This window comes from Hymenobacter lucidus (genome assembly GCF_020447265.1).
Taxonomy (GTDB): Bacteria; Bacteroidota; Bacteroidia; order Cytophagales; family Hymenobacteraceae; genus Hymenobacter; species Hymenobacter lucidus.
Map to the genome: position 1 here is coordinate 115,343 of NZ_JAJADR010000002.1, position 115,343 is coordinate 230,685.

Below are 115,343 nucleotides of genomic sequence, written 5' to 3' on the forward strand. Positions count from 1 at the left end.
GCGCATAAACTGGCCGAGGGCGCCGTGGAGGTGTTTTTCGCCCAGGTAGCTGCGCAGCGCATACAGCGCCACCGAGCCTTTGGCGTAGTGAATATGGGGCTGGTCTTCGTTGTAGAGCAAGGGCAGCTCGCGCACCTTCTCGCTGGCCCGGCCGCGCAGGTAATAGTCGAGGGCGTAGCGACGCATGGTAAGCACCTTAGCTGCCCCGTACTGGCGTTCCAGCATCACGGTCGAGAGGTATTCGGACACCGATTCGGACATAAATGTGGCGCCCTGCACAGCCGCGCCCACTACTTGGTGCGCCCACCACTGGTGCGCCATTTCGTGGGCTACTACGCGGTAAGTGCGGTCTACGTCGTGGTCGTCGGGGCTGGTTTGGGCAATGAAGCCGAGGCCTTCGGAGTAGGGCATGGTGCCGGGAAAGGCCTGGGCAAACTTCTGGTAGCGCGGAAACTCGATGATACGAGCCTGCTGCTGAGAGTAGGCACCAAACTGCTGGCCGTAGTAAGCCAGGGAGGCGCGCATGGAGCGCATCATGCGGTCCAGGTTGTAGGGGTGGCCGGGGTGGTAATAGATTTCCAGGTCGACGCCGTTCTGCCGCTCACGCCGCACTTTATAGCGGGCCGAGGTGATGGAGTAGAAGTTGAGCACCGGCGCGGCCAGGCGGTAGTGAAAGTAGCGGCGGCCGTGTTGCTGCCATTCCTTAACCAAGGAGCCGGGGGCCACAGCAATCTGGTCGGGACTGGTGCTGAGCGTGGCTTCGAAGCGCAGCCGGTCGGCGTCGGTCGAAATATAGGTATTGGCGTAGGCGGCCGAGTCGGTTTGCGGGGCCATGCGGGGCCGCTCGGGCAGGCCAAACTTGGCGCGGTCGGGGGCGCTTTCCAGCTCCAGGTTGCGGGTGTAGCCGATGGTGGGCGCCAGCTCGAAGTTGTTGAGGAAAGTGCCGTTGCCATTAATCAGAGGCCGGGAAACTTTGTTTTCGAAGCCCCGGGCCCGGTAGCTGGCCGAGTAGCCGAGCACCAGCGAGTCGCCGGGGGCCAGGGCGGGCTGCAACACGAAGCTGCGGAAGCCCAGGCGCTGGTCGTTGAGCACGGGCCGGCCGCCGGGAATGCGGAACTGAAAATCTTCCAGGTAGCTGCCGTAGGACACACGCAGAGTATCGAGCGGAAGGCCGGTTTTATTAGTCAGCGTGAGCTGGCCCTTCACCTGCACGGCCCGGGCCTCGGGCGTGAGGTCGATTTGCAGATTCACGGCCGTGACGCGGGGCTGGGGGGCATGCTCGTAGCGCTTGTAGCGCTTTTCGTAGTCGGCCGCCAGGCTTTGCTCCTCGTGCTCGGTGGTGTAGTCGTTGCGCACGTCGATGTTGTAGTAGATCCAGGTGCCCAGGCCCACCCAGGCCAGCAGGCCGGTGGCGGCCACGGCCCGCAGCGCGGGGGTAAACGACTGCCGCAGCTGCGCGGCGCTAAAAGCCCCGCCCACGGCCCGGCCCCGTACCCACAGCCCGGCGGTGAGGGCCACCAACAGCACGCAAAAGGCGGCCCAGTAGAGCTTAAACCACACGATGGCCGCCGCGAAGGGCCCGAAGCCGTTCATGTCGGAGTAAGTAAAGGCGGGCGTGTCGGCGAAGCGGAAGAGGTTGTTGTTCCAGTCGAGGGCCGCGCCACTGATGGCTTCAAACAGGATAATGGCCACGGTGAGGCCATAGGCCAGGAACTTGTTGCGCAGCAGCACGTGCAGAAACACCGTGCCCACGGCCACCATCACGTAGCGGGTAAACTCGATGCCGAACACGGCCTGGCCGTAGAGGCTCCACTCAAAATGGGTGTAGCCCTGCAAAGCCTGGGCCGCCACGCACACCAGCAAGCCCACGCTCGTGAGCAAGGCCGCCACGAAGACCAGCGTCAGCAGCTTGGCCGTGTAGGGTACCCACGACGGCCGGGCCGACGCATCGAGGATACCGTCGAGGCGGGCGTCCTGCTCTTTCCACACCAGCGCCCCGCCGTAGTACACCAGCACGGCAATGACGAACGTGCCATAGGTACCGTTTATCAGGTCGAGCATGGTGTAGGTGACCGGGTAGAAGTGGCCGCCCTCCCGCTCCGAGGCCGTGGCCGCAATGCTGAGCAGGTTGATGACGCCCAGCCCGAGAATTATCCAGAACGGCACGCTTTTCAAAATACCCAGCAAGTCGAGCCGGGCCTGCTGGGTGAGCTGCACCAGGGCGGCGCCCCGGTCGTGGCGGGGCTGCACCTGCGGCCGGGGCGTTGGCGCGGCGCGGCGCACCGGAGCCGCGGGCTCGGTCAGGCGCTGCTTTTTGACTTTGCCGGTAGAAGTGGTGAAAGAAAACACGCCGTGGGTGAGGCCCATCAGGGCGCCGGCAATGCCCAGCCACACGAGGCGGTTGGTAAGCAGCGGACCGGCGAAATCTAGCACGGCGGTGTTTTTCTCGGCTACCGTCCAGTACTTGGTCAGGGAGCTGAGGGTGCGCAGGCCGAAGGGGTCGAGCAGCAGCACGCTGGCGGGTGTGTCGAGGTTGGGCGTCAGCAAGCCTACCAGCAGAAAGCCCACCATCAGCCCCAGGGCAGCAATAAAGGCGTACACCGTATTGCGGGTAAGCACCGTGAGGCAGTAGATGATGGCTCCGGCCAGCACCACGTTGGGCACGATGAAGAGCCCAACAGCCTGCACATAAGGCACCAGCTGAAACGCGCCCACTCGGGCCGGCTCGTTGAGTAGCGTACCCAGTAAAATAGCCAGCAGCAGCCCCACCAAAGCCAGCACCGCCACCAGCACGCCGCCGGCAAAGCGGCCCCAGAGGTAACCTCCTTTTTCGAGCGGCGCGGCGTAGAGCACCGGCGCGTAGCCCGAGCCCGAGTCGCGGGTGGCGGTGCTGGCCATGATGGCCGTAATGAAGAGCAGGCAGAGCATGGTCATGGCTGCGGCCCGGCTCAGGATGGCAAAGGGTGCGTTGACGTGCAGGTTGCGCAAGTCCTGGCCCATTTGCAGGTTGGGCCACAGCATGGCCAAAAACGTGAGGCCGAACGTGACGGCCAGGAAGATGTAGCTGAGCGGCTGCTTGCGCCAGGTGGCCAGCTCGAAGCGGAGAAAGGCGGTAAACATGAGCGGGCGGGCTTAGGCAGGAACGGATACGGACTGCACGGCTTGGTTTTTTCCCTGGATGGTGGAGAAAAACACGTCTTCCAAACTAGGCTCTACGGCCTGGAATCCGGCCGCTTCCAGCGCTTCGCCTTCCACGTGCAGCAGGGGCTGCCCGGCCAGCAGCTTGGTCGAAATCACGCGGTACTGCTGCTGGTATTCGGCCAGCTCGGCCTTCTCGATGGTTCGTTCCCAGATGCGGCCCCTGAGCTCGTGCATGGCGGCCTGGGGGCGGCCGGCAAACAGCACCCGGCCCTCGTTGATGATGGCCATGTTGCGGCACAGCTCCCGCACGTCGTCCACGATGTGGGTGCTTAGAATCACGATGATGTTTTCCCCGATTTCGCTCAGCAGGTTGTAAAACCGGTTCCGCTCCCCGGGGTCGAGGCCGGCGGTGGGCTCATCCACAATGATGAGCAGGGGCTGGCCGATGAGGGCCTGGGCAATGCCGAAGCGCTGTTTCATGCCGCCCGAAAACGTGCTGATGCTGCGCTTGCGCACTTCGTAGAGGTTGGTTTGCTCCAGCAGGGCCTTTACCGTTTCGCGCCGCTCCCCACGGTTCACGATGCCTTTCACCACGGCCATATGGTCAAGCAAGTCCTCGGCCGACACCCGGGGGTACACCCCAAACTCCTGGGGCAGGTAGCCCAGCACCCGGCGCAGGGCCATTTTATCCTCTAGCGCATCAATGGCATCGAGGTGGATGCTGCCGCTGTCGGGCGCTTGTAGGGTAGCAATGGTGCGCATCAATGAGCTTTTGCCGGCGCCGTTGGGGCCCAGCAGGCCAAACATGCCCTGCGGGATAGTCAGGCTCACGTTGTCGAGGGCCTTGACCCCGTTGGGGTAGGTCTTCGACAGGTTTTTGATGATTAGGTCCATGCTGAAAGGAGTTTAGGAGCGGTGTCGTGGCGCCTGCCACGCGGTTTGGTGCCGTAAACATGCCTTTCTTATGCGCACTCGGCAACCCAGAATGAGTAAGTGGTAGCCGCGGGCCGGAATCCGGTTGGCTTGGCTTAGAAGCTACCCGAAGCAGTAGCGCGAACTGTGTAGTTCGCGGGCCTGAACGACAATTGTTGCTTGCAACGGCGCAGGCCACGCGAACTACACAGTTCGCGCTACTACTCACGCCCCGAACCGCTTCATCAGCTCCTCCTTCTTACGGCGCGAAACCTCAATAATCGAGTCGTCGGTGAGCTGCACGTAGCCCCCGCTGCCCTTGATGTAGCGCTTCACGTGGGCCGCGTTGATCAGGTGCGACTGGTGAATGCGGATAAAGCCGTAGTCGGTGAACAGCTCCTCGTATTCCTTGAGCGTGCGGCTAACCAGAATCCGTTCCTTGCCTTCGAGCACGAAGAGCGTGTAGTTGTCGTCGGACTGGCAGCGCACTACGCGGGCTACTTCTACCACCTCAAAACCCTGCATGGTAGGCAGCACCACTTTGCCAGTCAAGCCGTTTCGCTCCCGCATGTTGTCGTAGAAGGTGTGCAGTTGGGCGGCTACCGGGGCTTGCTGGCGCTGGGCTTTGGCTACGGCTTCGCGCAGGTCGGCCACGCCCACGGGCTTGAGCAGGTAGTCGAGGGCGCAGAACTTGATGGCGCGCAGGGCATACCGGTCGTGGGCGGTGGTGAAGATGATGTCGAACGAGGCACTGCCCAGCATGTCGAGCAAGTCGAAGCCCGAGCCCAGGGGCATTTCCACGTCCAGAAACAGCAGATCAGGAGTTTGCTCGCGCAGCAGCTGCAGGCCCTCCTCAGCCGAAGCTGCCTCCCCGATTATCGTCACGTCGGGGCAATAATGCTCCAGCAAAGCCCGTAGCGCAGCCCTGGTGTTGGTTTCGTCGTCGATAAGAATGGTGCGGGTCACGGGCGTAGTCGGGCTGGTAGTAGCAGAGTTGGCGGCAAGGTAAGCCAGACTATATAGCAAAAGCCAATAGCAGCCCCAAGCCGGCCGTTATGCTTGTGCAGCTTTAGGCGTGCTGCCGGGGAATGCGTACCACCACGCGGGTACCCTGGGCAGTGCTGCCGGGCCCGCCCAAGTCAATGATTTCGATGGAAATGGGCCGGCGGGCCTGCCGGTTCAGCAGGGCCACGCGCTCCTGCACAATGGCCATCCCCCGGGACGGAAAGCCAGCGTGGGTACCACTCTGGCCGGCGGCCCGCTCCCGCCCCACGCCGTTGTCTTCCACCACCGCCACCAGGTAAGCCCCTTCCCCACTCAGGCGCACCGCCACGTGGCCTTGGCCGGTGTGGTGGGCCAGGCCGTGCCACACAGCGTTTTCCACGAAGGGATGCAGCAGCATGGCCGGAATTTCCTCTTCCAGCAGCGTATCGTCGGCCGTTACGGTGTAGGTAAACTGCTGCTCGAAGCGCAGGGCCTCCAGCTCCAAATAGGTGCGGAGCAGGCTCAGCTCGGTGCGCACGGTGAGCAGCGGCTGGCGCGACTGTTCCAGAATCAGCCGCATCAGGCCGCCAAAACGGGCCAGGTAGTGATGGGCAGCCTGCTGTTCGTGCTGCAGAATATACTTCTGAATGGATTGCAGCGAGTTGAACACGAAGTGGGGGTTCATCTGGGCCAGTAGGGCCTGCTGCTCGGTTTGGGCCAGGCGCAACCGCACGTGCTGCCCCCGCCGCAGCTGCCGGCCGCCCCACAGGCCGCCGCCCAGCACCACGCACCCGGCCGCCGCCCAGCCCAGCCACTGCCAGCTGACGGGCTGCTCCTTCGGCAAGCGCCGGATTCCCTGATTCGTGACAAAAACCCAGTGGTGAGCATCCTCCCCGATAGTCCGCACGGCACTGCCAGCCAGCGCGGGCAACCGCGTCAGCTGCCGGTCGGCGTAGCGTAGCGCGCCGGCCGGGGTGCCAATCCAGAGGGGCCCGGCCGCTGACTGATACAGCGCCGTAATACGCTTGCTGGGCAGCCCCTGGGCATAGGTAATTTCCCGAAAGCCGGGGCCTTCATACACCAGCAGTCCTTCGCGGGTGCCTACCCACACCTGCCCGCTGGCATCCTGGGCGAGGGCCGTAACGGTGTCGTTGCTGAGCCCATTCTGCGTGGTAAAGAGGGTTGAGCGGCCTCCCTCCCGCAGGCGCAGGCCGGGTTGAGCGGCTTCCCATACCCGGCCCTGCCGGTCAATGAGTGTCGCACTTTGGCTTAGCGCTTTGCTCCTGCCCTGCCCGGCCGCCGCCAACGGGGCCAGAATGAGTATAACCTTGACCAGCCTTACCATCCTTTTGCGCTAAAACGACGCATACCGCCGCTTGCGCCGCCAGGCCCGCACGGCCCCGAATGCGCCCAGCAGCACCAACGGAGCCACCAGGTTCAGGAGCTGCCAGCGGCTTTTCTGCTCAATTACCTTGAGCTTGTCGAGGGGGCGCAGCGTGATTTGCTTGCCGCGCACGGTAATCAGGCCGCTTTCGTCAAGCATATAGTCTACGGCGTTCAATACCAGCTCGCGGTTGGCAAATTCGGTGTTGGCGAGGCGGTCGAAGCCCAAGCGGTAGGGGTTGCCTGTTTTGGGGTCCAGCTCGGAGCGGATAAAGTCGCCGTCGGAGACAACCAGCACTTTGGAGGGCTTGAGGCCGGGCGCAGTATTGGGCTGGAAGTTACTGGTGCCGGGCTCGGCCCGGTTGGCGTAGAGCGACTGAAACTGGCCTTCGAGCAGGTAACCTACGGGCTTAAAGCTTTCCTTATAAAGCTTCTGATTGGGCTCCAGGCGGGCGTCGTTGAAGTTGATGGGCACCGGCGCGGGCAGCACGCGGGTGTAGCGCGAGGTAAACATGAGCGGCGTTTTGCGGATGCCGTTGGCCTTCACCGTATCAATGGTGCTCACGAACTTAGTGTACACCGCGTCGAGGTTGCGGGTAATAGGGTGCTTGCTGAAGGAGTTGATGAGCGGGTAAAACTGCCAGGGCATCGGCTCCACCTTGGGTTTGTCGCCCTCGGTGCCCGTCACGAGCGGAATGACGCCCGAGTTGAGGTCGAGCAGCAGGTCGGGGTTGATGCGCACGCCATACTTGAAGAGCTGGTCTTCCAGGTTCAGATCGAGCGGGAAAGAGAGCATGCCGCCGCGGTTGGCGCTATCGAGGTTCACGCGCATGGCATCCACGAAAAACAGCGCGCTGCCGCCGTGGGTAATGAACTGGTCGAGCTTGAACTTCTCGGGCTCGGTGTAGGCCGTGGCGGGCTTAGCCACGATGATAGCGCTGAGCGTGCGCAGATCCTGGGGCCGGGTTTTGCGCAAATCCACCCGGAACACGTCGTAGTACTGCTGCAACGAGCCGATGATGTCGCCGGCTTCGGCGTTACTCAATTCACCGTGGCCTTCGAGCACGCCGATGCGCTTCCGCTGGCCGGGGCTCAGCTTGCGCACGGCGCTGGCCAACTCGTATTCGAGGCCCTCGATACTTTGATTGAGACGCACATCGGAGGGGGCCGCCTGGTTGCCGCGCAGCAGCAGCACCTGCTCCTCTTTGCCGCCGGCGGCTACCGTGGCCCAGGGAAAGATGATTTTCTCAACCCGCTTGCCGCCTTCGTTGGCCCCGAGGTTCGTCGGCCGTAAGCCTTTCTTGATGAGCGAGGCATAATACTCGTTGCGGGCCTTTTCGGTGCCGGCCGCCGAGGGGTCCACGAATACGTAGTGCAGGTTGGCGCCGCCATACACCTGCATTTCGTTCAGGGTTTCGCGCACCGACTGCTGCAACCGGCGGAAGCCGGGCGGGAAGTCGCCGTCCAGGTACACGGTCACCGTCACGGGCTGCTTCAGGGTTGAGAGCAGCTGCTTGGTGGCCGGGGCCATGGTGTAGCGCTTTTCCTGGGTCAGGTCGAGGCGGAAAAAGAACTGCTGGGCCAGGAAGTTGAGCAGCAGCAGCCCCCCAATGACGGCCCCGAAGCGGAGCAGGTCGCGGCGCTTGCGGGAAGTGACGGGAGCAGAAGTTTCGGGCGTATCAGAAGCCATAGAGTGGCAGCTATGTTAGAGCTAAAAGCTCCCTACTCAGATGAGGAGGGGTTGGGGGTAGTTGACCTTGCGTTGAACGACTCTTTAGTACTAGCTCTAAAATCGTTCTGACGAGGTCAACCACCCCTAGCGCCTGCTTGCTTGATGCATAACATCATCTGAGGAGGGGAACTAGTTTTTATTTGGTTACCAGTTGCGGCTTTGCAGTACCAGACGAGTGGCCAGCAGCAGGCCGGCAATGAGGCTGAGAAAGTAGAGCAGGTCGCGGGAGTCGATGAGGCCTTTGCTGATGTCGCGGTAGTGGGCCGCAATGCCAAGCTGGCCGATGTAGTAGGCCAGGCCCCCGTCGAAAACTGAGGCCAACGAATCGAAACCCGAGTACACCAGAAAGCAGCCGACGACGGCCACCAGAAAGGCAATAATCTGGTCGCGGGTAATGGCGGAGGCGAAGATGCCGATGGCCGCAAACACCGCTGCCAGCAGCGCCAGCCCGATATAGGAGCCCACGGTAGCAGCCGAGTCGATGTTGCCGGCGGGGTTGCCGAGCTGATATACCGAGTAGTAATAGAGTAGCGTGGGCACCAGAGCCAGCAAAGCCAGCAGCAAGCAGGCCAGGTACTTGCCGCCGATAATCTGCCCGTCGGTGAGCGGGCGGGTGAGCAGCAGCTCGATGGTGCCAGCCTTTTTCTCCTCGGCAAATGTGCGCATGGTAATGGCCGGAATCAGGAACAGGAAAATCCAGGGGGCCATGTTGAAGAGCGTCTGCAGGTCAGCATAGCCGTATTCTAGCACCGAGCTGTCGGGAAACACCCACACGAACAGGCCGGTAGCCACCAGAAACACCCCGATAACCATGTAGGCTACCGGCGAGCTGAGGAAGGCGTTGAATTCTTTGCGAAGGATGGCAAACATCGGTTGCGGAATAGATTGCAAAATTCGTCTGTCATGCTAAGCTTGCCGAAGCATCTCTACCGCTTCATTGCAATACTAATTGAATAGCAAGCACTGCGATAGAGATGCTTCGGCAAGCTCAGCAGGACGTTCTGTAGCTCGTGGTGCGGCTCATTTCGTCAACGACTGAAACACCTGCTCCAGCGACTGTTCTTCCTGGCGCAGGCCCAGCAGTATCCAGTCCTGCTGAGCTGCCAGGCGCGAAATGGCCCCACGCATATCCGGGCCTGCCGCGGCCCGGATGCGGTAGCGGTTGCCGGCTTCGACCTCCACGCCCAGAATACCGGGTAAGGCCCGTAGCGACGCCACGTCAATGGGCTGCTCGAACTCGGCGTGAATAACCGTCTCCCCCGCCGCTTTGCCGCCCAGCTCCGATACGGGTGAGTCGGCCACGAGCTGCCCGCGGTTGATGATAACTACCCGGCTGCATAGGGCCGTGACTTCGGGCAGAATGTGGGTGCTGAAAATAACGGTCTTGTCTTGGCCCAGCTCCCGGATTAGGGTTCGGATTTCGCCAATCTGGTTGGGGTCGAGGCCGGTGGTAGGCTCGTCGAGAATGAGTACGCCCGGGTCGTGAATCAGGGCCTGGGCCAGGCCCACACGCTGCCGGTAGCCTTTCGACAAGGCCCCGATCAGCTTGTTCTGCTCCCGGCCCAGCCCTACCCTATCCACCATCTGCTGCACGCGGGTGCGGCGCGGCTGGCCCTTGAGGCCGTGCACCGAGCCGATGAATTCGAGGTACTCGTGCACGTACATATCCAGGTAGAGCGGGTTGTGCTCGGGCAGGTAACCCACGCGGCGGCGCACTTCCAGCGCGTCGGTCTGCACGTCGAAGCCGTCCAGCTTCACCGTGCCGTGGGTGGGCGGCAGGTAGCCCGTGGCAATCTTCATCGTCGTGGATTTGCCCGCCCCGTTGGGCCCCAGAAAGCCCAGAATTTCGCCTTTGCCCACCGAGAATGAAATGTCATTCACGGCCGTCTGCGTTCCGAATACCTTGCTGAGCTGCTGTATTTCAACCATAGATTAAACGTGTCAAAACTGCTGCCGTGGCGGATGTCATTGCCTGAAGGCACAACGAAGCCATGCCAGGATACTCAGTCGGTACCAGGTTGCTACCTTTGCGGCCGCCCGGCAGATTCGTTACCTTGCCCGCCGGGTTCATAGCGTAGAGATGTTTCGAAGTACCATTTGGCTGCAAGTTAAGCGCACCTCGCGGGTTTTTAGTGTTGGCGCCGCATTGGTAGCCTCCGCCGCCCTGTTTGCCGGCTGCGGCGACGGCCACGAAATGGACTGCCTGAAAAGCACCGGTAAGGTCGTGACCGAGCGGCGCGACTTAGAAGCCTTTCAGGTAATACTGGCCTACGACAACGTGGACGTAACGTTGGTGCAGGACGCGGAAACCTATGCCGAGGTGCGGGCCGGCAAGAACCTGCAGGAAGATATTGAACTGCGGGTCGAAAACGGGGCCTTGGTAATTCACAATACCAGCCGCTGCAACTGGGTGCGCACCTACGACACGCCCCGCGAAGTGACAATACACCTACCCCGCCTCCACGACGTATTTCTGCGCGGCCAAGGCAACATCCGTACTGCTGGCAGCTTCCGGGCCGATACGCTGTTCTGCCACCTCGTAGGCGCCGGCAATTTCGACCTCGACATCAGCAGTGAATACGTGAACCTGGATATGTACGAGTTGGGCGACATTGCCCTGCGCGGCCGCGCCGACGAGTTTACGATGGTAGTGGGCGGCAGCGGTACACTCCGGGCCAGCGGTTTGCAAACCAAGCGCTGCTACTTCCGCTTCAACCACGACAGCAACGGCGACGCCTACGTTACGGCCACCGATTTTCTGGGTGGCACCAACGCCGGCGCCGGCACACTCTTCTACCAAGGCAAGCCCAGCCAAACCGATATCAACGTAACCGGCAAAGGCAAAGTCCTACCCAACTGATTCATTAATCCTTTACCATTTATCACCCAAACGGCAGTCTGCCTGATAAATGATAAATGACTTACAGGTCGCCGAGCTGCGGGCGAATCAGCAGCTCCTCGATGACGGCCTGCGGTGAGAGGGAATAGGCCCCGAATACGGCTTCGGCTACGTCTTCGGCTTTGATGAACCGCTCGGCAGGCAAGTCCATGCCTTCCCAGCTGGCCGTGAGCGTGGCCCCGGGCAAGATGGCCGTCACGCGCAGGTTGTGCTCTTTCAACTCTTCGCGCAGTCCTTTGGTGAAGCCCAGCAGGGCAAACTTAGCGATGCTGTAGGAGCCCCCGTTGGGGTAAGCCATGATGCTGGCCGTAGAGCACATATTGAAAATATGGCCCTCGCGCCGCCCAATCATTCCCGGCAGCAGGGCCCGGGTCACGTCGTAGGCGCTGTAGAGGTTCACGTCTATCATCTGGCGCAGCTGCGAGCCGTCGGCGGGCTCGTCCTGCAGCCGACCGGGCACAAACGCGCCGGTATTATTCACCAGCACGTCGATAGCCACACCCAGGCCCAGCACAAAATCGGTGAAGCGCCGGGTTTCTTCGGGGCGGCTCAAATCGGCGGGCAGCGTATGCAGCACCGCCCCGGGAACATCCTGCTGCACAGCGGTTATAAGGGTGGCCAAGTCCGAGGCCGAGCGGGCACAGGTGATGACGCCAAAGCCCGCCCGCGCGAAGCGCTCCACCAGGGCGCGGCCAATTCCTTTCGTTCCACCCGTGACAACGATATATTTTTGCATTCCTTTGATTGACGTTTTGGTTTTTACGTATGGGTTGCTGGCTCCGAGCTGAACGTTGGCCCTTTGCGGCCACGGCGCAAGTTTGAGCTTTTATCCTTTCTCCTCCTCTTTTTATGGTCAAAACCTTCGGTGAATTCCTGATCTTCATGCAAAGCATGCTGGTTCGGAAGGAAAGGCTGGGCACGCTCTGGCAGCGTACCCTCGACGAAGCCATCCTCATCGGCATCGATTCCGTGTTTATCGTTGCCATCGTCTCCGCCTTTATTGGGGCCGTTACCTGCGTTCAGATTGCCTACAACCTCGTCAATCCGCTCATCCCAAAGTCCACTATCGGCTTTATGGTGCGCGAAATGACGATTCTGGAACTGGCCCCCACCATTACCAGCATCGTGTTGGCCGGCAAAGTTGGCTCCAGCATTGCCGGCGGCCTGGGCACGATGCGCATCACCGAGCAGGTCGATGCACTGGAGGTAATGGGCATCAACTCGGCCTCCTATCTGGTGCTGCCCAAAATCGTGGCCGCCATGCTCATGTTTCCGCTGCTAGTGGTGCTGGCCATGGTGCTGTCCATTACGGGTGGCTACTTAGCCGGCACGCTGTCCGGAGCCATGTCGGCCCAAGAGTACGTGGAAGGCATTCGTACCGACTTTGTGCCCTACAACATCGTTTTTGCGTTGATTAAATCGGTGGTATTTGCCTTTCTGGTGTCGGCTATTTCTTCCTATAAAGGCTATTACACCAAAGGCGGCGCACTGGAAGTAGGTGCGGCCAGCACCGGCGCCGTTACCAATTCCATTATTGCCATCCTGCTGGCCGACTACGTGCTGGCGGCAGTACTCTTGTAATGTGCTAATGATTAATGTGCTCATGTGCTAAACCAGCTTTCTTGTTCGGTACTACAGCAGCACATCATTAGCACATTCAAACACATTAGCAAATCAGCACATTAGCATGATTGAAGTTCATAACATCCAGAAGTCCTTCAATGGCAACCCGGTGCTGAAGGGCATCACCTGCACGTTTGAGACGGGGAAGTGTAACCTGCTGCTCGGCGGCTCGGGCACCGGCAAAAGCGTGCTGCTGCAGTGCATCGTGGGTCTGATGAAGCCCGACCTAGGCAGCATCACCTTCGACGGGCTGGTGTTTACCAACAATAAGGTGGACATCAAGCAGGAAATCCGGCGCAAAATCGGGATGCTGTTTCAGGGCGGCGCGCTGTTCGACTCGATGACGGTGTACGAAAACACCGAATTTCCGCTCAAGATGCTCACGCCCGAGATGAGCAAGGAAGAGCGGCGCGACCGGGTCGAATTCTGCCTCAAGCGCGTGGGCCTGGAAAATGCCGGTACCAAGATGCCCTCCGAAATATCGGGCGGCATGAAAAAGCGCGTCGGCATTGCCCGCGCCATTGCGCCCAACTGCACCTACCTCTTCTGCGACGAGCCCAACTCCGGCCTCGACCCTGCTACCAGCATCAAGATTGACGAGCTTATCTACGAAATCACCCACGAGTACGGCATCACCACCGTCGTCATCACCCACGACATGAACTCGGTGGTCGAAATCGGGGACCATATCATCTACCTCCACAAAGGCCAGAAGCTCTGGGACGGCAACAAGGACGAAATTCTGAACACCACCGTGCCCGAGCTCAAGGAATTCATCTTCAGCAGCAGCCTGGTGCGGGCCGCCAAGAAAGTGGATGAGGAAACCGAAGGTGGCCTGGCTGCCGCCACTTCCGACGAAGCCTATAATATTTAGCTTTCAGGTTCCAGAATCAAAAAGCCCCGCCGGCAGCTGCTAGCGGGGCTTTTTTACGCAGTGAATTTCTGGCGGGCCTTAAAACCCGGCCCGCTGCCGGAGCTGGGTAATATGGGCCAGGTGGTGCTGCCCGTGCCAGGCATACATGGTCAGAGCCGCGTCGAGGGTGAAGTTGCGCTGGCTGCCGGGGTGGTAGAACGTGCGCAGCCACTGCGCATCGGTGAGTTGCCGCAGCAGAATCGTCCAGCGGATATGCAGCGACTCAAGCAGTGCCAACGACACGGCCACAGGCGTAGCCTGCACGTCGGGCAGTTCGGCCCAGGCCTGCTCGTCGTAGGGGCTGATGGTGGGATTTTCCTCCGTTAGAGCAAGCTTAAAGCGCACGTAGGAATTCAGGTGCGAATCGGGCAAGTGGTGCAGCACCTGGCGCACCGTCCAGCCGCCGGGGCGGTAGGGCGTATCGAGCTGGGCGGGCGTGAGGCCCGCCACGGCCGCCCGAATCTGGTCGGGCAGTACGGCAATTCGGGCAATCAGGGCGAGGCGCTGACCCGGGCTTAGCGGCCCATCGGGCAGCGTGGCGTGGCCAATCGGGTAGCGCAGGTCCGGGGTAGTGGAAGTTTCCATCAGGAGCAGTTTGGTTGCAGCCCGCAAGGTACTAAAAGGTAGTCGGCGGCTGGGCAACAGTGATTTTCCCTGTGCGTGTGTTGTGCCTGTCATCGTTGTTGCCGTCTGTCATCCTGAACTTGCGCAGGACCTTTCTCTACTGAGTTATAAGGAGAAGAAGATCCTGCGCAAGTTCAGGATGACGGACGGCAACAACCTTCAAATGCAAAAAAGGCTCCTCCATAACAGAGAAGCCTTTTTTGCAATCTAAAAAGCCGTTTTACGCGTTACGTTTATTCAGCTCATCACGGATTTTGGCGGCTTTTTCATAGTCCTCATTCGCCAGTGCCTGACTCAGCATAGTCTCAAGTTCCTTGAGAGAAACCTGGCCGCTGGGGTCCCGGGGCGTGGGCTCCGGCTTGGGCGTGCCGGAGGTGTCGTCATCCTCGTCCTCATCGTCGTCGTCGGCATCCTCGTCGGTATTTTCATCCAAATCACTTAGGATGATACCGGCTTCGCTCAGCACGCTTTCCACGGTGAAAATCGGGACGCCGAAGCGCAGGCCGATGGCAATGGCGTCGCTGGGGCGGGCGTCCAGTTCGAAGGTTGTGGCGCCGTCGGTGCACACAATCTTCGAGTAGAATACGCCTTCCTTCAAATCGGAAATCAACACTTCCAGCACTGCTACGTGCACATGCTCGGCAAACGACTTGAACAAGTCGTGCGTGAGCGGCCGGTTCGGATTGATTTTCTCAATCTGAATGGCAATACTCTGAGCCTCGAACATACCAATGATGATTGGCAGGCGACGGTTACCGGTTTTCTCACCCAGAATCAGGGCGAAAGAGCCGGACTGTGACTGGCTGGACGAGAGGCCCAGAATTTCGAGCTGTATTTTTTTCAAGGTATCTAGGAGCTTAGGGTCTTGGGAGCTTGGGGTCTTGGACGCGTATTCAGAGCGGCAAAGCTAGTCTTTCCCGGTTCTGAAACCCAAGACCCCAAGACCCTAATTCAATTCCTTTACGGCCTGGGTGAGTTTGGGCAATACGTCGAAAACGTCCCCAACGATGCCGTAGTCGGCAGCTTTAAAGAACGGCGCCTCCGGATCTTTGTTGATTACGACAATCACTTTCGAGGAGTTTACCCCGGCCAGGTGCTGAATAGCGCCCGAAATGCCGCAGGCAATGTACAGGTTCGGCGACACAGTGATGCCCGTCTGGCCCACGTGCTCGTGGTGAGGGCGCCAGTCTACGTCCGACACGGGCTTAGAGCAGGCCGTAGCCGCACCCAAGGCTTTGGCCAGGTCCTCAATCAGGTGCCAGTTTTCGGGGCCTTTCATGCCCCGGCCACCCGATACTACGCGGTCAGCCTCGGGCAGCAGAATGCCGCCGGCCTGATCCTGCATTACTACCTGTTTGGGCGCGTCGGTGAAGTCGGCGTCCGATAGGCCAGCCGAGAACGACTCAACCTGGGCGGTTTTGCCGGCTTCGTGCGAAGCCTCAATCGAGTTCTTCTTCACGGCCAGAATTTTCCGGTCGCCGGTCAGTACCACGTCGGCAAAGGCTTTGCCCGAGAAGGCACCGCGCTTCACCGTGAAGCTGCCACCATCGTTTTTGGGCAGCTCTACTACGTTGGTCGCCAGGCTGGCCTTCAGCCGCACCGACAGGCGCGAGCCCACCGAGGCCCCGATGTTGGAATTGGCCAGCACGATTACTGCCGAGCTTTCCTTTTCCACCGCGGCGGCAATCAGCTTGGTGTAGGCGCTGTTTACGAAATCCTTCAAGCGAGGCTCCGCGTCGTACAATACCTTGCTGATGCCCTGCTCACCGAGCTTGGCCAGATTGGCTTCGGTAGCCTCGCCCACGGCCACGGCCGTAGCCGTGGTGCCAAGCATCTGCGCTACCTGGCTTCCGTACGAAGCCACTTCCAGCGACGATTTTTTTACCTCGCCACCATCACATTCAACTACAACTAGAACGGACATTTCTTTGGTTTTTTGAGTTTGGTTTTTGGTTATTTGGGGTTCAACGAGTTGGTTTTGTGCTGTTTCGGCTTAAGCCAAAAACAGAAAACCAACAACCAAAAACCAATTAAATCACCTTGGCTTCGTTACGGAGCAGCTTGATCAAATCACCGGCCGACTCGGCGGGGATGAGCTTCACGCCCTGCTTCTTGGGCGGCAGTGCGTACTCGGCTACCGAAGTGCGGGCACCTTCGCCCACGGCTTCCACCACTTTCAGCGGCTTGGTGCGGGCCGTCATGATGCCACGCATGTTCGGAATGCGGGGCTCGCACATGGGCTGCTGGCACGAGGCCACGAAAGGCGCCGAAACTTCCACGATTTCCTTGCCGCCTTCAATTTCGCGCTCTAGCGTAGCCGTGCTGCCGCTCATATCGAGCTTCATGGCCGGGGCCACTGTCGGGATGCCGAGCATTTCGCCCACCATGCCGTGCACCTGAAAGCCATTGTAGTCAATGCTTTCCTTGCCCATCAGAATCACGTCGTAGGCACCTTCTTTAGCAACCGCAGCAATCTGCTGGGCCACGAAATAAGCATCCTTCGGAGCGGCATTCACGCGGATGGCGTCGTCGGCCCCGATGGCCAGAGCCTTGCGGATATTGGGTTCGGTGTCGGCTTCGCCCACGTTGAGGACGGTAACAGTGCCGCTGCCCTGGGCTTCTTTGAGCTCAATGGCACGGGTGAGGGCATATTCATCCCAGGGATTAATCACGAATTGCACCCCTGCCTTGTTGAACTCCTTGTTATCGGGCGTGAAGGCAATTTTGGTGGTCGTGTCGGGAACGTTGCTGATGCAAACGAGAAACTTCATCTACGGCTGCTTGTGGATGGGAGATAAACTACGGGAAAGCCCCTAATTTCGGGCGAAGATACAGAAAACTCCCTCCCAATGGATACCACGCCGACCCGCCTGCAGCAGCTGCTGACCTTTTATAACGAAGACCCGAACGACCCGTTCATCATCTACGCCCTGGCTACTGAATATCGGACGGCGGAGCCCCAACGGGCAATGGAGTATTACCAGAAACTTCTGGATGAGCACCCTGACTACGTAGGTACGTACTACCACGCGGGCAAGATGCTGGAGTTCTTAGAAAATCCGGAAGCGGCGGAAAAGGTTTACCGCCGCGGCCTGCAGGTGAGTCGCCGGGCCGGGCAGATGCACGCGGCCAGTGAGATTCAGCAGGCGCTCAACCAGCTCCTGGGCCTCGACTACGAAGACGAATAGCGCAGGCCGGCCGGACCAAAGTCAGGGTACGGAAGCGGACATGGGCGAATAGTTAGGCAGACTGATGAGAACGAAGGAAATGCCAGGCCTCGGCCGCGCGTCTCGTCAGACGCGGCGGTTCCGGCCAGTTTTTGCCGCTTTTGCCAGGGCTAATTAGAATTAACTCCTCGGTTTCGGCTCTGCAAAATACGCTGCATGCCGAGTATTGTTCAAGCGAAAAGGGAAATTAATTGCAACCTGCGCTGAGAAATTGCGTTTAAACGGGGCTTTGGCACTTTAGCCGAACTATAAACCGCCGGCCGGTGTCAGAAGGAATGCGTAAGACCACTCTGCTGACTACCGCCGGGCTGTTGCTCGTCGGCTCCGCCCGCACCCTGGCCCAGACCACTGACCCCACTATCGGCAACGAAGACACGCCCTTTGTGCGCAACATTCGCCCCGACCGGCCAGGTCAGACCATCACCACCAACATGCTGAACCCCGGGCAATTCCAGCTGGAAGCCGGCGTCAGCAGCCAGCCCGACCCATTTAGTCCCGGCAGCGCTGCTAGCCGGAACCTGAGCACGGGTCTGTTGCGGGTAGGTTTTTTCAACAACATCGAACTGCGCGTGTCCCAGGGCTACTTGGCCCCGCTGCCTATGACCGGCACAGCTGTGGAGCCCGGCAGTACGGAAGTGCTACGGCCCAGCGGACTGATGCCCATGACGGTTGGGGCGAAATTTCTGGCATCCTCCAACCCCAACACTCGCTCTCAAGTGGTAGTGCTGGCGGAAATGACGCTGCGCAACGGCGACAAATCGTTTCAGACGACGGCCTATGAGCCGGCCGCCCGCCTGCTGGTATCACAGCAAATTGGGGAACGATTTGGCCTGGAAGCCAACTTCGGCTTCCGGCAGCGCGGCTTCAAGGCCGCCGATACCAAGCGCGGCACCTATCTGGGCACTCTGGCGCTGAACGGCCCACTGGGCAATTCCTTCGGTTTTTTCGCCGAAACCTACGCTACCTGGCAGCAGCAGGCTAAGCTCGCGCCGGGCGTTACGTCGGGCCTATATTGGCGCCCATGGCCGGGTCTGCGCCTCGATGTAACGGCGGGCCGAACATTGTCGGGCACCACGAGCGGCACCACGCTCGGTGGTGGATTGAGCATTCGGCTGCCCCGCTAAACAGACATTTGCTAGCGTAAAGAATCTGCTCATCCTCCCGGAGGAATGGGTAAATTCTTTACGCTTTTTATTTTGGTACTAATGAAAGATTTATTTATACTTGTCTTATACTACACTCGTAGCTATTCCGCGTATGAAAAAATACTACACATCCGTCTTTGGTCTTCTTTTCGCAGTGCTGACTTACTCCGAAGCCCGGGGCCAAACCATCATTAATGCCCAATACCGGCCCATAAACGGTCTTAGTGACCCGGAGCTACCCGACCCACGCTATGCGGGGGCACTAGAAGTAGACGAGCTAAAGGAGCAAGTCCAACTGCTGACCGATGCCTACAGCCGCTTGGTAGAGCAAAACAACCTGCAGGCCGACCGGCTCCAGGCCCTCGAGCGGCTGGTGCGGGCCGTGGGTCCACCGCCAGCTCGCACTTTGCCCAACTCGGCTCTGTCTATTCGCAAGCTATAGTCCTTTCACATCCTGACTGCTATTTGGTATCCAACTCTCTCCTATTGCTATTACTGCAAAGCAAAGCCCTGACCACTCGCGGTGGTCAGGGCTTTGCTTTGCAGTAAAAGACGAGCTTTATGGGCGCTGGCTAACAGCCTCTGGGCTGATGCGCGTGGGGGTTTGCTGGCCGGCCACGATACCGGTGGAACTGCGGGCAATGGCGGTGATAACCGCCGTCATGTTGGCCAGGTCCAGCGTTTCAATCTCATCATCAACGGTGTGGTAGAGCTTATCCGTCGGAATCTGGTCGGTGCTGATGGTGTGGGCCGGCACGCCCAGCCGGGCCAGGGTGGCGTTGTCGGAGCGGTAGAACAGGTTTTGCTCGGGGTATGGGTCGGGCTCGAAGCGGAAGGGCGTGCCGGTGAGGTTGCGCTGGAGCAGCTTGCCGAAGTCCGATTTGTCGAAGCCGGTAATGAAGGCGGTGTTCGGGCCGAATTTGGCCTGTTTGCCAATCATTTCGATGTTAAACATGGCCGTAATCTGCTTGGCATCGAGCTGGCGGGAAAAGTACTGAGAGCCAAAACCACCGATTTCCTCGGCCGTAAAGGCCGCAAATACCAGTGTGCGGGCGTTGTCGTTCTTCTTTTTGAAGTATTCGGCCAGCGCAACCACGGCCGTAGTGCCGCTGGCGTCATCGTCGGCCCCGTTGGCTACATTGTCGCCACTAGTGGGCTCCAGCAGGCCCAGATGGTCGTAGTGGGAAGAGAAAACGACCATTTCGGCGGCCTTGGCCGGGTCGTGGCCCGGCAGCACGGCCACGACGTTGCGAATCTCAATGGGCCGCACGGTAGTGTTAGCCGCCACCCGAAACTTGATGGCCGCGTTGGGAGTCGTCGTCAGCACGGCTACGCAGGAATACGGCCCCGGCTTATCGGGCTGCACCCGGCCTTTTTTGGTGTAGCCTACCAGCCGCTGAAACTCGGCCGCGTGGGTAGGATCCAGAATAACAATCAGGTTTTCGGTGGGCTCCAGAATCTGACGGTAGATCTGGGCGGGCAGCGGCTGTGGCCCCAGCACCATCACGCGGGCGGCGGGGTCATCCGTGTCGGTCCAGTTCAGATGAGCTTGCCCCGACACCAACAGAGCCTTATCCGGTGGTATGTTTGTGCCGTTGATAGTTACATACAAAGCGGCCGTTTTGGTTTCGTACACCGGAAAAACCTGCTCGTAGCCCGTAATGCCCGGCAACGACCCCAAGCCGAGGCGCTGGAACTCGGCGGCCAAAAATTGGGCGGCTTTCAGGCCGCCCGGTTGGGTAGAAGCCCGGCCCTCCATATCGTCGGCGGCCAGGGCTCGCGCCACCCGCTCTACCGTAGCGGCCGATACGCCTGGCGTGGTAGTTGCCGAGGGGGTCTTTTTTTGAGCAAGCAGCGTGGATGAAACCAGTAAAAGAAATAAGACGATGGGAGGGAATTTTTGCATAACGCAAATTAAGCCTTTTGAAAAGTCTTCAATAAAATTCTGGCAGCATTTCCACATTTTTTCTGTCGTAGCCACTCGTTTAAGCGGCATTTATCTTTCTTTTTCATGATTCGCACCTCCTTTCTTGCTGTCGGCGCCTTCTGCGCGCTCCTATTGGCAAGCTGCCAGACTACTTCACCAACTGCCCCGCCCGCTGCGCAGGCAATTACCACGCCCCTGGCCGAGCTGCGCAATACGCGCTGGGTATTGCGCCAGCTTAATGGGCAACCGGTAGCTACGCCAGCCAACGGTGAAGTGTATGTGCTACTGCGCGGTAATGAGCAGCAGGCCGAAGGCCACAGCGGCTGCAACCGGTTTCTGGGCAAGTTTGATCTGCCAGCCGCCGGGCAGTTGCGCTTCGGGCCACTGGCATCTACGCGCATGGCCTGCCTCGATGCGGCGGCCAACACCACGGAAACCGGCTTTTTGGCCGCTCTAGCCAATACCCGCACCTACCAGATTAGCGGTGACACGTTGCGGCTGTACCCAGAGGTAGCCACCGGGCCGGCGGCCGTGCTGCACGCGGTGTACCTACATTAAACATTCCGCAGAATTCAGCTAAGCAAGCAAAAAGGCCGGAACGATGCATCGTCCCGGCCTTTTTGCTTGCTTAGCTGAATTACCCCAGTGTCAGCACCAGGTCGTCGGCGTTTACCAGGGTGCCTTCGGAAAGCTGCACTCCCTGCACCGTAGTGTCGTCGGGAGCGGTGATGGTGGTTTCCATTTTCATGGCCTCGATGATGAACAGCGGCGCGTTGCGCTTCACCTGCTGACCGTTTTCGACCAGCACTTTCGAGAGCATACCCTGCAGCGGGGCGCCTACCTGCCGCGGGTTGGCCTTGTCGATTTTCTGGTTGCGCACCGTTTTCACTTCCACCGACCGGTCGCGCACTTCCAGGTTGCGGGTCTGGCCGTTGAAGGAGAAGAAGATAGTGCGGCAGCCGTCGTCGTTGACCTCCCCTACCGAGCGCAGCTTCACAATGACGGATTTACCGCGGGCAATGTCGATAATGGTTTCCTCGCCGGGCTTGAGGCCGTAGAAAAATACGCGGGTAGGCACCAACGATACGTCGCCGAACTGCTGAAAATGGGCCCAGTACTGCTCGAATACCTTGGGATAGAGCAGATACGAGAGCAAATCGGTGAACTTGACGCCCGCCCCAAACTTCTCCTCAAACTGCTTCCACTCCTTCTTGAAGTCGATGGGCTTGAGGTGCTCGTTGGGCCGGTCGGTGAAAGGCTTTTCGTCCTTGAGAATCAGTTTCTGCAGCTCTTTAGGCCAGCCGCCCTCGGGTTGCCCGATGTCGCCGCGGAACAGGCTTTGCACCGATTCGGGGAAGCTCAGCGTCTGACCCTTTTCGAGCACATCACTGGTGCTCAGGTTGTTCGATACCATGAACAAGGCCATGTCGCCAACGACTTTCGACGAAGGCGTAACTTTCACAATATCACCGAACATGGCATTCACGTCGGCAAAGGTCTTTTTCACCTGCTCGAACTTGTCGCCGAGGCCCAGCGCGGCTGCCTGGGGGCGCAGGTTGGAATACTGCCCGCCGGGAATTTCGTGCTGGAATACCTCCGAGGTGCCAGCCTTGAGGCCCGACTCGAATGGGTAGTAGTACTCACGCACGGTTTCCCAGTAGTTGGAGAAGTCGTTGAGGCTTTCCTGGTTGAATTCGCGGTGGCGCGGCGTGCCCCGGAACATTTCCACCACCGAGTTAAAGTTGGGCTGCGAGGTAAGGCCCGACAACGAGCCCAGCGCCACGTCAATAACGTCGGCTCCCGCTTCCACGGCCTTCAGATAGGTGGCCGGCTGCAACGACGAGGTGTCATGAGTGTGCAGGTGAATCGGAATCTTGACTGTGTCGCGTAGGGCCGTAATCAGCTCGGTGGCCGCGTAGGGTTTCAGCAGGCCGGCCATGTCCTTGATGCACAGGATGTGGGCTCCGGCATCTTCCACCTGCTTGGCCAGGCGCAGGTAGTAGTCGAGCGAGTATTTCTGGTTGCGCCGGGCATCCAGAATGTCGCCGGTGTAGCAGATGCTGGCTTCGGCGAGGCCCTTGGTTTTCTTGCGCACGAAGTTGATGCACGACTCCATGCCCGGCATCCAGTTCAGCGAGTCGAAGATGCGGAACACGTCGACGCCGGTTTCCCAGGCCTGCTGCACAAACCGCTCGGTGAGGTTGTCCGGATAGGCCTTGTAGCCCACGCCGTTGGCGCCGCGAATCAGCATCTGGAGCAGGATATTGGGCACGGCTGCCCGGATTTTGGCCAGCCGCTCCCAGGGGTCTTCGTGCAGAAAGCGCAAAGCCACGTCGAAGGTAGCGCCGCCCCACACTTCCATTGAGAAGGTCTGGGGGTGCATTTTGGCGTAGCGCTCGGCCACCTTCAGCATGTCGAAGGTGCGCATGCGGGTAGCCAGCAGGCTTTGGTGGGCGTCGCGGAAGGTGGTGTCGGTGTAGTGAATCAGCGGATCCTCGCGCAGCCACTTGGCAAAGCCTTCGGGGCCCAGTTCGGTGAGCTTGTTCTTGGTGCCGGGCTGGTAGTCGGCATCAGGGTCAAATTTGGGTAGGATAGGCTTGCGCAGCTCCTTTTTGGGGTCAATTAGGCCCTTCACGTCCGGGTTGCCGTTCACGATAATGTCGCCGACGAAGCCCAGAATCTTCGTGCCCCGATCCTGCCGCGCCTTGAACTTGAACAGCTCGGGGTGGTCCTTGATGAAGTCTACGTTGGCCTGCCCGCTCACGAACGTGGGGTTGGCAATGATGTTCTGCAGAAACTGGATATTGGTCCGCACCCCCCGAATCCGGAACTCGTCGAGGGTGCGGGCCATCTTGGAAGCGGCGCCTTCCAGCGTGGGCGCGTGGGCCGACACCTTGACCAGCAGCGAGTCGAAAAACGGCGAAATCTTGGCGCCCTGGTACACCGAGCCCTGATCTAAGCGGATGCCGAAGCCCCCGGCCGAGCGGTAGGCCACGATGGTGCCGTAGTCGGGCTTGAAGTCGTTTTCGGGGTCTTCGGTGGTAATGCGGCACTGAATGGCGTAGCCGTTCTTCATAGGCCGGCCGCCTACTTCCAGCCCGATTTCGGGGTCGGTGAGGCGGGCCCCGTCGGCAATGTAGATCTGGGTTTTAATCAAATCAATGCCGGTAATCATTTCCGTAACCGTGTGCTCTACCTGGATGCGCGGATTTACCTCGATAAAGTAAATTCGGTCCATTTCGGGGTTCACCAGAAACTCGACGGTGCCCACGTTGTTGTAGTTCACGGCCCGGCCCAAGCGCAGCGCGTACTCATATAAGAGGTGGCGCATGTGGTCGGGCAGATTCAGCGAGGGCGCTACTTCCACCACTTTCTGGTAGCGGCGCTGCACCGAGCAGTCGCGCTCATACAAGTGCACGATGTTGCCGTGGGTGTCGGCCACGAGCTGCACCTCGATGTGCTTGGGGTTTTCGACAAACTTTTCCAGGAACACCGTATCGTCGCCGAAGGCCTTCAGGGCCTCATTGCGGGCCTCGAAAAAGCCGCGCTCCAGCTGCTCATCGTCGCGGATGACGCGCATGCCCCGACCGCCGCCGCCGCTGGCGGCTTTCAGCATCACGGGGTAGCCGATGCGGTTGGCTTCGCGCTGGGCCGTTTCGAAGTCGTTGAGGTCGTCGATGCTGCTCTCGATGATGGGCACCTGGCACTGCACGGCCACCTTCTTGGCGGCTACTTTGTCGCCGAGGGCTTCCATCACCTCGGGGCGCGGGCCCACGAAGATGATGCCTTCTTCGCCGCAGCGCCGGGCCAGCGTGGCGTTTTCCGACAGAAAGCCGTAGCCGGGGTGAATCGCATCGACGCCGTTTTCCTTGGCCACTCGCAAAATGCCTTCGATGTCGAGGTAGGGCTTCAGCGGGTCGTCGTCGCGGCCGATCTGGTAGGCCTCATCGGCCTTATAGCGGTGCAGCGAGTAGCGGTCCTCGTAGGTATAAATGGCTACCGTGGGAATGCCCAGCTCGGTGGCGGCCCGTAATACCCGGATGGCAATTTCGCCGCGGTTGGCGACCAGCAGTTTGCGGATGTTCATATCGACAGGAAAGCAGTTTTGGCGGTGACGAAAGCGTTGAGAGCCGAAAGCTAGGAAAAAGGCAGGCGAAACCCAGAATTCTGCAGCGAATTTTTGCTAATTGCTATAATTCGCAAACAAACATTCGTTATTCCCGGCATTAAGGTTACAATATATAAACCTTGGGCAGTCGGGTCAGTTGTCAGTTCACAACCTCGACAATTGCCCACCCTATGGATTTTGCCCAAAAGAATATTTTGCTTGTCGGCGCCTCGTCCGGCATCGGCCTGGCTACCACCCGGCTGCTGCACGGCCTTGGCGCCAAGCTCTTTACCATGTCCCGCCACCTGTCGCCGGAGCTGGCCGAGCTAGGCACCACGCACATAGCCGCCGATGCCACCCAGCCGCTGGCGGCCGAGGCGCTGGCCCAGCTGCCGGACGTATTACACGGCGTGGTGTATTGCCCCGGCAGCATCAAGCTGCGGCCCTTCGAGCGAATTCCGCTGGACGATTTCCGCTCCGACTTCGAGCTGAATGTGCTGGGTGCCGTGCAGATTTTGCAAGCCACGATGAAGCGGCTGAAAAAGGCTGAAGGCGCGTCGGTGGTACTATTCAGCACCGTGGCCGCTACTACCGGCATGAGCTTCCACACCAGCATTGCCACGGCCAAAGCCGCCGTGGAAGGCCTTACCCGCGCCCTGGCCGCCGAATACGCCGCCAGCAACATCCGCGTGAATGCCATTGCCCCATCTTTGACGGATACGCCCCTGGCCGCTTCCTTGCTCAACACGCCCGAAAAGATGGAAGCCGGAGCCAAGCGCCACCCGCTGCAGCGCATCGGCCAGCCTAAAGACCTGGCGTACATGGCCAGTTTCCTGCTCTCCGACCACAGCGGCTTCATTACCGGGCAGGTGATGCCCGTCAGTGGCGGCCTATCGAATCTGAAGTAGCCTTTGGGGTTGTTGGTTGCTGATTGTTGGTTGTCTTGAACGTACATCCTAACAATCGACAACTGACAATCAGCAACCAACAACTAAATGACGCCATGAAAATCGTTCTGTTCTGGCACCGGCGCGACCTGCGGCAGCATGACAACGCGGGGCTGACGGCCGCCCTGCAAACCGGCTACCCGGTGGTGCCGCTCTTTATCTACGACCAGGAAATCCTGGACCAGCTGCCCAGCCGCCGCGACGCCCGCGTCACTTTCATTTATAATGAGGTAGAGCGGCTGGCCCGGCAAACGGAGCAGGCCGGCGGCACGTTGCTAGCAGTTTACGGCCGGCCCGTGGAAGTTTTTGAGCAGTTGCTGCAAGCCTACGACGTGGCTGCCGTGTATACCAACGAAGACTACGAGCCCTACGCCACCGGCCGCGACGCAGCCGTAGCGGCCGTGGCCCGGGCACACGGCGCGACGTTTCGCAGCTACAAGGACCAGGTGATTTTTGCCAAAGACGAGCTGCTGGGCAAATCGGGGAAGCCGGCCAAAGTATTCGGGGCCTACAGCAAGGCCTGGCTGGCCGCGCTGCACGATGAGCACCTGCTGCCGTATCCGTCCCGGGACTTATTCCGGGCCGAAAACCTGCGGCAACTCGCTGAAGCCCCGGCCCGGCCCACGCTGGAACAGATGGGCTTTGAACGCTACGAGCAGTACGTGCCCGCCGCCGAGCTGCCGGCGGAAGAGCTGGTACTCAACTACCACAACACCCGCGACAAACCCGGCCTGGCCAACAGCAGCACGCGCCGCTCGGTGCAGCTGCGCTTTGGTACGCTGAGCGTGCGGGAACTGATGCGGCAGGCCCGGGCGCTGAACCCGAAGCTGCTCAACGAGCTGATCTGGCGCGACTATTTCATGATGCTGCTCTGGCACTTTCCCTTCACGGCCACCCAAAGCTACGACCCGCGCCTGCGCCAAGTGCCCTACCGCAACAACGAGGCGGAGTTCCGGGCCTGGTGCGAAGGGCGCACGGGCTACCCGCTGGTAGACGCCGGCATGCGGGAGCTGAACCAGACCGGCTATCTGCCCAACCGCGTCCGGATTGCGGCGGCCGGCTTTCTGGTGAAGCACCTGCTCATCGACTGGCGCTGGGGGGAGCAGTATTTTGCCGACAAGCTGCTCGACTACGATCTGGCCCAGAACGTGGGCAACTGGCAGTGGATGGCCGGCACCGGCGTGGTGGCCGCGCCCTGGTTTCGGGTGTACAGCCCCCAGAGCCAGCAGGAACGCTACGACGCCGACTTTTCCTACGCCTGGCAATGGCTGCCCGAGTTTGGCACCTGCGAATACCCCAAGCCCATTGTTGACCACAAGTTTGCGCGGGAGCGGGCCATTACTACCTTCCGGGCAGCGTATCGGGCCAGTGAATAGCGCCCCGGTACGCGGCAATTAATCTGCCGCAACAGCAACTTACAGGCCCGAACACGGTTATAGCAGCATGGACAAGGACCGCATCAAACAAGCTTACCTCGACTACGTGCTACGCAAGGGCACACCACCCGCGTCGGTGTTTAAGCTGACCAGTAAGCTCAGCATTCCGGAGGCGGAGTTTTACCGATTCTACGCCAATTTCGACGCTATTGACCGTGAAATCTGGGCCGACTTTGCGCGGGAAGCCCGGCAGCGCGCCGCCACCGAGCCGGTGTGGGAGCAATACGGGGCCCGCGAAAAGCTGCTGGGGTTTTACTACACCCTGCTGGAGTTGCTGAAGCAGAACCGCAGCTACGCCCTGAACTCACTGCACCGCTCCCTGCACCGCATGCCCGGCCTCACGCCCCGCGTGCTCGACGATTTCCGCCAGGATTTCGAGCAGTTCGTGCAGGACATTCTGCAGGAAGGCAAGCGCACCGAGGAAGTGGCCGTGCGGCCCTTGGTACAGGATCAGTATCCGCGGCTATTCTGGCAGCAGGCCCTGTTTGTGCTGGGTTTCTTTGCCAAAGACGACTCGCTGAACTTTGAGCGCACCGATGCCGCCGTGGAAAAAGCCGTGACGCTGAGCTTCGACCTAGTAGGCCGCAACACGCTCGACTCGGCCCTGGACCTGGCCCGCTTTCTGGTACACCGCCGCTAATGACTGACGACACCAGTAAGCCCAGCACCCCGCCCGACGAGCCCACCGACAGCCGGCAGCTGGCCTCGCTGCCCACTACCAAAGTGGCGCGGGCTGCCCGCTTTGCCAAAACCGGTCTGAAAGTCGGCGCCAACTACGTGAAGCACTACGCCCGGCGCGCCGCCGGCGGCACCAGTGAAACCGATGAACTGCACGCGGCCAATGCGGCAGAGCTATATGGCGCCCTGAGCGAAATGAAAGGCTCGGTGCTGAAGGTGGCCCAGATGCTGGCCATGGAGAAAAATCTGCTGCCCACCGCCTACGCCGACCAGTTTGCCCAGGCTCAGTACCAAAGCCCGCCGTTGTCGGGGCCGCTGGTAACCAAGGTTTTCCGGGATTCTTTTGGCCGCTCCCCCTTCGAGCTCTTCGACGAGTTTGACCCCAATGCCCGGCAGGCAGCCAGCATCGGGCAGGTGCACCGGGCCCGCAAAAACGACTTGGCGCTGGCCGTGAAGGTGCAGTACCCTGGCGTGGCCGACAGTATCCGCTCCGATATCCGGCTGGTGAAGCCCATTGCTTTGCGGGTAATGGGCCTGAGCGAAGCCCAGGTGCGGCCTTATCTAGAGGAAGTGGAAGCACGGCTGCTGGAGGAAACCAACTATGGGCTGGAACTGCAGCGCGGCACCGAAATAGCCGCCGAGTGCGCCCATCTGCAGCATCTGGAGTTCCCAAGCTATTACCCCGAGCTTTCGTCGGGCCGGGTGCTGACGATGGACTGGCTGGCTGGGCAGCACCTCAAGGAGTTTCTGGCTACCAACCCAACCCAGGCCGTGCGCAACCAACTGGGCCAAGCTTTGTGGGACTTCTACAGCTTCCAGCTGCACACCCTGCACCGCGTACACGCCGACCCCCACCCCGGCAACTTTCTGCTGCGGGAAGAAGGTGGCGGCACCGTGGGCGTGCTGGACTTTGGCTGCGTGAAAGAAATTCCGGCCGACGTGTACGAGCTGTTTACCGCCCTGCTCCGCCCCGACACGCTGGCCGATGAAGCCCGCCTCGCCGAGCTACTCACCCAGGCCGGCGTGTTGCGCCCCGAGGATACAGCCGCGCGGCGCGCCTTTTACCTGCGCACCATGCTTACGTCGCTGGAGCTGGTGGGCCGCCCGTTTCGCCAGGCTACCTTCGACTTCGGCGACCCGGAGTATATGGCGGCCCTCTACCGCCTCGGCGACGACCTACTGCAGGAGCCCGAGCTGCGCCAGCAGCGGGAGCCACGGGGCTCCGAGCATTTCATCTATCTCAACCGAACTTACGTGGGCCTGTACGCGCTGCTCACGGAGTTGCAGGCCTCGGTGCAGACTGGTTTGCCGCCGGCTAATCAAGGCTGAAACTATTTCCAAAACGGGCAGTTGTAGCTTCCAACCACGGCTTTTCGAGGTTTCTGACTTCGGGAAGCCGTTTTTCCCTTTTCCAACCACACTCCCTCCTACCGTTCCATGAAAAGAATCTGGACTCTGTGCGCTGCCTTACTCAGCGTGGTATCTATGGCCTCGGCCCAGGCCCCGGCTGCCGCTCCGGCGCCCAAAATGACGTGCTGCTCGCGCCCCACGGCCGGCGCCAATGCTACCGAAGCCTTTGCCATGCTGGCGACCAACGAAGATTTCTCGGGCGGCCACGACGCCCCGCTACCCTACTCCTACGAGGGCTTGGGCGAAACAATTGAGTTCAAAACCACCGATGGGCAGACAGCTAAAGCCTTTGAAATCAAGAGCAACGTGCGCTCCGACAAGTACCTGTTTGTGATTCACGAGTGGTGGGGTCTGAACGACTACATCAGGAAGGAAGCCGCTACTTACGCCAAAGAGCTGAAAGGCGTCAACATCATTGCCCTCGACCTCTATGACGGCCAAGTAGCCACCACCGCCGATGAAGCCGGCAAACTGATGCAGGCCGTGAAAAATGAGCGGGCCGAGGCCATCATCAAAGGCGTACTGCTCTACGCCGGCCCCAATGCCAAGGTATCATCAGTGGGTTGGTGCTTCGGCGGCGGTTGGTCGTTGCAAACGGCCCTGCTAGCAGGCCCCAAAGCCGTGGGCTGCGTGATGTACTACGGCATGCCCGAAAAGGACGTGGCTAAACTCAAAACGTTGAATACCGACGTGCTGGGCATTTTTGCCACGCAGGATAAGTGGATCAACCAGGAGGTAGTAGGCCAGTTTCGGAAGGATATGGCTGTCGCCAAAAAGAAGGTTACAGTCGTTAACTACGATGCCGACCACGCTTTTGCCAACCCTTCCAACCCAAAGTACAGTAAGGAATTTGCCGCCCAGGCCCACACGCTGGTCGTGGACTACCTGCGTAAGAACTTCAAGCTGAAAGGCTAACCGGCACTGCCAGATCATGACTGGCAGTTGACGGCAAAGCATAAAAAAGCCTGCTCCTGATTTCGGGAGCAGGCTTTTTTTATGCCGTATCAATAGATTAATCCTTAGGCTGGCTGCAGCTCCCAGCCTGCCGACAGCATTGCGGCCAGTTCGGCTACACTTTCAGTGAGCTGCTCCCAGCCGTTGAGGACGAAATACTGCTCCTGCAAATGCGCTTCGCTGTACGGTGTGCGCAGCACGGTGGCCAGGTCATAGGGCCGTCGGTTGCTTTCGTCGGCTACGCAATGGTGAATTTCGCCCGACGATGACAGCAAACCGGCCCCGAACATGCGGGTGGCCCCATTTTCCTGCACCAACCCGAACTGCACCGTGAAGCCGTAGAGCCGCTCCATGCGGGCCATAGCCTCGGCATCGTGCAGATGCTGAGCAGCTACCCGGCCCAGAAAGTGCAGAAAATCGGCGAAGGCCTGGTTCATCAGCAGCGGCACATGCCCAAACACGCCGTGAAACAAGTCGGGCTCCTCGATAAAGTCGAACTGCTGCATGGAGCGAATCCAGACGGTAGCCGGAAACTTACGCTCGGCCAGCAGGCCGAAGAAGGTAGCATCGTCGAGCATACCGTTGACGGGCTCCAGCTGCCAGCCGGTGGCTTTTTGCAGACGCTTGCTCACTTCCTCAAAATGGGGAATGGCGTGGCGGTGCAGGCCGGCCTTTTCGAGGCCCTGCGCAAAAGCCGAAGCGGCCCGCTTGTGCAGCAGCGCCGTTTGGCGGTCAAACAATACCTTCCAAACCAAATGGTCCTGGGGGGTGTACCGGTCGTAGTGCTGTGTTACCATGACGTGAGGCATAAAAAAAGCCCGGCTCCTGGTAGGAGTCGGGCCTTTGACGATTTTCAGAGGGTTAGTAGCATGTGCTTCTAGCTTCCGTACCGGCAAAATGGCCCGACTCCGTCCATCACGGGACGAATATTTAGGCAGAAGCATTTCGCGGTTTGGTTCATCATACTGGTTGCAAATATATAGAAGGATACAAATAAGTTGTATCCTTTACCCCATATTTTTTTATAGCCTATTTCAACAAACTGCACCGTATTTATAAAAATACACCCTTTAAAACACACCCATAATTGCAAAATAACATTAAATCACCTCCTTATACCCCTAAAATTAGAAGGCAACAACATTCATTAACACCTAAAACTTCTAGTCTAGCCCCTCAGCCAGAACCGGGCAGCTCATATTTTGAACTGGTAGGAATTGCGGATGATAAACACAGCCGCGCCGTCGTATTTAACTTCCTTACGCACAGAAACCTGTGCTTCATTAAGTAAAACAGTACGGCGAATCAGACAGGGCTTGTCGTTGTCTTGCCCCAGGCCTTCCAGTACTAATTGCAGCGTATGGTCGGGCAACATGGTTTTGCTGGTCACCTGCATTGGGAGCTGGTCCCAGGTAACGGTAGCGCCATCTGCGGCCACCAATACTTGATCAGCACCCTGCACCTGCTGGCCGTTGGGTTCCTGGTAGGTGAAACTCAGCGTCAGCTCTTGAGGGGCCGTCTGCTGCCCGATGAGCCGGGTTGGCAGCGTTACGAGGTGGTTGGAGCGGTAGTCGAGGTAGGTTAGGGTGCCTTGGGGCCACGGCCGGGCCAGCAGCTCCAGTTCCGGCATCGTGACGGTGTTAGGGCCAGCTTGGGCCACTGCGGGGGCACTAGCTAGGAGCAATAGCGCCAGAGAAGCCAGTGCTGCTACCTGCGGAACCCCGGAAAGCGGGCGGCGCGGAGCAGCGTGCATCAGCCAATAGTCGAAGGAGTAGCGCCCCGGACCCACCACCGCAACCAGCACGAAGGCCCAGAACAGGAGCTGCTGATTGTACATGCCCAGCAGGGGCGCGGGGGCATCGAACCAGAGAAAAGCAATAACGAAAAACTGCACGGCCAGCTGCACGGCGCTCAGGCGGGTGAATAGGCCCAGCGCAATAAGCAGGCCGCCCACTAGCTCGCCCCACACGGCCAACGACGCCCACAGGTAGGGCGAGGGAAAGGTGAAGCCCAGTTCCGCCACCTGCTGCACAAACCAGTCGGGCGGCCCGGCCACGGCTTGCCCGCTGAGCAACTTACTCATTTCGGTGGCTGAGGTGAGCTGCACCAGCTTGGCCCAGCCGGCCCCGATGGCAATGGAAAGACCAAGGTGCAGCCGAAACAGCAGCAGGGCCGCATCGGCGGCGCGGAAACCCAGGGACGAAGCAGAAAAAAGGTGCTTTTTCATGACTTGCCGCGCTTAAAGCTTACCAGTGGGTTCGTAGTTCATACCCAGGCCGCTGGTTTCGCCGGTAACGTGCAGCTTCACGTTGGCCAGCTGAGCCGAGGAATTGAGCAGCACCGCCGACGAGCCCGGCAAGTAACGCAGCGTGGCCGTTTGCCCGGGCTGTAGCGTGGCCCGGCCGAAGCTGCCCCCGCCGCGGGGCCGCTCCTTGAACTCAACGGCGACTTTGCCCACGTTGCGGGCCGCGACCCGGAAGGAGCCGGGTTGCCCACCGCCGAGCACGAACTGTTTGCCGGGCTCAATGAGTAAGTCGGAATGGAGGCCGGCCCGGTGGAAAGCCAGCGTGCCGCCCAGGCCGAGCAGCAGGCCCAGCGCCGCTGCGGGCCGCCGGAAAGTTGAGGTAAGCATACCAGTGGGGATTGAGGTGAAACAACGACCCAAAGGAAACCTCTGCTGCTCTCCCCAGCGCCCCGATTTACGGCCTGGGACGTCCCAACTTATAATCCGGCATTACCGCCGCCCCTACTCCTGGCGCGCCGCCTCGCCGGGGGTAATGCCCCGCAGCTTCTTAAATACGCGGTTAAACGTCGATTTGGAGTTGAAGCCGGCTTCCAGGGCCACGGCCAGCAGGGTGTAGTGCCGGAAGCGTGGGTCGCGCAGGCGCTGCTCGGCTTCGCGCACCCGGTACTCATTGATGAAGTCGTTGAAATTGAGCCCGCAGCCCGCGTTGATGACGCGCGACAACCACGAGGTGTTGGTTTGCAGCTGGCCGGCCAATTGGCCCAGGGTCAGCTCGGGTGCTAAGTAGGGCCGGGCCGTGGTCATGTGGTTCAGCAGGCGGGTGGTCCAGCGGCTCAGTTCGGCATCGGGTACCGGTAGTCTTGCCTCGGCCACTGCTGGCGCAACGCCGGGAGCCACCAGGGAAGCCGGCGCCGAAACCAACATATCAGGCGCCGCCCGTACCGGCTCAGCGGCGGTGGGTTCGGCCACGGGCTCAAAGTGCAAGCCCGCCAGGCGGTGGCCGGTGAGTAAGCCAGCAATGCTCAGGTAGTAAATCAGCAGGCCCGTAAAGAGGTAATCGTACCAGGCCTGGTAGTAGCTGAGCGGGCTAACGAAGGTGTTAATCAGGCCGAAAGTCAGCATGACGCCCGTGCCGACAAGCACCGCCACCAGCACGTTGCGCAGCCACCGAAACCGAATCTGGTCGGTGTCGGAAAAGTTGTCGTTGAGGTAATGGGCGTAGGCGCGGTATTCGCGCAGGGTGCGGCCGGCGTAGATGCCAACCGACAGGTAGCTGGCCACGTCGACGACATAGCTCAGCGGCAGCTGCTCCAGCTGGGCCGCCAATGGGCCTTTGGTACCGAAGTGAGCCGGCAAGGGCTGCCCGCGCAGGCCGTGCCACCAGAGGATGTCGTACAAAAAAACAACCAGGTGCCCGGCCAGAAACAGCAGCACCGGCGCAAAATGTCGCCAGTGCCGCCGCTCAAACCGAAACTCCTGGTTGGTCAGACTGCGGAAATAAAAGCATAGCGCCGGCCCTACCGCCAGCCAGTTGCTGAACGGGAAATAGAACATGAACGTCGAGCAGGCATCGTGTGAGTCGTACCAGCCCGCGAAGCCCAGCATCCATTGGGCCAGCCGCAACGTGTGCAGCACCAGTAGCAGGGCCAGCCAGACATCGGCAGCCGTACCGAGGCGGCGGCTCCGTAGCAGCAGCACCACGCTCACCACCACGCCCTGCACGAAGAACGGCAGCAGCAACCCACTGTAGGCGCTAAAGGTGAAGGGCATGGGTTATTTTTTAGTTGTCCGTTGTTAGTTGTTCGTTGCCAGGATTTTAAGTCACGCGAGAAAGGTAGTGGCATCAACCCGAACAACTGACAACTAACAACGGACAATTAACCCTACTCCAGTTCCTGGCGCAGGGCGTACACTTTGCGCAGGTTTTTAATCAGCCGGGCCGATTCGGTGAAGTTGAGCGTCTGTTGCCCGTCGGAGGCGGCTTCTTCAGGCTTCTCGTGGGCCTCGTAGATGATGCCGTCGGCCCCGGCCATGACGCCGGCCAGCGCCATGGGCGCCACGTACTCCCGGATGCCAATGCCGTGCGACGGATCAACTACCACGGGCAGGTGGGTTTTTTCCTTGAGAATGGGCACTGCATTAAGGTCCAGGGTATTACGCGAGGCCGTTTCGAAGGTACGGATGCCCCTTTCGCAGAGAATCAGCTTTTCATTGCCTCCCGAAAACACGTACTCAGCCGACGAAAGCAGCTCCTCAATGGTGCCCGAAATGCCGCGCTTGATCATCACCGGCTTGTCCACGCCACCCAGCGCGTCGAGCAGGTTGAAGTTCTGGGTGTTGCGGGCCCCCACCTGGAACACGTCCACGTAGTCGTGCATCTCCTCCACCTGCGACACCTGCATTACCTCGGTCACGATTTTGATGCCGTGGGCGCGGGCCATCTGGTGAAACAGCTTTAGGCCATCCATGCCCAGGCCCCGGAACGAGTAGGGCGACGAGCGGGGCTTGAACACCCCGCCGCGCATCAGGCGCACGTCGTTTTCCACGAGGTGCTGCATGATTTTCTCCATCTGGGCCTCACTCTCAATGCTGCACGGCCCAGCCGCAATGCTCAACGAGCCTTCCCCAATACGAACTCCGTCGCCGAGGTCGAGGACGGTGGGGCGCACACGCCACTTGCGGCTCACCAGCTTATAGTCGTCCGACACGCGGTGAATGTCCAAAATGCCGGGCAACTGGCCCAGGGTGCGCAGGTCCACTTCGGCCTTGCCGGTGCCCACCAGGTAGCTGGCGCGCTGGGTATCGACTTCGGTTACTTTGAATTTAGCGTCTTGGACGCGGGCAATGATGTCGGCCTTTTGCTCGGCCGAAATGTTCTTTTCGAGTTGAATGATCATGCGGTGGGAGTTATTTCTATCCTGTTATCCTGAGCGCAGCGAAAGATGCCAGACAGGGAAAAATCAGTTGAGAATGGAGGCTACAAAGCGTTTGGCGGCGGCCGGCGCATCGGGCGCGTCTTCCAGCGCCCGGATAAACGCTGAGCCGATAATGGCGCCATGCGCGTGGGAGGCGGCATGTTGGAAGGAGCTTTTGTCGCCGATACCAAAGCCGATGAGGCGGGGGTTACGCAGGTTCATGGCGGCAATTCGCTCAAAGTAGGCTTCCTGCACACCCTCGGCCTGGGTGTTGGCCCCGCCCGTAGTGCCCGGCCCCGATACCAGGTACAGAAAAGCGTCGGTAAGCGTATCCATGTGACGGATGCGGGCCGGCGCGGTCTGGGGCGTTATCAGGAATACGGGCTGCAGGCCGTACTTTTTGAAAATGGGCTGGTATTGCTCCTCGTACTCTACCAGCGGCAGGTCGGGTAGAATCAGGCCATCGACGCCGGCTTCGGCGGCGGCCTGGCAGAACTTCTCCATGCCAAACTGCATGATTGGATTCAGGTAGCCCATCAGCAGCAGCGGCGTATCGGGTACTTTCGTGCGGATTTCCCGGAGTTGTTCAAACAGCACGTAGAGGCTCATGCCATTGGCCAGCGCCACCGAGCTGCTCTGCTGAATCACGGGGCCATCGGCCAAAGGGTCGGAAAACGGCATCCCGATTTCAATCAGGTCGGCGCCGGCTTCGGTGAGGGCTTCAATCAGCGGCACGGTGTCGTGCAGGCTGGGGTAGCCGGCCGTGAAGTACACGTTGAGCAGGTTCTGGCCTTTGCGCGCAAAGGCCTGCTGGATGCGGTTTTGCATATTACTTAAGCTTATCGGCGTACTTCATGTAGGTTTCTAGGTCTTTGTCGCCGCGGCCGGAAAGGTTGATGACCACCACATCGTCGGGGCCGGCGCCCAGCTGCCCCAGCGCGGCCAGGGCGTGTGCCGTTTCCAGGGCCGGAATGATGCCTTCCAACCGGCTGCATTCAGCTACCGCGGTCAGCGCCTGCTCGTCCTCAATACTGATAAATCGGGCCCGGCCCGAGGCGCCCAGGTAAGCATGCAGCGGCCCGATACCGGGATAGTCGAGGCCGGCCGAAATGGAATAGGGCTCGGTTATCTGCCCGTGCTCATCCTGCATGAGCAGCGTGCGGCTGCCGTGAATGATGCCTGGCGTACCCAGCACCGAGGTAGCGGCCGAGTGCCCGGAGTGAATGCCATGCCCGGCCGCTTCCACGGCCACCAGCTGCACCGAGGGCTCGTCGAGGAAGTGGTAGAATGCCCCGGCCGCGTTGGAGCCGCCGCCCACGCAGGCCACCACGTAATCGGGCAATTCGCGGCCAACCTTTTCCAGCAGCTGCTTACGCATCTCCTCGCTGATGATGGACTGCAGCCGCGCCACCAGATCGGGGTACGGGTGCGGGCCTACTACCGAGCCGATGATATAGTGCGTATCGACGGGGTTGCCGATCCAGTCGCGGATGGCCTCGTTGGTGGCGTCTTTTAGCGTTTGGCTGCCGCTGGTAACGGCCACCACCTTGGCCCCCAGCAGGCGCATGCGCTCCACGTTGGGCTTTTGGCGCTCGGTGTCGGTTTTGCCCATGTACACGATGCACTCCATGCCCATCAGGGCGCAGACAGTGGCCGTAGCCACGCCGTGCTGGCCCGCGCCGGTTTCGGCAATGATGCGGGTTTTGCCCAGTCGCTTGGCCAGCAGAATCTGGCCCACGGTGTTGTTTACTTTGTGGGCGCCGGTGTGGCAGAGGTCTTCGCGCTTGAGGTAAATGCGCGTGTTGTAGCGCGCCGACAGCCGTTTGGCCTCAAACAGCGGTGTGGGCCGGCCCACGTAGTCGCGCAGCAGGAGCTGGTATTCAGCCTGAAACTCCGGGTCGGCCAGGATGGTGAGGTATTGCTCGCGCAGCTCTTCCACGTTGGGATAGAGCATTTCGGGGATGAAAGCTCCGCCGAATTCGCCGTAGTAACCGCGGGCGTTGGGTTGGAAGTTGGAAGTCATGAGTTGGGGGTTCACGCAGGTTTATGCGGTGATAGTACAGTTCAGGAACGCAGCCGGGCCAGCATTTGGGCCAGCTTAGGGGCGTCTTTCAGACCGGGTGTGGTTTCAAAGCCGCTGTTCAGATCCACGGCGTAGAGGCCGGGCAAGTGCAGCGTCTTCAGAGTTTGGGCGTGCTGCTCGCCCAGGCCGCCAGCCAGGAAATAGGGCGTGGGCAGTGGGTAGTCGCGCAGCAGCTGCCAGTCGAAGGTGGTACCGTTGCCGCCGGGCTGCTCGCCTTTTGTGTCGAAGAGAAAGAAGGCGCAGTAAGGCACGTAAGGGGTCAGCGTATCGAAATCAAAGGCCGAATCCAACGCAAAGGCCTTGATAACCCGAATGCCCGCCGCCTGTAGCTCGGCGCACTGCTGCGGGGTTTCGTGGCCGTGCAGCTGCACCAGCTCGAAGCCGAACCGCACTACCTGCTCTTTGATAACGGCTGTGGTTTCGTTCACGAACACGCCCACTTTCCGGCAGCCGGCAGGCAGGCGTTGCAGCAGCGCAGCATCCAGCCCATCAGCCACAAACCGCTTCGATTTTGGGTAAAAGATGAAACCCAGAAAATCCGGCTGCAGCGCTGCCACCGCCGCAATATTGGCTGGTTCCCGCATCCCGCACACCTTTATAAAGAGTGGGGCGGCAGGCTTGCGGGAAGAATTGGGCGCGGGCGTGGTCATTGCGCAAGGATTTAAATCAGCGTAATCGGCTCGGTGGCGTGCAGCTCCTGCACCAGGCTGTAGCAGGCTTTTTCGGGCCGGCCGCTGCGCATAAAGGCCTCGCCGATGAGGAAGCCCCGGTAACCCACAGCCCGTAGCGCCCCAATGTCGGCAGCCGAGGTCAGGCCGCTTTCCGTCACTTTCACGAACTCCGCTGGAATCTGTTCGGCCAACTGTTTCGAGGTTTCCAGGCTCACGCTGAAATCGTGCAGGTTGCGGTTGTTCACGCCCACCAGGTTCACCGCGTCAGGGTGCAGCGTGCGGGTCAGCTCCTCGGCGTTGTGTACTTCGAGCAGCACTTCCAGGCCCAGACTGCGGGCCAGTTGGCCGAAGCGCAATACTTCCTCGGCCGTCAGCACGGCCGCAATCAGCAGCACGGCGTCGGCCCCGATGCTTTTGGCTTCCAGAATCTGGTACTCGTCCACCACAAAGTCTTTACGCAGAATGGGGCAGTAGTTGAAGCGCCGGGCAATGGTCAGGTCCTCGTTCTTGCCGCCGAAAAACTCCGCGTCTGTCAGCACCGATAAGGCCGAGGCCCCGGCCTGCATGTAGCCCAGCGTGGTGCGCTCCACCGGCGCGTGCTGGTTGATCCAGCCTTGGCTCGGCGACTTGCGCTTAAACTCAGCGATGATGCCGCTCAAGTCGTCGCGCAGCAGGTATTTGCGCAGCGACAGGGGCTGGTTATGGAAATACAGGCTGCGCTCGAGCAGCTTGGCGGGCACCAGGCTCTGGCGCTCGGCTACCTCGCGGCGCTTGTGGGCCACAATTTTGTCGAGAATGGTGCCGGTTGTGGGGGAAGTACTCATATAGAGAAGGAGTGCCGGGGCTTAGCCGGCCAAAGTTGAAGCGAGAGAAAGTAGAACCGTTGAGTTGGCAAAAAGGCCCTCAGCGGCAGTATTTTAAGCGAAGGAGTGCGCCGTTGAAGTGTAGGGAATAGCTTTTGACCCCTCGAAAAGCTATTCCCTATTTCCCCAGCAGCTTACCAAAGGCCTGCCGCGCCCGGCCCGAATCGAGCGACTCGCGGGCTTCGGCCAGGGCCTCGGCAAAAGTCAGCGCGGGCTGCACGCATTGCAGGCCCAGGGCGGCGTTGGCCGTTACCACGTCGCGCTGGGCGGCGGTGGCGCGGCCCTCCAGCACGCCCAGAAACAGCGCCGCCGACTCGACCACGGTGCTTCCGCCAGCCAGCTCGGTGGGCGCGTAGGTGGTTAGGCCAATATCCTCGGCGGTGAAAAACTCCTCACCCCGCGCCGAAGTAACCTTGGCCGCACCGGTTAAGCTCAACTCATCGTAGCCATCCAAGGCGTGCACCACGGCATAGCGGGTGTTGGTTTGCTGAAACAGATAGTTGTAGAGGCGCAACAGCTCCAGGCTAAACACGCCGGCCAGCTGGGCGTTGGGCCGCGCGGGATTTACCAATGGCCCCAGAATATTGAAAAAGGTGCGTACGCCTAGCTCGCGCCGCACCGGCCCGGCGTGGCGCATAGCCGGGTGAAACGCTGGCGCGTGCAGAAAGCAGATGTTGGCCTCATCCAGCTGCCGCCGTAGGGTATCCGACGACGCCTCGAAGTCGTAGCCGAAATGAGCCAGGATGTTGGACGAACCGCAGATGCTCGACACGCCGATGTTGCCGTGCTTGGCCACCTTATAGCCGGCCCCGGCCACCACGAAGCAAGCCAGCGTGGAGATATTGAAGGTGTCTTTGCCGTCGCCCCCGGTGCCCACAATGTCGAGCACTTCGCGGGTGCCCAGCTGCGGGTCGCGGCAGAGGTCGAGCAGCGCGTCGCGGAAGCCGGCCAGCTCGGGTACTGTAATGGGCCGCATTCGGTACACCGACATGAAAGCCGCCGTTTCGGCCGGGTTGGCCGCCCCCTGCCCCAGCTGCGACAAGGCCTCGTGGGCTTCGGCGTGGGTTAGGGTCTGCTGCTCGAAAAGGGTGGTGAGAAACTTTTTCAACGGAAGGAATTTGAGAGGGAATACCAGTCCCCTCCTTTGTTCAAGCAGGGGAATTGTTGTGCTGGATTATCGTGCTGCTACTCGCCTTGGAGCCAGTTGCGCAGCATCTGGTGGCCGTGCTCGGTCAGAATGGATTCGGGGTGGAACTGCACGCCGCGCACGTCGTACTCCCGGTGCCGAAAGGCCAGAATCTGGCCGTTCAGGTCGCGTGCAGTTACTTCCAGCGCCTCCGGGAAGCCTTCGGGCGTCACGACCCAGGAGTGGTAGCGGCCGACTTTAAACCGCGCGGGCAGGCCTTGGAACAGCCGGTCGTCGCCGGCCACGATGTCGGCGTCGGTGGCAATGCCATGCAGCACGGCCGGCAGGTTGTAGAGCTGCCCGCCAAACGACTCGGCAATGCCTTGGTGGCCCAGGCACACGCCCAGCATGCGCTTGGTAGGCGCGTAGCGCCGAATCACCGCGGGCATCAGCCCGGCCTCCGAGGGCACGCCCGGCCCCGGCGACAACAGGATGGCATCGTACTGCTCAATGTCGTCGAGGGCGATTTTGTCGTTGCGCACCACTGTAGTGCTGGCTCCGTAACCCAGCTCGCGCAGCACCTGCACGAGGTTGTAGGTGAAGGAATCGTAATTATCGAGAACCAGGATTTTCATGGTTGTTTTTCTTGGGTCATGTCTCTTCTCTGCTTGAAGCGCAGCATGTTCGACATGACGTTCTGTTTAACTCTATTAAACCGCCGCCGTGAGCTTCTCGCCTACTGCTTCGGCGGCTTCCAGGGCTTTGCGCAGCGCGGCCAGCTTGTGGTGCACCTCGTTCAGTTCGGAGTTGATGTCGGAAGCGGCTACCACGCCGGCCCCAGCCTGGTAGTAGAGCTGGTTGCCGGTGCTCAGAAACGAGCGGATCATGATGGCGTGGTTGAAGTCGCCGTTGAAGCCCAGGTGGCCGAGGCAGCCGCCGTAGTAGCCGCGCCCGGTGGGCTCGAGCTGGTCGATGAGCTGCATGGCCCGGTGCTTGGGCGCGCCCGAGAGCGTACCGGCCGGAAATGTATCGGCTACTACCTGCAGCGAAGCTGCCTCGGGAGCCAGCGTGGCGTTTACCTCACTCACAAGGTGAATGACGTGGGAATAGAACTGGATTTCGCGGAAGGTTTTCACCCGCACGTTGTCGCCGTGGCGGGCTAGGTCGTTGCGGGCCAGGTCAACCAGCATCACGTGCTCGGCGTTTTCTTTGGGGTCGGCGGCCAGCTGCTGAGCCAGTTCGGCGTCCTGGGCATCGTGGCCGGTGCGCCGGAAGGTGCCGGCAATGGGGAACAGGCTGGCCTCGCGCCCCTTAATGAGCAACTGGGTTTCGGGCGAGGAGCCGAAGATTTTGAAGCTGCCGTAGTCGAAATAGAACAGGTACGGCGACGGATTGACCGAGCGCAGCGCCCGGTACACGTTGAACTCGTCGCCCACAAACCCCTGCTGGAAGCGGCGCGACAGCACGATCTGGAATACGTCGCCGCGGCGGCAGTGCTGCTGCCCGGCCGCCAAGCGGGTCAGGAATTCGGCGTCGGTCTGGTTGGTTTGTTCCTCGCCTACCAGCCCAAAGCCAAACTCGGGCAAGCTCGGATTCCGGATCAGGTTTACCAGCTTACTCAGCCCGGCGTGGTCGGTGGGCTCGTCGGCCAACGTGTGCTCAAATACGAACAGCTCGTTGCGGAAGTGGTTGATGGCAATAACGTAGCGGTAGGTGCCGTAGATGATATCCGGAATCTGGCCCGCCGCCACCTTTTCGGCGTTTAGCGTGAGGTCTTCGAAATACTGCACGCCCTCGTAGCCGATGTAGCCAAACAAGCCGCCAGTGATGAAGTCGAACTCCGATTTCTCGGCCTTAAACGAGTCAGCAAACTCCTGGAGGCGCGTGAGGGCCAGGCGGGGCGCGGCCAGGGTTTCGGTGGTTATGGTACCGTCGGTCAGGGTCTGGCGCAGCTCGCCCCGGCTCACCTCGAAGCGGGCTAGCGGCTCGAAGGCCAGGTAGCTAAAGGCGTTTTGCTGGCCGTGGTAGTCGGAGCTTTCCAGCAGCAGGCAGTTGGTGTACTGGTCGCGCAGGCGCAGATACAGGCCCACGGGCGTCACGGTATCGGCGAGCAGGCGCACGTGGCGGGTTTTGAGGGAAACGGAGTTCATCGGCGGGGCCGCGGACGGCGGGTTGAAGTTGAGCGGTGAAAAAGCGGCAAAACCGACCCGGGCGAAAACAAAAAAGCCCGGCGGGCGGCCGGGCTTTCCTTTATGTGTTTAATGCGAGGTTGCTACTGGAGTGGCTATGACCTTACCGCACGCACAGGTTTTCCCGTCCGGAGTTTCGGAGAGGCCACCACCATGCTTGCTGCGTTACCTGAAAGGTCATTATCGAAGTTGTTAGTCCGGCTTGTTGTGGGGTGCTAACGCTGCAAAGATAGACGGGGTTTCGGGAGCGGCCAACAAGTTTCTGCTTTTTCTGCTGCCGAATCCGCAAGCGACAACCACCAAACCCACGAACTTTGCAGTAAATTAGCCAATTCTTTGTCAGTCTTATTCCTTGATAAGCGCCTGGCTACCCGACTGCTTACCGGCTGAGAGACGCATGAAGTACGTGCCTTTCGCCAGCCGGCTTACGTCCACCTTCTGGCCGCCGTGTACTTTGCTTTTCAGGATAATGCGGCCTGTGGAATCCAGTACTTCCAACCGGGCCTCTTTCACGGTTTCGGGCAGCTGCACCGTCACGGCGTCTTTGGCCGGCACCGGGTAAGCACTAAAGGCCAGAGCAGTTTGCGGGTTTTTGGCGGCCGTTACGGTAGCCGGGGCCATCAGCCACTGGTAGGCAGCCGAAAACTCGCGCTTCCAGAACCACTCGGCGTGCTGGCCATCGGCACGAGCGTTAAAGCTCAGGTTGGTAGCCGGTACGCCGCCGGCCTGCAGCGCGTCGCGCATCTGCTGCATCAGGGGCACCATCGTCTGGCTTTCCTGAGTACCGCTCACGAAGTAAAAGCGCGTGTCGGGCTGGGCCGGGTGCTGCGCTACGTACTGAAACAGCTGCTGCTCGGCAAACCAGAAAGCCGGCGAAAACACGCCCACTTTGCCATACACAGTTGGGTACTTCAGAGCAGCATACACCGAAATCAGGCCGCCCATGCTGCTGCCGGCAATGCTGGTGTACTCCCGGCCGGTGAGGGTGCGGTAGTTGGTATCAATATAGGGTTTCAGCGTCTGGGCCATAAAGTCGGCGTACAGGTCACCCTGGCCACCGCCGTACTGGGGGTTATTCCAGGGTGAGTACTCGTTTAGGCGCTGCCCGCCGTCGTTGTCGACGGCTACCACGATGCAGCCGGTAGCATCGAGGCCCTGCTGCTGGAGCTGGCTCAAGGTTTCGTCCACGCCCCACTCGCCCGAGAAGCTGGTGCAATTGTCGAACACGTTCTGGCCGTCGTGCATGTAGAGCACGGGGTAGCGCTTGGTGCTGGTGGCGTAATCGTTGGGCAGATACAGCCACACCCGGCGCGTGCGCCCCAGCTGCGGAATCTGGAAGGTAGTGCTCATTACCCGCACGTTGGGGCTCAGCGCCGAGGAGGTGCAGCTACTGCCACCCGCCAAGTCTTCCCAGTTCAGTACGGTGTGGCTCACGGTAGCCGGACCGGTGCCGAAGGTGTAGCTACGGTTGGGCACCGAGCCGTTGGTGGCGTTGGTTTCCACGCTGGCCCAGGCGCCGCGGGTAAACTTATACTCAATCGTGCCCGTGGTTTGCGGCAGCGTAATCTGGTAGGTGCCGTCGGCGTTTTTAGTCAGGGCGTGGGCGGCGCTGCCGGGGTTCCAGCTGTTGAAGGAGCCGGCCATATACAGCGTGGCCGTGGCGGGTGTGTTGGCGGGCACGTTGGTGAGCTTGAACGTGACCTGGGCGCGGGCCACCAGAGAAGCCAGCAGCAGCAGTAGAGTGAGGTGGGATTTCATAGATTAAAAGTACCGGAAATATCCCTCCAAACCAGCTTCTTTCCTGCTCTTGCCCCTGCTTCATATGCCTAAAAGCCTCACTGACTTGCAACTAGCCTAGCGGCTGGAAAACACAAAAAATTATCCTGGCTGAATTGGATTCAGCCTCAACTCGGAATTGAGGAATTGTCCACTTACAAACGCAGCTCCTGGCCCATCAACAGGCCGCCTGATAGTATAGGACAAATCCAAGGTTGTTGACCCGTCACTTTCGACTGTTTTTAGCTCAGTTGGTGAAGACCCACTCACTGATTACAGTATTTCTTTCGGGACAAGAGAAAATGAATCGGGCTCATTTTACCTTGTTGGGCCAAATAAATGCGGGTATAGATGCCATTTAGGCTTGTGCAAACCTTTGCACTAAAAATAGTCTGAAAACTATTTTAAGAGGTCCGTTAACACGTATTGTATTTATGGTTTTCAAAACTTTATCTTGCGTAGTTTATTAACGAGAAAGAAGATACTGCGCCGAGGCAAAACTAGATTAAATTGAGTTCCGTAGGTTTCAATTTAGTCGAGGTCTGTTTCCGCATGGTAACCTCCCACTCACTGGCCTGGCCAGCTAAAAAATTCCCTCTCCTAACCCATTCTCAATGAAACACACTTACCTAGCGAAACTACTGTTTCTGCTACTCTTCGTTTGTACCGGATTTACCGGTGCATTCGCCCAGACTGGCGCCGTGAGCGGCCGGATCCTGGACGAAAAGAGCCAAGGGGTACCCGGTGCGACTGTTCTGATTGAAGGCACTACGCTGGGAAGCTCAACCAATGCCGATGGCACGTACCTGATTCAGAACGTGCCGGCTGGTGCCCAAACGCTGGTAAGCTCATTCGTGGGCTACAACACCAAGCGGCAGCCCATCACCGTAACGGCCGGCCAGACGACCACGCTGGGCGACCTGGCGCTGGCCGAAAACACGACCCTGCTGAGCGAGGCCGTAGTAGTAGGCTACGGTACGCAGCGCCGCCAGGACGTAACCGGCTCCATTGCTACCGTGTCGGAAAAGCAGTTTGTGCAGGGCCAGGTAACCAACCCCGAGCAGCTGATCCAAGGCAAAGTAGCGGGCGTGCAAATCACCCCCGGTGGCGGTGCTCCCGGCTCGGCTTCTCAGATCCGCATCCGCGGTGGCTCGTCGCTGAACGCCAACAACGACCCGCTGATCGTAATCGACGGTGTACCAGTTGATAACTCCGAGAACAAAGGCGTTTCGAACCCCCTCACGCTGGTGAACCCCAACGACATCGAGACGTTCACCGTGCTGAAAGATGCCTCGGCTACCGCCATTTACGGTTCGCGCGCTTCCAACGGTGTTATCCTGATTACGACCAAGAAAGGCCTTTCGGGCGAAAAGCTGCGCGTGAATTTCAACTCGCAGGCTTCCATTTCGAAGAAAACCAAGACTATCGACGTCCTCTCGACCGATGAGTTCCGCAACGTAGTAAATACGTACGGCACCGCCTCCCAAAAGGCGCTGCTCGGCAACAGCAACACCAACTGGCAGGAAGAAATCTTCCGCACTGCTACCACCTTCGACAACAACCTGAGCCTGATTGGCTCGGTTGGTCCGGTGCCTATCCGCGCTTCGGTGGGCAACACGGTTCAGCAAGGTATTCTGCTGACCAACAAGCTGAACCGTAACACGGGCTCTATCAGCATCTCGCCGATGCTGCTCGACAACCACCTGCGCATCGATATCAACGCCAAAGGCAGCTGGGTAGACAACACCTTCGCCGATGCCGCTGCTATCGGCAATGCCGCCCGCTTCGACCCAACTCAATCTATTCTGAGCGGCGACGACACCCGTTTCGGTGGCTACTTCGAGTGGCTCAACGGTGACAAAACCCTGAACCCCAACGGCACGAAGAACCCGATTGCCCAGCTGAACCAGAAGCGTGACCGCAGCACCGCTAAGCGCGGCATCGGTAACATCCAGTTCGACTACAAATTCCACTTCCTGCCCGAGCTGCGGGCCAACCTGAACCTGGGCTACGACATGCTGCGCAGCAACGGCTCGACCAACGTGCCCGCTTTTGCTGCCATCGAATTCGCCAACAAAGGTGCCAACAACATCTACTCCCAGAAGAAGGACAACAAGCTTCTGGACTTCTACCTGGAGTATGCCAAGCAGTTTGGCGAAAGCCGCGTAACGGTATTGGGCGGTTATTCTTACCAGGACTTTATCCGCGACCAGCCCCTGGACTCGTACCAGGCCTCGGCCGATGGCACGGTTATCAAGCCCGCTTTCCCCTTCAAGACTCAGTACACGCTGGTTTCGTTCTTCGGTCGTCTGAACTACAACTTTAAGGACCGCTACTCGCTGACAGCTACGCTTCGTAACGACGGCTCGTCGCGCTTCATCGAAGGGGAGCAGTTTGGCCTCTTCCCCGCCGTTGGTCTGGCCTGGCGCATCAAGGAAGAAGACTTCCTGAAAAGCTCTAGCCTGTTCTCCGACTTGAAACTGCGCGTAGGCTACGGCGTTACGGGTCAGCAGGATATCGAGAGCATCGTGGGCAACTACCCCTTCCTGGGCCGCTACACCTACGGCGAAAACTCGGCTTCCTACCAGTTTGGCACCGCGTTCCAGAACACGCTGCGCGCTGAAGGCTACAACCAGTCGCTGAAGTGGGAAGAAACCACGACCTACAACGCTGGTATCGACTACGGCTTCTTGGACAACCGCATCACCGGTACCATCGACGTATACCTGCGTCGCTCAGACGACCTGCTGGCTAAGATTGCCCCAGCGGCCCTCACGAACCTGACCAACGAGTTTGCCTACAACATTGGCAGCCTCGAAAACAAGGGTATCGAGTTTTCGCTGATTACCAATGCCGTGCGCACTAGCGACCTGAACCTGAACCTGAACTTCAACGCTACTTACAACGAGAACGAAATTACGGATCTGGGCAAATCCCTGCCCGGCTTCCAGGGCTACGCCGTGGGTGGCATCGGTGGGGGTGTTGGCAACAACATTCAGGTGAACTCGGTAGGTTACCCAGCCAACTCGTTCTACGTGCAGAAGCAGGTGTATGACGCCAATGGCCGGCCAATCGAAGGCCTGTACGCTGATCTGAACGGCGACGGCAAGAGCACCATCGACGACCGGTACCGCTACAAGTCGCCCGCGCCGAAAGTAACGCTGGGCTTCGGCTCCAACGCTACCTACAAGAAGCTGGACCTGGCTTTCACGCTGCGTGCCAACCTGGGCAACTACGTGTATAACAACATCAACTCGCAGCAGGCTGCCCTCACGGGTATTTCCACCAACGGCTTCCTGCAGAACCTTACCCCCGACTTCAACAACTCCAACTTCCGCGCTTACCAGCTGTTCTCTGATTACTACATCGAGAATGCCTCGTTCCTGCGCATGGACAACGTGACGCTGGGTTACAACCTGCGTAGCGCCGCCGACAGCAAGCCAAGTATCCGGATAACGGCCGCGGTGCAGAATATCTTTACCATCACGAAGTACTCGGGCCTTGATCCGGAGATTTCGAATGGTATCGACAATAACTTCTACCCCCGCCCCCGCACCTTCACGGTGGGTCTCAATCTAGGTTTCTAAATCGTACGTACGTACTGCAAAAAAATGAAAAAGACCTTTGTAAGACGCTTTGCGACCCTAGCGGTTGCCGGCTCTCTACTCGGCGCTGCGACGACTTCCTGCGTAGGAGACCTCGACCGTGACCCGTTTAATGAAGTTACCTCCGACGTAGTATATTCTGATCCGGCCAACTACAAGCCTATCCTGGCCAAGCTCTACGCGGGCCTAGCCCTGAGTGGCCAGACCGGCCCTTCGGGCAAGCCCGACCTGTCGGGTGTAGATGAAGGCTTCTCCAACTATATCCGCCAGTACTGGTCGATTCAGGAGCTGCCCACCGACGAGGCCGTTATTGCCTGGGGCGACGATGGCCTGCAGGACTACCACCTGATGAACTGGACGGCTAACAACCCGTTCATCCGGTCGATGTACAACCGCATCTTCTACCAGATTGCTGCCTGCAACGAGTACATCCGCGAAACCAAGGATGACAAGCTCAGCAGCCGCAACATCACCGGTGCCAATCTGGAGAACATCAAGAAGTATCGCGCTGAGGCTCGCTTCCTGCGCGCCCTGAGCTACTACCACGCGCTGGACCTGTTCGGTAAGTCGCCTTTTGCCGACGAGAACGACCAGATCGGCGCCTTCACACCCCGTCAGATTTCGCGTGCCGATTTGTTCGCCTACGTCGAGTCGGAGCTGAAAGCCATTGAAACCGAGTTGGTGGGTGCCCGCCAAAACGAGTATGCTCGCGTAGACCAGGCCGCCGCCTGGATGCTGCTGGCTAAGCTGTACCTGAACGCGGAAGTGTATACGGGCACGCCCCGCTACACCGATGCGGTAACGTATTCCAGCAAGGTTATCGGCGCTGGCTACGCGCTGCAGACCACCGCTACGGCGAAGTCGTCGGCTTATGGCCGCAACTTCCTGGCCGACAACAACACGTCGCCCGAGATTATCTTCCCGGTAGCTTTCGACGGCATATCGACGAAAGGCTATGGCGGCACCACCTTCATCATCCACGCCAGTGTGGGCGGCGACATGCCGGCCGCTGCTTTCGGCGTTGATGGCGGCTGGGGCGGTACGCGCACCACGCGTGCTCTGTTCAACCTCTTCCCCGATACGGCTGCTGACCGCCGGGGCCGGTTCTTTACCAAGGGTCAAAAACTGGAAATCGACAACCTGACCGAGTTTAAGGACGGACTGGGCGTTGTTAAGTTCAAGAATGTGAAATCGGATGGTGCCGTGGGCAAAGACCTGGTCTTCCCCGACACCGACTTCCCCATGTTCCGCTTGGCTGATGCGTACCTAATGTATGCCGAAGCTGTGCTGCGTGGCGGCACGGGCGGAACTACTACGCAAGCCTTGAGCTACGTGAATGCCCTGCGCAACCGGGCCTTCGTTGGCAACGGCGGCGACATCACCGCTTCGCAGCTGACCCTGGACTTTATTCTGGATGAGCGCGGCCGCGAGCTGCACTGGGAAGGCCACCGTCGTACCGACCTGATCCGCTTCAAGAAGTTCACCACGGCCGCCTACATCTGGCCCTGGAAAGGTGGTGTAAAGGAAGGTCGTTCTGTTTCGGAAAACCTGAACGTATTCCCGATTCCGTCGACGGATCTGGTGGCTAACCCCAACCTGACCCAGAACACGGGCTACTAACCCAAGCGTTTTTCGGCGGCGGGAACTTCCTGCAGGTTCCCGCCGCTTTAGAATCACCTAACTCATAAAAATTCCCATGAAAAACTGGCTTACCCGAATTGTCGGTCTATGCGCTGCCGTGGTCCTGATGTCTTCTTGCGAGAAGGACGAGGTCAAGGTGACGGCAGAACCCGGCTCCGCCCCTGTCCTGACGGCCTCCGCCACGGCAGTTGATCTGAAGAAAGAAGACGCCGACAAAGTAGCCGTAACCTACAGCTGGACGCCCATCACGCTGACCTTCAGCGAAGCCGGCTTCCCGGCCACGATGACCTACACGCTGCAATTTGCCAAGAAAGGCACCAACTTCGCCACCACCAAGGACGTTGACGCCAGCGGTGTTGTGCGTAAGGCCTTTACCGTGTCGGAAGTGAATGCCCTTTTTAAAGACCTGGGCTTCCCCATCGGCCAGCCCGCCCAACTCGATGTGCGCCTGAAGTCTTCGTATTCTGCCAACGTAGCCCCGTATACCACCGCCCTGACCTCGTTGAGCGGCACTCCCTACGAGTCGCGCGAATTGCCGGCTCTGGTATGGGGTCTGATTGGCCCAGCCGGCAAAGGGTGGGACACCGATGTGGTAATGGACTACGACTACGACAAGAAAGTCTGGACGCTGACTACGGATTTGAAAGCCGACCTTTTTAAGTTCCGTGCCAATAAGGCTTGGACCGTTAACCTGGGTGATGAAGGCCCTAATGGTTCTCCAGCCAAAGATGGTCCTCTAAAAGCAAGCGGCGGTGACATCAAACTTGCTGAAGCTGGTAACTACACCATTACGCTGGACTACAACGCTACTCCGAAGCCCACTTACACGATCAAGAAGAACTAAGCTTGATTCAAGTTTAGTACACAGGAAAAAGGCCGCTGAAATTCAGTGGCCTTTTTCTTTTTGTTTAGTGCCGTTTCGGTGTCGTTGTGTGGTAGCCACTTTGTAGCTTATGCTCCAGCTACTGGCCACACGGCCTCTCCCAGACCTGCTTTGGTATGATTCAAAGTCAATCAATCCACGTCTGATTATGGCAGAACTGCTCTGCTTGGTGCGGCATGTACTACGCCCGCCGTAAAGCAGTTGGCTGAGCAAGCAAAGTGGCCATTGGCCCAGTCTATGCACGAATCTTGGCTCTTGGCGGCTGCGCCGTTATGCCGCCTGCAGTACCGTAACCGGGACGCCACTGGCCGCTTAGCCTGCTCCAAAATCACATCTGTATAGGAGCAATAACCCAATACCATCGACTCGTGAAGTCAGTAACCACTGCTTACTAGTTTACGGCAGCCGAGTACAGTGCGGGCCACAACAACCCACAAAAAAAAGCCCGCTGCTGAGCAGCGGGCTTTTCAGTTTGGTGAAGGCTATAATTACAGCAGTACTACTTTGCGAGTAGAAGTAAGGTCGCCAACCTGCACTTTTACCATGTAGGTGCCGGCCGATACGTCCTGTGAGCTTACCGTAGCATTGTGGAAACCGGCTGGCTTGATGCCATCCTGGAGCGTGCGCACGGTGCGGCCCATCAGATCGGTCAGGGTCACGGTTACCGGCTGGTTTTTGCTCAGCACCTGGTAGGTTACCGTGGCACTGCCGGCGGTGGGGTTCGGGAATACGCTCATGGCCACGGCGGCATCGGCGGCGCTACGGCTGCTGAGTACTACCACGTTCACGGTAGCCGACTGGGTACCGGCTTTGGTCGTAAAGTCGGGACGGTTTTCGAGGTTGGTATTGCCGTTGCCGGTGATTTCCGGAATTACATCCGACGACCAGTAGCCGCCGTTGGCCACGTAGCCCGACATCAGGCGAATGATACTGGCTCCCGAAGGCAGGCCCAGCGCCGTGCGGTCCAGCTCAATTTCCCAGCCGTAGGAACCGGCGCTGCCGGGGTTGGTGGCCGTATTGCCAGGGTTGCCAGCACCAGGGTTGGTGGCCGGGAAGTTAGCTACCAAGCTACCGCTAACCGAGTTGCGGTAAGCCATGCGGGCGTTGGCAAAACGGGTGAAAGCACCCGTAGGAGCCGTAATAGCCGTAGCCGCGCCGGTTACGGGAATGTTGGGCGCAAGCGTGGTGGTGGTGCCAGCGGTGGCCGACGTGAATACCAAGGCCTGGGGAATATAAGCAGCGGCGTCGCCTTTGAGGGCCAGCGCCATATCCACTTCCTGGTCCATTTTCGTGCCTGCCACTCCTGGGTCTGAGCCTTTCACCTCAAACATGGTCTGGGCCGTGGTGCTGGTGCCGGTAATGGTTGGCAGGGCCGTGCCGGCCGGTACGCCCGATACGTTGGGCAGGTCCATATAGAGTTGGAAGCCGTTGCCAGAGTTCTGCATCGTGCCGGCCACGAACACGTAAAGCTTGGAGCTGCTGTTGGCAGCATACATGCTCAGCAGGCCCCAGTTGCCGAAGCCACCATTCTCGATGTGCGGCGTGTTAAAGCGGCCCAGCAGCGAGTAGCGGCCCGTGTTAGCAGCTCCGATTTCAGCAGCGTCCACAACGCCGTCAACGGTAATTTGAGCCTGGGCTTCAAAAGCGGTAGCCGACAGCAGCCCTAAGGTTGCGAGAGTAAAAATTTTCTTCATAGGAGTTGGTGAGAATTGGGTAATGGGTGAAAAAACGCGGTTGAGCTTACCCGCTCAGAGCCCTGCAGCAGGTAGTCGGAAGTAAATATACTACGCAAATTATAAAATAAAATAGGCGTGAGTTATTACTTACTATTCCCCAAAAATCAACTTTCCCAATGCTGGCTATCTGGCTTATAATCTAGTTTTTAACGATTTTCTACCGAATTCAGCGCCGTCGGCACTATCCTAATATTCGGATAAAGTACTGCGGCAATGTGCTACGTTTCGGCGAACGTGCTAGCTTCGCAACCAAATAGCATACTGCCGACCTTCGGCCGCAAGCTATTTGCCGCGGTAAGTATAGCGGTACTCACAGGCCCGGTAATTCGGGTTGGGCAGTCTCTCAGCTGCCTTTTTCGGCCTTTCTCTTCACTACTTTATTACCTACCGTATGATCCTCATTGCCGACGGCGGCTCGACCAAGAGCAGCTGGTGTCAGCTCGACGAGACTGGCAACCGGGTGTACTTCAACACTGAAGGCTACAACCCCGACTTCATCAAAACGGCCGAAATTGCCGCTTCGCTCGACAAAAACCTGCCGGAAACCCTGGCACGGGATGAAGTACGGGAAGTGTTTTACTACGGTGCCGGCGTTTCCTCGTCGAAGAAAGCCGACGTCATTGCCCAGGCCATGCGGCAGATTTTCCCTAATGCCAACGTCATCGTTGACCACGACCTGCTGGCGTCGGCACGGGCGCTGTTGGGCCGCAAGCCGGGCTTCGCGGCCATTCTGGGCACGGGCACCAACTCCTGCTTATACGACGGCGAGAAAATCATCTACAACGTCGATTCACTCGGGTATTTCCTCGGCGACGAAGGCAGCGGCTCGTTTATTGGCAAGCGCCTGATGCGCGACTACCTGCGCGGCCTGCTGCCCGACGGCCTGCAGGATATTTTCCGGGAGGAATTCAACCTCACCCGCGAGGATATCCTGGACCGGCTCTACAACCAGCCCCTGCCCAACCGGTTTCTGGCCAGCTTCGGCAAGTTTGCCTACGACCACAACAACATCAGCTACTGCCGCGAAATTGTGCTCCAGGGCTTCGAGACGTTCTTCGAGAACATCGTGCTGCACTACCCCAACTACCAGGACTACACCTTCAACTGCGTGGGCTCAGTGGCCTACAACTTCCGCGACGCGCTGGCCCAGGTGGCCCGTATCCACGGCATGGAAGTCGGCAAAATCATCCGCTCCCCCATCGATGACCTAGTAACCTACCACGAGCAGGAAGCGAAATAGTTTATTAGGGCTTAGGAGGCACTCGATTTGCTTCGCAAAAGGCCAAAAAGAAAGGGACGATTCTGTACAGAATCGTCCCTTTCTTTTTGGCCTTGCCTGCTTGATGCCAGGCGCTAAGACCTGATTAGTGCTGCACTACCAGGCGGGTGGTCTGGTGCAGCTCGCCGGTGCTCAGGCGAATGAGGTAGACGCCGTTGGCCAGGTCCTGCACGGGCAGCGTGAGCTGGTAGGAGCCCACAGGCTGCTTGGCGCCGGCTTTTACGGTGCGCACGGTGGCACCCAGCAGGTTTTGCACCGTTACGGTTACAGTGGCGGGCGTCTTCAGCTCGTAATGGAGCTGGGCGCTGCTGCCGGTGGGGTTCGGGGCGGCGCTTAGGCGCAGGGCGTCGGTGGCGCGGGCTTTGGTGCCCAATACCACGGCCTTTTTAATCAGGCGCGAGGTGTACACCGCGTACTGGCCGGGCTGCAGCGAAATAGGTGCCGTAGCGCTGCTGACGGTGATAGAGTCGCCGGTGAGGTAGTTGTACCACTTGCCGGTTTGCTGAAACTCGGGGTTGATAGACTGGGCCGTCACATCAAAGTTGCCGATTACCGTCACTTTCAGGTTGGCATCGGAGAGGTGAATCGACTTGGTCGCGCCGCTCAGCTGCTGAGTGTAGGTACCGGTTTTGAACACGGACTGGGTTTTCTTCAGCGCAATCAGCTCCCGGTAGGTGTTGTACAGTTTGCGGCGGTTGGGGTTCTGGTAATACTCCCACTTAATTGGCTTGTTGCCCACGCGGCCGTTTTCATCGATGCTCACGTCGTAGCCAACTTCGCCAAACTGCCAGATCATCTTGGGGCCGGGTACGGTGAAGAAGAAGGCGGCGGCGGCTTCGTTGCGGGCCAGGGCCACGTTGATGTCGCGCACGTTGTGGGCGGGGTTGGCCTGGTTGCCGTAGGTGATGTTCTTGAACATCAACCGCTCCTCGTCGTGGCTTTCCATGTAAGTCACCACGTTCGGATTCAGCCAGCCACGGGCCCCGAAATAGCCCCAGCTAAAGTCGGAGGTGCTCACGTAGCCCATGGTGGCCTCGTTGTAGTTGTGGGTCAGGTTGCCCCACAGCATCATGCCGTAGTCGGCCAGCACTTTCTCCTCGGAGTTGTCGGCGAAGTGCTCCAGGATGCAGTAGACGTTCGGGTCCACGGTCTTCATGAAGTCATAGTAGTCCTTCCAGATGTCGATGCGCGACTGGTCGAAGGCACCCCACGCGCCCACGTCGTTGGGGTTGTTGCGCTGGGTAAAGCCCTTGGAAAGGTCAAAACGGTAGCCGTCGACTTTGTATTCCTGCAGCCAGAACTCCATCACGCGCTTCGAGAAGTACTTGGTGAAGGGACTTTCGTGGTTGAAATCGTAGCCCACGTTGAAGGGGTGCGTGGCGTCGGCGTTAAACCAGGGACTGTTGGCAGCGGGCTTATCGTTCTGGAAGTACAGCTGCACCATCGGCGACTGGCCAAAAGAGTGGTTCAGTACCATATCGAGCACTACAGCCATACCGCGACGGTGGCACTCGTCGATGAGGCGCTTCAGCTCGTTTTTGGTGCCGTAGTATTTGTCGGGCGCAAAGTAGAACGAGGGGTTGTAGCCCCAGCTTTCGTTGCCCTCAAACTCGTTGATAGGCATCAGCTCCACGGTATTAATGCCCAGGCGCTGCAGGTAATTGAGCGTGTCGCGCAGGGTGGCGTAGTCGTGGCGAGCCAGGAAGTCGCGCAGGTGCAGCTCATACACCACCATATCGGTGCGGGCCGGCCGGTTGAAGGTGGTCGTCTGCCACTGGTAGGCGGTCTGGTTGGTTTGCAGCACCGATACGATGCCGGTCGTCAGGCCCGTGGGGTAGGCTTTCAGGTTGGGATAGGTTACGGCCGGAATGAACCGGTCGTTGCTGGGGTCCAGCACCTTTTCCGAGTATGGGTCGGCTACGCGCAGGTTGCCGTCTACGAGGTACTGGTAGGCGTATTCCTGGCCGGGCGTGAGGCCGTTGAGCTGAATCCACCAGTTGTTGCCGTCGGGCGTCTTATTCATGTAGCCCGCTTCCGTGGGCTGGAAGTTGTTGAACTCGCCCAGCACGTAGGCAAACTGCTTGCTCGGGGCCGTCAGCTTCAGAATTACTGAAGTGCCACCGTTGAGGTAGGTAATACCGTCTTTGGCCCCGGCGGGCAGCGCCGCTACCGTAACCGTGGGCCGGATAACAAAGACGAGCGAGTCGGAAACGGTGGTGGCACCGCTGGTAGCCGAGAGGCGGATGACGTTGCGGCCAGCCTGGGCCGCCGTTACAGTGCCGCTCAGCGTAGTGGTATTGGCCTGCTGGGTTACCAGCGTCTTATTCAGATACAGCGCCATGGTAGAGGCCGCCGAAGCCGTGCCGCTCACGCTGAGCTGGGTGCCGGCATTCACGAACAGCGGGTTGCCGCCGCCGGGTGCTACCGGGGCCGTGATGCGCACCGACAGGTTGGAGCCCTGCGTGACGTCCACGAAAATGTCGCCGCCACCGGTGGCGCGGCCTACTACGGCTCCGTCGCCGCTCTTGAAAATCATGGCCAGCTTCAGAATCTGGTCGGTAGCGGGCACACCGTAGAACGTGCGTGGCGTGAAAGTGAGGGTGTAGAGGTTCGGGTTGGTGGTGCTACGCGTCAGCAACGCGGCCGGGTCGGGCGTGTTGAACGAAGGGCTCTTCACGTACTTCCAGTCGGAGTTGGACGTGCTCTTGTCGGTGATAACGCCGGTCCAGATATACACCGGGCCAGTGAAGCCGGCCAGCGCGCCGTTGCCTTGGGTGGCATCGAAGGTGAGCGTCACTTGATCCGTGTCGCGGAAGAAAGTTGGCTGCGTGGTTACCACCTGGGCTTGCGCCGTCGTGATTCCGCCGGCCAGGAGCAACAGCAGCCCCAGCATTAGTCGAAGTATTCTCATTGAGAGCGTGGGAATTAGTGGAAGTTTTGGAGTTCAGGAAAGATGAAAATATTACGCAAGTTAAACACGATAATGCCGTAGTCAAAACGCTTTCCAATTATACTCACCCCGAAGCCCGGAGGCATCCGGGCGCGGCTTTTGTTCGTAGCTTTGCCGCCCCGCTCCTACGGCCGGGCTGCCTTGCTTAATGCGTGATTCTACCCGTTCGTTTGCTGCTTTTTTCCGCTTTTGGTTGCTCATCGGCGGCCTGCTGCTAAGCGCCGCGCCGGTAAGCCAGGCGCAGCAGCCGGCCGCTCCGGTCCCAGCGGATACGGTAGTTCTCACTACACCTCTGCCCCGTCCCGCGTCTTTGCCCGCTGCCGCCCCGCCCGATTCGGGCTGGAGCCCGCGCCGCCTGCCAATTCTGGCCGGTGGGCTGGCCGTTACCTACACCGGGCTGCTGTATCTGCTCGACCAGGGCTGGTACACGGGTCCGCGCAGCGACTTCCACTGGTTCAACGACCTACAGGAGTGGAAACAGATGGACAAAGTGGGCCATTTCTGGGGCGCGTTTCACGAAAGCCGGGGCGCGGTGGATATGCTGCGCTGGGCGCGGGTGCCCGACCGCACCGCCACCTGGTACGGCGGTTTTGTGGGCTTCCTGCTGCAAAGCCCCATCGAGCTGCTCGATGGCCGCGACCCGGCCTACGGCGCTTCGGCCACCGATTTGGCAGCCAACTTTCTGGGCTCGGCCGCGCTTATCGGGCAGCAGCTGGCCTGGCAGGAGGTGCGGCTGATGCCCAAATACTCGTTCCATACCACTTCCTACGCCAAAATGCGGCCCAACGTGCTGGGCAAGTCTCTGGCCGAGCAGCATTTGAAGGATTATAACGGCCAGACTTACTGGCTCTGCGCCGACCTGGCCGCCTGGCTCAAACCCGAAAGCCGGTGGCCGAAGTGGCTGCAGCCGGCCGTGGGCTACGGAGCGCAGCAAATGGTATTCAACGACCCCGACGCCAACGCCGTCCTGGGCCTGCGCGCCTACCGGCAATACTACCTGAGTCTGGACGTGAACCTGCGCCGCATTCCCACGCACAGCAAGCTGCTGAAACGGGTGTTCTACGTAGCCAGCATTTTCCATTTGCCCGCCCCGGCGTTGGAATACAACTCCCGGCGCGGTCTGGTGCTGCACGGGCTGTATTATTAGTTGTTGGTTGTTGGTTGTTGGTTGTTGGTTGTTGGTTGTTGGTTGTTGGTTGTTGGTTGTTGGTTGTTAAGACAGTTTCGGGCTTTGCGTATAGTTCTGCCAATGGCGCGAATTTTCAACCAAACTTTCTCCTGCCTCGCTGCTGCCAACTGCCGTAAAAGGTGGCGGGGCCGATTCTGCGTACCTTGCAGCCTCGCTCCGGCCGAATGTTTGCGCATTCGGCCCGCACCAACAACCAGCACTTAACCTTTGCAATATGAACGTAGGAGACCGGGTCCGTTTACTGACCGGCCGTGAAGAAGGCATCATCACCCGCCTGCTTGATAACGACCTCGTGGAAGTGGCCATCGATAATGACTTCACCATTCCGGTACTGCGCCGCGAAGTGGTAGTGGTAGCCGCCGAAGAAACCAAAACCTTTGGCCTGAGTGCCAGTGCCGTAGCCGCCGAAAAAAAGATGGCTGCCAACGGCGCGGTGCAGGCCGCCCGCGCCGCTAAAGCGGCCGGCGTAACCACTCCGGCCGCCCCGGCCAAGAAAGTGGTAGGCCCCGAAGCGCCGCCTACGCCCAAAACCCCGCCGGTACAAAAAGGCCTGTATCTGGCCCTTACGCACCAGTCGCCGGAGCTGCTGGCCCTGCACATCATCAACCACACCGAGCGCGACGTACTCTTTACCTACGGCGAAGAGCTGGCGGGCCAGTACCGGGCCCTCTACGCCGACAAACTCAAGGCTAAATCGGTGAGTGCGGCCCTGGGCCACTGGCACCTGAAGGATTTCGACAAGTGGCCTGCGCCGGTTGTGCAGCTGCTGCCCCATTTGCTGAACGATACCACCGCCTATGAGCTGCTCACCAAGCGCGTGCAGTTCAAGGCCAATAGCTTCTACACCAGCCGCCAGGCCAACGTGCCGGTACTGCAGCGCGAAGCCTACCTGTTTCAGCTCGACGAAAAGCCCCCCGTGCCGGTAGCCGTGGCCCCCGAGAAGCTGGCCGAAACCCTGCAACAGCAACTCAGCGGCAACGCGCCTGCCAAGCCCGCCGCCGTGGCCCCGGCGCCCGAGCCCGCTAAAGCCCTGGTGGCCCCACCCCACGAGGTAGACCTGCACCTGGAAGCTCTGGACCCCGAAGCGGCCAAAGCCGAGCCAGCTCTGAGCAACACGGCCATTCTGAAGCTGCAGCTCGAAGCCTTCGAAGACACGCTGAGTCGCGCCTTGGCTACCAACATGCACGAAATCATCTACATCCACGGCTCCGGTAACGGCACGCTGCGCAAAGAGCTGCACAAGCTGCTGAGCCGCAACAAGGACATCAAGTTTTTCGAAGACTCGCAGAAGGAGAAGTTCGGCTACGGCGCCACGCTGGTTCGGCTGAAGTAAACATAGTCCTTCTTCTTTTCGTCTGTCATCCTGAGCCCAGCGAAGGACCTTATTGGGTAAGAGCGAGTCGTAACAACGATGGTCGTGCTAACGTGATAAGGTCCTTCCCAAGCTTAGGATGACAGACGTTTTTTTGCTTTTCAAGTAGCCTATTATGCCCGCCGTTTTTGCCCAATCCGTCCTCGTTGCCCTGCCCGACCAGCGCCAATTGGAGCTGCTGCGGTACGGCGACCCGACGCATCCGGCGGCGGTATTCCACCACGGCTATGCCTCGTCGGGCCTGAGCATTCCGCCCAATGCGGAGCTGCTCCAGCAGTTGGGCCTGCAGATTCTGGCTCCCAACCGGCCCGGCGTGGGCCGCTCCGACGTGCACCGAGCCATGACCCTGGAGTCGTTTGCGGCGGATGTGGTTTTTGCCCTCGATGCGCTACAGGTAACGGCGCCGATGGTCGTGCTGGGCTGGTCGGCGGGCGGGCTGTATGCCCAGGCCCACGCGGCGCTGTATCCGGCTCGGGTGGCAGCTCTGCATCTGCTCAATACCTGCCTGCCGCTGGGTGAGCCCGAAACCTACAAAGCCCTGCCGCCGCGCTGGAAAACCATTAAGTTTCTCAACGACTACGGCGCCTGGCTGGCCCAGCCCCTGGCCCGCCGCCTCAGCCGGCAATGGACCCTGGAGCCGGACCGCATGATCGACAAGTTCATGAACATGCTGGGCCCCGCCGAACAGGAAGAAGCCAACAACCCCGTCTCGCGCATCGTGCTGCGCGACGCGGCCCAGCACGGCTTTAGCCACCGGGGCCAGGGCGTGTACTACGACGGCCAGGCCCTGTGCCGCCCCCCGCAGTTCCGGCTGGCCGCCATCACCACCCCCACTACCATCTGGCACGGCACCGACGATTTTATCTGGCACCCGGCCCCCATTAAATACCTGGCCTCTCGCCTGCCCCACGCCACGCTGCACATGCTGCCCGGCGAAGGCCATATGCTGTATCTGAAGTACTGGCGCAAGATTCTGGAGCAGGTACGGGCGGAAGTGTAGCAAAACTTCGTCGTTATTTAAACTGTCATCCTGAGCCTGCGAAGGACCTTCCTCCCACCTACTCACTGCAGCTTGTGCCAACATAGTCAAGTTCTTTATCGTGAAGCGGCCGAGGGCTTTTCGCGTTGAATCACGCTTGTCACTATGGTGAGGAAGGTCCTTCGCAAGCTCAGGATGACAGCCAATTTTTTACGCATTCCACTGCATCATGTACGACCTTATCGGTGACATTCACGGCCATGCCGACGAGCTGTGTCAACTGCTGGCCAAGCTCGGCTACGCCCCGCACAACGGCGTGTACCGCCACCCTGCCCGCCAGGTTATCTTCGTGGGCGACTTTGTGGACCGCGGCCCTAAAATCCGGGAAACGCTGCAAATCGTGCGGGCAATGGTAGACGGCGGCGCGGCTCGGGCCGTGATGGGCAACCACGAGTATAACGCCATTGCCTTCTATGAAAAGCATCCCCAGGGGGGCCACCTGCGGCCCCACATGCCGCGCAATATTCTGCAGCATCTGCGCACTATTGAGGAATTCAACGGCCGCGAGTTATTCGCCGAGTGGCACGACTATATTCAGTGGTTTAAGACCCTGCCGCTGTTTCTGGATCTGGTCGACCTGCGCGTAGTCCACGCCTGCTGGGACCCGCGCCACATCGATTTTCTGAGCAGTGTGCTGGTGAACGGCTGCCTTACCGACGCCGTGCTGCTGCGCGCCACCGACCGCAGCACGCCCGAGTACCACGCCATCGAGGAAACCCTGAAAGGCAAGGAAATCACGCTGCCGCCCGGCCTGAGCTTCCACGACAAAGACCAGAACGAGCGGAACAAAATGCGGGTGCGCTGGTGGTGCAACCCCCAGAGCTGCACCTACGCCGACTATTACCTGGAAAGCATTCCGGCCCTCGACCCCCACCCCGTGGACCATGCCGCCCTACCCGATGCCTACCACTACGCCGAGGAAACGCCGGTCTTTTTCGGCCACTACTGGCTGCGCGGCACCCCCCAGATTCTGCGCCCCCATGCTGTGTGCCTCGATTATAGTGTGGCCCGGGGCGGCGAGCTAGTGGCCTACCGCTGGAGCGGCGAAAAAGTATTAAAGGCTGAAAACCTGGTAGTAGCCGGCGAGCTTGTTGCCAATAGTTAGCCCGAAGTAAGCATCTACCCTCCTGGTTCCCCTAAGTCTGTAACAATTCAGGCCGTAACAATTTCTTTTTGTTTCAGCCTAAATTGTTACAGGTTTTTACGGCCTGTTCCACTGCTTACCAGCCACCGCCCGCCAGCGGCGTTGGCCACAAAGCACGGCCTTTGTCGGGCACGCACGCAGCCTCGCCGCTATCCTTGTTACTTTGCAGAAATCCTCTGCTTTCCTATGCGCCCCAAGTTTCCTCAACTGCTGGCCACGGCCTGCCTGTTTCTGCTGTGTACCGTGGCCCTGGCCCAGCAGCCCCTGCCAATTCCGCTGAACCTGCAAAAGACCTACGCGCAGGGTACCCGCGCCCAGAACGGCCAGCCTGGCCCCAACTACTGGCAGAACACGGCCGACTACGATATCAACGTCAGCTTCGAACCTAAAACCCGCCTGGTAGCTGGCACCGTCAGCATTAGCTATACCAACAACAGCCCCGATTCGCTGCGCCAGCTCTGGTTTAAGCTCTACCCCAACCTCTACCAGAAAGGTGCCGAGCGTAGCGCCAACTTCAAGCCCGAGGATATCAACGAGGGCGTAAAGATTTCGGCGCTGAGCATCGACGGGCAGGCCCTGGATGTAAGCAAGCTGCGCATCACGGCCACCAATATGTCGGTGCCGGTGAAGGGTATTGGTCCCCGGCAAACGGCCCGGGTGGTGGCTACCTATTCCTACACCCTCAACAAAGGCTCGCACATGCGGACCGGTGAAATCGAGGAAGGCGCGGCTTTTGTGGCTTACTTCTTCCCCCGCATTGCCGTCTACGACGACATCGACGGCTGGAACCGCTTTGCTTACAACGGTAGCCAGGAGTTCTACAACGACTTCTGCAACTTCAAGGCTTCTATCACCGTGCCGCGCAACTTTGTAGTGTGGGCCACCGGTGATTTAAAGAATGCGGATAAAGTTTTCACGAAAAAGTACGCCAAGCGCCTCGCCGACGCCGAGCAGAAGGACGCCGTGGTCAGCATCATCGACGAAAATGACCTGAAGCGCGGCGACATTACGGCCGCCAACGACCGGAACACTTGGCAGTTTGAGGCCCGCAACGTGACGGACTTCGTATTCGCCACCGCCGACCACTACGTGTGGCAAAGCACCAGCCTCGTGGTAGACCCGGCCACCAAGCGCCGCACCCGCGTGGATGCCGTCTACAACACCAAGCACAAGGACTACAAAGAGGTGGTTCACTTCGCGCGGCGCACGGTGGAAGCCATGAGCTACTCGTTTCCGAAATGGCCCTTTCCCTACGCCCACGAAACGATTTTCGACGGTCTCGACCAAATGGAGTACCCAATGATGGTGAATGACAACCCCGTCGAAACCCGCGAGGACGCCATTACCCTCACCGACCACGAGATTTTCCACACGATGTTCCCCTTCTACATGGGCATCAACGAAACCAAGTACGCCTGGATGGACGAGGGCTGGGCCACCATCGGCGAGTGGATCATCAGCAACATCATCGAGCCCAAGCTAGTGGATGAGTACGGCGTAGAACCCTACGCCCGCGCCGCCGATTCGGAAAACGACCTGCCCATCATCACGCTTACCACCCAGCAAAACGGCACGCCCTTCTTCCTCAATTCCTACCCCAAGCCCGCCATGGGCTACTACTACGTACGCGACCTGCTGGGCGACGAGCTGTTTACCAAGGCCCTGCACACCTACATCCGCAACTGGAACGGCAAGCACCCGATGCCCTACGACTTCTTCAACTCGATGAACGAAGGCGCGGGCCAAAACTTGAACTGGTTCTGGCAGCGCTGGTTTTTCGACAACGGCTACCCCGACCAGGCCATCCAGAGCGTGACGCCGCAGGGCATCATCGTGGAAGCCAAAGGCACCAAGCCCATGCCTGTCGATTTGCTGGTCACCTTCGCCGACAACTCCACCCAGAAACTGCACCGCACCATTGCCGTGTGGCAGGACGGCAGCAAAACCGTAACCGTGCCGCTGACCGGTGGCAAAGCAGTAAAGAAAGTGGTGCTGGGCCACACCTACACGCCCGATAACGACAAGAAGAACAACGTGTGGGAAGCCAAGTAAGCTGGGCAAAGCCCTGTTCGGTTTTGCCCCACACAGCGCTTTTGCAGTAGCCTTCTCATAGTCTGGGTTACCATTCAGCCCATCCCCGGATACAGAAAGGTATTAATGCCTGCTGCTATGCGCTACCTGCTGCTCTTCCTTGGTTTTGGCTTCCTACTCAGCAGCTGCGATGGTCCGGCTGCCCGCTTCGATACGTTTTCCATTGTCCGGCCCGTAAATCTAGCCAAAGAACTGGGGCATGAACTCACTCTTGTAGCCAGAGACACGCTGCAGTTACGGTTGCAGTCTGACCCAGCCAGCGGCTCCACCCTTATTACTAATACCGACGACAGCACGGTACTGCTTGATGCGCGCATCTTCTACCGGCGCGGCCTGTATTATGCCGTCGAAGACCTTAAATCGGGGTGCTGGGTGCATGCCTTCCGTGTGCACCGAAACCAAGTGCAGGGCTTGGCTACCGGCTATAAGCAGATGGAAGACTTATCGACACTGGTGCAGCACGGCAACTTTGCAGATCTGGCGCGCTACCGCAGCCTCAGCGACGACAGTATCCGGCTGCGCTTTGATGCCCGGCTCCTGCGCCGGTTTTACCTCGCCGAGTTGGATAGTTTTCCGCGCTACCGCATAACTACGGCTCCGCCGGGCTTGGCGGCTGCGGTTACCGTTGCGCCGGCAGACCAATTAAGCCTGCACCCCAACCCGGCAGCTACCATCACTACGCTGACCTTTACCACGGCTGCGCCCCGCACGGTGTCCGTCTATAATGCCAGCGGCCAACTTATGCGGACTATTCCTGCGCAAACCGCCCGTACTGCTATTTCAGTGCAGGATTTGCCGGCCGGCACTTACGTAGTGCGCGTAACCAGTGCCACCCACCCGGCCCAGACGGCCCGCCTGTTGGTGCAGCCATAGACTACCGGCTGAGGTACAGTAAAAAGGCCCACCTGCTAGCAGGTGGGCCTTTTTACTGTACCTCAAGCATTCCGCTTACAAATGAGCAATCAGGTCAGGATTGCCATCCGGGTCATTTTTGACGGTGCCGCTGGTCGTGAAGCTCTTGCCGCGCAGCAGCAATACGCCCGCCATGTGGGGCGTGGCCATGGAAGTACCGCTGATGGTGTTGTAGCCCCCGCTCATCCAGGTCGACTGAATGTTGACACCGGGCATGCAGTAGTCTACCGGTGTGCCGTAGTTGGAAAAGGAAGCCCACGAATCAGTGTTATTCATGGCCGAGATGGTGAAGATGTTCGGGCCATTCACGCGGGCCGGCGAGTGGTTGTTGGCATCGTCGGTTTCGTTGCCGGCGGCTAGGGCGAAGAGCACCCCGCCCGAGGAGGCCCGCAGCACGGCGTCATCCAGGGCCTGCGAAATACCGCCGCCCAAGCTCATGTTGGCCACGTCACCAGCCTTACCGGTGGCACCCACATAATCGACGCCGGCAATTACGCCCGAGTTGGAGCCGCTGCCCCGTGAATTCAGCACGCGCACTGCCACCACGGTGGCATTGGCAGCTACCCCCACTACGCCAATAGAATTGTTGATGGCCGCAATGGTACCGGCTACGTGCGTGCCGTGGCCGTTGCCATCGTTGGGCGAGAGGTAATCGGCGCCGCTGGTCAGGAACGACTTGCTGCGGGTGGCGTCCACGTTCAGGTCGGGGTGGGTCAGGTCGATGCCGGTGTCGATAATCCAAGCCGTTTTGCCGGTGCCGTCACCCGTGCCTACCCGGGCAATGCCGTAGGGCGTAACCTGGCCGGGTTGGGTAGAGCCGCCGCCTGAGGGCTTGCCCAGCGAAATAACGCGGTCCTGCTCTACGTACGCTACCCGGGCATCGGCGCGTAGCGCACTGGCCTCAGCGGCACTCAGGGCGGCTGAGAAGCCTTTCAGGGTATGGCCGTAGGCAAAGCCCAGGGCTTCAGCCCGCGCCCCGCGCGACTTCAGAATGCCCTGGCCCACTTCTTTTACCTTCTTTACTTTTTCGGTGTAGGAGTCGCCGGTGCTGGTTTCAACTGCCCCATCCTTCAGCACGACGATGTACTGCCCCGGTATAACGCCTTCATCCGATTTCGCTTCATTACTAGCTTGGGCTACTCCTGGGTCAGACGGTTGCACGCTCTCTTCGGAGCAAGCGGTGAACATCGTGCTGGCCGCAATTGCCGAGGCACTCAATAACCAGGCAAACCGAGCATTGTGTTGTTTCTTCTGCATTCTACTGGGGTAAAGGTGGAAGAGAAAAGAACCGACAGCACCGCACCGAATCCGGGCCGGCTACAGGAGCCAACCCGCGTAAATTATATTTACTCACCGATACTGGTACTAGTGCTGTGTACGGGGCAAACCAGCTGTAGTCACAAAGAATTCATTTGTTGGTTGATATTATGACAACAAAACACTCTTTTACCTAACATTTAGACCAGCATTTACGGCCTTTAGCTCACAATCTCAAAGTGTTACTTATGTTTGAATAAGATCTTGTTAATAATTAAAGTCATATATTAAGATCATTCATCGTGCTGCCGCATATTCCTACCCAACCTCAAATACTTTCAATCAGGCTACCTGCTTTCCTGGGTGCGCACCCCCTTGCCAACCTATTCTGCTCCGGCGCCGCACTTTCCGATTCGTCGGCGTACCTTTGCCCCAGTGATGGGTCGCCCCACCGCGGCAAAGGGGGCAACTCCGGCGACGAGGAAAGTCCGGGCAACGCAGAGCACCCTGCTTCCTAACGGGAAGGACTGGTAAGCGTAAAGTAAACCAGGACAGCCAGTGCCACAGAAAAATACCGCCAGGCGGTGAGTTAGTGATTTAGCGAATCAGTGAGTTGTCGTTCAATTGGCGCAAGCCGAACAGAAAATTCACTAAATCACCAATTCACTAAATCACATCTGGTAAGGGTGAAAAGGTGCGGTAAGAGCGCACCAGCGGCTGGGCAACCATGCCGGCTGGGTAAACCTCAGGGGTTGAAAGACCAAATAAGCTGGTACGCAGGGCCGCAAGGCCTTGCACCGGGCGGCTCGTCCGGCGCCAGCGGGTAGGTTGATGGAGCCTTTCCGCGAGGACTGGCCTAGATAAATGGTGGGGCCGCTTCTGCTTGCAGGGGCGGACAAAACCCGGCTTACAGACTCATCACCGGCTCTACAAACGGCCGCCGCAGCTTCGGGTGCGGCGGCCGTTTTGCGTTTAGCTTCCGCGCCGGCAGCAAGTTTCCAGGGGAAGTCGCGCTGCCGCGAATACGTAGGGGCAATTTCCGATGGGAAGTTGCTCTTACGCATTCGTGTACAGGCGCATTCAAATAGGAAGTTGAGCATACGTAGTTGCGTACAAGCTACTTCCTATTGGTAGTAGAGCAAACTCACTTGTGGCAGGGCACATTCCGCCGGAAGTTGCTTGTACGTATTTGCGGCAGTGCCACTTCCTACTGCCGGGGCCTACCGGCACTTGCGGCCCTAGCGTTTCGAAGGCCCCCTGTGCGCCTTGCCCTGGTTTTTCGCGTAGGTGTACACTGCCCGGCTCACTCTTTTCGTTACATTCGCTCCCCATACCTTTTGCAACCCTATGCCCAGAATCCTGATTATTGACGACGAAAAGGCCATCCGGAATACTCTAAAGGAGATTCTGGAATACGAGAGCTACACCGTCGACCAGGCCGAGGACGGCCCCACCGGCCTCGATATGCTCATCAAGAACAAGTATGACGTGGTACTCTGCGACATCAAGATGCCCAAGATGGACGGCATCGAGGTGCTGGAGCGGGCCCAGATTGCGGCCCCGGATGCCGCCTTCATCATGGTATCGGCCCACGGCAACATCGATACGGCCGTGGACGCCACCAAGAAGGGCGCCTTTGACTTCATCCAGAAGCCACCGGACCTGAACCGCCTGCTCGTAACGGTGCGCAACGCCCTGGACCGCACCAAGCTCGTGACTGAGACCAAGACGCTCAAGAAGAAGATTGCTAAAAGCTCGGAAATGATTGGCTCCTCGGCCGAGCTCGAAGCCGTGCGCAAGCAGATTGCCAAAGTAGCCCCCACCGACGCCCGCGTACTTATTACGGGCCCTAATGGGGCGGGCAAGGAAATGGTAGCCCGCAACCTGCACGAGCTCAGCAACCGCGCCAACGGCCCCCTGATTGAGGTCAACTGCGCCGCCATTCCCTCCGAGCTGATCGAATCGGAGCTGTTTGGGCACGAGAAAGGCTCGTTCACGTCGGCCGTGAAGCAACGCATCGGCAAGTTTGAGCAGGCCGACGGCGGCACGCTGTTTCTGGACGAAATCGGGGATATGAGCCTCTCGGCCCAGGCCAAGGTGCTGCGGGCTTTGCAGGAAAGCAAGATTACCCGGGTGGGCGGCGAGAAGGAAATTTCGGTGAACGTGCGCGTCATTGCCGCCACCAACAAGGACCTGCAGCAGGAAATAGCCGAGCGTAACTTCCGGGAAGACCTCTACCACCGCCTCTCCGTTATCCTGATTAAAGTACCGGCCCTCAACGACCGGCGCGACGACATCGGCGACCTGGTGCAGCGTTTCCTCCAGGATATTGCCCGCGACTACGGCGACAAACCCAAGAACATCGACGCCAAGGCCCTGGAGTACCTTAAAGGCCTCGACTGGCGCGGCAACATCCGCGAGCTGCGCAACGTGGTAGAGCGCCTCATTATCATGAGCGACGACACCATTACGGAAGCCGATGCCAAAGCATTTGCCGGCAAGTAAGTGCCTGTCGTTGCGAGGTGCAGCCGTGGCCATCAGTCCTCTGCGGAGGTAGTCACACTCTTTTACCAGAAAGCCCTTTCCTGCTCGTGCGGGAAAGGGCTTTCCACTTTAGGACGCTGAGTACATTTCAGCGGACGGATGGCTTCGCGCCTCGCAAAGACAGACGTTTTCTATCCGGCCATCTGATTACACCCGCGCACATCCGAGTTGTCCATGCGGCCCAGCACCTCAAATGAGCCGTCAGGGTATTGCCGGGCCAGGTCTTTGGTTTCGATAAAGGCGCAGGAATCGATATTGGCTAAGTCGATGACGTTGATGGCGCCGTCGGGGCGGGTAGTAGAAACGGCAAACGGGTCGGCGGGGTCGCGCAGCAGGATGCGCAGCGGCGCGGGGCAGTGGAAACGGCCGTTGCCAAGGCTGTAAGCCTGGGAGAGCAGCTCAGTCATGCCGTATTCGGAATGAATGCCGTCGGGGCCGAATGCCTGCTGTAGCTCAGCGTGCAGCTCTTCCCGAATCATTTCGCGGCGGCGCCCCTTCATGCCCCCGGTTTCGAGCACGGTGAGGTCTTGTAGCTCCGGGGCGGGGCCATATTCAGCCGCTAAGTCGAGCAGCGCATAGGAAACCCCGATAAGCATCACGCGGCGCGTCGTATCCTGCTTAGCCTCGGCCAGAGCGCGCAGCAGCGCGGCGTGGTCGTGGAGGAAAAAGGCGGGCTGGCTTTGCCCCGACTCCTGGGCAAAATAATCGACCATAGCTACCAACGACGACTGCCCCTGCTCCAGGTACGAGGGCAATAGCGCCAGAAACGTCCAGCTCGTGAGCGGACTACCATATACCTGCTCGAAGATGCGGGCCGCGTTGCGGCGGTAGAGCTGTGGGTCGCGCACGAGGTGGCGGCTGCGCTGCTGCTGAGTGGTGCCGCTGCTCAGAAACACTTCCTGCGACTCCCAATCCGCGGGTTCGGTACGCACCTCGTGGGTTTTGAAGAACTCGATGGGCAGAAACGGAATATCGGTGAGCCGGCTGATGGTCTCGGGCTGGCGGCCCAGGTGGTGCAGCCACGCGCGGTAGGGCGGGCAGTGCCAGGCCTGGTGCCGGAACAGGCGCAAGGCCAACGCCTCAAACGTGGCAGCAGAAACGGTGGAAAGCTCGGATAGAAACGCGTCGCGGAAACTCATTGGCAGGCAGCGTGGTTAGCGAATTAGTATAACAAATGCGGCAGCTCTTCGTTGAGAAGTTGTACCTTCCGATCCTGGGTGCGCCCCCCGTTTACGACCTCTATTGCTGCATTCTATGACCATGTTTCGTACTCTGAAAATTGGCACTGCCGCGGCTCTGCTGGGCCTGAGTGGGCTGCTGACTTCCTGCCTGGAGGCCCCGGAATATCCCACCTCACCCCGCATCGAGTTCAAGGAAATCGTGGTGGACCGCTACGACTTCGGCACCGGCTACACCCCCGTCGATACCGTGCGGCTCACGATTAACTTTACCGATGGCGACGGTGACCTAGGCCTTTCGATAAACGGTGATAAGGACGCGCCTTATCAGCCAACTAATCCAGACGGCTCTTACAACCGCAACACGCACAACTACTTCATCACGCCTTATAAACGCACTGACCCCAATGGTGCGTTTCAAGCCGTAGCCACAGGTAGCACGAGCGAGTATAACAGCCGTTTCCCCCCGCTGTTTAGCGCCGATGCCAAACCAGGTCCGCTAAAAGGCACCCTCACGCTGACCACGCCTTTCTTCCTGGGCAGCCCCTTCCGCCCGGGTGATGAAGTCCGTTTTGAGGTCAGCATCATGGACCGGGCCCTGAACGAGAGCAACAAAATTACCACGGCCAGCTACATTGTAAAGCCGCGCTAAGTGCGGGAGCCAGGTTATACAAAAGCCGGCCGGATGCAGCAGCATCCGGCCGGCTTTTGCTTTTGCAGCCTTAATAAATGGCCGGGAAGCGCTTGGGGTCGGCCTCGTTCATGAGCTCATACACGGCGTCGAACACGTCTTCGGCGTTGGGCTTGCTGAAGTAGTCGCCGTCGGAGCCGTAGGGCGGGCGGTGGGGCTGGGCGGCCAGGCAGCGGGGCTGCGAATCGAGGAAGCGGTAGGCCTGTTGCTCATCCAGCACATGCTGCAGCATGTAAGCTGTAGCTCCGCCGGGCACGTCTTCGTCGGCAAACAGTACGCGGTTGGTTTTGCGCAGGCTGTCGGCAATGATGTGCTCGATGTCGAAGGGCAGCAACGACTGCACGTCGATTACCTCCACCGAAATACCTACTTCGGCCAACTGCCGGGCCGCGTCCTGCACAATGCGGCACATCGAGCCGTAAGTAACAATCGTAACATCGTCACCTTTCTGCAAGATTTCGGGCATGCCCAACGGTACGGTAAACTCGCCCACGTTCTGCGGAATCCGCTCCTTGAGGCGGTAGCCGTTCAGGCACTCAATGACCAGCGCAGGCTCGTCGGAGCGCAGCAGCGTGTTGTAGAAGCCGGCCGCCTGCGTCATGTCGCGCGGTACCAGCACGTGCATACCCCGGATGCTGCCCAGAATCATGCCGATGGGTGAGCCCGAGTGCCACACGCCTTCGAGCCGGTGGCCGCGGGTGCGCACGATAAGCGGGGCTTTCTGCCCGCCCTTGGTGCGGTATTGCAGGCAGGCCACGTCGTCGCTCAAGATCTGGATGGCGTAGAGCAGGTAGTCGAGGTACTGAATTTCGGTGATGGGCCGCAGGCCGCGCAGCGCCGCCCCAATGCCCTGCCCGATAATGGTGCATTCCCGGATACCGGTATCCGTGACGCGCAGCTCGCCAAACTTGTCCTGCAAGCCGGCAAAGGCCTGGTTCACGTCCCCGATTTTGCCCACGTCCTCGCCAATGGCGAAGATAGCCGGGTCGCGGCGGAAGTTGGCCTCAAAGCAGGCCTGCAGTACTTCCCGCCCGTCGACCTGGGGCGCATCGGCCGCAAACTTAGCGGGCACCACTTCAATATTCAAGGCCGCCTGCTCGCTCTGGCTGTAGAGGTAGGAGTTGTAGCGGTCGGCGTTTTCGGCCAGGGCCTGCTCCAGGTAGTCCTTTAACTCCTGACGGGCACTGCTGCGGCGCAGGTCGCGCACGAAGCGCAGAGCCCGGCGCACGGTGCGCACGATGTCGGCCCGGATGGGCGTCGGGTTGTGGCGCAGCTGCTCCACCATGTCGTGGAGGCTGTTTTCCTTGCCGGTTTCGGCCACCAGCTTTTCCAGCAGCGCCACGGCTTCGTCGCGCTCCTGCTTGATGGGGTTGAAGAACGAATCCCAGGCGGCCACGCGGGCCTTTTTCACCACATCCTTGGTTTCGTTCTCAATCTGGTCGAGCTCCTCGGCGGTGGCGTGTCCCTCGGCCAGCAGCCACTCGCGCATCTTGCGCAGGCAGTCGTGCTCTTCTTCCCAGCCCAGGCGCTCCTTGCTCTTGTAGCGCTCGTGAGAGCCGGAAGTGGAATGGCCCTGGGGCTGGGTAACTTCGGTCACGTGAATGAGCACCGGCACATGCTCGCGGCGGCACACCTCGGCGGCCCGCAGGTAGGTATCAACCAAAGCCGGGTAGTCCCAGCCTTTGACCACGAAAATCTCGAAGCCCTGCTCGCCCGGCGCGTTGCGCTGGAAGCCGGCCAGAATCTCGCTGATGCTTTGCTTGGTGGTTTGGTACTCGGCGGGTACCGAAATGCCGTAGTGGTCGTCCCACACGCTCACCAGCATCGGAATCTGGAGCACGCCGGCGGCGTTGATGGCCTCAAAGAACATGCCTTCCGAGGTGCTGGCGTTGCCGATAGTACCGAAAGCCACTTCGTTACCATTCACCGAAAACTGCGTCAATTCGTGCAGCTCAGGGTTTTGGCGGTAGAGCTTGGAGGCGTAGGCCAGGCCTACTAGGCGGGGCATCTGGGCCGCCGTCGGCGAGACGTCGGCCGAGGAGTTTTTCAGCTCCGCCAGGTTTTTGAAGTTGCCGTCTTCGTCCAGCAAACGGGTGGCGAAGTGGCCGTTCATGGCGCGGCCGGCGGTGGCGGGCTCCGCTTCCACGTCGGGGTTGGCGTAGAGCTGGGCAAAGTACTGCTGCAGGGTCAGCTCACCGGCAGCAAACATGAACGTCTGGTCGCGGTAGTAGCCGGCGCGGAAGTCGCCGGGCTGGAAGGCGCGGGCCATGGCCAGCTGGGGCAGCTCTTTGCCGTCGCCGAAAATGCCGAATTTGGCCTTGCCCATGAATACTTCCTTACGGCCGGCCAGGGAGGCCTGCCGGCTTTCCCAGCCCAGCCGGTAGTCGCGGAGCAATTCTTCTTTGCTAAGGGCGGCAGCAGCCGCTACGAGAGGTTCAGCAGTGGGCATATCAACGGGAAAGTAGGCGGGAAGTATAGGGCAAAAAAGCGGGGTGGGAACGGGTGACTACCGAAGCAGCGCCCAAAAGTACGGATTTGGGCGGCAGCTTTCACGAAGCGGGTTTCCCGCACGGGTACGGATGGGGCAGGTTTTTGTCTATCTTTGGGTTGCAGGCGCCTGTGGGGCTGTCTGTTTGTGTCTTGCTAATTCCTTATCTACCGCTTATGAAAAACCTTGCCTCCCTTTTCCTGGCCCTCGTGCTGGGCTTAGCGCAGCTCGGCGCGCGCGCCCAGGGCGTCATGACGTTCGAGAAAGAGCTCCACGACTTCGGCAACGTGGCCGAGGGCACCATGGCCACGCACGAGTTCAAGTTCAAGAACACTGGCAACCAGCCCATCATCATTGCCAACGTGCAGGCCAGCTGCGGCTGCACCACCCCCGACTGGACCAAAACCCCAGTAATGCCCGGCAAGAACGGCATCATTAAGGCCATGTACAGCAGCTCGGGCCGCCCCGGTATTTTCAACAAAACCGTGACGGTAACCAGCAATGCCACCACGCCCAGCGCGGTACTCACCATCAAGGGCAATGTGCTGAACAAGGATGAAGTGAAGTCGACGCTGACGCCGGCCCAGCTGGCCCAGTCGCCCCGCGTGGTGCTGGACCGCACCAGCCACGACTTCGGCAAGATGGAAGCCGGCCAGCAGCCGGTGGTGCGCTTCACGGTGAAGAATACCGGCAAGCAGGATCTGGTGCTGGGTATGCTATCCTCGACCTGCAACTGCGTGGGCTACAAAGCCACCCCCACGCCCATCAAGCCCGGCCAGAGCAGCGTGGTAGAGCTGATTTACGCCCAGCGCCAGGTGGGTAAAATGAGCGACGTGGTGACCATCAGCTCCAACGACCTGAACGGCGACACTAAGCTGACTTTGACGGCCAATGTGGTGCGCGACCTGAACGCGGCCAGCATGGTGAAGGAGAGCGGCGTGGCCGTTCCTTTTAAATAGGCCCTATTTCGTCTGTCATTCTTCATCTGGCGTACGCCCTTGCGAAGGACTTCCTCTCCTACCCCACTGACGTTTCTGTCAACATACGAAAGCCCTTTACCAGCCGCTGGTGAAGGGCTTTTTCGTGTTTAATAAGCTTTGTCACTCAGATGAGGAAGGTCCTTCACTCTATGCCTTTCCTCTCAGGCTGACAGGCGTGAAAAACTCTTAGCGAACAGAATAGCTGCAACCCGCTGGAACCTTCCTTGTCAATAGCCGCATTTTACACCCACGAAGCCGGCTTCTCTTTGTATCTTTGCGGCCGTTTTCAGCTAGTATCTCTCCCCACCTCCACCTCTTAGTTTCTGCCATGATCATCGGCGTACCGAAAGAAATCAAAAACAACGAAAACCGCGTTGGCCTCACCCCAGCTGGCATTGCCGAATTCCGCAAGCACGGTCACGACGTGTATGTGCAGGCCACGGCCGGCGAAGGCAGCGGTTTCGCTGATGCTGAGTACGAGCAGGCCGGCGCTACCATCCTCCCTACCATTGAGGATGTGTATGCCAAAGCCGAAATGATTGTGAAGGTGAAGGAGCCGATTGCCTCGGAATATCCCCTCATCAAGGAAAACCAGCTGCTCTTCACCTACTTCCACTTTGCCAGCGGCGAAGAGCTGACCCACGCTATGATTGAGCGCAAGGCTGTGTGCCTTGCCTACGAAACCGTGGAGCTGCCCTCGCGCGCCCTGCCCCTGCTCATTCCGATGAGCGAAGTGGCCGGCCGCATGGCTCCGCAGGAAGGTGCTAAATACCTGGAGAAGCCACTGAAAGGCCGTGGCATTCTGCTCGGCGGCGTGCCCGGCGTGAAGCCCGCCCACGTGCTGGTGCTCGGCGCCGGTATCGTTGGTACGCAGGCGGCTAAAATTGCTGCCGGCCTCGGTGCCCAGGTTACCATCATGGATATCAGCCTGAACCGCCTGCGTGAGCTCGACGACTTCATGCCCAAGAACGTGGTAACGCAGTACTCGAACGAATACAACATCCGCGAAGCCATCAAAACCGCCGACCTCATCGTGGGCGCCGTGCTGATTCCCGGTGCCAAAGCGCCCCACCTCATCACCCGCGACATGCTCAAGACCATGCGCCCCGGCACGGTAGTCGTGGACGTAGCGGTAGACCAGGGTGGCTGCATCGAAACCTGCAAGCCGACCACCCACGAAAACCCGACCTTCATCATCGACGACGTAGTACACTACTGCGTGGCCAACATGCCGGGTGCCGTGCCTTATACCTCTACCCTGGCCCTGACCAATGCCACGCTGCCCTACGCCGTGAAGCTGGCCAACCTGGGCTGGCAGGAAGCCTGCCGCCGCGACGAGGCCCTGCGCCTCGGCCTGAACGTGGTGCACGGCGAAGTAGTGTACAAAGGCGTAGCCGATGCCTGGAATCTGCCGCTGGTAAGCGTGGATTCGGTGCTGGAAGCGGCCCACGCTTAAGCTCATTCTCAAGTTGAAAAAGCCTTCCCGACCTGACCGTCGGGAAGGCTTTTTTGTAACGGACTCCATGAAAGGAATTTTGTATACCGGCGGCGAGCTGACCGACCTCGTCAGCTTTGCCCGCCTTCCCTCCTATTTACAGGCGTTTTTGCGCGAGCAAAATGGCGTGGTGGCCTACTTCGGCGGGCTCCACATCCGGGGCTGCGTGAGTGAGCCGGCTTGGCACTCTTTGCACGCGGCCTGGCAGGGCGACGCGGCCTTCTGGCGCACCTACGACGAGGTGCAGGAAACCGATATTCCCTTTGCCCAGGACTGCGTGGGCAACCAGTTCCTCTTGCGCGGCGACGCGGTACTGTTTCTCGACACTGAAACCGGTGAGCTAGCTGATCTGGAAGTCGACTTCAAGCACTTTCTGTTTGGGGTCGAGAAGTTTCCGCTCGATGCGCTGGGTATGGAGCCGCTACGCGGGTTTCAGCAGCGGGGCGGGGCCTTGCAGCCCGGCGAGCTGCTAAGTTTGTACCCGCCGCTCTGCATTGCCGCTACCGACCAGAAGCCGCGCGTGAAGCCCCAGTCGGTGGCCGAGCGGCTGGCGTGGCTGGCCGATTTCTACCGCCAGATCAAGGACCTGCCCAGCGGGCAGCGCATTCACCTCAAGCCGAGTCAGGACTAACGCTTTTTCGCCCGCATGATTCCCCCGTTGTTGCGTTTGCTGCTGCGCCGCCTGTTGCTGCTGATGGGTGCTTACCTGTGCCTGCGCGCCGGTTTTTTCCTGGCCAATCGGGCGGCGTTTCAGGAGGCTGATTTCACGCAGGTAGTGTTGGCGTTTGGGCACGGCTTCCGCTTCGATATCTCGGCCATTCTGCTGCAAAACGTACTATTCCTGCTGCTCTCGTTGGTGCCGGCTTTCGGTCTAGGCTGGCAACGGTTTCTGCGCGGCGTATACCTCGTGTTCAATGCCCCGGCGCTGGCTATCAACATCATCGACAGCGAGTATTTCAAGTTCATTGGGCGGCGCACCAGCGACGAGCTGTTTACCATCACCGGCGACATTGAGCGGCAGGCCGGGCAACTGGTGGGCCACTACTGGTTTTTGCTGATTCCCTTCGGCGTGCTGTTTGGGCTGCTGTGGTATTTCTACCCCATGCCCACGGCTCAGGATGCTGCTTATTACACCCAAGAGCCGCGTACCATCCGGCGCTTTGCCCGGTACGCGCTGGAAATTGTGGGGCTGGCTATTCTCACGGTACTCGGCATTCGGGGCGGGCTGCAGCTCAAGCCTTTGCGCACCGGTCACGCCTTTATGCAGACGCCCCCGATTCTGGGCCACGTGGTGCTAAACAGTACCTTCACCTTCCAGAAAAGCTTTGGTTACCGGCCGGTAGAACGGCGGCACTACTTCACCTCGCCCGCCGCGCTGCGCACGGCTCTGGCCATCCACAAGCCCGCGCCCCGGCCCGGCGCGCCCCGCGACAACGTGGTGATTCTGCTCGTTGAGAGCTTTGCCTCGGAGTACAACGGCATCGAAAACGGGGGCAAAGGCTACACGCCCTTTTTCGATTCGCTGGCCACGCAGGGGCTGCTCTTCCGCGACCATTATGCCAACGGCCGCCGCTCCATCGAGTCGTTGCCGGCGGTGTTGGCCGGGCTGCCGGGCCTGATGGAAAGCCCCTTTATCACCTCCAATTTCCAGACCGACGAGCTGCACGGTCTGGGTGAGCTACTAAGCCACCACGGCTACGCCACATCGGTATTTCACGGCGCGGAAAATGGCACGATGGGCTTCAACACCTTCAGCGGTATTGCCGGCATGCAGCGCTACTACGGCCTAAACGAATACCCCGGCGGCGCCAAAAGCCCGGACTACGACGGGCATTGGGGCATTTTCGACGAGCCCTACCTGCGCTATTTTGCCCACCAGCTAGGCCAGCAGAAGGAGCCGTTTCTGTCCACCGTCTTCACCCTCACTTCGCACGAGCCCTTTCCGGTGCCGGCCAAGTACAAGGGTAAATTTGCGCCTGGTCAACTGCCTATTCACGCCTCTATTGGGTATACCGACTTCGCGCTACGCCAGTTTTTCAAAGAGGCCGCCAAACAGCCCTGGTACGGCCGCACGCTGTTTATCCTGCTGGCCGACCACACCTCCCAAACCCTGCGGCCCGAGTACCAGAACGTGCTGGGCAGTTTCAAAACACCGCTGCTGCTTTTCCACCCCGGCCGGGCGCTGCCCGCCGCCGATGTGCACCGCATCACCCAGCAGGCCGACGTAACGGCGTCCGTCGTCGATTATCTGGGTTTCGCGGCCGATGCGCCACTGCTGCCCTTCGGCTATTCCGTGTTCGATAGCACCACCACCGGCCGGGCTATCTTCCTGCGCGACAACTCCCACTTTCTGGTGCATCAGGACTTCGTGACCGAACTGACGGCTACCAACCAGTTGCGGCTCTACCCCTACCAGACGCACAGCATGCCGGCCGAACCACTCAAAAACCCCGACCCGCGGAAGCTAAAACAGTACGGCGACGAACTCAAGGCTTGCCTGCAGCTCTTCACCAACGGCCTGCTCGACAACTCGCTCTACAAGCATTAGCCCAGAGCAGGATGGCTACTCGTCGGCCATATCATCCACCATCTGCGACTGAATGGCCCGGATTTCCTCACTGTCGATGGGCTTGTGAATCAGTCCCGAAACCAGGTCGTACTCCCTGGATTTCTCCAGATCGGCCAGCGCCAACGACGAGGTGAGAATGTAGATGTGGCAGCGGCCCAGCAGCTCATCCTCGTATGGAGCCAGCGCATCCAGAAACTGCCAGCCGTTCATGCTGGGCATATTCAGGTCCAGAAATACGACGCTGGGCAGCTCCCGGTCCTTTTCATTGACCAGGGTTTCCAGGGCTTCCTTGGCCGACTGGAAGGTGCAGATGGAATTCGAAAACCCTTCTGCCCGCAACAGCTGCTCGGTGAGGTACACCCCGAGGTCGTCGTCGTCAATCAGGTAGGTTTTCATGGGCATGTTGACCAAAATAGAGAATAAATTCGGTTCCCTCGTCCACTTGGCTTCGCACACTGATCTGCCCGTGCATGGATTCTACGTGGGCTTTTACCAGAAACAACCCAATGCCGCGCCCTTGCTGGTCGGGGTGAAAGCGGCGGTATAGCTGAAAGACATCCTTGCCCGCTCCCTCTTGGTCGAAGCCCGAGCCATTGTCGCGGAAGACGATGGTAACGCCCCGCTGCGGGTCGGCTTGGGCCGTAATAGTAACTCGCAACGTACGGGCCGTTGAGCGGTATTTTATGGCGTTAGCCAGCAGATTGTCGAAGATACTGTGCAGGTACACCCGACTACCGGCAATACGCAGCCCGGCGGGAATAACGCATGTTACCTGGCCTCCGCAGGCCGTCAACTCCGGCTGGGCGTGGGCCACCGCCTGCTGACATACTTCGGCCACGGCCACTGCCTCAGAATGGGTATCGTCGGGCTGGTTGCGGATAGCCAGAATCGTGTTGACATCCGTTAGTACATCATCAAGACGAGTTACGCTGGTGCGCAGGTTTTTGAGCGACGTGGCAAACACCTCCGACTCCTTGTCAACGCGGGTCAGCAAATCGGCAAAGCCCAGCGCATTGGCCAGTGGGGCCCTTAGATTGTGGGAAATGATGTAGGCACACTGCTGTAGGTAGGCATTCTGGCGCACCAGCTGCTCGGCCAGTAGCCGCTGCTGCTGCTCGGCAGCTTTGCGAGCCGTAATATCCTGCATGGCCCCAATCATACGTACCGGCTGGCCCTGGGCGTCGCGCAGAATGTAGCCCCGGTCGAAGACCACCGCGCTGGAGCCATCAGCCCGCACGAAGCGGTATTCTTCCTGCCAGAACGAGCCCCGCGACTCGTAGGCCACCCGCCGCAGGCCCGCCACGCAGTGGTCTTTATCGTCGGGGTGTACATTGTCGGCCCAGGTGGCAAAGGGCGCGGGGTTTTGCTCTAGCCGGTGGCCAAACAGCGCCTCAAACCCTTCACCCCAGTACAATGTGTCGGCTGCTACATTCCAGTCGTAGAGGGCGTCGGTAGTGGCTTTCAGGGCGTAGTGAAATCGCTCGTTGCTGATGCGCAGCTCCTCTTCTGCTCTTTTCTGGGCCGTCAGGTCGTGCACCACGCCCACCAGCTGGCGGCAGTTGCCAGCCTCGTCGAGCACGGGCATTACACTGACTTCCCCCGTCACCCGGCCGGTAGGATAATCTGAAACCTCTACCCATGCCACCCGCTGCCGAGTCTTAATTGCTTCCTGGTATTTCTGCAGCACCAAGCTCAGAGAAGGCTCGGGAATAATATCCTGGACGTAGCTGCCTACCACTTTTTCCACCGGCAGCCCCGTGGTAGTGCGAAATGCTTTGTTCACAAAAATGAACCGGTAACGACCATCAGATTCTACGCTGAGCACAAACGTCACGTCGGCAATAGCGTCGAAAATAACGGGCAGGTGCAGTTCGCGCTCCACCCAGGCCTTGGTGGCTTCTGCCGACGAATTATCAGGAGGTATCATACCCATACAGATGAGAGCTTTGAGTTCAGTTGGCGCTGTTTTCCGGGTATACACAGCCGGGCCACATCGTGCTTACCACGGCAACTGCTGGCTGCCAAAGTGGAAATTGACACGGCCAGTCATTGCATTTTAAAAACAATATATTAAATAAATTAAGCAAACACAGCCCAGCTTGTCTTTACTGTCTACCCTGCATTACAAAACTTCTCAATCGGGTAATAAAGCTGCGTAAGGCGGTATTTGGCTGAGCCGCTCATTGGTGCGCTCGGCAAAGTTTACCCGCCAGCAGTGGTGCTGCAGCCCGTTGGTAAGCAGCAGCAGAGGTGCGCCAATAGTCAGGTTGTAGGTAGCAGCCTGGTGGGCCGTGGCCGCCGTAATGGGCACCGAGGGCCGCTTGCACTCTACCAGCAGCAGGGGCTTCCCGCTGGCATCGAAGGCGCAGATGTCGGTGCGCTTCTGGCGCTGGTTGTAGGCGTGGCCCCGCTCCAGGCTCAGCAGCCCCTTCGGATAGCCCAGATGGTCAATCAGATAGTGGACTACGTGCTGGCGCACCCATTCTTCGGGCGTCAGCACCACCTGTTTGCGGCGCAGGATATCCCAGATTAGCAAATTTTCGCCGGATTGGGTAACTTTGTATTCGAAAGGCGGCAGGTTCAGTTCTTGCATCACCTACAAAGGTACGGCCCGGAGCCTCTGCTACTGCTTTTCATCCGGGTACCGTCGTACACTTGTTCGACGGTTTTTTTGTACCCCACCCGGTGATTTAGCGACTTAGTGATTTAGTGTGCTTGCTGTGCCACAGCCCATTATTTCCACACCCCGCCAAACCACTTACTCACTAAATCACTAACTCACCAACTCACCTTATGAAAACCAAAGCCGACATTGTCGAGAACTGGCTGCCCCGCTACACGGGCGTCCCCCTGAACGAGTTTGGCCAGTACATTCTGCTGACCAACTTCATCAACTACGTAACAATGTTCGCCGAGCAGTTCGGCGTCGAAATCCGGGGTATCGACAAGCCCATGCAAACGGCTACGGCCAACAACATTACCATCATCAACTTCGGCATGGGCTCGCCCATGGCCGCTACCGTGATGGACTTGCTGGGCGCCATTAAGCCTAAGGCGGCCCTGTTTCTGGGCAAGTGCGGCGGCCTGAAAAACAAGACCAAGCTCGGCGACCTGATCCTGCCCATTGCCGCCATCCGGGGCGAAGGTACTTCCGATGACTACCTGCCGGCCGAAATTCCGGCTCTGCCCTCCTTCCGCCTGCAGCGGGCGGTGAGCAGCATGATCAAGAAGCACGAAAAGGACTACTGGACCGGCACGGTGTATACCACCAACCGCCGCGTGTGGGAGCACGACGAGAACTTCAAGGACTACCTGCGCCAGATCCGGGCTATGGCCGTGGATATGGAAACGGCCACTATTTTCACGGTGGGCTTTGTGAATGAGATTCCGCACGGCGCGCTGCTGCTCGTGAGCGACAACCCGATGACGCCCGAGGGCGTGAAGACGTCGGAAAGCGACAAAAAGGTAACCACCGACTACGTAACCTCGCATTTGCAGATTGGCATCGACTCGCTGATTGAGCTGCAAAACTCGGGCGAATCGGTGAAGCACATGCGCTTTGAGTAGCAAAAGGTGTTGCTACATACGTGGTTATAGGCGGAACTAACTCCGCAACAAATCCCCGGTGCCGCCTAAGGTACCGGGGATTTTTCGTATCCTGCGGCCTCAAACCTGGATTCCGACCTTTCGCTACCACACTCTGCCGTTCTGCTTATGTCTTTGTTTTCTACTGCTTATTTGGAAATCACCTACGATGCCGACCGGCAGGTACTCGTGGCCAACTGGCTGCGCGGCGTGATGCCCTTTGAGCTGCACCGGGGCTACCACGCCCTGCTCGAGCAGGCCGTAGCCCACGACTGCCGGTTTTGGCTGCTGGATGTGCGCCGCCGCGCCGGCATCGACTCAGCCGACATTCTCTGGACCCTGAACGAGTTTCTGCCTCTGGTGCAGCCGCGTCTGAAGCGCACTACCTACCTGGCCTTTCTGATGTTGCCCCACCACCTGGCCGGCGACCTTTCCGATGGCCGCGTGCCCGACGCTCATTACTACGACGGCCGTCCCTACCGCAACGAGCGGTTTACGGAGCCCGAGCCTGCCCTGGCGTGGCTGCAGCACTGCCAGCAGCTCGAAACTGTGGCGCGCTAACTACGCACGGCGCAAAACGCGGCGCGTATGTACCTTCGCCGCATGACTCCACTCCTGCGTTCCTTTTTGCTGTTGCCGCTGCTGGGCTTTGCGGCCTGCACCACCCGTCAGCCCGCCGACCTGCTCGTCTACAATGCCACGGTCTACACCGTCGATTCCACCTTTTCCCAGACCCAGGCCTTTGCCGTGCGCGACGGGAAGTTTGTGGCCGTGGGGCCGGCAGCTGAGCTGCGCCAGCAGTTTGAGGCCAAGCAGGAAGTAGATGCTCAGGGCCGCTTTGTATATCCAGGCTTCTACGATGCCCACTGCCACTTCTACCGCTACGCTCTAGGCCTGCGCGACGCCGATCTGGTAGGTACTACTTCCTGGGACGAGGTAGTGCAGAAGCTGCAGCAGCACCGGCAACAGTTTCCGCAGGCGGCCTGGGTTACGGGCCGGGGCTGGGACCAGAACGACTGGGCCGACAAGCAGTTTCCGACCAAAGACGCGCTGGATAAGCTCTTTCCCAACGTGCCGGTCTTCATCATCCGCGTGGATGGCCACGCGGCGCTGGTCAACCAAAAGGCGCTGGATATGGCCGGCGTAACGGCGGCTACACCCATCAGCGGCGGCACCATTACCAAGGCAGCTAACGGACAGCTCACGGGCCTGCTCGTGGACAACGCCGTGGACCTGGTTTCGGGCAAGATACCCGAGCCAACCGCCGACGAGGCCAATACCTTGCTGCTCCAAGCCCAGCAGCTGTGCTTGGCCGTGGGCCTCACCAGCCTCGCCGATGCCGGCCTCGACAAGTCCAACATCGACCGGCTGGAAGCCTTACAGAAGCAGAGCAAACTCAAGCTGCGCCTCTACGCCATGCTCAATCCCACGGCTGCCAACAAGGATTTCTACCTGAAGAACGGCCCTGTGTTTCAGGACCGCCTCACCGTCAATTCCTTTAAGGTGTACGCCGACGGGGCTTTGGGCTCGCGCGGGGCCTGCCTGGTAGAGCCGTATGCCGACCGACCCAAGGAAACCGGTTTTCTGCTCTCCACCGAGAAGGAATACCGGGCGCTGGCCAAGGAACTTGCGGCCAGCAAGTTTCAGATGAATACCCACGCCATCGGCGACTCGGCCAACCGCATCATTCTCAACATCTACGGGGAGGCGTTGCAGGGCCGCAAAGACCGGCGCTGGCGCATCGAGCACGCCCAGGTCATTACCCCGGCCGATATGCCTAAGTTCGGGCAGTTCGGTATCGTGCCCTCGGTGCAGCCCACCCACGCTACTTCCGATATGTACTGGGCCGGTGAGCGGCTGGGCGCGTCCCGCCTGAAAACTGCCTACGCCTACGAGGAGCTACGCAAGCAGTACGGGCAGGTGGCCATCGGCTCCGACTTTCCGGTGGAGGATATTAACCCGCTTTTCGGCTTCCACTCGGCCGTGGCCCGGCAGGACGCCAAGAACTACCCCAACGGCGGCTTCCAGATGGAAAACGCGCTGAGCCGCCCCAATGCCCTGCGCGGCATGACCACCTGGGCTGCCTACGCCGCCTTCGAGGACAAACAGAAAGGCAGCATTAAGCCCGGCATGGCCGCCGACTTCGTGGTGCTGGATAAGGACCTGCTCAAAGCCCCTGCCGCCGAGCTGCGCGGTGCCCAGGTGCAGCAGACGTGGATTGCGGGTGAGAAATTGTATCAGCGCAAATAACCGTGGCAGCAGTTCACTTCACTGGCTGGGAGTACGGTTTTCAATTCGTAGCCTTCACTAAGCTCTTGATGGCAGCTGGCTATAGATTGAAAGAAGCTAAGGAGGCAGCCGATCAGCTCCTTGCCGGAACGTCTTTGCGGATCGAAATACCTTCCAGTACAGCGGCCACTACCCTGTTGTGGCAGGCACAGCAGCTAGGTGCCATTGGTCACCTAGCCTAACCTTGCACCATACAGAAAGCCCTTTTCCGTCGCAACGGAAAAGGGCTTTCTGGTAAAAGGGCGGGGCGTACTGCGCAGAGGACGGATTGACGCCGCTTGAAGCGCGGAATGTCATTCTTCCTCGCAATGACACGAGGTCTACATCAGCACATTAACCCACATTAGCACCTGAGCACATTACTTCGCGGGGCCTTCGTCGGCGGAGCTGCCGTAGATGGCGGGCACAGGAATATCGAGCAGGCGCAGGTAAACGCTAAGCTGGCCGCGGTGGTGAATCAGGTGGTTGAGCACCAGGGTGCGGGCCACGGCGGCGCGGGGCAGCTGCATAAGGGTCTGCTCGCCGCGGCGCATCGTCCAGATTTCGTGGAAAGTGGCGTCGTCCACGTCGGCCAGGGCTTGGTGGATGTTTTCGGCATTCACGTCGAAGCGGCGCAGCACTTCGTCGGTATCCGTCGGCGACGGAGGGGCCTGCCGGGTAAGCATGTCGGTCTCGGGGCCCTGCAGCGACATTTGCAGGAAGCCCACCAGGTTGGCCATATGCGAGGCCAGGGTGCCCAGCTTCATCGACTTAGGGTGGGGCTGCCAGCCGAACTGCTCAGTGGGCACCCGCTCCAGCAAGCGGCGGGTGAGTTGCAGCTCCCGCTTCAGTTCCTGGCTCAAGGCAGCTTGCAGGGTAGGTTGGGTGGAGGTACCAGACATAGAGAGAGGAAAAGGTGGAAGTGTGAGACTGAGTTTATAAGCGGAACTCCCGCTAAAAGTTATGGCCCTGGCCTACTGTCACACGCAAAAGCCCCGCGGACGGGTGGGGCTTTTGGTAGCTAAGCAGCGGTGGTTACTTGACAGTAGCCGGCATGCCGATATTGGGCGTGGCCGGCGGGGGTGCCAGGGTATCGGGGCCGCCGTGGGGCTCGTCGCGCAGCTTCTTGCCGCGCAGCGTGAGCAGAAACAGTAGCCCCAGCACGAAGAACACGATGAGCGACAGAATGCTGTTGCGCATGGAGCCCGTAATCTGGGCAATGACGCCGAATACGGCCGTGCCAATCACGATGCTGAGCTTCTCGGTCACGTCGAAGAAGCTGAAGAAGGCGGCCGTGTTGGGCGTATTCTCGGGCATAATTTTGGAGTAGGTGCTACGCGACAAACTCTGGATGGCACCCATCGTGAGGCCGATAACCGAGGCCAGCGCGTAGAAGCTCCAGCCGGCCTGCACGTAGTAGCCGGCCACGCAGATTAGCATCCAGATGAACACCGACCAGCTCAGGGCCCGGGTGTTGCCGATGCGCTCCGAGAGCTTGGAAAAGAGCCACGCCCCCAGAATACCCACGAGCTGGAGCAGCAGAATGGTCATAATCAGGGCCGAGCTTTCCAGCTTCAGCTCCTCGTCGCCGAAGATGGTGGCCACGTACATCACCGTCTGCACGCCCATATTGTAGGTGAAGTAGGCCAGCAGGAAGCGCTTCAGGTTGGGCAGGTGCTTGAGCTGGTCCCAAACTTTGCCCAGCTCCCGAAAGCCGTTGAGCAGCCAGCCCCCTTCGTCGGCCGAGCCGGCGGGGCGGCCCGGGTCGGCGGGCAGGGTGAAGAAGGGAATCTGGGCGAAGCCGGCCCACCATATACCGGTGAGCAGAAAGGCTAGGCGGGTGGCAAAACCTTCCTCCAGGCCCAGCGTTTCGTGGCCCATAATCAGGCCCAGGCAGATAACGAGCAGCAGCACCGAGCCGATGTAGCCCATCGAAAAGCCCCGGGCCGAAAGTGAATCGAACTTCTCCTCCGACGAAATCAGCGGCAAGTAGGAGTTGTAGAACACGATGGAACCCGAAAAGCCCACCGTGGCCGAAATAAAGATGAAGGTGCTGGCCGTGAAGGTGTCGGGGGTGAAGAAGAACAGCGCCGCGCACGACAGTGACCCCAGGTAGCAGAAGATCTGCATAAAGAGCTTCTTACGGCCCGAGAAGTCGGCCAGCGACGTCAGGAACGGGCTGATAAGGGCAATGAGCAGGAAGGCGGCTGATATGGCATAAGTCAGCAGCGAGGAGCCCGGCACCTGGAACCCCAGGAAGTCGACGGGGCTCTTGCCGCTGTCGGTGCCGGTGACCTGCTTGACCATTGCGCCCCAGTAAATGGGGAAGATGGAGCTGGTAATGACCAGCGGATACACCGAGTTGGCCCAGTCGTAGAAGGTCCAGCCGCGGGTGATGCGCTTGTTGTCCTTGGGAATATCCGAGAAGGAAGCATCGGGCGCGGCGGCCGGAGCAGTAGAAACGGTCGTCATAAAAGGGCGTGGTTGGCGTGTGGTGCTGGGCAAGATAACGGGAATTCCGCGTTGCCGTTGCCGAGCTTGCCCAGCGCAGGCCTACGGACGCAGGTTGTAGAAGGTGGCATCGGGCAGGTAGCCGCCCCGGTAGCCACCCGTGAGCAGGGCCCCGCTGGCCGTCACGAAGCTGGCGTACTCGCTCCGCCCGCCCCAGGCCGCGCCGTTGGCAAAGCGCGTGGGGTAAGTAAACGACTGAAAATCGGGGGTGCGTACCAGGCCGGGCCCGCCCTGGGTGAAGTAGAAAGCACCGCCCGCTTTGAAGATGGAGTAAATGACGCGAGAATTGCTCGTTCCTTCCGGCGCCTGGTACACCCGCTGCCAGCTGCTGCCCTGGGTAGCGGAGCGGAAAATGTCCCCGTAGCCCGTGGTCAGGTACAGGGCGCCGGTGGCGGGGTCGGCCAGCAGGTCGGTGCCCCGGTCGGAGGGCACGCCCAGCAGCTCCCAGCTCGTGCCGCCGGTAGTGGAGCGGTAGAGACGGGAGTTGAAGTCGAACACATACAGCCGGCCCTCGGCGTCTTCGGTCAGGTGGTGGAACGGAGCCACGTTAAAGGCGCCTACCGGCATCGGGGCTTTCGTCCAGCTCAAGCCCTTGTCATCCGAGTAAAACAGCCCGTCGTAGGAAGCGCCCACCAGTAGCCGCCCGGCCCGGGTGTAGTGTACAGCCCCGTATTCCTGGCCGGGCGCGGGCGTGCCCCGGCGGCGCATTTGCCAGGTCTGGCCGTTGTCGGCCGAATAATAGATTTCCCGGTCGAAGCTCTGGGGCGTGGAAGCCCACACCAGCAGCTCATTGGGCCCGGCGGGCATAATCTTGTAGATACTGGAGTTGCGGGCCACGAACGGCAGCGGCTGCCAGGTCTGCCCGTTGTCGTCGGAGTAGTGCGGGTAGTTGTGGGCCAGGCCGGCCAGCAGGCGGCCGGTGGGGTATTGGTAGAACGACAGGGCCGGGCTGGGCAGGCAGGCGGCCGGGTGCCAGCCCCGGGTGGGCCGCACGGCCGTGGCCGTCACGAAGGTGTCGATACGGACCGCGCCCAGCGAGTCGTAGGCCAGGATTCGCATTCGCTGCTGGCCCTCCTGGCTGGTGAGGTGCCACAGCCCCCCACCCCGCCCGGCCCGACTGGTACCGATTTCGGAAATGATGGGCGAGGCGGCGTCGCAGGCCCCGGCTTCGAAGCGCACCCGGTGGTAGCGCAGCGGCTTGCCCCCCAGCCGAAAGCGCACCACCACGCTGTCGTGGGCAACATGCCCGATGGTATCGACCTGCTTGTTGCCTTTTAGTACTTCCAGCGTGTACTTGGGAGTGGGCGGCGGTGGCGGAACCGGGGCTTCTTCTTCCTTCTTTTCGCAGCTACCCAGGGCCAGGCCACTGAGGGCAACAAGGATAAAACGGGCAACTTTTTGAGACGTAACCACCAGTAGCAAGGCTATACACAAGGATAAGAACCTGGTAAAGCTACGCCGGTAGTACCGGAGCCGCAAGCCCCGGCGGCGGGCCTGCCAGGGGCTCCAAACCAACGTGAGCCGGCCGGTAAGGGCAGGCTCACGGATCAAGGAAAGAAAGTCCCGGCGGAGTTGGTAGAAAATCCGCCGGGATTTCAGGTAAAATCCCGGCGGATTTTGCTCGGCTACTTCTCAACGCGCCGGAGCAAAGCCCCCTGCATATGCTGGTCGAAAAGACGGCCGGGCGTGAAACTCACGTTCACATCGGTGATGAGGCTGCTATTGAATTCCTTTTCCGTATCGGCCCCGCCCCCGCGCAGGGTGGTGCGGAAAGAGCCGAAGTCGCCGAAGCGCACGATGCGGCCCTCAGCCAATTCCTGGGGTACGGTTTGAAAGAAGGCCTCCATTACGGCCATTACATCCACGGTGCTGACCGTAGAAATGGAGCTGATACGCTCCGCAATGCCGCGCACAGTAGTCTCGCCGGTGCTTTTGGCGGTGGCATAAAACTTCTTGGCCGCCGTATCCGGCGCGCCCGGCTTGCCGCGTTCCGACAAGGTATATTCGATAGGCATACAACAATGGGTTAAAGATGAGGCAATAAGATAGCGGGATTCATTATTGATTTACTATATAAAGCATGGGTATTTTGAAATAATTTCAATATAACAGCGCCTATAAGAACGATGTAGAGACGCATAGTTGCGTCTCGTCGTCCGCGCCGTTGGTGTGTGCGTGTATGCACAATGGTGCATTCCAGTCGTTCAACGACGAGACGCAACTATGCGTCTCTACATCGTGCTGGCGGCGCTACTACCCTCTCTCCCCCGCAGCCAGCAGGGCGGCATATTGGGCGGGCGTATCTACATCCACGGCCCCGAGGGGAAAAGGCACGGCGGCCACCAGCGCCGGGTGCTGCCGCAGCAGCTGGGCGGCCCCGGCCGCGTCGGGCAGCAGGCGCAGCAAGGGCAGCGCGGCCCCGGCAAACAGCACCGGCACGCCCCGCACCCCGGCATACTCTGAGGCCACGATGGGCAGCCCCGTGGCGGCGTGGGTTTGGTACAGCTGCGCCAACAGTGCGGGCGTTACGTGGGGCTGGTCGCAGAGCAGCACGGTAACGGCCAGCGCCGGTCCGGCGGCTTCCAGGACGGCCAGCCCCGTTTTCAGCGACGCACCCATGCCCCGCTCCCACTCCGGGCAGCGCACCACCTGCAGCGCCAGGCCGGCCAGCTCAGGCAGCAACTCGTCGTGCAAGGCCCCGGTTACCACCACCACCGACCCGCCGGCCGCAGCGGCTACGGCCGTGGTAGCGGCGCGGCGCAGCAGGGTCTGGCCTTCGTACAGCAGGAGCTGCTTGGGCTGGCCGAGGCGCGACGAGGAGCCGGCGGCCAGCAGCAGCAGGGCATTAGAGCTCACACGCGGCGCTGGTTTGGTTGTCGGCTACCAACGGCCCATCGGCCCGCAACGGCGGATGAATCGGGTGGGGCGAGTCGCGCAGGAAACCGGCAGGGCGGCCGGCCAGCACCGCCTGAATCTCGGCCACGATAGAGAGGGCAATTTCCTCGGGCGTTTCGCCGCCCAGGTTCAAACCAATGGGGCTGTGCAGGCGGCCGGCGAGTTGCTGGGCGGCATCGGGCACGTCCTTGCGCAGGTCGTCCAGTAGCCGCTCATACTTCTTGCGCGGCCCCAGCAGCCCGATATAGCGGCCGGGCGCGGGCAGCAGGTGGCGCAATACCTCCAGGTCGTAGTAGTAGTTGTGGGTCATGAGCAGGGCAAAGCTGCCATCATACGGTTCGGCCGAAACCTGGGCCAGGGGCACTACGCGCACGGCTTCGGCTTCGGGGAAGCGCTGGGCCTGGGCCTGGGCGGGGCGACCATCCTGCACCCGCACCCGCCAGCCGAGGCCGGCGGCCAAGCGCACCAGGGGCTGCACGTCATTGCCGGCACCATACACGGTGAGGCGCACCGGGGGCCGCAGTATTTCGAGGCACACCCGCACCATGCCCGCACCGGCCGGGTAGTGGCGGGTGGCGGGCTGCCCGGCCCGCAGCGCAGCGCGGGCATCGGCCAGAATAGCGTCGTACAGCTCCGAGTCAGCCGTCAGGTTGCCCTGGGTTTGTCCATCGTCGGCCGTGAGCAGCAGGCGCTGGCCCATCTGGGCGGCGGCATTGGTGCCAGCCATGCCGAACACGGTGGCTACCACGGCGGGGGCTTCCACGCCTTCGGCCCAGCGTCGCAGTAGTTCCAGCGGGTTGTCGGGGTTCTGAAAATCGAGGGGCTCGAGCAAGATTTGCACGATGCCCTGGCAGCCCAGCGCCGCCCCAAACTGCAGGTCGTCGTCGGGGTCGGTAGAGTCGTAGGTAACCACGGTGGGGCGGCCCTGCTGGATGGTCTGGCGGGCCCGGCGACGGGCGTCGCCTTCGAGGCAGCCCCCGCTGATGGCGCCCGTAAGCTGCCCGTCTTCGGTTACCAGCATGCGGGCCCCGGGCCGGCGGTAGGCCGAGCCAGCCACGTCCACCACCGAGGCCAGGGCGCAGGCACGGCCGGCGGCACGGTGCTCGTCGTAGGCAATAAGTAGGCGCTGAAGTTCAGTCATAGTGGTAAGCAATACGCAATAATGGCGCGGCAGATGCGGATTTGGAGTATAAGAGTAGGATTGGGTCCTGGCCGAGTTCCCCTCCTTTTTTCAAGGAGGGGTGGCCGAAGGCCGGGGTGATTCGGCGTTGTTTAGTTATTTATCAGCACGTCATGTCGACCAGAGTGAGACATCTCGCGTGCTGACGTTTGCTTACTAACTCAACGATGCCACGCGAGATTCCTCGGATTCTGCTTGAAGCGCAGAATGCTCGGAATGACGGTCTTCCAAACAACTAAACAACGATTAAACCACCCCGCCCTTCGGGCACCCCTCCTTGAAAAAAGGAGGGGAACTCGACCCGCATTTACTCCTAGCCTTTGTGCTAACCTTCACTTTACACCTGCACTTCCTTCGCGGCCAGAATCTTATCGGGCGTAATGGGTAGGCTGCGGACGCGCTTGCCGGTGGCGTGAAAGACGGCGTTGGCCACGGCGGCGGATACACCGACCATCGATATTTCGCCGATGCCCTTCACGCCCATGGCGTTGATATAGGGGTCGTGCTCGTCGATGAACTCCACGGTCATGGCGGGAATGTCGGCGTTGACGGGAATGTGGTAGTCGGCCAGGCTGGCGTTGGTGTAGCGGGCGTAATTCGGGTCGCGGGAGGTAGCCTCCATCAGGGCCGCCCCGATGCCGAAGATGCTGCCGCCGATAATCTGGGAGCGGGCCGTCTTGGCGTTCAGAATGCGGCCGGCCGCGTGCACGCTCACCCAGCGCGTGACGCGCACGGTACCCAGCTCGGGGTCTACTTTCACCTCGCAGAAATGGGCCCCAAACGAGTGCATGGAGTGCCCGGCCTGGTCGTCCTGGTGGCCGGAGCTGGCTGGGCCGGGTGCCAAACCCGATTCGTAGCCGGCCCCGTACTTGCCGTTGCCGTTGCCCTCGACGTCAGCCATTTCGTTGCGCTTCATCAGGGCCGCAAAGTCCTCGCCTTTGCTTTTGTTGGCTTTTAGCATCAAGCGGCCGTTGTCTACCATCACTTCAGCCACCTGGGCCCGGTACAGCGGCGACTTTGGGTCCTTGACGGCCAGCTTAATGAGCTTCTGCCACACCTCCTGGGCTGCCATATAAATAGACGACGACACGGTGCCGGCCGCCACCGAACCGCCCGAGTTGGGGGCCGTGGGCAGCTTGGTGTCGCCGAGCTCGAAGCGCACCTTGTCGGGCGTGAGCCAGAGCGAGTCGGCGGCTACCTGAGTCATTACGGTGTAGGTACCGGTGCCCAGGTCGGTGGCGCCGGTTTGCACCAGGGCGTGGCCATCGGCGTAGAGGCGCACCCGGGCCGTGCCCTGGTTGTTGTGCACCGGGTAGCTGGCCGTGGCCATGCCCCAGCCCACCAGCAGCCGTCCGTCGCGGGTCTGGCCATTTTTGGGGTTGCGCTTGCTCCAGCCAAACAGCTCCGCCCCGCGGGCGTAGCACTGCTTCAGGCTTTTGCTGCTCCAGGGCTTGCCGTTGGTGGGGTCCTTGTCGGCGTGGTTGCGCAGCCGGATTTCCAGCGGGTCGATACCGAGCTGATAGGCCAGGTCATCCATGGAGCACTCGATGGCAAACGAGCCGGGCGCTTCACCGGGAGCCCGGGTAAAGGTGGAAGTCATTACGTTGGCCCGGGCCAGCTGGTACGACGACTCGAAGGCCGGGCAAGCATAGAGCAGGTTGATAATGCGGCTGTTGGGCTCGGCGTAGTTGTCCCAGAGCGAAGTCGTCGAGGTCTTCTCGTGAATCAGGGCCAGGAGCTTGCCGTCTTTGCTGGCGCCTACTTTCAGCGTCTGGGTCTGGTCTTCGCGGTGGCCCATGCTGGTAAACTGCTGCTGGCGGGTGAGGGCCAGCTTCACCGGCCGGCCCACCGCTTTGGCCGCCTGCACCGTGAGAATGGTGTGGGGCCAGGTGGAGCCTTTGCAGCCGAAGCCGCCGCCGATGTACTTGGTCACGACCCGCACCTGCTCGGCGGCCAGGCCCAGCATCGTGCTCAGCGCCTTCTGGGTGCGCGTCACGCCCTGCGTCGATTCGTAAACCGTGAGCCGGTCGGCGGCTTCCCAGTGGGCCGTGGTCGAGCCGGGCTCCATCGGGTTGTGGTGGTTGATGGCGTGGTCGTACTTGTGGGTGAGCTGCACCGGGGCCGCCGCGAAGGCCGCCTGCGGGTTGCCGCGCACGGTATGCCCCGGGGTTTTACCGTCCTGCACCTTTTCGGGGTCAAACAGCTTGGCTTGCGGGTCTTCGTAGGAAGCCAGCGGCTTCTCGGCCGTGACCTGCACCCGCACCAATGCAGCGGCATACTGGGCGCGCTCCAGCGTATCGGCCACCACCACGGCCACGGGCTGGCCGGCATAGTGAATCTGGTCGGAAGTGAGGGGCAGAAAGCCCATGGGCGCGCCGATGGCCTTCTTGCCTTCCGGGTCATTGGGCGTTTTGGCCAGCTTGGGCAGGTTCTGGTGGGTGAGAATAGCCAGTACCCCGGGCTGCTTCAGCGCGGCGCTGGTATCGAAGCCCGTGATGCGCCCTTTGGCTACGTCACTGGTTTTGAGCACGGCGTGTACCAGGCCCGGCAGGCTATTGTACTCAGCTGAGTAGCGGGCCTTGCCGGTTACCTTATCCCGACCGTCTACGCGGCTGAGCGGCTGCCCTACCGAGCCGGCCTTGGGATTGGTTTCAAAGAAGCTTGGTTCTGCGGTATCCATAATTGAACGTCGTGCAGAGTGCCGCGAAGCATCTCGCGTGCTGACTCAGGATTAGTAATTCAACGTCAGCACGCGGATGTTTCACCTCCGGCTTTGCATGACGGGCTTCGGTTGGCTGCTTACCCGGCTACTTTCAGCAGAGCCTGCACCAGCGTGTTCTGGGCCAGCTCTACTTTAAAGGCGTTTTCCTTGTAAGGCTGGGCGCCGCGCAAGGCAGCGGCGGCGGCGGCCCGGAAAGTGGCTTCGGTGGCCGGGGCGCCGGTCAGCACCTTTTCGGCTTCGCTGCTCCGCCAGGGCTGGGCGCCCACCCCGCCCAGGGCCACGCGGGCCGAGCGGATGGTGCCGGCCTGCACGTCGAGGCCCACGGCGGCCGAGGCCAGGGCGTAGGCGTAGCTGCTCCGCTCCCGCACCTTGAGGTAGGTGGAGCGCTGCGCGTGCGGAGCCGCCGGAATGGTCACGGCCACAATCAGCTCGCCGGGTTCGAGCACAGTTTCCTTTTGGGGCGTTTTGCCCGGCAGCAGGTAAAACTCCGTAACGGGCACCCGCCGCTGCTTGCCCTTGGCATTCTCCAGGGTCAATACGGCGTCGAAAGCGGCCAGGGCCACCGATAAGTCGCCGGGGTACGCGGTGGCAATGCAGGCATCCGACGTACCCAGGATAGCCAGGTTGTGGTTGTCGCCGGCAATAGCGGGGCAGCCCGAGCCGGGCACGCGCTTGTTGCAGGGGAAAGCCGCGTCGCGGAAGTAGCCGCAGCGGGTGCGCTGCAGCATGTTGCCCCCAATGCTGGCCATATTGCGCAGCTGGGGCGAGGCCGCCAGCAGCAGCGACTCCGACACGGCCGGGTACTGCTGCAGCACCAGCGCGTTTTCGCCCACGTCGCTCATGCGCTCCATGGCCCCGATGCGCAGCCCGTCCTTGGTTTGTTCGATACCCCGAAATGGCAGCGCGTTGATATCGACCAGCTGGGAATGCTCTTCCAAGTGGGCCTTCATCAAATCCAGCAGCGTGGTGCCGCCCGCAATGTAGGCCGCATCCGCTTTGTCCTTGCGAATACCGGTGGCTTCCTTGGCCGTGGCGGCCTGGGTGTAGCTGAAGTTATTCATCTTGTCAGTAGTGAAATAGTGAGCTAGTGAAATAGTGATTTTGATGTTCCGGCGGCGTGTTTTGCGCATAAAGCGCGAATTGAACGACAACTCACCAGTTCACTATTTCACCACTAGGCTTTGCCTGCCACTTCGCGCACGGCGGCCACAATATTGGGGTAGGCGCCACAGCGGCAGAGGTTGCCACTCATCCACTCCCGGCACTGGTCGTCGGTAGTGGCGTGGCCTTCTTTCACGCAGGCCACCCCGCTCATGATTTGGCCCGGGGTGCAGTAGCCGCACTGGAAACCGTCGTGCTTGAGGAAGGCTTCCTGCATCGGGTGCAGCTCCTCCCCTTTCATCAGGCCCTCGATGGTGGTAATTTCCTTGCCCTGGTTCATCACGGCCAGGCTCAGACAACTATTGATGCGGCGGCCATCGACGAGCACCGTGCAGGCCCCGCATTGGCCATGGTCGCAGCCTTTCTTGGTGCCGGTCAGGTCGAGGTATTCGCGCAAGGCGTCGAGCAGACTTACGCGTGGCTCGGCCTGCAGGCTGCGCACGGTGCCGTTTACCTTGAGCTGCAGGGTCGTGACGCCTTCCACCGTTTTGGAGAAAGCCGTGAGCCGCTCGGCCTGGCTTAGCAGCGGCGGGGCCAAAGCCAGGCCCAGCAAGCCGCCGGCCTGCTTCATAAAGGAGCGGCGCGTGCCATCCTGCGGCGCGGAGCCGGACGACGGAGCAGCGAAATCAGTGGGAAAATCTTCACTCATGGCAGTAGCAAATTCAGGTGACCTAACCAATGTAATAAACCGGCTCCGGGCCGACGGAACGCCCGAGCCCAGGCAGCAAAGAGCCGCTTGCCTGAAGCGGCCGGGCGGGGCAGTTTCGTATAATGCAAACCGGTGGCAGGGCTTCCGGTTCTGTGCCTGCCGGAATTTCTGCCCGCGCGCCGAGTCGGTTTTGGCAACCTGTGGTGTACGGGCAGCTATGGTTGAGGTTGCCTCAGTGCCGAATTGAGGGCCTAAGCCAGCAGTGCCAGAAACGCAAAAAAGGGACGCAGCCGGTTGCCGCGTCCCTTCTCTCCTATCCGCTCACCTTCAGCGCATATCGGCCGAGGCGTGTATTACCAAAGGCCTTTGCGTGAGTGGGTTGGTAATGACGCACATGGCCAGGTCAAATACTTCTTCCAGCATTTCGGCCGTCAGCTCGTCAGGATTGGGCAGCGTGTCATAAATCTGGCCCTCCTTGATAAACACGATTTTATCGGCGTAGGCCAGGGCCAGGTTAATGTCGTGCAGCACGGCTACGACAATAGCCTGCTGACGGGAAAAGTCGCGGGCCAGCTGCAGCAGCTGGTGCTGGTAGCGCAAATCGAGGCTGGAAACCGGCTCGTCGAGCAGCAGCACACGGTGGCCCTGGGGCGGCGTCTCCCAGATCTGGGCCAGTACGCGGGCCATCTGCACCTTCTGGGCCTCCCCGCCCGACAGCGTGGAATAGTCGCGGTCGGCGAAGTGACTCATGCCCAGCTCGGCCAGGGTTTGGGCACAGATGGCACGGTCGTGGGCCGAGGGGCTGCGCTGAAAATGCGGGTAGCGTCCCATCAGCACCACATCGGCCACGCTGAGCGGGAAGGCCAGCTGGATTTCCTGCGACAATACCGCCCGCGACTTCGCCAATTCAGTAGCCGAAAAGGAGCTCAGCGGCTGGTCGTGGTAGAGCACCCGCCCGGCCGAGGGCTGATATAACCCGGCCAGCAGGCGCAGCAGCGTGGTTTTGCCCGCCCCGTTGGGCCCCATGAGCACCGTAAACTCGCCGGGTCGGCACTCCACTGAGGCATCGTGCAGCAGCGTTTTGTCCTGCACCCGGAAGCTGACATTCTCGGCCTTAAGCATAAAATCCGCCCCGCTGGTTGAGGTTTCGGTAGTGGGAAAGCATCCAGAGAAACACCGGTGCCCCGATAAAGGCCGTGAGCACACCAATGGGCAGCTCGGCCGGGGCAATGATGGTGCGGGCCACCGTATCGGAAATAATCATCAGCACGGCACCCAGCAGGCTGGAGCCCAGCAGCAGCTGGCGGTTGTCGGCTAGGCGCAGCAGCCGCAGCAGGTGGGGCACCACCAGCCCTACGAAGCCGATGACGCCCACGGTGGAGGTAGCCACGGCTACCAGTAGCGTGTTGAGCAGCAGAATCCGGGTTTGGAGCTGCCGCACGTTCACTCCTAAGTACTGCGCCTCATTCTCGCCCAGTTGCAGGGCGTTCAGGGCCTTGGCAAACCGCAAAGCCAGGACCACGCCCAGCACCGTCACGGTCAGCACCAGGTAAAACGAGGGCCAGTCGGCGCTGCTGAAGCTGCCCAGATTCCAGAAGGTAATGGAGCGGGCCTGCGGGTCGCGGGCAATGTAGGCCAGAAACCCGGTGCCGCCGGCTGCCAGGGCATTCACGGCAATGCCGGCCAGCAGCATGGAGGCCACCGTAACGCGGCCCTGTACCCGCGAAAGGCGGTAGACGAGGCCCGTAGCGGCCAGGGCGCCCACAAACGCGGCGGCCGGCAGCACAAAATTGCCCAGAAACGTGGCGTTTACCCAACTCATCGACGCGCCCAGCACGAAGATGACGGCTGCCCCCAGCGCTGCCCCGGCCGAGGTACCAATCAGGCCGGGCTCCACGATGGGGTTGCGAAACAACGCCTGCATCAGGGTGCCTGACACGGCCAGCGCCGCGCCCACCACCGCGCACAGCAACACCCGCGGCAGCCGGATCTGGAAAAACACGCCCTCGTGCAGGGCCGCCACGGGGTCGGCCGAGGCCGGCGCCAGCCCTACGCTCTGCGCCAGGTAGCCCCCGATTTCGCCGAAGGTGAGCACCACCGCGCCCAGCCGGGCCGACACGATGATGCTAACCAGCAGCGCCGCCAACAGCAGCCCGAAATACAGCCGCACCCGGCCCGCCGACAGCCTCACAGCGCGGCCGGAGCTTGGTGAATGAGCTCCATCAGCTTGAGCACATTCTGTCCCGTGCGCGGCCCCAGGTACACCATATCGTGCTCCTCCACGCGGTAGATGCGGTTGTTTTTGGCGGCCGGCGTGAGGGCCACGCCGGGCAGGGTCTTAAACTTTTCCAGCCCGCCCATTCGGTCGTAGCCGAAGTCGGTAGCCAGAATCACGTCGGGCTGGGCGGCGGCAATCAGCTCGGGGCTGATGGGCTTCATGCCTTCGGTGGCGTCGATGGAATTCACGCCGCCGGCCCATTCCAGCATCTGGGTGCCGGTGCTTTTCTGGCCCATGGCCAGGTAAATGTTCTTTTGCAGGCCGTAGTGAATGATAACGACCTTCACCGGCTTGCCCCCAAACTCCTGGCGCTTGGCAGCGGCCGTGGCCATATCGGCCGTCAGCTGCTTAGCCAGGCTATCGGCTTGGGCGCGCCGGCCGAACCCGTCGCCGAGCTGCTGCAACAGCTGGCATGCTTCTTCGATGGTCTTGGTTTGCTTGAACTCTTTAATTGGAATACCCACTTTCTGGAGTTGCGTCATCACGGCCACCGGGGCCACGTTGCCGTCGGAATACACCACCGTGGGCTTCAGCGACACAATGCCTTCGGAGTTGAGCAGGCGGTGGTAGCCCACCGTGGGCAGCTTTTTGGCGGCGGCCGGATAGGTGCTGCTCAGGTCAACGCCCACGAGCTTGTCGCCTGCGCCGAGGGCAAAAATCATTTCCGTCAGCTGCTTCGATACCGACACGATGCGCTCCTTGCCGGGCGCGTCATTGGCGGTTTTATCGTCGTTGCCAAACCGGTTGCAGGCCACTGAGGCCAGCAGCAGAGTTGCGTACAGGGCTTTTTTCATTGATTGAATGGCATAAGACCGTCCTGCTGAGCTTGTCGAAGCATCTCTCCTGTGCTAGTGAAATACACTACCATGACGGGAGAGATGCTTCGACAAGCTCAGCAGGACACTCTCTGTTTGTTTAGAAAGTATAGCTCAGATTGGCACCGCTATACCAGTTGCGGGGCATGCCGGGGTTGAAGAACGTGGGCTTGCCAACGGGCGTAGTCTGGTTCAGGGCAATGGACACGGCGTACCGCTCATCGGTGATGTTGTCGAGGCCGGCAAACACGTCGTAGCTCAGGTGGCCGGCTACTTTACCGCGGGCGCCTACTTTGCTGTTGAGCAGCCAGTAAGCCTTCGAGAAGCGGTTGTTGCTGTCCGACATCGGGCTTTTATCCGTGTATTGCGCGGTCAGATTCAGGTAGAGACCGGGCTTGGTTTCGAGGTCGAGGCCACCCGTAAACAGGTTTTTAAACGAGCCCGTCACCTGCTTGCCGGCGAAGTCGCCAGTCGTGGCCTTGTAGTCTTTGAACTCGGCATCGGTGTAGCTGTAGCTCACGAAGGGCCGCACCTGGGTCAGCACGCCGGCTTTTTCGGCATCCACCAAGTTGCCCGACAGCGCCACTTCCACACCTTGGTATTCCGAGGCGCCGGAGTTGACGAAGTAGGTCACCTTGTCGGCATTGATCTGCTGCACGAGGCCGTTTTTCACCTTCATCCGGAACAGCGTCACGTCGTAGTTCAGCTTGTTGCCCAGCAAAGTACCGCGCGAGCCCAACTCGAAGTTGTCGTTGGTTTCGGGCTTCAAGTTGGGGTTAATCGGGCCGTTCGACAGGGAAATCTGGGCGCTGGTAGGCGGCGAGAAACCAGAACTGTATTGCGCAAACACCGAAAACTGGTCGTTAAAGGTGTGAATCAGCGCCGCGCGGGGCGTTACGGTGGGCTTAAACTGGCGGTAGCCGGTCAGGCTCAACTGCGGATTGGCACGGAACAGCAGGTCCTGAATATCGTAGCTCACCACGTTGTAACTGGCGCCCACCGTCAGGGTGGTGTGCTCGGTAATAGAAGCTTCGGCCTGGGCAAACGTGTTCAGCTGGGTAGAGCGCACTTCCTGGTCGGCAGTGAGGGCGCCGGAGACGCCGGCGGCCGAAATGGCGTAGCGCTTGTTGTTGTCCTGGTTTGAGAGGTACTCGGTGCCCAGGGCAAAGCGCGTCTGCACGCTGCCCAGCTGCGGGGCGTAGGTAAATACGCTGCGTACGCCGCGTTTGCCGCGTTGGGTGTGGGTAAAGCTCGGCTCCGAAGGGCTCAGCGAATACGAGGTGCCCATAAACAGGCTGGTGGTATTCGCGAAGTTGCTGGTGAAGCGGTAGGTGTGCGTGAGGCCCAGGCGGGTGATTTCCGCGTCCACGCCCACGTCCTTGAGCTTGTAGGCCGGGGCCAGCTTGGTGTAGTTGGTGAAGAAATCGGTGCTGTCCAGCTCGCCGGCGTAGTTGTCGTGCTGGTTGGTATAAGTACCCAGCACGCTCACAGTTTGCTTTTCGCTCACGTAGAAGTCGCCGGCCACGGTCACGAAGTCCTTGCGGCTGTTGGAGTGGTCGTCGCGGAAACCGCGGGTTTCCTGGTGGCCGTAATTCACCAGCAGGTTCACTTTATCGGTACCGATGCCAAAGCCAGTGTTAGTCCGAAACAGGCCGTATTTGCCCACGGTGGTGCCCAGATTGATGCTGGTGCCGGGAGCAGCCTTGCGCGTCTGGAACGACACCACGCCGCCCAATGTAGCGCCGTAGATGCTCGAAGCCGGACCTTTAATCACGTCGATGCGGCCCAGGGTCGTGTAGTCCAGGTCGTCGAGCGAAGTTGTACCATCGGCTTCCGACAGCGGTATGCCGTTCTGATACAGCTTGATCCCCCGGATGCTGAAGCGCCCGTAGGTGCTGCCGATACCGCGAATCACCAGGTTCGACTGGGAGGCCGCGCTGCGTACGTTCATCCGCACGCCGGGCACTTGGTTCAGGGTGTTCTGCAGGAAGATGGTGTTGTTGCGCTGCAGGTCCTTCTCGGTCACGATGCTGAGCGCAATAGGCGTTTCGAGTAGCTTTTTCTCGTTAGCGTAGCCCACCACCTGCACTTCGCTCAGGCCCGTGTTGGAAGGCTCCAGGGCAATGGTCAGCGGGGCAGCACTGCCCGCTTTAATGGGCACATTCTGGGCTACATAGCCCAAATACTGCACTTTCACCGTGCGCAACTCCTCGCTGGAAGTCAGCTGAAAGCGGCCGTCCTTGTCGGTAGTAGCGGCGGTGGCCGAGCTGGCGGCTACCACGGCGCCCACCAGCGGCTGGCGCGTCTGCTGGTCGACTACGGTGCCGGCAGTGGTGAATTGGGCCATGGCGCCCGTGCAAAAGAAGAGTGAGCCCCACAGCAGGAGCACCCCGGATACAATTGATTTCATGAAATGCGAATAGGTTGCGGCCCGCAAGGGCCTATGGGTTGGCACCCGGCGCGGCTACGGCCGGCGGGTTACTCATCTTGATTATGGGCAAAAAGCCACGGCAGCTTAAGCCGCCAAAAGCCGCTCAGACTCAGTTCTGGGGCGTATCAGTCCTTTGCCGCAGGCATACAAGGCAGTGCCTGCTGGGTTTCAGCAGTTGCACAATGCCAGCAGAAAGACTAGGTCAGGAAATGGCTAGCCAGCTTTCTGGCGGGGGCAGCACTATTGTAGCCGGCCATGTCAGCAGCGCCGCCTCCAGGTGGTGGTAAGAGCGGTTGGCCATCGGCCGCACCGTTACTGCCACGTCGGGAGCGGAAACAGGGAAAAAGGCCAGCTTGAACAGGTGGTCGAACAGCTTACGGGCCGTTTTACCCGCCGACTGGTCGGGGTGCGTGAGCTGGTCGAGGTGCTTTTGCAGGCCCGCCAGCAGCTTTTCCTCGCCTTGGTCGTGCCAGCAGAAATAGGTGATACTGTCGGCATCGGCCCGCTGCCGCACCACGTCGTAGAGTTGGCCGCGCCACCGGAACTCGTTGGCTTCCTGCCACTGCAGTTCAGCACCGGCCAGCGGTGTGCGGGCTACCTGTACGCGGGTCAGGGCTGCATCGGGTAGTTGGGCGCGGCGCTGGTGCTCGGCCTCCCGCCGAAACTGGTGCTGCCGCCACGTGTATGCCGGATAGAACCCTACCGTGTTGTAGAGGAACAGCAACAAAAGCACAAGAGAAGTAAGCTGCTTCAAGGCGCCGGCGCGGGGAGTGACAACGACAAAAATACCGCAAAGTCGGCCGTACGACCTAGTTTTTTTTAACCTCGTTTTAATAATCTCTGATTCTTCGGCGTCTGCCTATATACCGGCCTTACTCACTGCAAAGGTTGGCACCTAAGTTGCAAAAGAGCTTTCGGCAGCCACTCCGGCAGCTAGCATGCGTCCTTTCTTTCCTGAAACTTACTCTCGCTACCATGAATAAGCTCCTCCTTTTGCTCGCTACCTTTTCTCTATCTGCCGGTGCTACTTCGGCCCAGGCCCCGTTGAAAAAAGCCAAGGTGAAAACCGAAGCCAGCAAAGCTAAGCATACTCCCAAAACCCCGGAGCAGCAGGCCGACCACTTCACCCGGCAGCTGACCCAAAAGCTGGCCCTTTCCACCGACCAGGCTCAGCGCGTACGCCAACTAAACCTAGCCTACCAACAGGAACAGCAGGCGGCTAAAGCCAAATACGGCACTGATCATAAGAACCCGGCCAAGCGCCAGGAAATGAAGGTTCTGCGGGACCGGTTCGAAACCCAGCTCCGGCAGGTGCTCAGCGCCGACCAAGCTGCCAAATATGCCCAGCTGCGCGAAGAAAAAATGCAGAAGCACGGCAAAGGCAAAGAGAAGCTGAAAGCCAAAAGCTAATATCGACTACTCTACTGAAAGATAAAAAAGGCCCTGACCAACTGGTCAGGGCCTTTTTGCGGGCTGATTTTCCGGCAGTGCCCCTACTCTGGCCGTCCTTACGTAATTTTGCCCCTCACCCTCGCAAGGAAGTGTATGCCATCTGCCACCATTTCCCCCTGGATTGCCCGCGCGCTGGTACTCCCCCAACCCAATCAGCAGGTGTTGGTATATGTGCCGTCCTCGTGGCTGGAAATAACGGTTGCCACTTACAAACCGTCCAATGCGTCCAAGTCGGCCCACATGTTCGTGATGCCCGACCCGCACGGCGTCGACCGATACGTGAAAGGCGTTACGCACTGGATGCCCCTGCCCGCTCCGCCCCTGCCCACCTGATTTCAGATAGTTTTGCCTGTTAGCAACACTAGCTTTAGCGCGGTCCTCTGTTGATTTGTTGTAACGCTATTATATACTCTTATATATAGGAGTACCGCAGCTCGACTTGCCGCTGCGGTAAGCTGAAGCATTTTGCTCGATGCCAGCGCAACGCGTTGCTCTACTTTTGCGCACTGCATGAGCCGGCACAATCTTCCATCAAGAGCTTTGTTGGTTCAAAATTGCAGTTTCGCGGCTAGCTAGTGCTATAATACCAAGATACAGGGACAAGCTTCCGTAAACGTGGTCAATACAGTATCATTATTGGCAAAAATAGTAGTGGAAACTGGCCGGTCCTTGCCCTACCTTAGTATTATAGAACAAGGCGCAATAACACCGCTGCCTTGACACTTAATCTGGTTGAATGCCGGGCCTCGAATGGAGGCCGATACATATCAGGGAAGCAATAACGAAGATAAAGCACTGAGAATGAGTTGTCCATTTAGTGGGACTTATTAGCAGCTTACGATAAAGGATCGGACCGGCGTTGGGTGGGAATTTTCGCCGGTTACGATTCATTGAAAGGGCGTTCCGGGTGGGGCGCCTTTTTTTGTGCCCTTTGCTTTGCGCAAACCAGTACCAGTTGCGCGGCTTGGGGCAGTAGCATTTAACCTGTTTATCTAGTTAGCTGCGCCAGTAGCCATAATGGTCAGCTTTCTGTTTCGGTGCCAGCCATTGTGACCAAAGTTGCTCTAGCCAAGCCTTCCGAGCGCATGAAGACTATCATCCGGTAAGCCGGCCATATGCGTCCGTGGCGGCATTCTGTGCGGCACCTTAGTTTCTGCGTCGCGACGGTGTTTCCCAACGACTTGTGCCCTGGCGGAACGAACCGGTCGAAAACAAACCGGCCGAACCGGTGGGAAACCGATTCGGCCGACTATAGATTTTGGGATACCGATGGGTCAACTTGCTGAGTGGGAGAGCCGGTTGATTTCTCAGTAGTTATTGCCAGATGGGGTGGGGCTTCATCTGGTAAACAGGGCGTGGGAATTTTGTAGTCATCAGCCAGCCGGGGGGATTAGCTGGCTGTTGACTGAGACAATATTACTACATGAATTTTATACCCGCACTATAATGCCAAAATTTTTTAGTAAGTGCTTACTCACCTTTTTGATATTAAATTGACTATCAGACAATTGTTCTGAAACAAGGAAAATAACAAACGATTCCGGAAACCAGATTTCAGCCACTTTGAAACTAGCTCCTGTACTTTAGTTTGCCACGCACAACAGATAAATCGACTGCCGCTGTTATCGTGTGGCACTAAATAAACCGATTCCTAAGCGGATTCGGCCCGTCGCTGATGGGCAGGCAAAGCGCCACCATTATTTAGGCCGGAAAGTGCAAAGCCCGGCAGGCTTTTTTAGCTTTGACAGATCCTCTGCTTTTTCAATGCCAGCATGACTTTACTCCGCTCCGTATGGCCCAACTTGTTTCGACGGAAGTGGCTTTCCGGCAGCCAGCAATGGGGCGGATGCTTTAGTATGTTATTGGCGCTGGCTTTGCTGCTGCATAGCTGCCAACCAGCGGAGCCGGCGCCCACTTACCGCATTGGCTTCTCACAGTGCACAATGGGCGACGCTTGGCGTCAGGCCATGCTGGCGGGCATGAAAAAGGAGTTGAGCTTTTACCCTGAAGTGAGCTTCCGGATGAAGGACGCCCACGACGACAGTCGCCTGCAACGCCAGCAAATCCGGGAGTTTTTGCGCGAGAAAATCGATTTGCTGATTGTATCAGCCAATGAGGCTGAGCCGATTACACCTATTGTCGAGGAAGCTTTCAACCGGGGCATCCCGGTGATAATTCTGGACCGGCGCACCACATCCAAACTTTATACGGCCTACGTAGGCGGCAACAACCTGGAAGTGGGCCAGGCCGCCGGCAACTACGTGGGCAGCTTGCTGCGGGGCCGGGGCCAGGTGCTGGAGGTGCTGGGCGCCCCCGGAGCGTCCCCGGCCGTCGACCGGCACCAGGGCTTTGTACAAGCTCTGGCCGCCTACCCCGGCGTGCAGCTTGCTGCCCAGCTGCACGGCGACTGGAAGCGGCCCTCGGTAATACAGCACCTGCCCGCTCTGCTGCGCCGGCACCCGGAAGTTGATCTAATTTTTGCGCATAATGACCGGATGGCGCTGGGCGCTTACCAAGTGTGTAAGCAGTTGGGCCTCGACCACCGTATTCGGGTGATTGGGGTGGATGGGCTGTCGGGGCCGCACGGGGGTATTCAGTTCGTGGAAGACGGTATTCTGAGCGCCACGCTGCTGTATCCGCCGGGCGGGGAAGAAGCCATCCGGGTGGCCATGAAGATTCTGCGCAAGGAAGCCTACGCCAAGGAAAATACGCTCAGCACCATGGTTATCGACTCGACCAATGTGCTGACCATGAAGCTGCAAACCGAGAAGCTGGCCGGACAGCAGCAGGATATTCAGCGGCAGCAGCAGCTCTTGCAGCAGCAGCGCGACACCTATGCCAGTCAGCAAACGGTGCTGTATGTGCTGGCGGCGGCGCTGCTGGGCGCGGCCGGTTTGGGGCTGCTGGTATGGCGGGCGTTTCGGGCCAACCGCCGCATCAACCGGCAGTTGGGCGAGCAGAACCGGGAGATACTCTCGCAACGCAACCAGATCCAGGAATTCGCGGAGCGGGCCAAAGTGGAAACCGAGGCCAAGCTGCGCTTCTTCACCAACTTCTCGCACGAGCTGCGCACCCCACTCACGCTTATTCTGGGGCCGGTGGAGGAAATGCTGAGCAGCGGCCCCTCCCTCCCCCCGGCCCAGCGCCACGACCTGGGCTTAATCCGGCGCAACGCCCAGCGCCTGCTGCAACTGGTAAATCAGCTCATGGATTTTCGCAAGATTGACGTGGGCAAGATGCCGGTGCGGGCCGCCGAGGGCAACTTAGTGGCTTTCGTGCGCGAAATCATGGACGTGTTTGAGCGGCCCGCCCGGCAGCGCGGCATCAGTCTGCGCTTTTTACCCGCCGAGCCCGGCATCCTAATCTGGTTCGACGGCAATATTCTGGATAAGGTGTTTTTCAACCTACTCAGCAACGCCCTCAAGTTTACGCCCGACCGGGGCCAGATTACCGTCAGCATTCAGCGCGTGCCAGCCGAGCACACGGTGCGGGTGAGCGTGGAAGACACCGGGGCCGGCATTTCGGAAGCCGACAAGGCCCACATCTTTGAGTGGTTTTACCAAGGGCAGCAGTCGGTAGCCAAGGGCTCGGGCATGGGACTGGCGCTGGCGCTGGGCCTCACCCGTCTGCACCAGGGGCAGCTTACGTTCACGAGTCAGCCAGGGCAGGGCAGCACGTTTGTGGTCACGCTGCCGGAGGTGCTGCCGCAGGCCCTTACCACGCAGGCAGCCGGGCCGGTGCTGCCTTCGGCCGCCTTTGCTATTGACGAGGACGCCGTGGGTACTCAGCCCCTGGCCGCTGCCGATTCATTCGACACCGGGCCGGTAGCCAGCAGCGAGGCGCTGGTGCTCGTTATTGAGGACAACCCCGACGTCAACGCCTTTCTGGTGCAGAAGCTACGGCCCCATTTTCAGGTGAGTACGGCCGCCGATGGGGAAAACGGGCTGCGAATGGCCGCCGAAGCCATTCCCGATCTTATCATCTGCGACGTAATGCTGCCGGGCATCAGCGGGCTGGCCGTGGTGGCCCAGCTCAAGGAAGATTGGCGCACCTCGCACATTCCGGTAGTGCTGCTCACGGCCCGCAGTGCGCCCGAGCAGCAGGTAGAAGGCGTGCAAACCGGGGCCGACCTGTATTTGACCAAGCCCTTCAACCCGGCCTTTCTGCTGGAGAGCGTGCGTACCCTGCTGGCCAACCGCGCCCGGCAGCGGGAGCATTTCCGCCGCCAGCTGAGTGTGGACACGGCCACGGTGGCCCCGCAACGCGTGGACCAAAAGTTCCTGGCCGACCTCACGGCTATTGTGGAAGCCAACCTGAGTCGCTCGGAGCTGAGCGTGGAGGATATTGGCCGCAGCCTGGGTATTTCGCGGGTGCAGCTCTACCGCAAAGTGAAGGCCGTGCTGGGCACGGGTGTCACCGATTTCATTCAGGGCATCCGGCTTACTAAGGCCCGCCAGCTGCTGCTCGACGACGAGCTGACCATTGCCGAAGTAGCCTACCAATTGGGCTTCTCCTCCCCTTCCTATTTCTCGACCAGTTTCAAGGCCCGCTACCAGGTGTCGCCCTCCGAGTTCCGGGCGCTGCATACTACTGCCGGATAAGGGAAAGCCCTGAAGCTAAAAGCTTGTTCGCCTTCTCAGATGAGGAGGGGAACAAGCTTTTTAGTTTTTAGCTCAAGGCTCCATATGCTGGCCTTAGACCCATGTATCATTTCTTGAAATCAGGTATCAATACTGAAAGCCGGGCCAATACAGCCCGGCTATTTTTATATACAAAATTCTTATAAACAACACCTTACGATCAAAGCAGGTTATGAATCAATTCTTTAACTATTTGAACGAATAGAGTACGCGCCACCGGCCGTTTGCCCGCCACCTTTGAGCAGCAATCCGGGGAGGCCGTGGGCAGACTAACTCATGTAGCCCCGCTGCCGGCCCGCCATTGCAAACGTTTGCAGCCTGGCCACTCTCCCGCCGGGCCCGCGCCTTTCTATTCGCTCCTAACCCACCAACTCCCATGAAACAACGAGTACCAACCCTGCGCCGGGCCATGGCCGCGACGCTGCTCACGACCCTGCCGCTGGCCGCTGTTGAGCCAGCACAGGCCGCCGCCGCCGCCGCTGAAATCAGCGCCCGCCAACTGGCCGATACCAAGATCAGTGGCCGCGTAACGGATGAGAAAGGCGAAGGAATGCCCGGCGTGACGGTAGTAGTAAAGGGCACCACCAACGGCATTTCTACCGACCCCGATGGCCGGTTTACCCTCACCGTGCCCGACGGTGCCACACTGGTGGTTTCGTCGGTGGGCTTTCTGACCCAGGAAGTAGCCGTGGCCGGCCGCACCGACCTCAGCATCCGGCTGCTGCCCGACGCCAAGGCGCTGGATGAAGTAGTCGTGACCGGCTACCAAGTGCAGCGCAAGGCCGACCTAACCGGCGCGGTGGCCGTCATCAAAACCGACGAAATCAAGGATATGGCTTCCAACGACGTGACCCGCAACCTGCAGGGTCGCGTGCCGGGCGTGCAGATTACGACCGACGGCGCCCCAGGCAGCGCGGCTACCGTCCGGATTCGCGGTATCGGTACGCTCGGCAACAACGACCCGCTCTACGTTATCGACGGCATCCCGACCAAGGAAGGCATCAACCAGATCAACCAAAACGACATCGAGAGTATTCAGGTGCTCAAGGATGCCTCGGCGGCCAGCATCTACGGTTCCCGGGCCGGCAACGGGGTGATTATCATCACGACCAAAAAGGCCAAGAAAGGCGCCACCCGGGTTAATTTCTCGACCTTCTTCACGGTGCAGAAGCCGGGGCCTAACATCGAGCTACTCAACACCCTGGACTACGGCCGCGTGTATTGGCAGGCCAAAACCAACGACGGCGGCACGCCCGCGCTGCCTTACTACACTTTCCAGAGCCATTTAGGCCCCGATGGGCGGCCGGTGCTGGACGGCGTGGGCACCACCGAGTTTATCGACGCGGAGAAAACTATGCGGGCCGCCGACACTGACTGGTTCAAGGAAACCCAGCAGAACGCCCTGATTCAGAGCTACAACCTGGACGTGAGCAGCGGCGGGGAACGGGGCGGGGCGCTGTTTTCGGTGAACTACTACCAGAACACGGGCACGCTCAAATATTCGGGCTTCGACCGGATGACGGCCCGCCTCAACTCGGACTATAACTTCCTGGACGGCAAGCTGAAAGTGGGCGAAAACCTGACCCTGGTGAAGTCGGAGCGGGCCGAGTTTGACCTGAACCTGGTGCGCGACCGGACCACGCAGCTGCCCAGCATCGTGCCGGTGCATACTGTAGACGGCGTGGGCTGGGGCGGGCCGGTGGCCGGTATGAGTGACCGGGACAACCCGCTGCGCCTGCTGGCTGACAACCAGCAGAACCGCTCGAACACCGGCCGGGCCTTCGGCAACGTCTTTGCCGACGCCGAAATCATCAAGGGCCTGCACCTGCGCAGCAGCTTCGGCATCGACTACAGCATCTACCGGTTTCGCCAGATTTACAAGACCTACAAGGCCGGCTTTTTGTCGGAGCAGAACAACCGGGTGACCAACAACGAGCGGTTCTGGGGCAACTGGGTGTGGCAGAACACGCTGAGCTACAACCTGCTGCTGGCCGACAAGCACCAGCTCGACTTTCTAGTCGGCGCTGAGCGCATCAGCTACTACGACGAGAGCAGCTACGCCTCGCGCACCAACTTCGCCAGCGAAGACCCCGACTACGCCTACCTCGACGGGGGCGCGGCCAACAAGGACAACGGCGGCGGGGCTACGGCCTACCGGCTGGCGTCCACGTTCGGCAAGATCAACTACTCCTTCGCCGATAAGTACCTGCTCTCGGGCACCTTGCGGCGCGACGGTTCCTCGCGCTTCGGCCAGGACAACCGCTTCGGCGTGTTTCCGGCGGTGTCGGGCGGCTGGCGGCTAAGCGAGGAAACCTTCGTAAAAAACACCGTACCCACCTTCTCCGACCTGAAGCTGCGCGCCGGCTGGGGCCAGACCGGCAACCAGGACATTGCCAACTTCGCCTCCCGGGGCCTCTACCAGAGCCTGCTGGGCACCATCGACCCCAACTTCGAGTATGACCGGGGCACGGCCTACGACATCTACGGCAACGACACCAACCTGCCCTCGGGCTACCGGCGCTTTCAGCGGCCCAACCCCGGCCTGAAGTGGGAAACCACCACCCAGACCAACTTGGGCGTCGACTTCGGCCTGCTCGACAACAAGCTGTCGGGCTCGGTAGACTACTTCGTGAAGGATAGCAAGGACATTCTGGTGAACCTGCCCTACCTGGCCGTGGTAGGCGAAGGTGGTGACCAATTCGTGAACGGGGCCTCCATCCAAAACAGAGGCTGGGAGTTTCTGCTCGGCTACCAGAGCGAGCTGAAAAACGGGCTGACCTACAGCATCACCGGCAACCTCTCGACCTACCGCAACGAGCTGACGTTTCTGCCCGCCGAGGTAATCAACGCTTACGGCGGCAACGGACAGGACGTTACCCGCCTGGGCCACTCCATCAATGCCGTGTATGGCTACGTGGCCGACGGGCTTTATCAGAACGAGGGTGAGGTGGCCGCTCACGCCACGCAAACTGGCGCGGCGCCCGGCCGCATCCGCTACAAAGACCTCAACAACGACGGCAAAGTCGACAACTTCGACCAGACCTGGATTACGGAAGGCGTGCCCGATTTCAGCTACGGCCTCAACCTGGGCGCGGGCTTCAAGGGCTTCGATCTGCAGATTTTCCTGCAGGGCGTGCAGGGCATCTACTCCTTCAACAACGCCAAGTTCCGCACCGACTTTGCCTCCATTGCCTCCAATGAAAACTGGGGCACCCGCCTGCTCGACGCCTGGACGCCCACCAATTCCGGCTCCACCATTCCGGCCGCTACGCTGCTGAACACCAACAACGAAGGCCGCGCCTCTACCTACTTCATCGAAAACTCCTCCTACCTAAAGCTGCGCAACCTGCAGTTGGGCTACACGGTGCCGGCCAGCCTCACCGGCCGCTACAAGCTGCAGGGCGTGCGGGTATATGTGCAAGGCCAGAACTTCTTCACCATCAAGAGTAAGGAGTTCACCGGCGCCGACCCCGAAGTAACCAACTACCAGTACCCGATTCCGCGCATTTTCACCGCCGGCCTCAACGTTTCCTTCTAACCACGCGCTAGTCTCCAATTCCCATGAAATTCTTCAAATCCAGCATTCTGGCGCTTTCGCTGCTTGGCCTCTCAGTGAGCTGCAACGATAAGGACTTTCTCGACGTGCAGCCCATCGGGGCGTTGAGCGACGAGCAGCTCAACTCGCCGGCCAACATCGACAAGCAGGTTATTGCCGCTTACTCCCAGCTCGGCAACGACGTGTACCGCGCCCCCTACACCAGCATGTGGCCCTACGGCAACGTGCGCGGCGGCGACGCCTACAAGGGCGGCAACGGCACGGCCGACGTGGACGCGTTTCACTTCTACGAAACCTTTACCTTCAACCGCGTCGACGTGGGCAACACCGACGAGCTGTGGTTTCTGATTTACATCGGCATTTCGCGCTGCAACGACGCGCTACGCCGCCTCAACGCCGTGGATGCCACGGCTATGCCCACCAAGGCCGTGCGTCAGGGCGAGGTACGCTTCCTGCGCGGGCACTACTATTTCCTGCTCAAGGAGTTGTTTAAGCGCGTGCCCTACATCGACGAAACCGTGCCCACCGACCAGTACGCTACTGTTTCGAACGTGGCGCTGAGCAACGACGAGCTGTGGACCAAGCTGGCCGACGACTTCCGCTTTGCCGTGGCCAACCTGCCCGATAACCAGCCCGAAATTGGGCGGGCCAATAAGGCGGCGGCCCGGGCTTACCTGGCCAAAACCCTGCTCTACCAGGCCTACGTGCAGAACGACGCCCACGCGGTAACCAGCATCGACGCGGCCAGGCTGCAGGAAGTGGTAACGCTCTGCGACCAGGTAATTCCGAAGCACGCGCTGCACCCCGACTTTGCCACCAACTTCCTGACTGCAGGCGACAATGGCTCGGAGTCGGTGTTTGCCATCCAGTTTTCGCGCAACGACGGCACGCCCAAGGGCCGCACCCAACGCGGCAACGAGCTGAGCTACCCCATGAACCCCGACTACGGCTGCTGCGGCTTTCACCAGCCCAGCCAGAACCTGGTCAACGCCTTCAAGACCGACGCGCAGGGTCTGCCGCTGTTTGCCACCTTCAACAACGCGGACCTGACCACCCCGGCCGACTTCCAGAACAACACCGTGGACCCGCGCCTCGACCACACGGTAGCCATTCCGAGCCATCCCTACAAGTACGCGCCCACGTTCGTGTTTGAAACTTCCTGGCTGCGCGACCAGAACACCTACGGCGTGTATATGTCGATGAAGGAAAACGTGCTGCCCTCCGACCCGAGCTTTCAGAAAACGCCGCCGTTTATGAGCTCCTCCAAAAACTGGGCGCTGATCCGGCTGGCCGACGTGCTGCTCTGGAAGGCCGAGGCCCTGATTGAGCTCAACCGCGCCGCCGAAGCCCGGCCCCTCATCAACCAGATCAGGGCGCGGGCTCAGAAAAGCACCGCCCGCCTCAAAAACGCCGCCGGCGCCGGCATTTCCAACTACCTCATCGGCGAATACCCGGCTGCCAACTGGACCCAGGACTACGCCCGCCAGGCCCTGCGCTACGAGCGGCGGATGGAGTTTGCCATGGAAGGCTTCCGCTTCTTCGACCTGGTGCGCTGGGGCATTGCCGGCGACTACCTGAACGCTTACTTCGACAAGGAAAAAGCCAAGCGCCAGTACCTGCGCGACGCCCGCTTCACCAAGGGCCGCGACGAATACCTGCCCATTCCGCTCAACCAGATCAACTTCAGCAAAGGCGTCTACAAGCAGAATCCGGGCTGGTAGTTCGCCTCACCCCTAGCCCCTCTCCGAAAAAGGAGAGGGGAACTAGCTTTTAGTCTTATTCTTTTCAGTTCCGCACCTACCAGACTAGCTCTAACAACTAGCTAGTTCCCCCTCTCCTTTTCGGAGAGGGGGCTAGGGGGTGAGGCGCACGGCAACGAATTACATTTCTAATGAAAAACAGCAACGTCTTTTTCTGGTCCTTGGTCGTGGCGCTGGGGGGCTTCCTCTTCGGCTTCGATACGGCCGTAATTTCCGGAGCCGAGAAGGCCATTCAGCAGCTCTGGCAGCTGAGCGCCGTGGAGCACGGCTTCACCATTGCCATTGCCCTAATTGGCACCGTGTTCGGAGCTATTTTCGGCGGTATTCCTTCGGATAAATTTGGCCGCCGCCAGACGCTCATCGGCATTGCCGTGCTCTACCTAGTATCGGCGGTGGGCGCGGCCGTGACGTCGAACTGGATTCTGTTCATGCTTTTCCGGTTTCTGGGCGGGCTGGGCGTAGGCGCCTCGTCGGTGACGGCCCCGCTCTACATTTCTGAAGTCTCGCCAGCCGCCAAGCGGGGCCGGATGGTGGCTATGTTTCAGTTCAACATCGTGTTCGGCATTCTGACGGCCTACCTTTCTAACTACCTGCTGACCGGCGTAGGCGAAAATGACTGGCGCTGGATGCTGGGCGTGCAGGCCTTCCCGGCCCTGGCGTTTTTCCTGCTGCTGTTCCGGGTGCCCGAAAGTCCGCGCTGGCTGCTGGGCCAGGGCCGCGTGGAGGAAGGCCGCGCCATCATGCACCGCATCAGCCCCGATACTGCCGACGCCGAGGTAACCACCATCCTGACCAGCAACGCGGCCGACGAAGCGGCCGGTGGCGAGTCGCTGTTTGCGCGCCAGTACCGCACGCCGGTGCTGCTGGCGGTGCTGTTTGCGGTGTTCAACCAGGTTTCGGGCATCAACGCCATTATCTACTATGCCCCGCGCATCTTCGAAATGACCGGCCTGGGCAAAGGCTCGGCCCTGCTCTCGTCGGCCGGTATCGGGCTGGTCAACTTTCTCTTCACGCTGCTGGCCATGAACTTCATCGACCGGTTTGGCCGCCGCAAGCTCATGCTTATCGGCTCCTTCGGCCTCATTGCCACGCTAGGCCTGGTGGCCCGCTCCTTTTACTCCCAGGATTTCAGCGAGCTGAATGGCATGCTGGTACCGGTGCTGCTCTTCGTCTACATTGCCTTTTTCGCCTTTTCGCAGGGGGCCGTTATCTGGGTGTTCATCTCCGAAATTTTCCCCAACACGGTGCGGGCCAAGGGCCAGGCGCTAGGCTCCTCTACCCACTGGGTGCTGGCCGCCATTATTGCCTTTGCTTTCCCCTACTTCGCCGAGAAGCTCGGCGGCGGCCACACCTTTCTGTTTTTCTGCTCGATGATGGTGCTGCAGCTGATTTTCGTGTGGCGCTTCATGCCCGAAACCAAAGGCACCAGCTTGGAGCAGTTGGAAAAAACGCTCGTTGTGCATTAAATCTAGCCAGTCCGTCATGCTGAGCTTGTCGAAGCATCTTTAACGCTTCGTTGCCACAGTAATTAAGTAGCACTGTGGTAGAGATGCTTCGACAAGCTCAGCATGACGTTCTCCTAACTCTACGTTCTCATGTCTAAAAACATAGTCTGCTTCGGCGAAATACTCTGGGACGTGCTGCCCACCGGCCGGCAGCCCGGCGGGGCGCCCTTCAACGTGGCCGTGCACCTGCACCAACTGGGTGTGCCGGCCCGGCTTATCAGCCGCGTCGGTGATGACGAGCTGGGCACCGAGCTACTCGACTTCGTAGCCAGCAAAGGCCTGGGCACCGACTACGTGCAGCGCGGCAAAACCCACCTCACCGGGGTGGTAAAAGCCAACGTGGACGACGCCAACGAGGTAACCTACAAGATAGTGCACCCCGTAGCCTGGGACTACGTGCAGCACGAGGCCACCCTCGACGCGCTGGTGGAGCAAGCCGCCATGTTCGTGTACGGGAGCCTCTCGGCCCGCAGCCCGGCCACCCGCGAAACGCTCTACCGCCTGCTGGAGCATGCCCGCTTCCGGGTATTCGACGTGAATATGCGCCCGCCGCACTACTCCAAGGAAGTGGTGAAATACCTGCTCGGCAAGGCCGATCTGGTGAAGATGAACCACCACGAGCTGGCCGAAATCATGAGCTGGTTTGGCCACGAAACCGACAAGGCCGCCGCCATGCAGTGGCTGGCCACCCGCTTCGGACTGCAGGCCGTGTGCGTTACCTGCGGGGCCGATGGGGCCCTGCTCTGGACCAACAACCAGCTCTACCGCGCCCCCGGCGTGCCGGTGCAGGTGAAAGATACCATCGGCAGCGGCGACTCATTCCTGGCCGCCCTGCTAAAGGGCTGGCTGGCCGGGCAGGAGCCGGGCGAATGCCTGCGCTTTGCCTGTGCCACCGGCGCGCTGGTAGCCACCCACCTCGGGGCCACGCCCGCCTTCACCGAGGCCGAGGTACACGCGCTACTGGCCGCACAGCACGTTTCGTAGCTACATCCGGAACGGGCTGCTCTATCTGGCGTGCTTTTAAACAACCGACCTTTCTTATTCCGCCCATGAAAAAATCCTTCCTGCTGGCCCTTTCCCTGTCGTTGGTGGCGCAGCTAAGCCAGGCCCAGACGGCCGCGCCCCTGCCGCCGGCCACGCCGCAGTACCGGCCGAGCTACCACTTCTCGCCGGCCAAAATGTGGATGAACGACCCCAACGGCATGGTGTACTATAAGGGCACCTACCACCTCTTTTTCCAGCACTACCCCGAAGCTATGGTGTGGGGCCCGATGCACTGGGGCCACGCCACCAGCAAAGACCTGGTGCATTGGCAGGAGCAGCCCATTGCGCTGTTTCCCGATAAGCTGGGCTGGATTTTCTCGGGCAGCGCTGTCATCGATGAGAACAACACGGCGGGCTTCGGCAAGAATGCCATGGTGGCCATCTTCACCCACCACAACGACCCGGAGGAAAAGAAAAAAACCAACAAGCACCAGTACCAAAGCCTGGCCTACAGCCTCGACGAGGGCCAGACCTGGACGAAATACGCCGGCAACCCCGTACTGCCCAACCCCGGCATCCAGGATTTCCGGGACCCGAAAGTGAGCTGGAACACCGTGGCTAAGAAGTGGATTATGACCCTGGCCACCAAAGACCGGATTACGTTTTACTCCTCGCCCAACCTAAAAAACTGGACCAAGGAAAGTGAGTTTGGTGAGAAGCTCGGCGCCCACGGCGGCGTGTGGGAATGTCCCGACCTGTTTCCGCTCACCCTCGACGGCAAGCAGCAGTGGGTATTGCTGGTCAGCATCAACCCCGGCGGGCCCAACGGCGGCTCGGCCACGCAGTACTTTATCGGGCAGTTTGACGGTAAAAAGTTTACGCCTGCCAGCACCCAAACCCGGTGGGTAGACTACGGCAAGGACAACTACGCCGGCGTGACTTACGCCGGCACCGGCCCGCGCCGCATCTTCCAGGGCTGGATGAGCAACTGGGAATACGCCAACCAGGTGCCCACCTCGCCCTGGCGCAACGCCATGACCGTGCCCCGGGAGCTGGCCCTGCGCAAAGTCGGCCAGGAGGTGTTTCTGACTTCGCAGCCAGTGAAGGAAGTAGCGCAACTGATGCAGCCCGGCGGCGTAACGCTGCAAAACCTGACCGTAAGCAAAGAGCTGGACCTAAGCGGCAAGCTGTCCGGCCTCGGCGACAAATTCCAGCTGAAGCTCAGCACCCGGCAGCTCACCGATTTTGCCCTAGTGCTGGCCAATACCAAGGGCGAAGAGCTGGTCATCGGCTACGATAAGAAAGCCAACGAATACTACGTCGACCGCAGCAAAGCCGGGCTGGCTGGCTTCAGCTCCACATTCGCGGGCCGCCACCCCGGCCCCCGCCGCGCCACCACTCCCGCCGCCGACCTCACGCTGCTCGTCGATGCCAGCTCGGTAGAAGTATTCGCCGACAACGGCCTGACGGCCCTCACGGAACTCTTTTTCCCGACGCAGACGCTCAGCAGCATCAAGATAAAATCTGAAGCCGGGCTGGTTATCAGTGAGCTAAGCTACATCCGGCTGGCCCCTGACGCGAAGTAGCGTGGGGCTTTCTCTTTAGTTTTCCCCGCCATCCTGCTTCGTCATGCGCAGGCTATTCGACGAAGCCTCAACAGGCGGGCCGACAGTATTCAGGCCCACACAACCGTGGCGGGCACCCGGGCAAAGAGCGGAGCATCTGCCACGACTGTGACAGGCACTCCCGAAAAGCGCGGGGCACCTGTCACAGTCGTGGCAAGTACTCGTGAAAAGGACGGCGTACCTGTCACGACTGTGACAGGTCCTCGTGAAAAGCGCGGGGCGCCTGTCACGACTGTGAGGGATATTTCACGCTTTTCACGAGGACCTATCACAGTTTTCATGGCTGCTCCTGAAGAACACGGGGCAGTCGGGAAACGATACGCAGGCAAGCGAAAAAGCCCTTTACTACCGCGGTAGTAAAGGGCTTTTTGG

General features: G+C 60.0%; 88 protein-coding genes and 1 other RNA gene (1 of these 89 cut by a window edge). 40 read left to right on the forward strand and 49 right to left on the reverse strand.

Features of this window, described 5'->3' with window-relative positions; all coding sequences use genetic code 11:
* The 7 genes from LGH74_RS07255 to gldA all read right to left on the reverse strand — a co-directional run.
* Positions 1–3,120 carry the 5' portion of an ABC transporter permease/M1 family aminopeptidase gene (locus LGH74_RS07255; RefSeq protein ID WP_226173959.1) on the reverse strand. Its footprint begins 444 nt before the window's first position, so only the first 3,120 of its 3,564 coding nucleotides appear in the window; its start codon is at positions 3,118–3,120; its stop codon lies off the left edge, out of view.
* Between the two features lie 12 nt (positions 3,121–3,132).
* Positions 3,133–4,035 carry an ABC transporter ATP-binding protein gene (locus LGH74_RS07260; protein WP_226173961.1) on the reverse strand — a complete coding sequence of 301 codons (903 nt, stop codon included), beginning with the start codon at positions 4,033–4,035 and terminating at the stop codon, positions 3,133–3,135.
* 243 nt (positions 4,036–4,278) lie between these two features.
* Positions 4,279–5,079, reverse strand: coding sequence for a LytR/AlgR family response regulator transcription factor (locus LGH74_RS07265; protein WP_226173963.1), 801 nt, complete (start codon positions 5,077–5,079; stop codon positions 4,279–4,281).
* Positions 5,080–5,122: 43 nt separating this feature from the next.
* Positions 5,123–6,382: a sensor histidine kinase gene (locus tag LGH74_RS07270; protein ID WP_226173965.1), complete on the reverse strand. Its 1,260-nt coding sequence runs from the start codon at positions 6,380–6,382 to the stop codon at positions 5,123–5,125.
* Positions 6,383–6,391: 9 nt separating this feature from the next.
* A complete protein-coding gene (gldG, locus tag LGH74_RS07275; RefSeq protein WP_226173967.1) occupies positions 6,392–8,110 on the reverse strand; it encodes a gliding motility-associated ABC transporter substrate-binding protein GldG in 1,719 nt (572 codons plus the stop codon).
* A 186-nt stretch (positions 8,111–8,296) separates the two neighbouring features.
* Positions 8,297–9,022: a gliding motility-associated ABC transporter permease subunit GldF gene (gldF, locus tag LGH74_RS07280; protein ID WP_226173969.1), complete on the reverse strand. Its 726-nt coding sequence runs from the start codon at positions 9,020–9,022 to the stop codon at positions 8,297–8,299.
* Between the two features lie 150 nt (positions 9,023–9,172).
* Positions 9,173–10,081: a gliding motility-associated ABC transporter ATP-binding subunit GldA gene (gldA, locus tag LGH74_RS07285; RefSeq protein ID WP_226173979.1), complete on the reverse strand. Its 909-nt coding sequence runs from the start codon at positions 10,079–10,081 to the stop codon at positions 9,173–9,175.
* Between the two features lie 151 nt (positions 10,082–10,232).
* Between gldA and LGH74_RS07290 the strand changes: the two genes are divergently transcribed.
* The gene (locus tag LGH74_RS07290; RefSeq protein WP_226173982.1) at positions 10,233–11,012 is read left to right on the forward strand and encodes a head GIN domain-containing protein; all 780 of its coding nucleotides are present in this window, start codon (positions 10,233–10,235) and stop codon (positions 11,010–11,012) included.
* Between the two features lie 61 nt (positions 11,013–11,073).
* On the opposite strand, the gene LGH74_RS07295 is transcribed toward LGH74_RS07290, so the two are convergent.
* The gene (locus LGH74_RS07295; protein WP_226173984.1) at positions 11,074–11,787 is read right to left on the reverse strand and encodes an SDR family oxidoreductase; all 714 of its coding nucleotides are present in this window, start codon (positions 11,785–11,787) and stop codon (positions 11,074–11,076) included.
* A gap of 113 nt (positions 11,788–11,900) precedes the next feature.
* On the opposite strand from LGH74_RS07295, the gene LGH74_RS07300 reads away from it, so the two are divergent.
* Both LGH74_RS07300 and LGH74_RS07305 read left to right on the forward strand, forming a co-directional pair.
* Entirely contained in the window at positions 11,901–12,632 is a 732-nt protein-coding gene (locus tag LGH74_RS07300) for an MlaE family ABC transporter permease (RefSeq protein WP_226173986.1), read from the forward strand.
* 106 nt (positions 12,633–12,738) lie between these two features.
* Positions 12,739–13,548, forward strand: a complete 810-nt coding sequence (locus LGH74_RS07305; protein WP_226173988.1) for an ABC transporter ATP-binding protein — start codon at positions 12,739–12,741, stop codon at positions 13,546–13,548.
* Between the two features lie 78 nt (positions 13,549–13,626).
* On the opposite strand, the gene LGH74_RS07310 is transcribed toward LGH74_RS07305, so the two are convergent.
* From LGH74_RS07310 to LGH74_RS07325, 4 genes are all read right to left on the reverse strand, one after another.
* Complete coding sequence (locus LGH74_RS07310; protein ID WP_226173990.1) at positions 13,627–14,172, reverse strand: YfiT family bacillithiol transferase; 546 nt, start codon at positions 14,170–14,172, stop codon at positions 13,627–13,629.
* Between the two features lie 259 nt (positions 14,173–14,431).
* Positions 14,432–15,055: a bifunctional nuclease family protein gene (locus LGH74_RS07315; protein ID WP_226173992.1), complete on the reverse strand. Its 624-nt coding sequence runs from the start codon at positions 15,053–15,055 to the stop codon at positions 14,432–14,434.
* 102 nt (positions 15,056–15,157) lie between these two features.
* Positions 15,158–16,135 carry an electron transfer flavoprotein subunit alpha/FixB family protein gene (locus tag LGH74_RS07320; protein ID WP_226173994.1) on the reverse strand — a complete coding sequence of 326 codons (978 nt, stop codon included), beginning with the start codon at positions 16,133–16,135 and terminating at the stop codon, positions 15,158–15,160.
* Between the two features lie 106 nt (positions 16,136–16,241).
* A complete protein-coding gene (locus LGH74_RS07325) occupies positions 16,242–16,982 on the reverse strand; it encodes an electron transfer flavoprotein subunit beta/FixA family protein (RefSeq protein ID WP_226173996.1) in 741 nt (246 codons plus the stop codon).
* Between the two features lie 78 nt (positions 16,983–17,060).
* Here LGH74_RS07325 and LGH74_RS07330 point away from each other — a divergent pair, with 78 nt between their 5' ends.
* The 3 genes from LGH74_RS07330 (at position 17,061) to LGH74_RS07340 (ending at position 19,025) form a co-directional block, all read left to right on the forward strand.
* On the forward strand, positions 17,061–17,399 hold the full coding sequence (locus LGH74_RS07330; RefSeq protein WP_226173998.1) for a tetratricopeptide repeat protein: 339 nt from the start codon (positions 17,061–17,063) through the stop codon (positions 17,397–17,399).
* A gap of 314 nt (positions 17,400–17,713) precedes the next feature.
* A complete protein-coding gene (locus LGH74_RS07335; RefSeq protein WP_226174000.1) occupies positions 17,714–18,562 on the forward strand; it encodes a transporter in 849 nt (282 codons plus the stop codon).
* A gap of 133 nt (positions 18,563–18,695) precedes the next feature.
* Positions 18,696–19,025, forward strand: a complete 330-nt coding sequence (locus LGH74_RS07340) for a hypothetical protein (protein WP_226174007.1) — start codon at positions 18,696–18,698, stop codon at positions 19,023–19,025.
* 117 nt (positions 19,026–19,142) lie between these two features.
* Here LGH74_RS07340 and LGH74_RS07345 read toward each other — a convergent pair whose 3' ends face one another.
* On the reverse strand, positions 19,143–20,489 hold the full coding sequence (locus tag LGH74_RS07345) for a M20/M25/M40 family metallo-hydrolase (RefSeq protein ID WP_226174009.1): 1,347 nt from the start codon (positions 20,487–20,489) through the stop codon (positions 19,143–19,145).
* A 105-nt stretch (positions 20,490–20,594) separates the two neighbouring features.
* On the opposite strand from LGH74_RS07345, the gene LGH74_RS07350 reads away from it, so the two are divergent.
* Positions 20,595–21,068, forward strand: coding sequence for an META domain-containing protein (locus LGH74_RS07350; protein WP_226174011.1), 474 nt, complete (start codon positions 20,595–20,597; stop codon positions 21,066–21,068).
* A 79-nt stretch (positions 21,069–21,147) separates the two neighbouring features.
* Here LGH74_RS07350 and LGH74_RS07355 read toward each other — a convergent pair whose 3' ends face one another.
* Positions 21,148–24,597, reverse strand: a complete 3,450-nt coding sequence (locus LGH74_RS07355) for a pyruvate carboxylase (RefSeq protein ID WP_226174019.1) — start codon at positions 24,595–24,597, stop codon at positions 21,148–21,150.
* A 212-nt stretch (positions 24,598–24,809) separates the two neighbouring features.
* Between LGH74_RS07355 and LGH74_RS07360 the strand changes: the two genes are divergently transcribed.
* From LGH74_RS07360 to LGH74_RS07380, 5 genes are all read left to right on the forward strand, one after another.
* A complete protein-coding gene (locus LGH74_RS07360) occupies positions 24,810–25,526 on the forward strand; it encodes an SDR family NAD(P)-dependent oxidoreductase (RefSeq protein ID WP_226174021.1) in 717 nt (238 codons plus the stop codon).
* A 95-nt stretch (positions 25,527–25,621) separates the two neighbouring features.
* A complete protein-coding gene (locus LGH74_RS07365) occupies positions 25,622–26,941 on the forward strand; it encodes a cryptochrome/photolyase family protein (RefSeq protein ID WP_226174023.1) in 1,320 nt (439 codons plus the stop codon).
* Between the two features lie 67 nt (positions 26,942–27,008).
* Positions 27,009–27,641, forward strand: coding sequence for a TetR/AcrR family transcriptional regulator (locus LGH74_RS07370; protein WP_226174025.1), 633 nt, complete (start codon positions 27,009–27,011; stop codon positions 27,639–27,641).
* Positions 27,641–29,008, forward strand: coding sequence for an ABC1 kinase family protein (locus LGH74_RS07375; protein WP_226174027.1), 1,368 nt, complete (start codon positions 27,641–27,643; stop codon positions 29,006–29,008). The genes LGH74_RS07370 and LGH74_RS07375 overlap by 1 nt, the downstream gene beginning before the upstream one ends.
* Before the next feature lie 108 nt (positions 29,009–29,116).
* On the forward strand, positions 29,117–30,004 hold the full coding sequence (locus tag LGH74_RS07380) for a dienelactone hydrolase family protein (protein WP_226174029.1): 888 nt from the start codon (positions 29,117–29,119) through the stop codon (positions 30,002–30,004).
* Positions 30,005–30,108: 104 nt separating this feature from the next.
* Here the strand turns inward: LGH74_RS07380 and LGH74_RS07385 are convergent, their stop codons facing one another.
* The 13 genes from LGH74_RS07385 to LGH74_RS07445 all read right to left on the reverse strand — a co-directional run bounded on the left by LGH74_RS07385 (position 30,109) and on the right by LGH74_RS07445 (position 43,893).
* Positions 30,109–30,852 carry a phenylalanine 4-monooxygenase gene (locus LGH74_RS07385; RefSeq protein ID WP_226174031.1) on the reverse strand — a complete coding sequence of 248 codons (744 nt, stop codon included), beginning with the start codon at positions 30,850–30,852 and terminating at the stop codon, positions 30,109–30,111.
* Positions 30,853–31,238: 386 nt separating this feature from the next.
* The gene (locus LGH74_RS07390) at positions 31,239–32,270 is read right to left on the reverse strand and encodes a DoxX family protein (RefSeq protein ID WP_226174033.1); all 1,032 of its coding nucleotides are present in this window, start codon (positions 32,268–32,270) and stop codon (positions 31,239–31,241) included.
* Between the two features lie 12 nt (positions 32,271–32,282).
* Positions 32,283–32,675 carry a hypothetical protein gene (locus tag LGH74_RS07395; RefSeq protein ID WP_226174035.1) on the reverse strand — a complete coding sequence of 131 codons (393 nt, stop codon included), beginning with the start codon at positions 32,673–32,675 and terminating at the stop codon, positions 32,283–32,285.
* A gap of 114 nt (positions 32,676–32,789) precedes the next feature.
* Positions 32,790–34,058 carry a helix-turn-helix domain-containing protein gene (locus tag LGH74_RS07400; RefSeq protein WP_226174037.1) on the reverse strand — a complete coding sequence of 423 codons (1,269 nt, stop codon included), beginning with the start codon at positions 34,056–34,058 and terminating at the stop codon, positions 32,790–32,792.
* Positions 34,059–34,171: 113 nt separating this feature from the next.
* A complete protein-coding gene (gene aroF / locus LGH74_RS07405; protein ID WP_226174040.1) occupies positions 34,172–35,185 on the reverse strand; it encodes a 3-deoxy-7-phosphoheptulonate synthase in 1,014 nt (337 codons plus the stop codon).
* A gap of 63 nt (positions 35,186–35,248) precedes the next feature.
* Positions 35,249–36,031, reverse strand: coding sequence for a tryptophan synthase subunit alpha (trpA, locus tag LGH74_RS07410; RefSeq protein ID WP_226174042.1), 783 nt, complete (start codon positions 36,029–36,031; stop codon positions 35,249–35,251).
* A gap of 1 nt (position 36,032) precedes the next feature.
* Positions 36,033–37,226: a tryptophan synthase subunit beta gene (gene trpB / locus LGH74_RS07415; protein ID WP_226174044.1), complete on the reverse strand. Its 1,194-nt coding sequence runs from the start codon at positions 37,224–37,226 to the stop codon at positions 36,033–36,035.
* 41 nt (positions 37,227–37,267) lie between these two features.
* Positions 37,268–37,936: a phosphoribosylanthranilate isomerase gene (locus LGH74_RS07420; RefSeq protein WP_226174046.1), complete on the reverse strand. Its 669-nt coding sequence runs from the start codon at positions 37,934–37,936 to the stop codon at positions 37,268–37,270.
* 11 nt (positions 37,937–37,947) lie between these two features.
* The gene (gene trpC / locus LGH74_RS07425) at positions 37,948–38,781 is read right to left on the reverse strand and encodes an indole-3-glycerol phosphate synthase TrpC (protein WP_226174047.1); all 834 of its coding nucleotides are present in this window, start codon (positions 38,779–38,781) and stop codon (positions 37,948–37,950) included.
* Positions 38,782–38,938: 157 nt separating this feature from the next.
* Positions 38,939–39,928, reverse strand: a complete 990-nt coding sequence (gene trpD, locus LGH74_RS07430) for an anthranilate phosphoribosyltransferase (protein ID WP_226174049.1) — start codon at positions 39,926–39,928, stop codon at positions 38,939–38,941.
* A gap of 77 nt (positions 39,929–40,005) precedes the next feature.
* Positions 40,006–40,581, reverse strand: coding sequence for an anthranilate synthase component II (locus LGH74_RS07435; RefSeq protein WP_226174050.1), 576 nt, complete (start codon positions 40,579–40,581; stop codon positions 40,006–40,008).
* A gap of 75 nt (positions 40,582–40,656) precedes the next feature.
* Positions 40,657–42,096: an anthranilate synthase component I family protein gene (locus LGH74_RS07440; protein WP_226174052.1), complete on the reverse strand. Its 1,440-nt coding sequence runs from the start codon at positions 42,094–42,096 to the stop codon at positions 40,657–40,659.
* 384 nt (positions 42,097–42,480) lie between these two features.
* Complete coding sequence (locus tag LGH74_RS07445; RefSeq protein ID WP_226174054.1) at positions 42,481–43,893, reverse strand: alpha/beta hydrolase-fold protein; 1,413 nt, start codon at positions 43,891–43,893, stop codon at positions 42,481–42,483.
* 632 nt (positions 43,894–44,525) lie between these two features.
* Between LGH74_RS07445 and LGH74_RS07450 the strand changes: the two genes are divergently transcribed.
* From LGH74_RS07450 to LGH74_RS07460, 3 genes are all read left to right on the forward strand, one after another.
* Positions 44,526–47,498 (forward strand): SusC/RagA family TonB-linked outer membrane protein, encoded by a 2,973-nt coding sequence (locus tag LGH74_RS07450; protein WP_226174056.1) that lies wholly within the window; start codon positions 44,526–44,528, stop codon positions 47,496–47,498.
* 24 nt (positions 47,499–47,522) lie between these two features.
* Positions 47,523–49,136, forward strand: a complete 1,614-nt coding sequence (locus LGH74_RS07455) for a RagB/SusD family nutrient uptake outer membrane protein (protein WP_226174058.1) — start codon at positions 47,523–47,525, stop codon at positions 49,134–49,136.
* Between the two features lie 127 nt (positions 49,137–49,263).
* A complete protein-coding gene (locus LGH74_RS07460) occupies positions 49,264–50,001 on the forward strand; it encodes a SusE domain-containing protein (RefSeq protein WP_226174060.1) in 738 nt (245 codons plus the stop codon).
* Between the two features lie 527 nt (positions 50,002–50,528).
* On the opposite strand, the gene LGH74_RS07465 is transcribed toward LGH74_RS07460, so the two are convergent.
* Positions 50,529–51,734 carry a T9SS type A sorting domain-containing protein gene (locus tag LGH74_RS07465; protein WP_226174062.1) on the reverse strand — a complete coding sequence of 402 codons (1,206 nt, stop codon included), beginning with the start codon at positions 51,732–51,734 and terminating at the stop codon, positions 50,529–50,531.
* 433 nt (positions 51,735–52,167) lie between these two features.
* Here LGH74_RS07465 and LGH74_RS07470 point away from each other — a divergent pair, with 433 nt between their 5' ends.
* Positions 52,168–53,016, forward strand: coding sequence for an N-acetylglucosamine kinase (locus LGH74_RS07470; RefSeq protein ID WP_226174064.1), 849 nt, complete (start codon positions 52,168–52,170; stop codon positions 53,014–53,016).
* Positions 53,017–53,140: 124 nt separating this feature from the next.
* Here the strand turns inward: LGH74_RS07470 and LGH74_RS07475 are convergent, their stop codons facing one another.
* Entirely contained in the window at positions 53,141–55,966 is a 2,826-nt protein-coding gene (locus LGH74_RS07475; protein ID WP_226174066.1) for an alpha-amylase family glycosyl hydrolase, read from the reverse strand.
* A gap of 187 nt (positions 55,967–56,153) precedes the next feature.
* On the opposite strand from LGH74_RS07475, the gene LGH74_RS07480 reads away from it, so the two are divergent.
* The 6 genes from LGH74_RS07480 (at position 56,154) to LGH74_RS07505 (ending at position 63,713) form a co-directional block, all read left to right on the forward strand.
* Complete coding sequence (locus tag LGH74_RS07480) at positions 56,154–57,152, forward strand: DUF2279 domain-containing protein (protein ID WP_226174068.1); 999 nt, start codon at positions 56,154–56,156, stop codon at positions 57,150–57,152.
* Between the two features lie 256 nt (positions 57,153–57,408).
* Positions 57,409–58,527, forward strand: coding sequence for a Smr/MutS family protein (locus tag LGH74_RS07485; RefSeq protein WP_226174075.1), 1,119 nt, complete (start codon positions 57,409–57,411; stop codon positions 58,525–58,527).
* A 154-nt stretch (positions 58,528–58,681) separates the two neighbouring features.
* Positions 58,682–59,566: an alpha/beta fold hydrolase gene (locus LGH74_RS07490; protein ID WP_226174077.1), complete on the forward strand. Its 885-nt coding sequence runs from the start codon at positions 58,682–58,684 to the stop codon at positions 59,564–59,566.
* A 208-nt stretch (positions 59,567–59,774) separates the two neighbouring features.
* Positions 59,775–60,710, forward strand: a complete 936-nt coding sequence (locus LGH74_RS07495; protein ID WP_226174079.1) for a metallophosphoesterase — start codon at positions 59,775–59,777, stop codon at positions 60,708–60,710.
* Between the two features lie 225 nt (positions 60,711–60,935).
* Positions 60,936–62,801, forward strand: coding sequence for a M1 family metallopeptidase (locus LGH74_RS07500; protein WP_226174081.1), 1,866 nt, complete (start codon positions 60,936–60,938; stop codon positions 62,799–62,801).
* A 117-nt stretch (positions 62,802–62,918) separates the two neighbouring features.
* A complete protein-coding gene (locus LGH74_RS07505; RefSeq protein WP_226174083.1) occupies positions 62,919–63,713 on the forward strand; it encodes a T9SS type A sorting domain-containing protein in 795 nt (264 codons plus the stop codon).
* A 75-nt stretch (positions 63,714–63,788) separates the two neighbouring features.
* Here LGH74_RS07505 and LGH74_RS07510 read toward each other — a convergent pair whose 3' ends face one another.
* A complete protein-coding gene (locus tag LGH74_RS07510; protein WP_284439288.1) occupies positions 63,789–65,009 on the reverse strand; it encodes a S8 family serine peptidase in 1,221 nt (406 codons plus the stop codon).
* A 435-nt stretch (positions 65,010–65,444) separates the two neighbouring features.
* Here LGH74_RS07510 and rnpB point away from each other — a divergent pair.
* Positions 65,445–65,935: RNase P RNA component class A (gene rnpB, locus LGH74_RS07520), an RNA gene on the forward strand.
* Positions 65,936–66,356: 421 nt separating this feature from the next.
* Positions 66,357–67,514, forward strand: coding sequence for a sigma-54-dependent transcriptional regulator (locus tag LGH74_RS07525; RefSeq protein WP_226174085.1), 1,158 nt, complete (start codon positions 66,357–66,359; stop codon positions 67,512–67,514).
* A 170-nt stretch (positions 67,515–67,684) separates the two neighbouring features.
* On the opposite strand, the gene LGH74_RS07530 is transcribed toward LGH74_RS07525, so the two are convergent.
* Positions 67,685–68,692 (reverse strand): long-chain-fatty-acid--protein ligase, encoded by a 1,008-nt coding sequence (locus LGH74_RS07530; RefSeq protein ID WP_226174086.1) that lies wholly within the window; start codon positions 68,690–68,692, stop codon positions 67,685–67,687.
* A 121-nt stretch (positions 68,693–68,813) separates the two neighbouring features.
* On the opposite strand from LGH74_RS07530, the gene LGH74_RS07535 reads away from it, so the two are divergent.
* A complete protein-coding gene (locus LGH74_RS07535) occupies positions 68,814–69,383 on the forward strand; it encodes a hypothetical protein (protein WP_226174089.1) in 570 nt (189 codons plus the stop codon).
* 70 nt (positions 69,384–69,453) lie between these two features.
* On the opposite strand, the gene LGH74_RS07540 is transcribed toward LGH74_RS07535, so the two are convergent.
* Positions 69,454–71,871, reverse strand: a complete 2,418-nt coding sequence (locus LGH74_RS07540) for an alpha-ketoacid dehydrogenase subunit alpha/beta (RefSeq protein WP_226174091.1) — start codon at positions 71,869–71,871, stop codon at positions 69,454–69,456.
* A gap of 215 nt (positions 71,872–72,086) precedes the next feature.
* Between LGH74_RS07540 and LGH74_RS07545 the strand changes: the two genes are divergently transcribed.
* The 4 genes from LGH74_RS07545 (at position 72,087) to LGH74_RS07560 (ending at position 76,933) form a co-directional block, all read left to right on the forward strand.
* On the forward strand, positions 72,087–72,869 hold the full coding sequence (locus LGH74_RS07545) for a DUF1573 domain-containing protein (RefSeq protein ID WP_226174095.1): 783 nt from the start codon (positions 72,087–72,089) through the stop codon (positions 72,867–72,869).
* A gap of 349 nt (positions 72,870–73,218) precedes the next feature.
* Entirely contained in the window at positions 73,219–74,346 is a 1,128-nt protein-coding gene (gene ald, locus LGH74_RS07550) for an alanine dehydrogenase (RefSeq protein WP_226174097.1), read from the forward strand.
* A gap of 67 nt (positions 74,347–74,413) precedes the next feature.
* Positions 74,414–75,016, forward strand: a complete 603-nt coding sequence (locus LGH74_RS07555) for an SMI1/KNR4 family protein (protein WP_226174099.1) — start codon at positions 74,414–74,416, stop codon at positions 75,014–75,016.
* Between the two features lie 15 nt (positions 75,017–75,031).
* Positions 75,032–76,933, forward strand: coding sequence for an LTA synthase family protein (locus LGH74_RS07560; protein ID WP_226174101.1), 1,902 nt, complete (start codon positions 75,032–75,034; stop codon positions 76,931–76,933).
* Between the two features lie 15 nt (positions 76,934–76,948).
* Here the strand turns inward: LGH74_RS07560 and LGH74_RS07565 are convergent, their stop codons facing one another.
* From LGH74_RS07565 to LGH74_RS07575, 3 genes are all read right to left on the reverse strand, one after another.
* Positions 76,949–77,350: a response regulator gene (locus LGH74_RS07565; protein WP_226174103.1), complete on the reverse strand. Its 402-nt coding sequence runs from the start codon at positions 77,348–77,350 to the stop codon at positions 76,949–76,951.
* Entirely contained in the window at positions 77,331–78,881 is a 1,551-nt protein-coding gene (locus LGH74_RS07570) for a sensor histidine kinase (RefSeq protein ID WP_226174105.1), read from the reverse strand. Before LGH74_RS07570 ends, LGH74_RS07565 begins: the two co-directional genes overlap by 20 nt.
* A gap of 207 nt (positions 78,882–79,088) precedes the next feature.
* Complete coding sequence (locus LGH74_RS07575) at positions 79,089–79,547, reverse strand: type I restriction enzyme HsdR N-terminal domain-containing protein (RefSeq protein WP_226174107.1); 459 nt, start codon at positions 79,545–79,547, stop codon at positions 79,089–79,091.
* Between the two features lie 200 nt (positions 79,548–79,747).
* Here LGH74_RS07575 and LGH74_RS07580 point away from each other — a divergent pair, with 200 nt between their 5' ends.
* The 3 genes from LGH74_RS07580 (at position 79,748) to LGH74_RS07590 (ending at position 82,789) form a co-directional block, all read left to right on the forward strand.
* Complete coding sequence (locus LGH74_RS07580) at positions 79,748–80,521, forward strand: AMP nucleosidase (protein ID WP_226174109.1); 774 nt, start codon at positions 79,748–79,750, stop codon at positions 80,519–80,521.
* 147 nt (positions 80,522–80,668) lie between these two features.
* Entirely contained in the window at positions 80,669–81,100 is a 432-nt protein-coding gene (locus LGH74_RS07585) for a hypothetical protein (RefSeq protein WP_226174111.1), read from the forward strand.
* Between the two features lie 42 nt (positions 81,101–81,142).
* A complete protein-coding gene (locus tag LGH74_RS07590) occupies positions 81,143–82,789 on the forward strand; it encodes an amidohydrolase (RefSeq protein ID WP_226174113.1) in 1,647 nt (548 codons plus the stop codon).
* A 398-nt stretch (positions 82,790–83,187) separates the two neighbouring features.
* Here the strand turns inward: LGH74_RS07590 and LGH74_RS07595 are convergent, their stop codons facing one another.
* The 14 genes from LGH74_RS07595 to LGH74_RS07660 form a co-directional block, all read right to left on the reverse strand.
* Positions 83,188–83,709: a DinB family protein gene (locus LGH74_RS07595; protein WP_226174115.1), complete on the reverse strand. Its 522-nt coding sequence runs from the start codon at positions 83,707–83,709 to the stop codon at positions 83,188–83,190.
* Between the two features lie 133 nt (positions 83,710–83,842).
* Positions 83,843–85,279: an MFS transporter gene (locus LGH74_RS07600; RefSeq protein WP_226174117.1), complete on the reverse strand. Its 1,437-nt coding sequence runs from the start codon at positions 85,277–85,279 to the stop codon at positions 83,843–83,845.
* A gap of 81 nt (positions 85,280–85,360) precedes the next feature.
* Complete coding sequence (locus LGH74_RS07605) at positions 85,361–86,731, reverse strand: WD40/YVTN/BNR-like repeat-containing protein (protein WP_226174118.1); 1,371 nt, start codon at positions 86,729–86,731, stop codon at positions 85,361–85,363.
* A gap of 212 nt (positions 86,732–86,943) precedes the next feature.
* Entirely contained in the window at positions 86,944–87,333 is a 390-nt protein-coding gene (locus tag LGH74_RS07610) for an HU family DNA-binding protein (RefSeq protein ID WP_226174120.1), read from the reverse strand.
* A gap of 238 nt (positions 87,334–87,571) precedes the next feature.
* Positions 87,572–88,174 (reverse strand): nucleotidyltransferase family protein, encoded by a 603-nt coding sequence (locus LGH74_RS07615; protein ID WP_226174122.1) that lies wholly within the window; start codon positions 88,172–88,174, stop codon positions 87,572–87,574.
* Positions 88,164–89,354, reverse strand: a complete 1,191-nt coding sequence (locus LGH74_RS07620; protein WP_226174124.1) for an XdhC family protein — start codon at positions 89,352–89,354, stop codon at positions 88,164–88,166. Before LGH74_RS07620 ends, LGH74_RS07615 begins: the two co-directional genes overlap by 11 nt.
* 376 nt (positions 89,355–89,730) lie before the next feature.
* Positions 89,731–92,073, reverse strand: coding sequence for a xanthine dehydrogenase family protein molybdopterin-binding subunit (locus LGH74_RS07625; RefSeq protein WP_226174125.1), 2,343 nt, complete (start codon positions 92,071–92,073; stop codon positions 89,731–89,733).
* A 119-nt stretch (positions 92,074–92,192) separates the two neighbouring features.
* Positions 92,193–93,245, reverse strand: a complete 1,053-nt coding sequence (locus LGH74_RS07630; protein WP_226174127.1) for an FAD binding domain-containing protein — start codon at positions 93,243–93,245, stop codon at positions 92,193–92,195.
* Positions 93,246–93,289: 44 nt separating this feature from the next.
* Positions 93,290–93,925 carry a (2Fe-2S)-binding protein gene (locus LGH74_RS07635; RefSeq protein ID WP_226174129.1) on the reverse strand — a complete coding sequence of 212 codons (636 nt, stop codon included), beginning with the start codon at positions 93,923–93,925 and terminating at the stop codon, positions 93,290–93,292.
* Between the two features lie 327 nt (positions 93,926–94,252).
* Positions 94,253–95,047, reverse strand: coding sequence for a heme ABC transporter ATP-binding protein (locus LGH74_RS07640; protein ID WP_226174131.1), 795 nt, complete (start codon positions 95,045–95,047; stop codon positions 94,253–94,255).
* Entirely contained in the window at positions 95,040–96,116 is a 1,077-nt protein-coding gene (locus tag LGH74_RS07645) for a FecCD family ABC transporter permease (RefSeq protein ID WP_226174133.1), read from the reverse strand. The genes LGH74_RS07640 and LGH74_RS07645 overlap by 8 nt, the downstream gene beginning before the upstream one ends.
* On the reverse strand, positions 96,113–96,997 hold the full coding sequence (locus tag LGH74_RS07650; RefSeq protein ID WP_226174135.1) for a heme/hemin ABC transporter substrate-binding protein: 885 nt from the start codon (positions 96,995–96,997) through the stop codon (positions 96,113–96,115). The genes LGH74_RS07645 and LGH74_RS07650 overlap by 4 nt, the downstream gene beginning before the upstream one ends.
* A gap of 121 nt (positions 96,998–97,118) precedes the next feature.
* A complete protein-coding gene (locus tag LGH74_RS07655) occupies positions 97,119–99,428 on the reverse strand; it encodes a TonB-dependent receptor (RefSeq protein ID WP_226174137.1) in 2,310 nt (769 codons plus the stop codon).
* A 223-nt stretch (positions 99,429–99,651) separates the two neighbouring features.
* A complete protein-coding gene (locus tag LGH74_RS07660) occupies positions 99,652–100,182 on the reverse strand; it encodes a hypothetical protein (protein ID WP_226174139.1) in 531 nt (176 codons plus the stop codon).
* 242 nt (positions 100,183–100,424) lie between these two features.
* Here LGH74_RS07660 and LGH74_RS07665 point away from each other — a divergent pair, with 242 nt between their 5' ends.
* The 8 genes from LGH74_RS07665 (at position 100,425) to LGH74_RS07700 (ending at position 114,932) form a co-directional block, all read left to right on the forward strand.
* The gene (locus LGH74_RS07665) at positions 100,425–100,859 is read left to right on the forward strand and encodes a DUF4890 domain-containing protein (RefSeq protein WP_226174141.1); all 435 of its coding nucleotides are present in this window, start codon (positions 100,425–100,427) and stop codon (positions 100,857–100,859) included.
* 135 nt (positions 100,860–100,994) lie between these two features.
* On the forward strand, positions 100,995–101,234 hold the full coding sequence (locus LGH74_RS07670) for a DUF551 domain-containing protein (protein WP_226174143.1): 240 nt from the start codon (positions 100,995–100,997) through the stop codon (positions 101,232–101,234).
* Between the two features lie 1,523 nt (positions 101,235–102,757).
* A complete protein-coding gene (locus tag LGH74_RS07675) occupies positions 102,758–105,502 on the forward strand; it encodes a substrate-binding domain-containing protein (protein ID WP_226174145.1) in 2,745 nt (914 codons plus the stop codon).
* A gap of 415 nt (positions 105,503–105,917) precedes the next feature.
* Positions 105,918–109,079 (forward strand): SusC/RagA family TonB-linked outer membrane protein, encoded by a 3,162-nt coding sequence (locus LGH74_RS07680; protein WP_226174147.1) that lies wholly within the window; start codon positions 105,918–105,920, stop codon positions 109,077–109,079.
* Positions 109,080–109,102: 23 nt separating this feature from the next.
* Positions 109,103–110,818 carry a RagB/SusD family nutrient uptake outer membrane protein gene (locus LGH74_RS07685; protein WP_226174149.1) on the forward strand — a complete coding sequence of 572 codons (1,716 nt, stop codon included), beginning with the start codon at positions 109,103–109,105 and terminating at the stop codon, positions 110,816–110,818.
* 170 nt (positions 110,819–110,988) lie between these two features.
* The gene (locus tag LGH74_RS07690) at positions 110,989–112,323 is read left to right on the forward strand and encodes a sugar porter family MFS transporter (RefSeq protein ID WP_226174151.1); all 1,335 of its coding nucleotides are present in this window, start codon (positions 110,989–110,991) and stop codon (positions 112,321–112,323) included.
* A gap of 129 nt (positions 112,324–112,452) precedes the next feature.
* Positions 112,453–113,346 (forward strand): carbohydrate kinase family protein, encoded by an 894-nt coding sequence (locus LGH74_RS07695; RefSeq protein WP_226174159.1) that lies wholly within the window; start codon positions 112,453–112,455, stop codon positions 113,344–113,346.
* A gap of 65 nt (positions 113,347–113,411) precedes the next feature.
* Positions 113,412–114,932: a glycoside hydrolase family 32 protein gene (locus LGH74_RS07700; protein WP_226174161.1), complete on the forward strand. Its 1,521-nt coding sequence runs from the start codon at positions 113,412–113,414 to the stop codon at positions 114,930–114,932.
* Positions 114,933–115,343: the final 411 nt, after the last annotated feature.

Excerpts from the sequence above, each read along its gene's own strand:
- LGH74_RS07440 (WP_226174052.1), bottom strand. The coding sequence starts at position 42,096 with ATGAACTCCGTTTCCCTCAAAACCCGCCACGTGCGCCTGCTCGCCGAT.
- LGH74_RS07670 (WP_226174143.1), top strand. The coding sequence starts at position 100,995 with ATGCCATCTGCCACCATTTCCCCCTGGATTGCCCGCGCGCTGGTACTC.
- LGH74_RS07565 (WP_226174103.1), bottom strand. The coding sequence starts at position 77,350 with ATGAAAACCTACCTGATTGACGACGACGACCTCGGGGTGTACCTCACC.
- LGH74_RS07370 (WP_226174025.1), top strand. The coding sequence starts at position 27,009 with ATGGACAAGGACCGCATCAAACAAGCTTACCTCGACTACGTGCTACGC.
- LGH74_RS07450 (WP_226174056.1), top strand. The coding sequence starts at position 44,526 with ATGAAACACACTTACCTAGCGAAACTACTGTTTCTGCTACTCTTCGTT.
- LGH74_RS07360 (WP_226174021.1), top strand. The coding sequence starts at position 24,810 with ATGGATTTTGCCCAAAAGAATATTTTGCTTGTCGGCGCCTCGTCCGGC.
- LGH74_RS07490 (WP_226174077.1), top strand. The coding sequence starts at position 58,682 with ATGCCCGCCGTTTTTGCCCAATCCGTCCTCGTTGCCCTGCCCGACCAG.
- LGH74_RS07325 (WP_226173996.1), bottom strand. The coding sequence starts at position 16,982 with ATGAAGTTTCTCGTTTGCATCAGCAACGTTCCCGACACGACCACCAAA.
- LGH74_RS07680 (WP_226174147.1), top strand. The coding sequence starts at position 105,918 with ATGAAACAACGAGTACCAACCCTGCGCCGGGCCATGGCCGCGACGCTG.
- LGH74_RS07655 (WP_226174137.1), bottom strand. The coding sequence starts at position 99,428 with ATGAAATCAATTGTATCCGGGGTGCTCCTGCTGTGGGGCTCACTCTTC.
- LGH74_RS07650 (WP_226174135.1), bottom strand. The coding sequence starts at position 96,997 with ATGAAAAAAGCCCTGTACGCAACTCTGCTGCTGGCCTCAGTGGCCTGC.
- LGH74_RS07305 (WP_226173988.1), top strand. The coding sequence starts at position 12,739 with ATGATTGAAGTTCATAACATCCAGAAGTCCTTCAATGGCAACCCGGTG.
- LGH74_RS07480 (WP_226174068.1), top strand. The coding sequence starts at position 56,154 with ATGCGTGATTCTACCCGTTCGTTTGCTGCTTTTTTCCGCTTTTGGTTG.
- LGH74_RS07635 (WP_226174129.1), bottom strand. The coding sequence starts at position 93,925 with ATGAGTGAAGATTTTCCCACTGATTTCGCTGCTCCGTCGTCCGGCTCC.
- LGH74_RS07345 (WP_226174009.1), bottom strand. The coding sequence starts at position 20,489 with ATGCAAAAATTCCCTCCCATCGTCTTATTTCTTTTACTGGTTTCATCC.
- LGH74_RS07385 (WP_226174031.1), bottom strand. The coding sequence starts at position 30,852 with ATGCCTCACGTCATGGTAACACAGCACTACGACCGGTACACCCCCCAG.
- LGH74_RS07435 (WP_226174050.1), bottom strand. The coding sequence starts at position 40,581 with ATGAAAATCCTGGTTCTCGATAATTACGATTCCTTCACCTACAACCTC.
- gldA (WP_226173979.1), bottom strand. The coding sequence starts at position 10,081 with ATGGTTGAAATACAGCAGCTCAGCAAGGTATTCGGAACGCAGACGGCC.
- LGH74_RS07310 (WP_226173990.1), bottom strand. The coding sequence starts at position 14,172 with ATGGAAACTTCCACTACCCCGGACCTGCGCTACCCGATTGGCCACGCC.
- LGH74_RS07340 (WP_226174007.1), top strand. The coding sequence starts at position 18,696 with ATGAAAAAATACTACACATCCGTCTTTGGTCTTCTTTTCGCAGTGCTG.
- gldF (WP_226173969.1), bottom strand. The coding sequence starts at position 9,022 with ATGTTTGCCATCCTTCGCAAAGAATTCAACGCCTTCCTCAGCTCGCCG.
- LGH74_RS07395 (WP_226174035.1), bottom strand. The coding sequence starts at position 32,675 with ATGCTTACCTCAACTTTCCGGCGGCCCGCAGCGGCGCTGGGCCTGCTG.
- LGH74_RS07665 (WP_226174141.1), top strand. The coding sequence starts at position 100,425 with ATGAATAAGCTCCTCCTTTTGCTCGCTACCTTTTCTCTATCTGCCGGT.
- gldG (WP_226173967.1), bottom strand. The coding sequence starts at position 8,110 with ATGGCTTCTGATACGCCCGAAACTTCTGCTCCCGTCACTTCCCGCAAG.
- LGH74_RS07640 (WP_226174131.1), bottom strand. The coding sequence starts at position 95,047 with ATGCTTAAGGCCGAGAATGTCAGCTTCCGGGTGCAGGACAAAACGCTG.
- LGH74_RS07595 (WP_226174115.1), bottom strand. The coding sequence starts at position 83,709 with ATGTCTGGTACCTCCACCCAACCTACCCTGCAAGCTGCCTTGAGCCAG.
- LGH74_RS07560 (WP_226174101.1), top strand. The coding sequence starts at position 75,032 with ATGATTCCCCCGTTGTTGCGTTTGCTGCTGCGCCGCCTGTTGCTGCTG.
- LGH74_RS07630 (WP_226174127.1), bottom strand. The coding sequence starts at position 93,245 with ATGCGCAAAACACGCCGCCGGAACATCAAAATCACTATTTCACTAGCT.
- LGH74_RS07570 (WP_226174105.1), bottom strand. The coding sequence starts at position 78,881 with ATGATACCTCCTGATAATTCGTCGGCAGAAGCCACCAAGGCCTGGGTG.
- LGH74_RS07400 (WP_226174037.1), bottom strand. The coding sequence starts at position 34,058 with ATGCCCTTCACCTTTAGCGCCTACAGTGGGTTGCTGCTGCCGTTCTTC.
- LGH74_RS07555 (WP_226174099.1), top strand. The coding sequence starts at position 74,414 with ATGAAAGGAATTTTGTATACCGGCGGCGAGCTGACCGACCTCGTCAGC.
- LGH74_RS07290 (WP_226173982.1), top strand. The coding sequence starts at position 10,233 with ATGTTTCGAAGTACCATTTGGCTGCAAGTTAAGCGCACCTCGCGGGTT.
- LGH74_RS07575 (WP_226174107.1), bottom strand. The coding sequence starts at position 79,547 with ATGCAAGAACTGAACCTGCCGCCTTTCGAATACAAAGTTACCCAATCC.
- LGH74_RS07540 (WP_226174091.1), bottom strand. The coding sequence starts at position 71,871 with ATGCCCACTGCTGAACCTCTCGTAGCGGCTGCTGCCGCCCTTAGCAAA.
- LGH74_RS07500 (WP_226174081.1), top strand. The coding sequence starts at position 60,936 with ATGCGCCCCAAGTTTCCTCAACTGCTGGCCACGGCCTGCCTGTTTCTG.
- LGH74_RS07485 (WP_226174075.1), top strand. The coding sequence starts at position 57,409 with ATGAACGTAGGAGACCGGGTCCGTTTACTGACCGGCCGTGAAGAAGGC.
- trpB (WP_226174044.1), bottom strand. The coding sequence starts at position 37,226 with ATGACTTCCAACTTCCAACCCAACGCCCGCGGTTACTACGGCGAATTC.
- LGH74_RS07495 (WP_226174079.1), top strand. The coding sequence starts at position 59,775 with ATGTACGACCTTATCGGTGACATTCACGGCCATGCCGACGAGCTGTGT.
- LGH74_RS07470 (WP_226174064.1), top strand. The coding sequence starts at position 52,168 with ATGATCCTCATTGCCGACGGCGGCTCGACCAAGAGCAGCTGGTGTCAG.
- LGH74_RS07685 (WP_226174149.1), top strand. The coding sequence starts at position 109,103 with ATGAAATTCTTCAAATCCAGCATTCTGGCGCTTTCGCTGCTTGGCCTC.
- LGH74_RS07695 (WP_226174159.1), top strand. The coding sequence starts at position 112,453 with ATGTCTAAAAACATAGTCTGCTTCGGCGAAATACTCTGGGACGTGCTG.
- LGH74_RS07625 (WP_226174125.1), bottom strand. The coding sequence starts at position 92,073 with ATGGATACCGCAGAACCAAGCTTCTTTGAAACCAATCCCAAGGCCGGC.
- LGH74_RS07420 (WP_226174046.1), bottom strand. The coding sequence starts at position 37,936 with ATGACCACGCCCGCGCCCAATTCTTCCCGCAAGCCTGCCGCCCCACTC.
- LGH74_RS07535 (WP_226174089.1), top strand. The coding sequence starts at position 68,814 with ATGTTTCGTACTCTGAAAATTGGCACTGCCGCGGCTCTGCTGGGCCTG.
- LGH74_RS07610 (WP_226174120.1), bottom strand. The coding sequence starts at position 87,333 with ATGCCTATCGAATATACCTTGTCGGAACGCGGCAAGCCGGGCGCGCCG.
- LGH74_RS07600 (WP_226174117.1), bottom strand. The coding sequence starts at position 85,279 with ATGACGACCGTTTCTACTGCTCCGGCCGCCGCGCCCGATGCTTCCTTC.
- ald (WP_226174097.1), top strand. The coding sequence starts at position 73,219 with ATGATCATCGGCGTACCGAAAGAAATCAAAAACAACGAAAACCGCGTT.
- LGH74_RS07330 (WP_226173998.1), top strand. The coding sequence starts at position 17,061 with ATGGATACCACGCCGACCCGCCTGCAGCAGCTGCTGACCTTTTATAAC.
- LGH74_RS07690 (WP_226174151.1), top strand. The coding sequence starts at position 110,989 with ATGAAAAACAGCAACGTCTTTTTCTGGTCCTTGGTCGTGGCGCTGGGG.
- LGH74_RS07580 (WP_226174109.1), top strand. The coding sequence starts at position 79,748 with ATGAAAACCAAAGCCGACATTGTCGAGAACTGGCTGCCCCGCTACACG.
- LGH74_RS07350 (WP_226174011.1), top strand. The coding sequence starts at position 20,595 with ATGATTCGCACCTCCTTTCTTGCTGTCGGCGCCTTCTGCGCGCTCCTA.
- LGH74_RS07525 (WP_226174085.1), top strand. The coding sequence starts at position 66,357 with ATGCCCAGAATCCTGATTATTGACGACGAAAAGGCCATCCGGAATACT.
- trpA (WP_226174042.1), bottom strand. The coding sequence starts at position 36,031 with ATGCAAAACCGCATCCAGCAGGCCTTTGCGCGCAAAGGCCAGAACCTG.
- trpC (WP_226174047.1), bottom strand. The coding sequence starts at position 38,781 with ATGAGTACTTCCCCCACAACCGGCACCATTCTCGACAAAATTGTGGCC.
- LGH74_RS07545 (WP_226174095.1), top strand. The coding sequence starts at position 72,087 with ATGAAAAACCTTGCCTCCCTTTTCCTGGCCCTCGTGCTGGGCTTAGCG.
- LGH74_RS07355 (WP_226174019.1), bottom strand. The coding sequence starts at position 24,597 with ATGAACATCCGCAAACTGCTGGTCGCCAACCGCGGCGAAATTGCCATC.
- LGH74_RS07260 (WP_226173961.1), bottom strand. The coding sequence starts at position 4,035 with ATGGACCTAATCATCAAAAACCTGTCGAAGACCTACCCCAACGGGGTC.
- LGH74_RS07380 (WP_226174029.1), top strand. The coding sequence starts at position 29,117 with ATGAAAAGAATCTGGACTCTGTGCGCTGCCTTACTCAGCGTGGTATCT.
- LGH74_RS07510 (WP_284439288.1), bottom strand. The coding sequence starts at position 65,009 with ATGCAGAAGAAACAACACAATGCTCGGTTTGCCTGGTTATTGAGTGCC.
- LGH74_RS07675 (WP_226174145.1), top strand. The coding sequence starts at position 102,758 with ATGTTATTGGCGCTGGCTTTGCTGCTGCATAGCTGCCAACCAGCGGAG.
- LGH74_RS07365 (WP_226174023.1), top strand. The coding sequence starts at position 25,622 with ATGAAAATCGTTCTGTTCTGGCACCGGCGCGACCTGCGGCAGCATGAC.
- LGH74_RS07455 (WP_226174058.1), top strand. The coding sequence starts at position 47,523 with ATGAAAAAGACCTTTGTAAGACGCTTTGCGACCCTAGCGGTTGCCGGC.
- LGH74_RS07465 (WP_226174062.1), bottom strand. The coding sequence starts at position 51,734 with ATGAAGAAAATTTTTACTCTCGCAACCTTAGGGCTGCTGTCGGCTACC.
- LGH74_RS07375 (WP_226174027.1), top strand. The coding sequence starts at position 27,641 with ATGACTGACGACACCAGTAAGCCCAGCACCCCGCCCGACGAGCCCACC.
- LGH74_RS07700 (WP_226174161.1), top strand. The coding sequence starts at position 113,412 with ATGAAAAAATCCTTCCTGCTGGCCCTTTCCCTGTCGTTGGTGGCGCAG.
- LGH74_RS07505 (WP_226174083.1), top strand. The coding sequence starts at position 62,919 with ATGCGCTACCTGCTGCTCTTCCTTGGTTTTGGCTTCCTACTCAGCAGC.
- LGH74_RS07445 (WP_226174054.1), bottom strand. The coding sequence starts at position 43,893 with ATGAAATCCCACCTCACTCTACTGCTGCTGCTGGCTTCTCTGGTGGCC.
- LGH74_RS07620 (WP_226174124.1), bottom strand. The coding sequence starts at position 89,354 with ATGACTGAACTTCAGCGCCTACTTATTGCCTACGACGAGCACCGTGCC.
- LGH74_RS07270 (WP_226173965.1), bottom strand. The coding sequence starts at position 6,382 with ATGGTAAGGCTGGTCAAGGTTATACTCATTCTGGCCCCGTTGGCGGCG.
- LGH74_RS07295 (WP_226173984.1), bottom strand. The coding sequence starts at position 11,787 with ATGCAAAAATATATCGTTGTCACGGGTGGAACGAAAGGAATTGGCCGC.
- LGH74_RS07585 (WP_226174111.1), top strand. The coding sequence starts at position 80,669 with ATGTCTTTGTTTTCTACTGCTTATTTGGAAATCACCTACGATGCCGAC.
- LGH74_RS07300 (WP_226173986.1), top strand. The coding sequence starts at position 11,901 with ATGGTCAAAACCTTCGGTGAATTCCTGATCTTCATGCAAAGCATGCTG.
- aroF (WP_226174040.1), bottom strand. The coding sequence starts at position 35,185 with ATGATCATTCAACTCGAAAAGAACATTTCGGCCGAGCAAAAGGCCGAC.
- LGH74_RS07320 (WP_226173994.1), bottom strand. The coding sequence starts at position 16,135 with ATGTCCGTTCTAGTTGTAGTTGAATGTGATGGTGGCGAGGTAAAAAAA.
- LGH74_RS07390 (WP_226174033.1), bottom strand. The coding sequence starts at position 32,270 with ATGAAAAAGCACCTTTTTTCTGCTTCGTCCCTGGGTTTCCGCGCCGCC.
- LGH74_RS07460 (WP_226174060.1), top strand. The coding sequence starts at position 49,264 with ATGTCTTCTTGCGAGAAGGACGAGGTCAAGGTGACGGCAGAACCCGGC.
- LGH74_RS07335 (WP_226174000.1), top strand. The coding sequence starts at position 17,714 with ATGCGTAAGACCACTCTGCTGACTACCGCCGGGCTGTTGCTCGTCGGC.
- LGH74_RS07475 (WP_226174066.1), bottom strand. The coding sequence starts at position 55,966 with ATGAGAATACTTCGACTAATGCTGGGGCTGCTGTTGCTCCTGGCCGGC.
- LGH74_RS07530 (WP_226174086.1), bottom strand. The coding sequence starts at position 68,692 with ATGAGTTTCCGCGACGCGTTTCTATCCGAGCTTTCCACCGTTTCTGCT.
- LGH74_RS07590 (WP_226174113.1), top strand. The coding sequence starts at position 81,143 with ATGACTCCACTCCTGCGTTCCTTTTTGCTGTTGCCGCTGCTGGGCTTT.